Below are 115,343 nucleotides of genomic sequence, written 5' to 3'. Positions count from 1 at the left end.
CTTCCAGCACGACCCGCTGGCTGATACCTATGGCGCTGCCGGTTCGCTGGTGCTTATACTGGTGTGGGTATTTTATACGTCGGTCATCTTCCTGTTTGGGGCGGAGTTTACGCAGGTGTATTCCAAAGCGCATGATATGAAAATAGAGCCTGAGGATATAGCCGTGAAAGTTAAAAAAAAAGAAGTAGAATTTGATACCGATACCGGCAAAGTGGAAGTGAAGGAAAAAGAAAAAGGCGACTCGTTGTAAGTCGCCTTTCTTATCAGGGTTTAAAGCTGATTATGCTTTTTTGTACATTACTTGTTTTACGGCTTCAATTGTACGTGCTACGTTCGGCAAAGATGCCTCGATAAGCGTAGGAGCATACGGAAGCGGAACATCGCGGCAGGTAACGCGCTTAACAGGGGCATCCATGTAATCAAAGGCGTTGCTCTGGATATGGTAAGCCAGCTCCGAAGAGATAGAGGCCAGCGGCCAGGCTTCTTCCACTACCACCATGCGGTTCGTCTTTTTAACAGACTCGATCAGGGTTTTATAGTCGATAGGGCGAACTGTGCGCAGGTCAATTACCTCAGCGTTTACACCGTCCTTGGCCAGTTCTTCAGCAGCAGCAAGTGCCACTTTCATCATCTTACCAAAAGAAACTATAGTTACGTCAGTACCTTCACGCTTAATGTCAGCCACACCGATCGGGATCAGGTATTCTTTTTCAGGCACTTCGCCTTTGTCGCCATACATCTGTTCCGACTCCATAAAAATTACAGGGTCGTTATCGCGGATAGCAGACTTCATCAGGCCTTTTGCATCGTAAGGGTTAGATGGTACAACTACCTTTAAACCAGGCGTGTTGGCATACCAGTTCTCAAAATTCTGCGAGTGCTGCGACGACAACATACCAGCGCTACCAGTAGGTCCACGGAAAACCATCGGGCAGGAGTACTGGCCACCTGACATCGACATCATTTTAGCGGCAGAGTTGATTATCTGGTCAATAGCAACCAGAGAAAAGTTGAATGTCATGAACTCCACAATAGGACGTAAGCCGTTCATGGATGCACCCACACCGATACCGGCAAAACCAAGCTCAGCGATCGGGGTATCTATTACACGCTCCGGACCAAACTCGTCCAGCATGCCTTGGCTAACTTTGTAAGCACCGTTATATTCTGCAACTTCTTCACCCATCAGAAACACGCTCTCATCGCGGCGCATTTCCTCCGACATGGCTTCGCGCAGGGCTTCTCTAAACTGTATACTTCGCATATCAGATGTTATATTCTCGATTCAGTGGGTAAAATTAAGATAAGTCTTCCAATTTACAAGGCAAGCTCCGGCATTTATAGTTGCTTATGGCCTGAAAGCATCTTTATAGGCTTGCTCTGCACGGTAGGCATCAAATTCCATATCCTCAATCGCCTTCAAGGTATAGCTGTTATCCGTTCTGATGGCCTGTCGCAAGTGGCTGGTCAGCATTTGCTCGTTTTTGGTACGAGCCGCAATAATGGCTAAACTATAGTTGGCCAGGGCATCGTTTGGTTGCAGTTCCAGCGCTTTGTTATAAAATTCCTGGGCACCTTCGTAATTCTCTTTCAGCATGTAGCTTAAACCCAGGTTCATCTGTGTCTGGTAGCCATTACCGGAATATTTCAGGCTCTCAATGGCATCGTCAAACTGGCCTATCTCAATTTCCAAAGCAGCTTTGTCAGCAAAAATTCGTTTCAGCTCTTCGGGGTTGCCACCCAGTTTTATCGCATAATCATAGTATTGTAATGCCTCTAATTTATCGCCGCGCACATGGTAAGCGCTTGCAAGGCTATAGTATACCGGCGCCGTCGGGTTCCGGAAACCGGCATACGTCAGGTTATGGATAGCTTTTGCCAGTAAGGCCTGTTTGGCTTTGGTGCGGTACTCTTTGCGAGCCATCTCTACGTATACTTTGCCCAGGTTATGATAAGCAGGCCATTTGTTGGTGGTTTTTACAGCTGCTTCATAGATCTGCTTTTTCTCGGCCAGAAGTGGTGTAAGTGTAGCGGCGTGCTGTAGTTCCTGTTCGGTCAGGGCATCGGCAGGGGCTTTTTCTTCGGCTATCTTTTTGGCCAGCAGGTATAGCTCGTAATCCGTTTTTTTGTCGCGGCTATAGTCTATGGTTACTTCGGCAAAGCGCAGGGCAGGGTAAACGTATAGTTGCAGGTATTCGTTTGCACCGGTTTTCTGCAGGGCAGCGTCTTTTTCTTTATCTGATAAGTTGCTGGTAGCTATAGTTGTAACCTCCTGGATAACGGCCTTAGGCAGCGCAGATGCTTTTATTTTGGTTACCAGTTGCTCCCAGGTGCTTTTTAAAGGCAGTGTTTTTATAGTTACTTTCTTCTTGCTATAGTTTAGTGCTTCCAGTTTAGAGCGGTAATAGGTTTCCATAGCTGCCAGGCGTTTCTGAGCCATTTCCTTTGTCTCGTCCGGCGACTGCGATGCAGTTATAGTTACGGCCTGGGTAGCAACATTATCCATTATGTACTGGTCCAGCACAGCCAGGTTAGAACCCAGGTGGCTGCGCAGCTTAGCATTATCTTCTTCAAAATAAAAGGTCAGCAGCGCTGGTTTGTCGGCTTCGTTGGCGTAACTATCTGGTACAAACAGAATCTCGTTGTTGCGCACGATCAGCAGGGGAGTGGTGATCAGGCCGGTCGCGATCTGTTTTGGTTCGCTGTATTTTACGTCATCGGTTTCTTTCTCTATAGCCATGCCCTGCACAAACAGCTTGCCTTTGTTCTTTTTAGGTGCATAAGGGAAAGAGAATTGTTTGGTAATAGTTGGCCAGCCGTTCTCGTACAAAAACTCGCCAAACTCGAAGTTTATCGCCCCGATCTGCTCGCGTTGCTGTTCGCCGTATTCGTAGTAAATATCCATTTTATAGCGGAAGCCGTCTTTTATAATGTTTGGTGGCATGGCAACTTTCAGCTCAAATTCTACCTGTTGGCCATTGGCAACAAGCGGTGTTGGCTGCACAATTATCTCCTGTTTTTTTGCCAGGCGTACCATTTTCTGCAGGGTGCAGCTGCTGGTAACAAGAGCTACCAGGGCGATGTAAAAGAACAGGGTTACAGACTTTTTTTTGTAACAGGGCATAGCTGGTTATTAAATTTGCTCGTAGAAGTACATCAGAACCTGTTTTTACCGTTTAGCAATAACAAATTGCGACGGCTGATTTTGATGAAAAAAGTTAATACCTTATTTTTATAGATTAATTGGAAATGCTAATGAAACGAATCCAGTACTTTATCGAATCTCAGGCCTTTGGCGTGTGCACGATGCTGGGCGAAAAACTCGGCATAGCCAGTAGTAGCATTCGCCTGTCATTTATTTATTTGTCGTTCCTTACCATGGGCTCGCCGGTACTTATTTACCTGATGCTAGCCTTCTGGATGAACGTGCAAAAAAGCCTGCGTCGTGAGCGAAGCACCGTTTGGGATCTATAGTTATAGTTCCGACACAGTTCGCTTCTGCCTGACAAAATACTCCCACACAATGCTGCCTTTGTAAACGCCTGCCATACGGGCAAAATTGCCCTTTGGTTGCTGCGTTCTTCTGCGTTTACGCCAGTAGCTGCTGTTGCGTAAAACATCGGCATGGGCATCCAGCACGGCGCGTGCATCGGCTGTTTGGCCGGCCATTACCATCCTGAAGGCAGCCAGCCAGTCTAGTATAATGCGCAACACTATAGTTGGTATCAGCTCCGATCCCGGCAGGTTTTTATAAAGCAATGCCAGCCCATTTCTGAAGTTCAGGTACGTTTTGCGTGGGTTTGATTTATGCAGCGTGCCACCACCCACATGATATACCTGGCTATGGCCATTGTACATGATTTTGTATCCTGCATTTTTAGCGCGCCAGCAAAGGTCTATCTCCTCCATGTGCGCAAAAAAAGCAGGTTCCAGTCCGCCAAGCTCGTGGTATAGATTAGAGCGTACAAACATACAGGCTCCGGTTGCCCAGAAAATCTCCTGCACATCGTTGTATTGTCCCCGGTCTTCTTCCACGGTCTCAAACAAACGGCCACGGCAAAACGGGTAACCCAGGGTGTCTATCATTCCGCCGGCGGCTCCGGCATGTTCTAAAAAGTCCGGGTGCTGATGTGCATTTATCTTTGGCTGGCAGGCGGCTATAGTTTGGTCAGCATCCAGCATCGCAACTATAGGCTCTACCCATCCCGGCGTAACTTCCACATCCGAGTTAAGCAACACATAATATTCAGCCTCCACTTGTTGCAGCGCGAGGTTATAGCCTTCACAAAAACCGTGGTTCTGGGTAAGCCTGATTATTCTAACCTCCGGAAAGCTCTGCTCTAGGTAAACTATAGAATCGTCAGAAGAAGCATTATCAGCAACTATAACTTCGCAGCCCGGGCTGTTTGCCAACACCGATGGTAAAAACTGCTGCAGGTAGTGCTGGCCGTTCCAGTTGAGGATAACGATAGCCGTGCGGCTGGTACTATAAACCAAAACTGCCTAGATCTAAGCCTAGTATGTTAGGTAAAAGTCCGGAAGTATGCTTTTTCATTTCTTCCTGGGCACGCTCGGTAGCTGTCAGCATGGCGTTGTTCACGGCGGCTACTACCAGGTCGTTCACCATTTCACGGTCGTTAACATTCAGCAGCGATTCGTCTATCTCGATCTTTAAAAGCTTACGCTGGCCATTTACCGTTGCTTTTACTAATCCAGCACCGGCTTCGGCAGATACAGTTATATGTTGTAAGTTTTCCTGTGCTTCTTTCAGTTTGGCCTGGACTTCTTTCATTTTGCCCATCATGCCCATCATATCAAACATAGTCGTGTCGTTTTAAGGTAAAAATTCGGAGCCGCTCTGTACAACAATTCCGATTCCCAAATATACAAGCATATTCTCAGAAAGCAGAAAGAGTAGCAGGATTACTTGGCTAACTATAAAATTAGCCGGAAACTATAGTTAGCGTAAACTATATCTCCGCTCGCACTTATTTTAAGTAACTCTACCAGATTAAATATTCTGTCTGCCTATTATTAAAGATATTATTAGATTAAACATATTTATTATAGTATAAATATGTGAGTCGCTGCATGCATACCAGGCAAGGCTTCCGCTATGCACGGATACCTTGTTCACTCCTTTTCTTCACCCTCTACGCATCTAAGTTTTATTCTGAGACCTAATTACTTACCTATGAAAACTATTTTACTTAGTCTGAAAAGCAGTTTATGGCTGCGCTACACTGTCTTTGTTCTCATATTAATATCTATCATTTATCCAACTCAGGTGTCTGCCCAGGATATAAAAGAAGAGTGGATGCAAAGGTACGGTGGGGACGTGCCAAGCCAGGAAAGTACGGTAAAGCTGGTTAATGATAGTGAAGGCAACACATATGTAGCAGGCAATGCATTCAGTACCAGTTTAGGGCATCATATCGTAACTGTTAAATATTCCAGCTCAGGAGAAGAGCTATGGACCCGCCATTATAGTACATTAGAGACCCATCATGTTAGTGATATAACTGTGGACAGTACGGGGGATGTGTATTTAGTTGGTTCTATGTTCTCTCCAAGTGCTCTTCGAAGTATTCTATTAGTTATTAAATACAGTTCATTGGACGGAGAATTATTATGGACTATTCGTAGGTCTGAAGGTCGTCATACAATAGGTCGCCAGATCGAGTTGGATGATAAAGGTGATGGGTACGTTACTTCATACTCACAAAGTTTTGTACCTCCACGCCAGGTGACAATTTTAACCAAGTTTGATGCTGCAACTGGCGAAACTATATGGAGTGAAGGTTCATATGATCGGGATATTCCTGAAGATGAATACGATTTCAGATCTTTTGTACTTGATAGCTTAGGTGATGTTTACATAACAGGTACTAAGAGTAGTGCAGAACTCATCACGCATAAAATAAGTGGTTCTGATGGTGAAATACTCTGGACCCAAAGTAATATTGGTGGGCATCTTGATGCAGCTATAGCTCTAGATAATCATGGGGGAGTTTATGTTAATGGGTATACCAGAACTTCTTCTGATGGCATATCACAGGAGTTTCTGGTCAAATACCAGGCTTATAGTGGTGCACAACTATGGTATCAGAATCTAACAGTTGATGGTGAAGCTATATCGGGTATTAAGAACCTGCAAGCAGATGCATTTGGTGGAGTATACCTATCGGGAACTATAGATGGGAAAGCTCATATAGTACGTATAAATGCAGCAGATGGTACTACAGACTGGTCCACCCCTTTTAATCGTGAATTGGCTGCATTGGCTTTAGACGGTAAAGGTAACCTGTTTGCATCCGGATCGGGTACTGACACTGGTTACATCATCAGGAAATATTTGGTATCAAGTGGTCAGCAAGTGTGGACAGTACCTGATAATGATTCGGTAAAAGATTCTGTAACTGCATTCATTGTAAGTACAACCGGTACAGTACAGGTGGCAGGTATCAGTACATTGCCAGATAATACTACACATATATTCGTTGCAAGTCACAATGCTGCTAATAGAGAATTGATTTGGAAAACTGTATATTTAGGAATAACTCCAGCTTCAGATATAGCTCATGGTGTTGTAACAGACAAGGATGGGAATGTATACGTAACAGGAGTGGGAGGACCACCATCCCCTTATACTCAAGATGCTAAGACGGAAATTATTACCATAAAATATTCCCCAGCAGGCGAAGAACTATGGACCAGGTGCTATACTCTTGGAAACAGGTGGGGTGAATTATCAGAGAGTAAAATAGTATTGGATAATGCTAATGGCGTGTATGTCAACTTTGGCAATACTTTTTTGACTATCAAGTATGACGCACTTACCGGTGAACAGCTATGGGTTGATGGCTATTTTGAAGATGGTGCCAGTTTAGGAAGTAAAGACATCACAGTTGATGATGCCGGAGGGGTATACGTTACCGGATGGCGACGTAACGGTATTCACGAAGCAGTAACATTAAAATACGATGCAAATACGGGCAAAAGGATATGGAAAGCAAGCTATAGTTTAAGTGAAGAGTTTAATCAAGGAACTGCAATAGCTGTGCGTAACGGGCAGGTATTTGTAGCAGGATTTAGTTATGTGTTAGGGCCAGGAAGAGAAAGTAATAATGATATTTTCCTGTTAAAGTATAATACAGCAGACGGCAGCCAAATCTGGGATACTACTTATGATAGCGGATTTAACGATGTTCCTACAGATATGTTACTGGATTCAGGAAACGGACTCTTCATTGTTGGATACAGTCCAGGTGCTTCTTTATTGAAGTTTAATGCTGATTCAGGAAAAAGAATATGGACAATCAAGAACGAAGATCAGTCGACGATTGCAGCTATCGACAATGCTGGTGGCATATACACTGCGGGAAGAAACGGAGGGGAAGTATTAGTAAGGAAATATAATACCTTAACGGCAGAACCCCTATGGACCCAGAATTATGCTACGACATCAAGTGCCATTGCACATTCTATTGCGACTGACAGTGTAGGTGGAGTTTATGTAGCAGGATTAACAGACGGAAGTTTAACGACTGTAAAATATAGAGCATCTGATGGAGACAAGGTCTGGGAAGTAAAGAAAGAAAGACTTGTTGACATAAATAGCTTGTCAATACCTGTAGACCTAACATTGGATAACAATCTCAATGTGCTTGTTATTGGCTCCACCTTTAATCCTTTTTTGAGTACAGTTGACTTCTCCGGTTACGACATCCTGACAATCAAATACAGCCAACAGGGAGGAAATCTGTCATGCTTTGACCCATTACAAGTGCAGCTAAGTATGCCACCACAGGCAGTGCGGGTAGGCGAGCAGGTACTTACCACCGCCGACTTTAGAGACTACGTACCAGGAGAAGCGCATAACATCCGCTGGGCGTGGGGCGATCAGAGTCAGCCAACGATAGCTTACTTCTCGGCAGGAGATTCGCACATTACCGGCGAGCATACTTATACCCAGGCCGGCATTTACCGCGCAGGGCTGGACTTTAGCCAAAGCTGCCTGGTGCCAGAGAGCTACGACTTTGAAGAATGGCTGGTCATCTACGACCCTGCAGCAGGCTCAGTGACGGGGGGCGGGCAGCTGCTTTCTCTGCAAACCCAGCTACCGTGGATGAGCCAGCAACTTAACGCCCAGTTCAGTTTTAATGTGCGGTATAACCAAAACAAAGACACCGCTTCACAAGGCCAGACACAGCTTAATCTTCGGGAGCAGGGCGTATTCAGAAGCAACGCGATAGAATGGCTGGTGGTGCGCGGAGACCAGGCGCTGTGGCAAGGCACCGGCACCCTGAACGGTGAAGGTAACTATGGCTTTACCGCTTCTGTGTGGGATGGCCGCGGAACCGGAGATGATGATGCAGGAGATGAAATACGCATCCGCATCTGGGATAAGAATGCCGGCAATGCCATTGTGTATGATAACTTCGAGACAGCCGGCGATATCTATGATATGACCAATCCAACTTCGCGCATTGTCCGTGGCCAGATCATCATTCACCCATTTGCGACAGCCAGCAAAATAGTCAGCCAGCAGGCAACGTTTTACAATTACCCGAACACCTTCAAAGACAAGACCACCATAACCTTTACAGCAAAAAAAGCTGGAAACTATACTTTGGAAGTGTATGACATGCGCGGCAAACTGGTGAAGCAGTTCTGGAAAGGACAGGCTGAAGAAGGGCAGAACTATAGTGTGGAACTGGATGGGACCTCACTGCCAAAAGGAATTTATGTAGCCCGGCTGGTGAGCAGCACCGGTTCGCAAAGCATTAAAATGCTGCTGGAAAGGTAAATTTTACTGGTATGAAAAGTAACTACTGATCTGGAATCAATAACCCGCTCAGTAGTTACGCTACCAGCTTACATTATACCCGATATTGCTTTGAACTTACCCTCCACCGTATTGCTCTGGCCCTGGAGCATATCTGATCAGACTTGAACATACAGTCTAAGCACACTTATCTACCAGAATATTATGAAAACTATTTTACTTATTCGGAAGCGGAGCTCACAACTGCGCCACATTTTATTAAGTCTTTTACTACTAACTTTTATTTATCCCGCCAGTGTTTTTGCCCAGGATGTAAAGGAAGAGTGGGCGAGGCGGTATAAGGGTGAAGTTCTGGACGCTAATACTACTGTACACTTAGCGGTAGACAAAGATGGCAATAGCTATGTCACAGGTAATAGCAGTACTAGCGGAGGCAGATATACCCATATAGTTACTGCTAAATACTCTCCGGAAGGTGAAGAACTTTGGGCAGTACGATACTTCAGTGGTTTTACAGCAGAAGTAAATGACATTGCTGTGGATGCTAATGGAGACGTGTATATTGTTGGCTCAGATGATCATTATCTTCTTTCAAGAGGAGATGATATGGTTATAAAATACGATGGTAAAAACGGTGCTCAACTTTGGCGTACTTTAAATCTAATAAGAGGGAATAGCCGCGGTAGCAAAATATTGGTAGATAATATGGGAGGTGTATTTGTTGTCGGACATACTTCCATTTCTATTATTCGTTATTCCTTAATTAAATTAAATACTTCTGATGGCAGTGTGGTCTGGTCTAATTATTTAACAAGAACAGGCAGTGCCGAAAACCCTTCAAATAACTTGTTGAAATTTTTCGATTTTGAGCTGGATGAAGCGGGGGATGTATACGTGACCGGTATGTTCAGGGAATCAGCACTGGCAACTATACAGGAAATTGTAACGCTCAAGTACCATGGGGGAAATGGTGAAACTATCTGGGTTCAAAATTATGATGGAACTAAATTCCGTGACGTTACTGGGTTAGCTGTTGATGATTCTGGAGGGGTCTTCATCTCCGGATCAACTATGGGGTCAGCAGAAGGCTTTTTAATAAAATATCAGGCTTCTGATGGAGAACAACTCTGGAATAGACCTATTCCTAAAAATGATTTTCTTATACTAGCCAATAATAATATAGCAATAGATAACGAGGGAGGAGTGTACAGTGGAGGTGCAATTGATGGCGTTAATTATGTTATCAGATATAGTGCTGAGACTGGGGCTACAGAATGGCAAACAGCTTTTGAAGGAACCATAAGAAAGCTGGTTACAGCTAAGGCAGGTGTAGTTTATGCTGCAGGTAGTAGTTCAAGTGCTGAATACCTTATAAGTAAATATGAGGCCGTAACAGGGAAACTATTATGGCAGCATTTGAGTGAAAACGACAGTAACTACTATACGGATGAAATAACAGATATTAGGATCAGTAGCTCAGGAATACATATAGTTGGACTAGGTGCAACAGCTGATGACAGATTAAAGATGTTTGTGGCGAAACATCAGCCTTCTAATGGAGCACAACTATGGAAAAACAGGATACAGGGTTTACAAACGAGGGATGAACCTACAGGTTTTAAAACAGATCAGGAGGGAAACATTTATGTAGCAGGCAGAAGCGTAACACCAGAAGTAAAGGGTGTCACTTCAAACACTTTTGTATCTATTATAAAATACTCTTCCACAGGAGAAGAATTGTGGTCATTAAACAGCAATACAATAATTTCAAGTTCACCCACAGAAGATAACAACTTTGTTGTAGATAATGCCGGTGGAGTTTTTTTAGTTGGAACCACATTCGATAGCAGTACAGGTAGGATTGCTTTTTTGATCGAAAAATATAGTGCTGCTGATGGAAGCAAACTCTGGGAAAATACTTACAGTGAAGAGGGATACTCAGCAATGGATGCAGCTATAGCAGCAGATAATGCAGGTGGAGTTTATATAACTGGAACAAAAGGCTTAAATGGGTCCCAATTTATAACAACTATAAAATATAATGCAGCTACAGGTGCTCAGGAGTGGATTGCTGAAAATGAAAAAGGGATTGCTGCTGATATAGTTGAAACTAATGCCATAGTTTATGTTGCTGGCACCACCTTTAAGATGCCTTCTGGTCCAGGTCAGCCTGATCAGGACTTTCTGATACTAAAATATAACGCATCGGATGGATCTTTGGATTGGAAAAGCTCCTATAATAGTGGAAACATTGATATTAGCCGAAAGATAGCGGTTGATGAAGAAAATGATGTTTATGTGTTAGGACCAAGTGGAGGGTCTTATGGTACTGTAAAATTTGATGCTCAAACCGGTAAGCAGATTTGGGTTGCTCAGGATGTAGAACCTATAGACGAAGTCGCTATAGCTACAGATGATAATGGTGGTATTTATCTAACAGGTAGTAGTGGAGGTAACTTTGTTACTGCCAAATATAGTGCATCAGATGGTAAGCAATTATGGCAAAGCGAGTATGATGTTGAGTATCGTTCTATTGGTAGAGATATTACGGTTGATAATTTAGGAGGGGTTTATGCAGTAGGAGCTGTCGTACAGACTGGCGCAGGAGCAGAAAGTTTTGTAACAAGAAAGTATGATGCTACTGACGGAAATGCTGTCTGGACTATAGTTAAGCCAGTTGGACCAAATGACCTGGCAAATGTAATAACACTTGACAAGGACCGGAATGTGATTATTTCAGGCTCTGTCCGCAATCAGAATCCAGCAGATTCCGATTTTCTTACCATCAAATACAACCAGAAGAGCGAACTACCATGTTTCGATCCGTTACAAGTACAGCTGAGCCTGCCGCCACATGCCGTGCGCGTAGGAGAGCAGGTACGCACCACTGCCGACTTTGGCGACTATGTGCCGGGAGAAGCGCATAACATCCGCTGGGAGTGGGGCGATCAGGGTGTGCCAACTATAGCTTATTTCTCAGCAGGGGATTCCCACATTACTGGCGAGCATACTTACATCCAGGCGGGCATTTACCGGGTAGGGCTGGACTTCAGCGAAAGCTGCCTGTTGGCTGAAAACGATGACTACAAAGAATGGCTGGTGATCTACGACCCAAATGCCAGTTCCGTGACCGGTGGCGGGCAGCTTCTTTCCCTGCAAACAGCTTTCCCATGGATGAATCAGCAACTTAATGCCCAGTTCAGTTTTAATGTAAAGTATAACCAAAACCGGAATACTACTCCGCAAGGCCAGACACAACTTAACTTACGCGATCAGGGCGTATTCAGAAGCAATACTATAGACTGGCTGGTAGTGAGAGGTAACCAGGCGCTGTGGCAGGGCACCGGCACCTTGAACGGACAGGGCAACTATGGCTTTGTAGCTTCGGTATGGGATGGCCGCGGAACCGGCGCAGACGATGCCGCCGATGAACTGCGCATCCGCATCTGGGATAAGAATGCCGGCAATGCCATCGTGTATGACAACTTCGAAACGGCCGGCGATATCTATGACATGACCAACCCGACCTCACGCATTGTCCGTGGTCAGATCATTATTCACCCTCTTGCTACAGCCAGCAAAATTGCCAGTAAACAAGAAACGCTTTACAACTACCCAAACACGTTCAGAGACAAGACCACCGTTACCTTTACAGCAGACAAATCAGATACGTACAGGCTGGAAGTATATGACATGCGCGGCAAACTGGTGAAACAACTATGGCAAGGAGAAACTGAAGAAGGCCAAAGCTATAGTGTGGAACTAGATGGAACAGCATGGCCGAAAGGCATTTACGTAGCCCGGCTGGTGAGCAGCACCGGCTCGCAAACCATTAAAATGCTGCTGGAAAAGTAGAAATGTAACGATAACTGATGAACTACAGAAAAGAAAAGGGAGCCGTTTAAGCTCCCTTTTTTATTGTTACCTGATAAGCGTTACAGTTCCGGTTCGCCGTTTGGTAGTGCCATCCTGCAGTTTCAGAATTACTTCATAAGCATAAACTCCGGTCGGTTGTGGTTTGCCATTGTAAGTGCCATCCCAGCCTGTAGTACGGTCTTCGGAACTATAAACTACCTGCCCCGAACCACTGATCACGCGAATAGAGAACCCATCAAATCGTTTGCCTTTTACCTCAAACAGGTCATTTAGTCCATCGCCATTGGGGGTGAAACCACTGGGTACATAAAGAGCATATTCCAGTTTTATAGTTTCGTTGTTGGAGTAGGTAATGGCATTGCTGTTTGAAGTCGCTTTTATGCGATACCGGAAAACCTGCTCCTGTTCGTCGGCAAGTTGCACGGTGTGGGTGTTGCCTCTTACAGTTACAGTTCTCAGCACATTGCCACTTTCATCCAGGGTTTCCAAACTATAGCCGGCAGCACCATCCGGGAAACTGGTATAGTTTGTCCAGGTAAGATTGGCAGTTTCATCGGGGTTTTGCTTTACCGTAAAAATAATAGGGCAACTCGGGCTGCTCACGGGCGCGGTAATATTGCAGGGGTTGGTGAAGCTGGCGCGGTAACAAACGGCGGTGGCCGTTCCGGGTTTGTCGCTGAGCATTTGTTGCGGTGAAGTGGTAAGGTCAGTAAAATCCCCACCGTTTACACTTCGCTGGTACTTAGCCGATTTTATAGTTTCGCCTTCGGGCAACTGAAACGTTAATTCAACTTCATTTTGCAGGTTAAAAGTCGAGAACAGGTTTCCGGCTGGCGGTACTATAGTTGATGTTACGGAAAGGCAACTCTGTGCCGAAGCAGAAGTTGTTTTACCGTCTGTGGAGATCGCTTTCACCTCGTAGCAAACCTGTTGTCCGCAGCGCACATCTGTATCCGTGTATGTTACTATAGTTCCGGGCAAAGTTTGCAATAGTGTGCCGTTACGGTATAGTTCGTATTGCTTGTTCTGGCCTGTTTTACTCTCCCAGCTTATAGTTACCTGCTCGTTACCGCCAGAGGTAGTAAGCGGTATATTATAAACTTTGGAAGAGGCTGGTAAAACAGAACCACAGGCATCTGTAGCTTCCAGAATATACTCGGTAGGAGCAGCTGTATTTGTGTTGTTTAAGGTGAAATTAGTTTGAGTAAGGGCGATAGCAGCTACAGTTTTATAGTTGGTTTCCTGTTCGGTTTTACTTTTAAGCGTGTAGTTATAGCCTTGTAACAGGTTGCTGAACGTAAAGTCTATTCTACCGGCAGTCGCATTCTGGGTCTGTACTTTCAGTAGCGTTATGACTAGCGAACTATAGGCCGGAAGATCGTTGATCGTTTGCCTGGCAACCGGCGAGGTGCAGGTGCCTCCGGCGTAACCTCCTGTAACAGATATCTCATGCGGGCCATTTTTAGTGTATGTATGAACGATAGGTGGGATGCCTGTTGCAGTATTATACACCACTTTACTCTGATTATCGCCGAACCTGACGATATAAAAGTCGTAGCTGCTGTCGGTTATCTGGATGGTAAAAGTGCGGTTGGCGCAGGCTGTGGTTGTGAACGAGGGCAGCGGGGTGTCCACTACCTCAAAAGTACGCTCAAAAGATTCGCTTACACCTTCTAAATTACCAAACTGGGTAACAGTAACCGGGCCTGGAAACGTAAATTTGTAAGACTTCTGCTTGGCTTCCTCAGTACTGAAATCGAGCCCGTTTCGGCTATCGTAATCGTAATATTCCTTATCGGCATCTACACCACCGCAATCTTTAAAATACACCGTCTGGCCAACACAAAAACTGGTGATCTCGATGATATAGTTCGGATCGGCATACGCCTTAAAGCACCTTTGCTGGGCATTGGCAACAAAGCCAATGAGCAGTAAAACCAGAAACAGGAACAGACGCTTTTTCAAGACACGTATAGTTTTAACAGTTGGTGTACGAATTTACCTAAAATGATCTAACTATAAAGTATAAAACTAAAACGGCTACACTTTTTGCAAAGTATAGCCGCTCTATGAAGTATAAATTATGGTTACTATGATCTATAGTTGCGTAGGAAATCAATGCCCTTCATGATGTCGTCGTGCAGCACGCGGTCAGTAGATACAAATGGCACAGCTTCACGGAACGAACTATAGAGTTGCTCTAAAACAGGAGATGTCTTCAGCGGTCTTCGGAAATCGATGGCCTGTGCGGCATGCATCAGTTCTATAGCTAACACGCGCTCCACGTTCTGCACAACCTGGTATAGCTTGGTAGCGGCATTGGCACCCATACTTACATGGTCTTCCTGGCCGTTCGACGATGGAATGGTATCGATAGAAGCTGGTGTACAAAATTGCTTGTTCTGGCTAACGATAGAAGCGGCTGTGTACTGCGTGATCATAAAACCTGAGTTCAGACCAGGCTCGGCCACTAAAAAGTCAGGTAAGCCACGCGTTCCTGAGATCAGCAGGTAACTGCGGCGCTCCGAAATGCTACCCAGTTCTGCCATGGCAATCGCCATAAAATCTAAGGCCAGCGCCAGTGGCTGACCATGGAAGTTACCGCCTGAAATGATCTCGTCTTCGTCAGGGAAGATGTTCGGGTTATCGGTTACGGAATTTATCTCGGTCAGGAAAACTTCTTCGGCGTAGCGCAGCGCGTCTTTGCTGGCACCATGTACCTGTGGTATGCAGCGGAACGAGTACGGATCCTGCACATGTACTTTGTCCTGAACTATAAGCTCGCTTCCATCCAGTAAATTTCTGAAAGTTTCAGCAGTCTGCAGCTGCCCTTTGTGCGGACGAACCTTGTGTATCAGTTCATTAAAAGGCTCGATTCTACCATCAAATCCATCTAAAGACAAAGCTCCAATTAAGTCAGCTTGTGCAGAAAGTCGGCGGGCCTGCAGCAGGTTGTAAACACCGTAAGCGCTCATAAACTGCGTGCCGTTCAGCAGGGCAAGTCCTTCTTTGGCTTTCAGGGCAATCGGTTCCCAGCTAAACATTTCCAGTACGTGGCGGCTTTCGAGCTTGTAACCCTGGTAATGTACTTCGCCTAAGCCAATTAGCGGCAGACAAAGGTGCGCCAACGGAGCAAGGTCGCCGCTGGCACCAAGTGAGCCTTGCTGGTAAACTATAGGATAAATGTCGCGGTTATAAAAATCAATAAGTCTTTTTACCGTCTGCACTTGCACACCACTATGCCCGTACGCCAGCGACTGTACTTTTAACAGCAACATCAGCTTCACCACTTCCTGCGGAACTTCCTGGCCGGTGCCGCACGCATGCGACATCATCAGGTTACGCTGCAGCTGCTCCAGGTCACTGTTCGAGATCTTGTTCTTGTAAAGCGAGCCAAAGCCGGTATTGATACCGTAAATGCTGCGCTCGTTCTGCTTCATCTTATCCTGCAGGTAGTCGTAGCACTTTTGGATGCGCTGCTCGGCATCTGCAGATAAAGCCAGGCTATAGTTACCGGAAATGATCTCCTGTATGCGCTCCAGGCTCAGGTGCTCGCCGGAGATGTGGTGTACGTCGCTCATGTTATGCTATTTCTTTCAGCTGGGCAATGATGTCGTCGATGTATAGTTCGTCCTGTTCGCCGGTCTGCATGTCGCGGAGTTTTAGCTTGCCGCTTGCCATTTCTTCGGAGCCAACCAGCAGCACGAACGGTATATTTTTCTGATCGGCATAGCCCATCTGTTTTTTCAGTTTGGCCGTTTCCGGGTATAGCTCCGACGAGATGCCGGCATCGCGTAGTTTCTGCAGCAACGGTAATGCGTATAGTTCGGATTCCTTATCAAACTGAACTATAAGCACCTTGGTACTTAGCTGTGCGCTTACCGGGAACAGGTCCAATTCTTCCAGCACATCGTAAATGCGGTCTACGCCAAACGAGAAGCCCACACCCGATACGCCAGGCAATCCGAACATGCCTGTCAGGTTATCGTAACGGCCGCCGCCACTGATGCTGCCCATGCTCACGTTGTTCACTTTCACTTCAAAAATGCAACCGGTGTAGTAGGAGAGGCCACGGGCCAAGGTTACATCCAGTTGCAGGCGCGGATTACCGGATGGATTTGTAGAAGATAAAGCGTTGCTGCCCAGGTTATCGAGGTACGTCCAAACGTCGTTCAGATCTTTCAGGCCGCGCTGGCCTTCTTCGGTTTCGCCCAGTATAGTTTGCAGTTGCTGCAGCAGTTCCTGGTTATTGCCTTCCAACGTATAAAGTGGCTCCAGTTTGCCAACCGCATCTTCCGAAATGCCACGCTCCAGCAGCTCTTTGCGCACGCCTTCCTTGCCGATTTTATCCAGCTTATCTATAGCCACGCAAATATCGCCTTCACGGCCTTTCTCGCCAATGGCTTCGGCAATGCCAGCCAGCACGCCACGGTGGTTTATCTTTATCGTGAAATCCGTCAGGCCCAACGTTGTGAGCACTTCGTCGATCATCTGCACAATCTCAGCTTCGCAAAGCAGGGAGTTGGTGCCTACTACGTCGGCATCGCATTGGTAAAACTCACGGTAGCGGCCTTTCTGCGGACGGTCGGCACGCCACACCGGCTGTATCTGGTAACGCTTGAAGGGGAAGGTGATCTCGTTGCGATTCATCACTACGAATCGGGCAAAAGGCACGGTCAGGTCGTATCGCAGAGCTTTTTCGGAAATCTTACGGATAAGGTGTTTAGAGCCCTGCTCGATATCGGCGGGAGTGGTTTTGCCAAGATAATCGCCGGAGTTCAGGATCTTGAAGATCAGCTGGTCGCCTTCGTCGCCGTACTTGCCGGTAAGCACCGACAGCTGTTCCATGGCCGGAGTTTCGAGGGGCAGGTAGCCGAACTTCTGGAAGGTGCTACGGATAATGCTGAAAATATAGTTACGCTTTACGACCACAGCCGGGCCAAAATCGCGGGTTCCTTTGGGTATACTTGGTTTCTCTTTGCTCATGCTAAAAACTTTGCCGGCGAAGTTACTAAGTTATGCCCATAAAAGACACGGGATATTATAGAAATGCGGTATATAGTTTGTCAGAAATAGCAAGGAGTTTATAAAATTCAGTTACGCTAATTATTAATATCAAAGAGCACAACAGGAACAACAGGCAAAGTATATCGGTATTTGCTTCTGATAATTTCGATAAAATATAGTTTGATGCCATTTAAGGATAGTGAAATAATAAAGCTTTGTTTATCTTGTCGTAGCATATGATAAGGCTATCCATTACTTCTGAAATTACTAACATCACGCAATAAGCCTTATTATCAGCATTGATAATATGAATTCAAACACCATTGACAGTCTGAGAGAGGCTTTAAAGCATTCTCCTGACAACGTACCCTTGCGACTACTCCTGGCTGAAAACTTGCTGGCTCTGAACGAACTACAGGAAGCAGAAGATGAATTTACAACCCTTTTAAGGTACACCAACGAACTAAAAGCCAGGATAGGCCTGGCCAAGGTATTTTTCCGAAAAGGTAATTTTTCGGCTTGTAATGTTATTTTAGAAGAAATAGTAGAGCAGGGAACACAGGATGTAGAGATATTAACACTGCACGCTAAAGCCCTGTTAAACGAAAATGCCGTGAGCCGGGCTGTTGAGGTTTACCAAATGGCATTAGAAATAAACCCGGGTTTGAGCGATGAAGAGCTGGATAGCCAGTTAAGAATCACGAGCATCTACGAAGAAGAGAAAAGCAGCGAGGCGTTGGATGGTCGTTTCCTGCAGAAGCCTGATGTTACTTTTGCTGATGTAGGCGGAATGGAAGCAGTAAAGAAAGAGATTGAGCTAAAAATCATTAAACCACTACTGCACGCCGACCTGTACAAAGCCTATGGTAAAAAAGTTGGGGGAGGCATTTTGCTGTATGGCCCACCCGGGTGCGGTAAGACATTTATTGCCAAAGCTACTGCCGGCGAGGTAAATGCAAAGTTCATCAATGTAAGCCTGAACGACATTTTAGATATGTGGATCGGTGGCAGCGAACGGAACCTCCACGAGATTTTTGAACTGGCCAGACACAATACTCCTTGTGTGCTCTTTATAGATGAAATAGATGCCCTGGGTGCCAGCCGAAGTGATATGAAGCAATCCAGTGGACGCCACCTGATCAACCAGTTTTTACAGGAACTGGACGGCATTGATAATAATAATGATGGGGTGTTGATTTTAGGAGCCACTAATACGCCCTGGAATCTGGATCCGGCTTTCCGGAGGCCAGGCAGGTTCGATAGAATAGTTTTTGTGCACCCGCCTGATGATGCCAGCCGTGAAGCTATACTTCGGCTTAAGCTAAGCAACAAACCCATAGGTAATATTGATTACGCTCAAGTAGCTAAGAGAATTGAAAACTTCTCCGGAGCAGATATTGATGCTATTATAGATATCGCTATTGAGCTGAAACTGGAATCGTCTTTTGCTGATGGCATTCCTAAGCCAATAGAGACAAAAGACCTACTGGAAGCGGTGAAAAGGCATAAGCCCAGCACACAGGAATGGTTTACTACAGCTAAAAACTACGCCATGTTTGCCAACGCATCCGGGCTGTACGACGATATTTTGACTTATCTGAAAATTAAAAAATAATATGGTAGAGGATTACAGGCTATCTAAGGTTGACATTCTGTTCGAACAGAAGAAGTATGCAGAAGCCGAGCGTTTATTAAGAGATCTGTTAGCCGAAGATGTAAACAACATACATTACCTGTCGTTACTCGCTGAGGCGAATTTGCAGCAGGATAAAGTGGCTATTGCAGAAGAAATTATAGACAATGCCATTGGGCTTTCGCCTGGTACACCGCATCTATACTATATAAAATCCAGAATTTCCGGCTTTGAAGAAAAGTACGACGAAGCTGAAGACAGTATTGAGCAGGCAATCACATTAGACCCTTATGACGCAGATTATTTTGCCTGGCTGGCAAAAGTAAAGCTCGTCAGAAAAGAATATGTAGCTGCACTGGAGTATGCTGACAAAGCGCTTGAGATAGATGCCGAGAATTTACTTGGTTTGAATACCCGCAGCACTGCGTTGCTCAAACTAAACAAAAAAGAGGAGTCTTTTGCCACCATTGAGGGAGCTTTAAGAGAAGACCCGAACAACTCCTATACACACGCAAACTATGGCTGGGGACTATTGGAAAAAAGTGATCATAAAAAAGCGTTAGTGCATTTTAAAGAATCGCTACAGCATAACCCTAACTATGAATATGCCCAGGCTGGATTGCTGGAAGCGTTAAAAGCCGGCAACCCAGTGTACCGTTGGTTTTTGAAGTACTCTTTTTTCATGAGCAACCTTACTTCAAAATATCAGTGGGGAGTGATCATTGGTTTTTATGTAGGCCAGCGCATTTTACGGTCAGTTGCTAACAACAATGAAACCTTACAACCTTACCTGACGCCTTTGGTTGTACTGCTCGCTCTCATAGCCTTCTCGACCTGGGTGATGACACCAATAAGTAACTTGTTTCTGCGCTTTAATAAATACGGGCAGCTGCTTTTAGATAAAACTGAAAAGAAGAGCTCTAATTTTGTTGCTATTAGTTTTGTACTGTTCCTGGTAGGAGTTATTTCATACTTTGCTACTACCGACGACAGATTTCTGGCAGTTGCTGCTTTCGGGTTTGCTATGATGGTGCCTTTCAGCATAATGTTTACACCTACAAAGTATAAATATTCTTTGCTAACCTATTCAGGTGTATTAGCTATAGTTGGTTTGGGGGCTATAGTCTTTACTTTTTCGACAGGCATCCTTTTCAATCTGTTATCGGTCATCTTTATTTTCGGATTTATTTCCTTCCAGTGGGTAGGTAATTATTTAACTATTAAATAATGCGACTGTAGAAACAGGATATATCCTTTGAATATCATCCCATGCAACCAAGATTAATTTCCATTGAAGAAAATAGCAATATTTAACATATTGTAACACTAAACGCTACTTTCTACCTTGCCGTAGCTTATATGACCCTATTAGGGATACAAACTGGAATACAACCATGGAAAAAAATAAGATCACTGTACAATCAACTATAAACGCTGATATCCAGAAAGTCTGGACCTACTGGACTTCACCTGAACATATAGTAAACTGGAATTTTGCATCCGATGACTGGCACTGCCCATTTGCTAAAAACGATGTTAGGACCGGTGGTAAGTTTAGCTCAACTATGGCTTCGAAGGATGGGAAAATGAGCTTCGATTTCGGTGGTGAATATGATGAAGTTGTAGACCAGAAGAAACTGGCTTTTACTATGGCAGACGGCAGGCAGGTTATAGTATCGTTTGAAGACATGGGTAACAACACAACAAAAGTGACTGAAGCTTTTGATGCAGAAAACACGCACTCAGATGAAATGCAACGTGCTGGCTGGCAAGCTATAGTTAATAATTTTAAAAAGTACGTGGAGGCTGCCTAGAGCAATCAGGTTATATCTCGGCGGCAAACAGAACTATAAAAGTATAAATAAGCGAAAGCGCTTCTCTAACGAAGAGGAGCGCTTTTGTTATGAATTATAAATTGTAATTGTAAGCTTTTACGTTAAATAACTATACCTGAACTCGGAGGCCCACTCCTTATTAACCAGTACCGATGATAATGCCTAAAAACATACTTGCTTTTATAGTTGCGATACTTCTGACATCTACCTGTTTTGCACAGTTACCAAAAGTAGCTGGCGGCACCATTAAGCGCTATGAGCAATTCCCTTCTAAGCACATAAAACCCAGGACAGTAGATGTATGGCTGCCTGAGAACTACGATTCAACCCAACGGTATGCGGTACTATATATGCACGACGGACAAATGCTTTTCGACAGCACCAAAACCTGGAATGGACTGGAATGGAAAGTAGACGAAACGCTTTCGGCATTACAGGCTAAAGGACAGATCAGAAAAACGATTGTAGTAGCCACCTGGAACATACCAAAGTATAGGTTTGCTGAATACTTCCCTGAAAAAGCGCTGAATAACTTACCTGAAAAACTGCGCGAAGATCTGGTGAATAACGAACTGATGGATAAACCACAGGCCGACAATTACCTGCTCTTCCTGACCCAAGAACTGAAGCCCTTTATTGACAGCACTTTTGCGACCTACACCGACAGGGAAAATACGTTTATAGCTGGCTCCAGCATGGGCGGACTGATCTCTTTATATGCAATCTGCGAATACCCTGAAGTTTTTGGCGGTGCTGCCTGCCTATCCACGCACTGGCCGGGCAGCCTGCGCATACAAAATGCTACCATACCCAAAGCTATTGTAACTTACCTGGAGCAGAAACTGCCATCCCCTGAAACCCACAAAATATACTTTGATTACGGAACCGCCACCCTGGATGCTTTTTATAAACCGTACCAAACTATGGTAAATAAACTAATGAAGGACAAAGGCTACACAAGGAAAAACTGGGTAACCAAAGAGTTTACAGGAGAAGGGCACTCAGAAGCGGCTTGGGCACGTCGCTTACACCAGCCATTACAGTTTTTGTTAAGTACGAAGGAACCAGTAAACCACATCGGAAAGTAAAACAAAAGGAGCTTTAAAGTATAAACTCTTTGCTGGCGCGGGTTTGCATCCCGTGCCTTACTATGCTATCTTATTTGTATTCATACTGGTCAGCATTTCCAGGTGAGACCCATGTTTACCCATTTGCTGTGTGTTTTCACTAGTAAACATTATAGTCAGCTATTTGGATTGTTTGTGAAAACACCAACAATGGCTCAGCAACACCTTAACTTTAACTTCGCCATAGTTTGGGCTAATCCACTGTAACCAAATTCATAATCGAATTCTAACGCAGGCTATTTTATAATACAGATAACTATAAAACCTCAACTATAACAACATTTATAATTATGTAACGCTATAATAACAGCCCATCTTTTAATGATTTATTATTTAAACTAAGGTTATAGTTATTATGGAACACAGATCTGCCGCTGATATGGTGAGTGAAGCCAAACAGCAAATCGAAAACCTGACGCCTGAGCAGGTAAAAGAAGAATTAGACAAAGGCAACGCTACCCTGATCGATATTCGGGAGAGCGAAGAGCTGAGCCAGAATGGTAAAATTGAAGATGCTGTGCATGCACCACGGGGCATGATAGAATTTTATGCAGATCCGTCTCTTCCGTACCACAAACCCGAGTTTGATAAAAATAAAAGATTGATTCTGCATTGTGCGGGTGGTGGTCGTTCTGCGCTGGCTACAACTACCTTAAAAAAGATGGGCTACAATAACGTAGCGCACATGGATGGTGGATTTAAGGCATGGAACGAAGCGGGCTATCCGGTTACAAAATAGAACTATAGCATTAAATAAAAAAGCGCTCCGGATTAACTTCGGAGCGCTTTTGGTTTTAACTATAAACTATAGTTTAGTCCTCCTTGCGGGTAACCCAACTCAGGTTATAGAGGTCTTTTCTGCGGTCTTTAAGGTTACGTACGCTACCTGCCGTATTCAGATCTTTTAGTAGGTTAAGGTCCAGGTCAGCTATCAGCGTCATCTCGGTATTTGGCGTGGCTTCGGCAATTACGGCATCATGCGGAAAAGCGAAGTCGGAAGGAGAGAAGACCGCCGATTGCGAGTACTGGATATCCATGTTCTCGACTTTCGGTAAGTTACCTACACTGCCGGTTATAGCCACGTAGCATTCGTTCTCGATAGCACGAGCCTGGGAGCAAAGTCGAACGCGCAGGTAGGCGTTTTTGGTATCTGTCCAGAATGGCACGAAAAGTATTTTCATGTCCATATCCGAGAGCATACGGGCTAGTTCCGGGAACTCTACATCGTAGCAGATCAGGATACCAATTTTGCCGATGTCCGTGTCAAAGATCTTTAGTTTGTGGCCACCGCGCATACCCCAATAGTGCGACTCATCAGGGGTTACGTGCAGTTTATATTGCTTGTCATAGGTACCATCGCGGCGGCACAGGTAGCTTACGTTATATAGTTTGTTGTCGTAATATTCAGGCATGCTGCCGGCAATAATATTGATGTTGTACGACAACGCCAGGTGTATCATGCGCTCGCGAATCTCATCGGTATATTCGGCCATACTTCTGATCGCTTCTGATGGAGAATCTTCTTTGGTCAGGGCCATCAATGGCGCATTAAAGAACTCCGGAAATACCACAATATCAGACTTGTACGAGCTCACCGTATCCACAAAGAACTCGATCTGCTGCATCATGTCGTCCAGCGATTTTACAGAGCGCATCTGCCACTGCACAATGCCTATCCGGACTACCGATTTGGTACCACCAATCAGCTTTTCCTTCTCCTCAAAGTATACGTTTACCCACTCCAGCAAGGTAGCGTAGGCGCGCGAGTCAGTATCATCGGGCAGGTAGTTCTTCATGATCTTACGCACATGGAACTCGTTGCTCAGCTGGAACGAAAGTACCGGATCCGAAAGCTCCTTGTTACGCACCATCTCGATGTACTTGGCAGGCGTAAGTTTGTTGGCGTAATCTTTATAACCTGGTATGCGACCACCGGCAATAATACCACGCAGGTTCAGGTTTTCACACATCTCCTTGCGGGCATCGTAAAGGCGACGGCCCAGGCGCAGGTTACGGTACTCGGGGTCTACAAATACGTCAATGCCATAGAGTGTATCACCTTCCGGGTCGTGCGACTTAAAGGTGCCACGGTCCACGATCTGTTCGTAAGTATGTTTGTCGCCATACTGGGCATAATCCACTATAAGACTCAGGGCGCCAGCTACTACTCTTCCCTTATCTTCAATGCAGATCTGGCCTTCCGGAAATTTCTTCAGCAGGTTCGAAAATTCCTTTCTGCTCCAGGCACCGTCAATGTTACGGTAAACCGTATCCATTATCTCTTTAACCTCTTTATAGTCTTTGAGCTCGAGCTGGCGCAGTAATAATTTGTGTTCTGTGTGTTCTGTACTTTCTTCGTTCTTATCACTCATAGTTTGATATTGTCTCTTTTATGCTACAGGTATACGTGCAGTAAGTATAGTTTCGATACAATTATACTTCAGGTACGCTGTACACCTGGTATCAAAGTTAAAAATAAAAGCGCAGCTGTTTAGCTACGCTTTATAGTTTGTGTGGTGATTGTCATCCCCCTACCCCCTTCAAAGGGGGACTTTATCAGATAACGTAAACAAAATTTAAATCTCACGCATTGTTGAGTGTCCCCCTTTGAAGGGGGTAGGGGGATGATTAAACGTATGCTAACTATAACTGCACTTCAGGTATATCGCCTTCTACTATAAGAGTTCCTTCGGTTGCTTTTCGGATATCTTCTACTGTTACACCAGGTGCACGCTCTAAAAGTTTAAAACCTTTATCGGTTACTTCCAGCACGGCCAGGTCGGTTACAATTTTCTTCACGCACTTCAGGCCAGTTATCGGCAGGGTGCATTCTTTCAGGAGTTTTGAAGAACCGTCTCGGGCGGTGTGCTGCATGGCAACTATAATGTTTTTGGCGGATGCCACCAGGTCCATGGCGCCACCCATGCCTTTCACCATTTTGCCCGGAATTTTCCAGTTGGCAATGTCGCCTTCTTCAGAAACTTCCATGGCGCCTAGTATAGTTAAGTCAACGTGTTCGCCGCGTATCATACCAAAGCTATCCGCAGAACTGAAAATAGACGAGCCCGGCAATGTAGTTATAGTTTGTTTACCCGCATTTATCAGGTCAGCATCTACTTTATCGTCGGTAGGGAAGGGGCCCATGCCCAGCAAACCATTCTCTGACTGCAATACCACTTCTATACCATCCGGAATATAGTTGGCCACCAATGTCGGGATACCGATACCCAGGTTCACATACATCCCGTTCTTAACTTCCTGTGCGATTCTTTTCGCTATCTGATTTTTATCAAGTGCCATTTTGTTCTGATTTAAGCCTGTCTAACCGTTCTCTGTTCGATGCGTTTTTCGTACTTCTCACCCTGGAAAATGCGCTGCACAAAAATGCCCGGCGTGTGGATCATGTTCGGATCGAGCTCGCCGGCTGGTACCAGTTCTTCCACTTCAGCAACCGTTATTTTTCCGGCAGTGGCCATCATCGGGTTAAAGTTCCGGGCAGTGCCTTTGTAGATCAGGTTGCCGGCCGTGTCGCCTTTCCAGGCTTTTACGAACGCAAAGTCAGCTTTCAGCCAGGTCTCCATCAAATACATCTTGCCGTTGAACTCGCGACTTTCTTTGCCTTCGCCTACTTCGGTACCATAACCGGCCGGGGTAAAGAAAGCAGGAATACCAGCGCCTCCGGCACGGATGCGTTCTGCCAACGTTCCTTGCGGGTTCAGTTCCACTTCCAGTTCTCCGCTAAGTAGTTGGCGCTCAAACTCGGCATTTTCGCCTACATAGCTGGAGATCATCTTTTTCACCTGGCGCTTCTGCAGCAGCAGGCCAATCCCGAAATCGTCTACACCGGCATTATTTGAGATACATGTAAGGTCTTTCACATCCAGGCGCAATAGCTCCTGTATGCAGTTCTCCGGTATTCCGCACAAACCGAAGCCACCCAGCATGAGTGTCATGCCATCCTGAACACCCTGCAATGCCTCCTGAACGTTTTTAACAGTTTTATTGATCATAGTTATTTAAAGTGCTGAGGTTCCGGTTTAATCTATAATTATCCGAAACGCAGTTTTCGAAATTGATTCTATACGTAGGTAAGTTATATATAATAAAAGCCATACAAAAATATGGCTTTAGTTTTTTGAGGAGTAGTTTGTTTGAATCAGGATTTTAAAAGTCCAAGCAGCGTGCGTAGCTCCTGCTAGTGTCTGATTTATAGTTAACTTTTCTCACTGCAGGAACCAAGCAATGCATTCATAGCTACCTGTTATCCTGGGAGCTCTAATTGACTATCTTTTTATAGTTGGCTTTGGTGCCCTCATGGCCGGGAGGCCTCGTCTTCGGGCATCGCGCGGTGTACATTTCCTTTGCTCCTGCGTCGCAATGCCTACGGCACCGGAAATCTACAAGGCGCTCAACCCAAAGACTGTGATCTTTCTCATAGCTTCCTTTTGTCTATACTTTGAAACGACAAGCTTCGAGATTGATCATGACTGTATTTTCGTAGGGACAGGTCGCGACCTGTCCGCTCATGGACTGTAACTATAAAACTAAAATGTAATTACGGCAATAGCAGAACTGTCCCCTTGAGGACAAGTGAGAACGGGAGTTCGAAACTTGCGAGCATAGCTCAATAGGGGTGTTAAAACCCCAACTATGAAACTATAAATCAACCTATAGCAGTAGCAAAAACTCCCCCCTTAAACAAGTCTTGGACCCTAGACTTGTTCTAAGGGAGGGGCTGGGGGTGGTTGTTCTACCTAAACTATAGAACTATAAACCCAACTTTAGTATTAGCGGAAATTCCCCTCTTGGGAGGGGCAGGTAAAACAGCAACTTTAAAACTAGACTTTCAACTATAGCAAAGCCTAATCCTGAAAATCCTTTTGAATCCAAAAATCCTGATTCTGACAAACTATAGTCCCAGCACCTTCTCTGTCGCTTCCTTATCCTTCGCTAACTGCGCTTTCAAAGCATCAAGTCCGTTAAACTTCTGCTCATCGCGGAGGTAAGCTACAAAAGCTACGGTTATAGTCTGTCCGTAAATGTCCTGGTTAAAGTTAAGCAGGTGTACTTCCAGGGTAAGGTGGGTGCCGTCTACAGTGGGGCGCATGCCAATGTTCATCATACCGGGATGGCGCTCGCCATTTATAGTAGCCCACACCGCGTATACACCGTTCGCTGGTATCAGTTTGTGTTTGTACGGAATGGCCAGGTTGGCGGTAGGGTAACCTATCGTGCGGCCAAGCTTCTGGCCTTCTTCTACTATAGATGTTAAGGTATAGTAACGGCCGAGGTAGCTGGTAGCAGTTTCCAGGTCGCCGCTTTCAAGGGCTTTCCTTATTTTGGTTGAGCTAACTCCCACATCGTCCACATCTTCGCGCGGAATCTCTTCTACTTCAAAACCATACTTGCTGCTGTGGGCCATCAGGTGCTCGAAACTGCCTTCGCGGTTCTTACCAAAACGGTGGTCGTAGCCTATAACAAGTACTTTGGTTCGGAGTGCTTTTACCAGTATGTCAGTAATAAAGCTGCGGGAACTGGTGCGGGAGAATTCTTTTGTAAACGGAAGGATGAGTAGATAATCGATGCCGAAGCTGCGGAGCTGCTCAATGCGCTCTTCTATAGTAGAAAGTAATTTCAGGTCGTTGTCTTCGGGAAAAAGCACTAGTCGCGGGTGTGGCCAGTAGGTGATGACCACACTCTGCCCATTGCGCTCGCGGGCACGCTCTATCACACGCTGCAAAATTTTCCGGTGGCCCACATGCACACCATCGAAGGTGCCGCTGGTAACCACGGGGTAACTTAGTTGCGGAAAATCAGCTATGTTACGAATTACTTCCATCCGCTTCCAGCTGTGCTTTTTTTATGGCCTGAATATCTTCTATAGTTAAGGCATCTTCCAGTTTATACTCACCAATGCGGGTACGAACCAAAGATCCCAAATGTCCGCCTACACCCAGTTTCACACCTAAGTCATGGGCCAGGCTACGGATGTAAGTGCCTTTAGTACAAACTACTTTAAAGCTTACTACTTCGCCTTCAATGGCAGTAATATCGAAAGCCTTTATAGTTATAGTCCGGGGCTTAAGTTCAGCAGCTTTGCCGCGGCGGGCCAGATCATAGGCGCGTTTGCCATCTACCATCACCGCCGAGTAAATAGGAGGGACCTGTTCTATAGTTCCAACAAAGGTGTCGGCAGCGGCTTTTATAGTTTCAGGGGTGAGGTGGCTGATGTCTTTGGTTTCGGTTACCTCGGTTTCCTTGTCGTAAGAAGGCGTGTATTGCCCCAGTATGATCGTGCCGGTATATTCTTTTTCCTGAGCCTGGATCTGATCGATGCTTTTGGTGAATTTGCCAGTGCAAAGGATCAACAAGCCAGAAGCTAAGGGATCTAAGGTGCCGGCATGGCCGATCTTTTTAATACGCAGGGTATTGCGCACCTTTTTCACAACGTCAAACGAGGTCCAGGTAAGCGGTTTATCTATAAGCAGTACTTCGCCTGCCTCAAAGTTATAGGCCATTTTATACTTTTAAATCAATGCCCATTGCCATTAATGCCAGCAACAGCACCCCTAACGCTATTCGGTAATAGCCAAACATTTTAAAGCCATACTTTGTCAGGAAGCTGATGAAGAACCGGATAGCCAGCATGGCAACTATAAAGGCTACAAAATTACCAATCAGCAGTAGCTGTAGGTCATCAGGAGTTATTACTTCAAAACTGTTCTGTATCTTAACCCAGTCGAATGTAAGAAGGTCAGATATCTCTAACTGTAGCAGGTCTGTCAGGAGTTTGTACGAAGCAGCGGCCAGCATAGTAGGCACTGCCAGGAAGAAAGAGAACTCAGCAGCTGTTTTGCGATCGATGCCCTGCGCCATACCACCAACTATAGAAGCAGCAGAACGAGACACGCCCGGTATCATGGCCACGCACTGCGCCAGGCCGATGATAAAAGCATTCTTATAGTTTACCGTCGTTTTGTCGGCATGTGCAAACCATTTGTCTACAAAAAGCAGGATAACACCACCAATAACCAGCGAAATAGCCGTAATAACCACACTTTCAAGCATGGCATCTACCACATCATTCAGTGCAAAGCCAATAACAGCTGCCGGAATAAAGGCTATAAGCAGCTTCTTATAAAAATCAAAACTCTGCAAAAAACGCCTCCAGTACAGCACCACCACCGAAAGGATAGCCCCGAACTGAATGTTTACAGTAAAGATCTTGGTGATCGGTAATTCGTTTATTCCCATCAGGGCTGATGCGATGATCATGTGTCCTGTAGAGGAAATAGGTAAAAACTCGGTAAGCCCTTCAATAATGGCTAAAATAATAGCCTGCCAAACGCTCATTTACTCGTGGTTTTTGTCTTTGATAAGGATGGCGAAAAATTCGATGATAAAGCCGGCCATCACAACTATAGGACCTAAGGTAATACCCATAAAGCCAAGGCCATATTGCTCGGTATCCAGCGTCATGATGATGAAACCAATAGCCAGTACCACAATGCCAACCAGCATCAGGATGTAATTTTTTCTGCCAAAGGCAAGTCTGTCTTTATTTTCCATTGTTAGTATAGTTCGTCAAGTGAAAGGCGCAGGTATTTACGCACCGCGCGGAATGAACTCAGGAACCCGATAATGCAACCGATTACGAGCAGCGCCCCCATCAGGATGTAGGTTTGTTCGTCGTTGCGGAGCTCTTTCAGTTCTTCTATCTCAGTATAAGCGTATTGCATTAGCGCAAATAATAGGATAGAAGCAATAACACCGCTCATAACGCCCTGCCACGCAGCACGGTTCAGGAACGGACGCTGTATAAAGAAACCGGTTGCACCTACCAGCTGCATACTTCTTATCAGGAAGCGCTGAGAGTACAAAGCCAGTTTTATAGTGTTATTGATAAGTATGGTTACCACCACCAGCAATATGGCCGCAAAGCCAAGCAGGATGATGCTGATCTTCTGAATGTTGGTGTTGATGGATTCTATGAAACTGGATTCTACATACTGTACTTCGAAAACGCCTTCAACACCTTCCAGGTCATTTTTTATGCCTTTCATCAGTACAGGAGTGGTGTTTTCGGCTTTGATGTTCAGCACATAGGCATCGCGGAGCGGGTTCTCACCTAAAAAGGACATGAAGTCTTCGCCGGTCGTTTCCAGGAACTGCTTGGCGCCTTCCTCTTTCGACACAAAGCGTACCTGTGCCGTGTCGCCTTTAATGGCTACATATTCTTTGGCTGCCAATTGCTTTTGCATATTGGCCAGTTGCACGCCTGTCAGGTTCTTGTCCAGGTATAGTTGCATCTCTATGCTTTCCTTTACCTTATCAGACAACTTACCGGCATGGATGAGCAGCAACCCAAACAACCCGATTACAAAAAGGGCGAGTGAGATACTGAATACCACCATGGTATGTGGGTAATTTCCGAGCTTCTTCTTTTTAACTGATCTGTGTTGCTTTGCCATAGGTACTCCTTCCATACAAAATTAGGAATATATTTTAAAAATCAGGAAAGGAGTTGGCGCTAAAACAAAAAGCCCTGCACAAGTAACTGGCAGGGCTTTAATTTATTTTTCTAAGTTCAGTCTTGGGTCGGAGTCGAGGATGATCTGTTGACGTTCCTCTTCTTCCAGTCTTCGCTGACGGCGGTTACTCATAAACAGCTCTTTCAGGTTATCGAAGCGCTTGGTGTGCAGCAAACTGAAACTTTGCCTGTTAGTTCTCCTGTCAAGCAGGCCGCGGGGTATCGTGCTGTATTCTATACGTCCACGCAACTCACCACTCTTTGTTATATAGTACTCCAGCGACCAGTCGCCCTGGTACCCGTTGTCTTTTGTAGTTCCGGCCAGGTTGCTGTTTCCTAAACCGGCCTCACTGGTTACACGCAGCCTTCCCTGAAAGAACGAATAGCTCAAGCGCACCTGCAGCGACGAAAGGGCATCCTGGTTAATGTTTCCTAAGCCGATATCAATTTCCAAGTTACTGTCTATGCTGTTCAGGAAGGTACTCAGCTGGCCTGATAACAAACTGCCCAAACTACCACCAACGGCTGTGCTCCCAGCATCTACAGTACTAAACGTGCCTTGTGGAGATAGCCTGCCCAATACCATTAAACTGAAAACCTGTCGGTTCAGCTCGGCTTCATCTGTTTTAATAGCGTTGGTAAGGGCTTCTGTTTCAGCTGTCTGTGGCACCTGGTCAAAGTTCATCCCCAGCGTGATCTGTGGCGTCAGCAACGGACCATCCAGATCAATAATAGCGGTAATAGGATAGCGACCTTGTAACGTACTTGTCTCGGTAACCGGCAACGACGCCATCTGTGTATAGTTACCAGTAATGTTCATGATGCCGCCCAATGGGTCCCCGTTCCATGTTATAGTGCTGCCGGGCTGAATATTAAATTCGCGGGTTACCAGTCCTTCCAGCAAGTTCAAGTTATAAGCACCTCTCGTTATCTCGAACACGCCAAACATGTTAAAGTCGCCTCGTGTGTCAATCGTCATTCTAATGTCGCCGCTACCTGATCCACGAATTACGTCACCGGTTGTTCTGTCAATGATGATCTCGAAATACGCATCGTCGGTCACGTCCAGGTTAAAATTCATGTTGATGCCGGAGAGGTCTACTTTCTGTTCATCTATAGCTACTGCCAGACTATCCGGGGTGCGGGTCACAAATTTTATGAAATCCTTGCGGGCTATGTTTTCCTGGTTATCGAGTGGTATTACAAGTCGGGTGTTCTCTTCGCTGCGGGCATCTACGTTTATGCGCAGGTTATCTACCGGACCTAGTACACTGGCCGTTCCTGTACCAAAAGCTGTTCCGTAGTATAGCTCATTCTGCTCAGCAGTGGTGTTCAGGATCATGAAATTGCGGTAGCGGGCACTCAGGTCAATCACCATATTAGAGAAACCATCGTGCGCGATGCCGCCTGTAACGGTGGCTGTGTTACCAAACAGGTCTCTTAGCTGTGCATTTCTAAAACTGATGCTATTCGGGCCAAGGTAAACACGATCGTTAAAGCGGTAGGTGGTATTCAGGTAATCGAATTTAAATTGCCCGTTCGTGACCATCACAGAACCTTTCAGGATAGGAGCTTTAAGCTGACCAAGTATTCTAACACGTCCTTCCAGGTCGCCTTGCAAATCCGTAAGGATCGGTTTGAGAAGTGGTTCAACCATTTTAAGCTGTGCCTCGTCCATTACGGCCAGCAGGTCCAGTTGGTCATCTACCGCATTCGGGTTATAGTTACCGGTTACGGTTAGCACCTTTTTGTTATTTCTGTTAATGCCAACATCCACTACCATTTGCTTGATAGCGTTGTTCCAGTCAGCCTGGCCCGAAATATCCCCGATCAGGAAATCATCCAGTAAAAAGGAATCGACACGGGCATTGATGTTCAGCAGGGCGCGGTTGTAAATGTCCTGGGCTACTACCTCACCGTTCAGCGTACCGGCAATTTTCTCCGTCATCAGGGTGTTCAGGTTGCGGAGGTCAAACTGCTCTACATTTAAAACAAGCTTACTGTCCGGGTCTTCAGAAATAGAGCCAAGCGCCCGGATTACCTGTTCCTGGTTTGTAATGGCAAAGTTCTCAAAAATAAAGCTTTTGCCGGCATCCCCGATAACAACGGTGTTGCCCGGCGTAAAGGCCCACGGCATGTCGCGCAGAATAATGTTCGATTTATCAAATACGAGCTGTATCTGGTTTTCTAAAAAGTTGAGGTCGCCGGTAATGGTAGCGCGGTTGTTATATTCGGGCTGACGCAAACTGGTCGCGAAGTCGATCTTCCGTTCGCTCCAGATGCCTTCCAGGTAAAAGTCCTGGGTCCGGCCTGCAGTTGGCAGCAGTTGCTCCTCTGAAGTGTAAATAATACTTGCCAGTACATCGGGGCTGTGCTGTAGTTTGGATGAGGTGATATCAAAAGTGTTGCGGTACAGGTTATATTCGTCGTAAGACAGGGTATCTATAGTTCCGAACATAGTTACTATAATCGTGTTGCCATGCCTGAACGAGCCTTCAATGTTCGTGTTTTGCGAAATGCTTAGTTTGGGCACCAGCAGTTCCAGCAACGGACTGGCATCTTTCAGAAACAGTTTATAGTTCAGATTATAATCGTTAGCCGGCTCCCCGGATTTGTTTCTGTAGTAAGCCTGCGTTACCGGGTCATTACTTTCAAAGTTCAGTTTATACTCGTGGGCCAGCTGGTCGAGGTCTTTAATCAGGGTGCTATAGTTAAAGTTACCATCTACCTGCAGGGTCAGCATGTCCGAAACAAGGTTAAGCGCCCGCTGGCCTTCCACGATCTCCGAATTGATGTAAAGCGAATCCAGTGCCAGCTCCTGTCCTTTATAGTTTATAGTTGCGCTGTCGAAACTGGCGATCCCCACAAAGTCGTCAAGGCGCAGACCCTTAAAGTTTAGGTTGGCATTGGCACTTATAGTTAAAGGCTCTTTCGAGAACCGAAGTGCCTGCAGGTCTACTTTCTGTAAATTAGCTACCATGTTAAAGGCCTGGTTGCCGCCATCCAGGAACACTTCACCATCGGCATTGAACACCAGGTTAGGATCGTTTATAGAAACCTGCCCCACAAACTTCTGGCGGCTCAGGTTGCCGTTGGCTACTATGTTGCGGTAGTTATAGTTCTTAAAGTTGAGCTGGTTTATAGTTGCATCCATATCCACGTTGGCATCTTCCAGGGTAAAACCGGAGCCTGCCACCTGTCCGTTCATAGATATAGTAGTGAGTAAATCGGTATGGTTGATGAGTTTGCCGAGGTTAAAGCCATTGGTGCTTACAAAACCTTTGTAAGAAGAGGTGCGTTTGTCGTCGCTTATTTTAAGGTTAATATCTGAGCGTACATTGCCCAGCGCCGTGGCAAAACTACCGTTGGCTACAAAGTCGTTATAAAAACCCAGGAAACGGCCATCCAGCTTTACTGTTCCCAGTCTGTCTACTACTTCAAAAGCATCGCGCGGCAAAAACTGCTTAATGTCGTCGGCATCTATAGTTGATGGCTGAAGTTTAAGATTCGCAAAGGTCTCTTTAAAGTTTGGCAAGCCATCGGCATTAATACTTCCAACTATATGGGTGTTCTGTCCATACTCCAGGTCTACGCTGTCGGCACTAAAATTAGAGACCTTGCCCTTATAGTTGATCGAATTGACCTGTATCTCTTCGTTATTATAATCCTTAAGCAGCGTGGTGAATCTCGAAATGTCTTTGGCGTATATATAAGAGTCGCGCAGGTTTGCGGTCATGGTTACGCTGTCGTTAAAACTTGTGAAGTTCTTGAACCGGTTAAAGTCGAAGCGAAGATAATCCCGGATGTTACTGTCCTGCACTCTAAGATCCAGGTCTGCCCATTCCCAGAATGTAGCGGCATAGGTCATCTTAGTGTCCAGCTTCCGGAGGTGCGTGTCTGAGCGTTTCTCGATGGCGCTGAAGTTGGTGATGTTGGCTTTCAGGGTATCTGCCAGCACAAGGCCATCAAAATTTCCATAGATGCTGTCCACGGTCATGTGGGCGTAATCCATGCCTTGCTGTTGGGCAAGGGGCTTGTTAAAATCGTCGTAGGTAAATCGGCCGTTCTTGATGATCAGCTCTGCTAGGTCGAACTTGAATGGTTTGGAAACTTTGGTAGTGTCTTTAACGAACAGTTCGCCTAAGGCTTCAAAAAATTCCCCTGCATTAAGCGAATCCGATCCTTCGTAATACACTAGGTTGGCGCGCGGCTCCTGCAACTCCAGGGTGGCTATGCTTAGTTCATTCGGGTTTAGGATAGAGAAAGCGGAAATATCTGCCTCGATGCGGCCAATGTAAAAAAGCTCGTTCTGTTTATAGTCGCGCACCTGCACCTGCTCCAGTATCACATTACTAAAGAATTCGATATCGACCCGGCCTACACTAACATCGTGGTTGGTAGCTTCGGAAAGCCAGGTAGCGGCGCGCTGGGCTATGTGCGTTTGAACAGCCGGAATGCGAATAGCAAAGAAAACAGCTATAAAAAGCAGCAAAAGCAACATGAAAAGCTCTAAAACTGTGTGAAGTAGTGCTTTTCCTATAACTTTGAAGTAATTTATGGACTGTTCTTTTTTCAAGAGATGACCGAACCTACTATTTTAGCTATTGAATCTTCCTGCGACGAGACCTCGGCAGCCGTTATACGCGGTGGCAAAGTTTTGTCGAATATAATTGCTACTCAGGCCGTTCACGAAAAGTATGGCGGCGTGGTACCAGAACTTGCTTCCAGGGCACACCAGCAAAATATTATTCCTGTTGTAACCGAAGCTCTGAACACAGCAAATGTAACTAAAAATGAGTTAAGTGCAGTAGCTTTTACGCGCGGCCCCGGCCTTTTAGGAGCATTATTGGTTGGCTGCACTTTTGCCAAGTCGTTTGCGCTGGGGTTAAACATCCCGCTGATAGATGTAAACCACATGCAGGCGCACATCCTGGCTCATTTTATAGATGACCCGAAACCGAATTTTCCGTTCCTGTGCCTGACCGTTAGCGGCGGCCATACCCAGATAGTTTTAGTAAAAGACCACCTGGATATGGAGATCATCGGGCAAACGACCGACGATGCTGTAGGAGAGGCCTTTGATAAAACTGCCAAAATGCTCGGTCTGCCTTACCCGGGCGGACCAATGCTCGACAAAGCTGCCGCACAAGGTAACCCTAATGCATTCGAGTTCCCGGTTGGCAACATGCCAGGCTATGACTACTCCTTCAGTGGTATCAAAACCTCGGTGCTGTACTTCCTTAGAGATAGAACGAAGGAGAACCCGAACTTTGTACAGGAAAACATCAATGATATTTGTGCCAGCGTGCAGTACACCCTCATCAAAACACTGCTGAAGAAAGTGGTGCAGGCAACAAAAGATTTAGGCATAAAAGAGGTTGCTATAGCCGGCGGTGTGTCTGCCAATTCAGGCCTTCGGGCTACGCTGCAGGACTATGCAAAGCGCTATAACTGGAATGTGTATATTCCGGCTTTCCAGTATTGTACCGATAATGCAGCTATGATAGCCATTACTGCTCATTATCAGTATCTTAAAGGCGACTTCGCAACTCAATACGCCAGCCCGGATCCGAGGATGAAACTATAGTGAGTTAGAAAGTTAAAAAGTTTTTAAGTTAGAAATTGTGAGTTTTTTGTAGAGACAGGTCGCGAGTCAATGCCTTAATTTAAGCCGAATTTGTCATCTCGACGTTAGGAGATCTATTTTGAATACTCTCTGAATATATCTTGAATAGATTTCTCACTGTGTTCGAAATGACAGCGGAGATAATTAGAACCAATATTTGATGGCATTAGGGCAAGACCTGTATATACAAAATGAAAAACACAATCTGCAATCAGTTATGACTAACCCTTTCCAGCCCGGCGATATTAAAGTTTACAAGAAGCTTGTAACTGCTGCTGATTTTGCGCGTTTTGAGGATGGCCTGGTACATGCGGTTTGTTCTACGTTTTCGCTGGCGCAGGCTGCGGAATGGGCAGGCAGGTTGTTTGTATTGGATATGAAAGAGAAAGATGAAGAGGGAGTAGGTACCTTTCTGACTATCAATCATAAATCGCCGGCCTTTGAGGGTGAAAATGTGACTATAGTTGCCACCCTGAAAGCTGTAAATGACCACGAAGTGATCTGCAGTTACAAAGCCCGTGTAGGTGACAGGTTGATAGCCGACGGAGAAACAGGCCAGAAAATTTTGAAAAAAGAAAAATTAGCCAAAGTTTTGGCACCTAAGACAGCATAATGGCTAAAGACAAGGATAGAATAAAGAAACACGTAAACATCGTTAATCGCAGGGCTTCCTTCGAGTACCAGTTCCTGGACAAATATACTGCCGGCGTTATGCTGATGGGTACCGAGATCAAATCGATACGCGAAGGCAAAGTGAACATGCAGGATGGTTATTGTATTTTCCAGAACGGGGAACTGTGGCTGCACAACACGCACATCTCTACCTACACCGAAGGTACGCACTATAACCATGAACCCATGCGTCCGCGCAAGCTGCTTCTGAACAAAAAAGAACTGAAAAAGCTTGAAAAAGGGGCAGAAGAGCAGGGGGTAACTATAATCCCGATCCGTGTTTTCGTAAATGACAGAGGCTTTGCCAAGGTAGAAGTTGCCTTGGCCCGTGGTAAGAAACTATACGACAAGCGACAGGACATTAAAGAAAAAGACGTGAAGCGCGAAATGGACCGAAGCGGATATTGATAATTTTGAATTTTGAATGAGTGAATTATACATTTTCATACACCTTCAAAATTCGATTCATAAAATTCAGTTATTCAAAATTCACTCATTCAAAATTAAAGAAATTGGACTACGGAATAAGTATGCTGAGCCTGGTGCCAATGCGCGCCGAACCATCTAACAGAGCTGAACTGGTAACACAGGTGCTTTTTGGGGAGTGCTATGAGATCATCAGCCGCCAGGAAAAGTGGGTGCGCATACAGCTTGCCACCGATGGCTACCAGGGCTGGATCGACCTGAATCAGCATACACCAATATCTAAAGAATACTATCAGGAATGGAAGCAGGCGCAACATCCGCGGTCTATGGATCTGGTGCAGATTATCAGTAATGCAGATGAGCGTATTCCGGTAGGTATTGGCTGTTATTTGCCTTTTTTCGATGGCATGAACGTGCGGATAGGCGAGAAGACCTATCTGTACAATGGTCGTGCATCCAACCCGGAATCCGGAGCAACTATAGCCCAGCTGGTAAAAGTAGCCTATAACTTTATGAAAGCCCCATACCTATGGGGTGGTAAATCAGTATTCGGGATAGACTGTTCGGGGTTTGCGCAGCAGGTGTATGGTATTTGCGGCATGCAGCTGCCGCGCGATGCGTATCAGCAGGTAACTAGCGGCGAAGAAGTGCATTTCGTAAACCAGACCCAACCCGGCGATCTGGCCTTTTTTGATAACGAGGAAGGCAGAATTATCCACGTCGGTATCCTTTTAGAAGATCAGAAGATCATACATGCCAGCAGCGAAGTGCGCATCGATACCCTGGACCATAATGGCATTTACAACGCCGACCGCAAGCGTTACTCTCACAAACTCCGCATTATCAAGCGCATTTTTCAGGCATAGGCTGCTTTTTCCGCTGAACTTTACCGTAAGCTTCCGGTTTTTTCCGTAGAAGCTTATTATTCAGTACAGTGTGCACCCTATGAAAGATAAAGTTCTCATCCTGAACCAGGACTTCAGCGCCATTGCTGTGTGCTCGGTGCATAAGGCCTTCCTGCTCGTTTACCTCGATAAAGCCGAAATGGTAACTAAGCCTGAAGAACAATTACGTACCATTACCAAAGTATATCCTGTTCCTTCAGTTATCCGGTTGCAGCGATATGTGCATGTGCCGTACTATGGCATTGCCCTGAGCCGCCATAACATCATGCGCCGCGACAACTATACCTGCCAGTACTGCGGCACCGTTAAAAATTTAACGCTGGATCACCTGCTTCCAAGGTCTAGGGGAGGAGGGAGTAACTGGCTGAATCTGGTCACGGCCTGTTCGCGCTGCAACACCCGCAAAGGCGACCGCACCCCCGAAGAAGCGGGCCTGAAACTACTCCGAAAACCGGTCAAGCCATCGCTCCAGTTTTTCCTTAAAATGCACCTCAACACAAGTAACCAGGACTGGGGAGTATACCTAGGAATGGAGAAATAGTAGCATTATAGCTGTGCTAAAATATTTAGTTTGAACTATATAAAATGCATGTAATCAAACTATAAAGTTGTTTTAGTTGATTTTATAGTATAAGTAAAAAGTATAAGCGAGAGATTTTACTATCGGCACTCAGTTTTACCTTCTGGTCAGGCAAAACTTATTGCTTGTAGGAACAAGTCGCGACCTGTACGTGGATGGACTGTAACTATAGAACTATAGTTTAAAAATTGGTAAGGACAGAAAGCTTCCCGTCTTGGATAAGGAGGGTTGGATAACGCCAACTATAAAACTATAGTCACCGCCGTTGCCATGCCTGTCCCTGCCGGGCCAGTTAAGTCAGGAGACTCAACACCATAATAAGTCACAAGTCTGGAGACTCGCGCCAGCAGTAAAACTATAACCCAACTCTGGCAGAAAAATCCCCTCTTGGGAGGGGCAGGGGTGGGTTAAACTTTCACTGTTTTAGGCGATGATCAGTACGGGGTTAACTACTCTTTCGCTTAGCCTTTTAGCTCCTTTGCAGGGCGCTTTTATACTTTCCCTGATTAGCGTTGGTTTTTAATCTGAAAAAGCGTTACTTTTGCGGCTCATTCAGGTGAATGGTCCTGTAAATCAGCAGGAAATGTAAAACTAAACCAAACCAGCCCATTGCTCTAGGCTGGTGGCTATTCCAGAGCAGCAAAACAATATGAGTAATTCTCCAGAAAATTTCGATTGGGACAAGTTTGAGTCTCAAGGTTTCGGCGGCGGCTACAGCAAAGAAGAAAAAGCCGAAATGGAAAAAATGTATGACGACACCCTGACTACTGTACAGGAGCAGGAGGTTGTTAAAGGAACTGTTGTTGGTATCACTGATCGTGACGTGATCCTGAACATCGGTTTCAAATCAGACGGCTTGGTTGCTACTTCAGAATTCAGAGATCTACCTGACCTGAAGATCGGTGACGAAGTTGAAGTATTTATTGAAGACCAGGAAGACCCGAACGGTCAGCTTATCTTATCCCGTAAGAAAGCGAAAATCGTTTCTGCCTGGGCTAAAATATACGATGCACTTGAGAATGATAACATTCTGGAAGGTATCGTTAAGAGAAGAACCAAAGGTGGTCTTATCATGGACCTTTACGGTGTTGAAGCGTTCTTACCAGGTTCTCAGATCGATGTTAAGCCAATCCGCGACTTCGATGTGTTCGTAGGTAAGAAAATGGAAGTGAAAGTTGTGAAAATCAACGCCGCTTTCGACAACGTGGTTGTATCTCACAAAGTACTTATCGAGAAAGACCTGGAGCAGCAGCGTGCAGCCATCCTGAACAACCTGGAAAAAGGTCAGGTTCTGGAAGGTGTTATCAAGAACATGACAAACTTCGGTGTGTTCATCGACCTTGGTGGCGTAGACGGTCTGCTTCACATTACAGATATTTCATGGGGACGTATCAACCACCCAGAGGAAGTATTGCAGCTTGACCAGAAAGTACAGATCGTAGTTCTTGACTTTGATGAAGACAAGAAGCGTATCTCTCTTGGTATGAAGCAGCTTACTCCACATCCGTGGGATGCTCTTCCAGCTGAGATCGAAGTTGGTTCACGTGTTAAAGGTAAGATCGTAAACGTAGCTGATTACGGCGCGTTCCTTGAGCTTATGCCAGGTGTAGAAGGTCTTATCCACGTTTCTGAAATGTCATGGTCTCAGCACCTGCGTAACCCACAAGACTTCATTAAGCAAGGCGACGAGGTTGAAGCAGTTGTATTGACTTTAGACAGAGAAGAGCGCAAAATGTCTCTGGGCATTAAGCAACTTACTGAAGATCCATGGACAAAAGAAGATGTATTAACGAAATATGCAGTTGGCACCAAGCACACTGGCGTAGTTCGTAACCTTACAAACTTCGGTCTGTTCTTAGAGCTTGAAGAAGGTGTTGACGGTCTTGTACACGTTTCTGACCTTTCCTGGACTAAGAAGATCAAGCATCCATCTGAGTTCGTTAAAGTTGGTGAAAACCTTGATGTAGTTGTTCTGGAGCTTGATGTTCCGAACAGAAGACTTGCATTAGGCCACAAGCAGCTTGAAGAGAACCCTTGGGATACTTTTGAGTCTGTATTCAACATTGGTTCAGTTCACAAAGCTTCTGTATTAGAGAAGTCTGAGCGTGGTGCAGTACTTGAGTTACCTTACGGTATCGAAGGTTTTGCTTTCCCTAAAGGCTTAACTAAGGAAGACGGTTCTCAGGTTGAAGCAGGTGAAAACCTTGATTTCAGAGTAACTGAATTCTCTAAAGAAGATCGTAAAATCATCCTTTCTCACACATCTACGCACACTGAGAGCGCTGATGCAGCCCGTGTAGCTAAGGCTACTAAGAAAACTGCTCCTGCTGCTTCTGGCGAGAAGAAAGAGAAAGCTCCTAAAGTTCAGAAAGAAGCTGACAAGTCTACCTTAGGTGACCTGGATGCCCTGTCTGCTCTGAAAGAGAAGATGATGGACAACGAAAAAGAAGCTGGCGTTAAGAAACTGGAGGCTGCTGCAAAGAAGTCTAAAGGTTCTGACGAAGAAGCATCTGAAGAAGAGAACAACGCTTAATTTTAAGCTTGTCCTATAATGAAAGGCCCCGGAGCAATCCGGGGCCTTTTTTGTTTGCAGCTATATGCCTGCTTCTCAAAACAACTGACTAGTATTTGGGCTGCTTCTGTTGTGTAAAAACGGCTCTCTGCTTCAGGTGTATAATCCAGTGCTGAACATAAATGATGTATCTGAGTTTAATAAATGCATGATACCTAAACCAACGCTACTCTATGAAAGCAGTCATACTCCTGGGAACACTCAAAAAAGAAGGCCTATCCAATACAGAAGTGCTGTCAGAGTTTCTTTGCTCTGTTTTAGAGGAGCACGACATCGACTGTAGCATTATCAAGCTTGTAGATCATACCATACTCCCGGGAACCTATAGCGATATGGGTGAAGGAGATGAATGGCCGGGGATACTCAAGAAAATAATAGAATCTGATATTATCATCTTTGCCACACCAATCTGGTGGAATAACCAATCGTCTGAGATACAAAGAGTGATTGAGCGACTGGATGAGCTGCACGATGAGATACTGGAAGGTAAAGAGTCGAAACTGAGCGGGAAAGTGGGCGGTGTTGTTATTACCGGTGATTCTGATGGAGCGCAGCACATCATTGCCAACATCAGTAACTTTTACAATGCAATAGGTGTATTATTGCCACCTTTTGCGACACTCTCCGTGTTATGGGAGAAGCAGGAGAAAGGTGCTGAAACCACACGAGCAGAATTGTTAGCAAAATATAAAGCTGACTATAGTTCAAGGGCAAAGAAGATGGTGCAGCAAATGAAGAATATGGGATGAACAAAGAACAGAAGCCCTGATAATGTAACTATAGAAAACTAAGTCCCTGATAGGACCGGACTTAGGACTATTCTGCAAAAATTCTTACAGCGATAGTTTGACAAGCATACTTCTATGTGTATATTTGCACACCCAATAACAGGGTAACGTGGCCGAGTGGCTAGGCTCAGCTCTGCAAAAGCTGCTACAGCGGTTCGAATCCGCTCGTTACCTCACAAAAAGTGCCCCGATTGCTTATCTAGCGGTCGGGGCATTTTGTTTTCTTAGATTTCTGTACCGGTCTAATCTTCTATAGTATCTTTTTCTGTATCTGGTAGTTAATGCCAAGCCTTTGATAATAGTGCTGTTATTCTTTCAATGTTTAATCTTTTGTGCCATTTCTGCGTAATCAGGTTATCGTTTACTAACGTATTTATCTTATAACACCACCAAACTTGTAGATAGAAATGGCGTGCATAGCCTATTCTTAGCTTATTAAAATGAGCAGGTAGAATTTTGACACCGTGTCAAACCGGACCTGAGAAATGCTTTCTGCTTAACGCTAATTGTAATCGCTTACGAATACCTGATACATGAAAATCGTTGATTTACGCGTGATGCGCGGGCCTAATTACTGGTCTGTTAAGCATCCGAAGATTATAGTTCTGAAACTGGACCTGGAAGAGCAGAGCAATGTTTTAACGAACCAACTACCTAATTTTTATCACCGCCTACGCAAAATGTTCCCCGGCATGCTGTCACATCGCTCCTCTGAGGGCGTTGAAGGCGGTTTTTTTAAGACTGTTGAAGAAGGTACTACCTTTGGACATGTATTGCAGCATGTAGCCCTGGAACTGCAGACACTGGCAGGTATGGATAGTGGTTTTGGTCGTTGCTACCCAACCCGCAATGATAATGAGGTATATGTTATCTTCTCTTACCAGGAAGAAAGAGCAGGAGAGTACGCAGCCTACGCTGCCCTGCGCATAACGGAATCCCTCATAAAAGGTGAAAAATACAAACTATGGGACGACCTGGAACGGCTTCACGAGATCAGGGAAGACGAATATTTCGGGCCTAGCACTTATGCAATCGTTACAGAAGCTGTAAGCCGAGGAATTCCCTATATACGCCTCGACAGGTATTCGCTGATACAACTTGGCTACGGTAAATACCAGAAGCGCATACAGGCTACTTTAACCTGCCGTACGGCCTGCTTTGCGGTAGAAATAGCCGGCGACAAGAATGCTACCAAAGAAATGCTGAGCGATGCAGGTATTCCTGTTCCGAAAGGCACCACGGTTTACACGCAGGAGGAACTAAGGCGTGCTATTACCTGGCTGGGTTTCCCGGTTGTTACAAAGCCGCTGGATGGTCATCATGGTAAAGGAGCAACTATAAACATCATGAACCTGAACGATGCTAAAAAAGGGTTTTTAGAAGCTCGGAAGTATTCGCAGGCAGTAATGGTGGAGCAGTACATCACCGGGTTCGACTTCAGGTTACTGGTCATTAATGGCAAGTTTGTAGCGGCAGCCAAGCGCACGCCGGCCATGGTTATAGGAGACGGGGTCTCAACCATAAAACAGCTCATCGACAAAGAGAACAATGATCCACGTCGCGGTATAGGCCATGAAAAAGTACTTACCAGGATTAAGATCGACAAGCATACTCAGGCCCTGCTGAAAAGTAATGAGCTCACCACACAATCAGTTATACCGGAGGGCCAGGAGGTTTATTTAAAAAGTACTGCCAATATAAGCACCGGTGGTACCGCTACCGATGTAACTGACCTGGTAGACCCTTACAATATACTGATGGCCGAAAGAATAGCGGGTATTGTTGGCCTTGATATTTGCGGGATAGATGTGATGACATCTGATATTGCTATACCGCTGAACGAGACCCGTGGCGCTGTGTTGGAGGTTAACGCGGCTCCTGGTTTCAGGATGCATATTTCGCCTACATTTGGCTTACCTCGCAACGTAGCCGAGCCTGTTATAGATATGTTGTTCCCAAGAGGGCAGCCGGCACGTATTCCGATTATTGCTGTAACGGGCACTAACGGTAAAACAACAACGACGCGCCTGATTGCCCACATGGTTAAACATAAAGGTTACCAGGTAGGATATACCACCACAGACGGCATTTATATACAGGATAAGTTACTCGAGAAAGGCGATACGACAGGCTCCTATAGTGCAGAATTCGTGCTGAAAGACCCTACTGTAAACTTTGCTGTGCTGGAATGCGCACGCGGTGGATTGTTACGCTCTGGCCTTGGTTTCCAGCAATGCGACATCGGAATAGTTACCAATGTAAGCTCCGACCACCTGGGGCTACGGGATATTCATACCCTTGAAGAACTGGCACAGGTAAAGGCTGTGATTCCAAAAAGTGTTAGCCCTGACGGTTATGCCGTGTTGAATGCAGATGATGACCTGGTGTATGCCATGGCTGAAGGACTGAACTGTAAGGTAGCTTTCTTTAGCATGGACGAAAACAACCCGCGCATCCTGAAGCATATTGCAAAAGGCGGTCTGGCAGCAGTGTTCGAGAACGGGTATATCTCTATTTTTAAGAATAGCTATAAACTGCGTGTAGATCGGGTGGGAGATGTGCCACTTACTTTTGGTGGCCGTGCTAGATTTAATATTGAGAACATACTGGCTGCAACACTGGCTGGCTATATCTCGCACTTTGATATTGAGGATATTAAAACGTCGCTCAGAACATTCATTCCGTCACCAGCCAAAACGCCTGGTCGTATGAACCTGTTCAAGTTCCCGAATTTTGAAGTGCTGGTTGACTATGCCCATAATGTTGGAGGACTGAAAGCGATAGGTCAGTTTATTGATAGCCTGGAAGTTAACCACAAAGTAGGTATTATTGCCGGCGTTGGCGACCGTCGCACCGAGGACTTTTATGAGCTTGGCCAAGCCGCGGCGCATATTTTTGATGAAGTGATTATCCGGCTTGACAGTGACCTGCGGGGCAAAACGGCAGAAGAGATTACGCAGCCACTGATTAAAGGTATTGAAGATACGAATAAAGAGGTGAAGATCGAACTTATACCGGAAGAAATGCGTGCCATTGCCTATGCTTTAGAGCGTGCCGAGCCGGGTTCCTTCATCGCTATCTTCACAGAAGATGTTTCTGACTCGGTGAAGATGGTGGAACACTTTAAAGTTATCCAGGACCGAAAAATTTTAGTTGATTAGGTTTTACTTACGTATAGCTAAAACATTTATTTGTGAACGATGGACTAAGGCCCCCTTTAAAAGAAGGGGCTTTTTTTATGGCTATAGTTTTTGAGGGTTTATAGTTTGATCTATAGTTGATTTTTAGGCTGGCGCGAGTCTCAAGACTCGTGACTTATGATAGTGTTGAGTCTCCTGACTCAACTGGCCCGATAGGGACAAGGCTAGTAGTAGCTTTTGCTATAGTTCTATTGTTGGCGTTTTACCTCACCACAACCCTCTCCTAAAAACAGGAAAGGGAGTTTTTTGCCATTGCCTTTTATGTTGTCATCTCGAACAGCGTGAGAGATCTGGTACAGTTTAACATCCCCCTTCGCCCCCTTCAAAGGGGGACTTTCTGCTATAGTTATAGTTGGCTTTACAGTTCTATTGCTGCAGTCCATCCACGGACAGGCCGCGACCTGTCCCTACAGAACTATAACCACGATAAATCTCGAAGCTTACCAGTTCTAACTATAGTTTAGCTTTTACTATCGAATTGATCTCAGTCTTTGGGTTGAGCGCCTTGTGAATATCTGGTGCCGCAGGCATTGCGACGAAGGAGCAAAAGAGATTCGCACAGCGCGATGCCCGAAGACGGGGCCTCCCGGCCGTGAGGGCACCAAAGCTGGATTGAAACTATAGGTTAATAAAGCTCCCAGTATAGGATGTGGTTTGAAAGGATAGCTTGGTTCGAATTGCAAACAAAGTAAACTAGAGGACATCAGACACTAGCAGGAGCTACGCACCCTGCTAGGTCTTGAAACTATACGACTCAGATATCTCACGTTGCTCTCAATGACAATCTAAGACTAAAACAAAAAGCCCCTGCAAGGGCAGGGGCTTTGCTTAATTATAGTTCGTTATCTGTTATTTCAGCACAAACGAAGTTCTTCCGATAATAAAACCGTCAGCGTATAGTTCGATAGTATGCTGGCCTTTCTTGTACGCGGCATTCTTGGCGTATACAAAACTTACCTGCTGTTGTGTGTTATCAAATACGATATCGCGCTTGGCCGTATAGTACATGTCTTCCCCGTCGATCTGGAAAGTGCCTGAACCCGTTGAAAGATTATACAAAGCAGCACCATCAGGCTCAATTAAACGCATGTAGATTGTTTTAGGCTCTTTTGGCGCTACATCGTTCTGTGCAATTTTAAAAGCCACTTTGATCTTATCTACCGTCTTGGCTCTGTATTCGCTATCATCATCATCCTTTTCTTTGCCGCGCTGGTTAATGATGTTCACCGTTACATTCTGAGCTTCCAGACGGGATGCCAGTTTGACTTTTTCTGTCAGGTCCTGGTTTGTAGACTTCATGGTGGTCAGGCTGTCGGAAAGTTTGTTCTGTGTTGTTTTCAGAGTAGTATTTTCTGTGAATAACACTTCATTGTCCTCTTTCAGCTTCGCAATTTCTTTATCCTTTTCGATAAGCTGTTTCTCAAAAGCCTGGGCTCTGTCGCGGAATTTACGCTGGTCGGCTAGCGTATAACTGCTCTTACGGAAACCACGTAACTGGTCCAGATCAGCCGAAATAGCGGCGATTTTCGACTCAAGCGAATCGTTTTCGAGACCCATGGCCTGTAATTCCTGGCTCTGACGCTCAAAATCAGCTTTCAGGGCTTCGTAAACTTTTATCTGGTTCTCCAGTTCGGTGTTCTTCACCCGGATAACTTCTTCCTGCTCCTCGGCTTTCTCCTTCTTCTGATAGTTCATGTAAAGCAGAATTCCGTTGATACTGGTCAGGATCACGATGAAACCTACAATCAGGAGTTTTCTGTTACCTCTGTTCTCAGGTGTGTTCGTCGACATATCTATAGTTTATATTTTTGATTTAAGTCCGGTGTGTATATTCGGCTTATGTTAGGTATCAAATATAATACTTTTGCAGTATATATCTCAACCTCATGAAACAAGAATTTAATGCTGCTTACTGGCAACAACGTTACCAAAACAACCAGACCGGGTGGGACACACAAGGTATAACGACCCCTCTGCGGACTTATTTTGACCAGCTGACATACAAAACGTTGCGCATTTTAATACCCGGCTGTGGCAATGCCTATGAGGCCGAATATTTATTTACCAGTGGTTTTACAAATGTATTTGTAGCCGATGTGGCACCAGCTCCGCTCGAAAACTTTGCAAACAGAGTTCAGAACTTCCCTAAAGAGCAGCTGTTGTTACAGAATTTCTTTGACCTGCAGGGGCAGTATGACCTTATAGTGGAGCAAACGTTTTTCTGTGCTATTTCTCCAGACCTTAGGGCTGCCTATGCACGCAAATGTGCCGAGCTGTTGGTGCCGGGCGGTAAATTAGTTGGCTTATTATTCGATACCGGTTTTACGCACGAAGGACCGCCTTTTGGTGGTTCAGCTGAAGAGTACAGGCAGTATTTTGAGCCATACTTCCATTTCAGGCATTTCGGGAAGGCATATAATTCTATTCCACCAAGGCAGGGCCGGGAGCTTTTCATCAATCTGCAGAAGAAATAAGTGCTAATTGCGTACTTTTGTAGGATAGTTATCAAAATTTAAGATGATGTTCGAAATTCCGAAACTACACCATACCCAAAGTGGCAATTTCTTTTTAATGGCCGGCCCATGCGCCATTGAAGGTGAAGAAATGGCCATGCAGATTGCAGAACGGCTGAAAACTATAACTGACAAGCTTCAGATCCCGCTGATCTTTAAAGGTTCTTACCGCAAAGCAAACCGTTCCCGACTCGATTCCTTTACAGGCATCGGCGACGAAAAAGCACTGCGCATTTTGCAGAAAGTAAGCCAGGCCTTTGATGTACCAACCGTAACGGATATACACGAATCTCAGGAAGCGGCGATGGCTGCGGAATATGTAGATGTGCTGCAGATACCCGCTTTCCTGTGCCGCCAAACCGACCTTTTAGTAGCAGCCGCCAACACAGGCAAGGTAGTTAACATCAAAAAAGGACAGTTCTTATCTGGCGAGGCTATGCGTTTTGCCGTTGACAAGGTGCGTGAATCAGGTAACGAAAAAGTAATTTTGACTGACCGTGGCAACAGCTTTGGCTATTCCGATATGGTTGTAGACTTCCGGAATCTACCAGAAATGCAGTCGACGGGTGCACCGGTGGTGATGGATGTAACGCATTCGTTGCAGCAGCCAAACCAGAGCTCGGGTGTTACCGGCGGCAAGCCAGCTCTTATCGAAACTATAGCAAAAGCTGCCATCGCGGTAGGAGCCGACGGCCTGTTCATTGAAACCCATCCGCAGCCAAGCATAGCCAAGTCTGATGGGGCAAACATGCTACCGCTAGACCAACTGGAAGGCTTAATGCAGAAACTAATCCGAATCCGCCAGGCGATAAGCTAAGGAATTGATATAAGACTTATTGAAAAAGGACAAAGGACTTCGGTTTTTTGTCCTTTTTGTTTTACCTCCCATTGACCCTTTCTAAAAACAGGAGGGGGAACTACTACTTTAGAGAAATTCCCATCTTGAGAGTAGGGGCTTTTCATTCTGAAGACTTAAGCCGCTATGGCGCGAGCGTCCTCGCTCGTGTCGAACTATAGTTGGGCCTCCGGCCCAGTGGATCATAGATCCACCCTTATAGTAAGTCACGGATCACAGATCCGCGCCAGCAAAATGAGAGTGTAAATTACCCTTTTGAGAGGGGTAGGAGTATGTTAATTATAGTAGGTGAAAACATTCGGACTCTATAGAAAGCAATCTCTGGCTTATAGTTGGTACAAACGATGACAGGTAATAAAAACGCTGTGACGTCAAACTATAGTTACAACCCCATCTTCCTAAAAAGCCAGCGTAAAATGCTCCTTTGGTTGCGTTGTCCGGAAGAAGACCAATCCTACAAAATACAGATCTATGGTTTGGCCCACCTGCGGGTGTTTTTTAATTTCCTGCCAGGCACGTTTCATTTCTGAAGACCAATAGATATCATCCATCACAAATATGCTGTTCTCGTGTGCTTTTGAAAGACACTGTTTAAAATACCGCATTGTAGGCTCATAACGGTGGTTGCCGTCAAAGAAAGCGAAATCCAGTTGGGGTATTTGTTCTAACTGGGGTTGAAGGGTCTGGTCGAGGTTACCGGTTATTTGGGTAATATTACGAAGATGCAGGTAATCGAAATTTTCTTTTGCGACGCAGGCTATAGTTGGGCAGCCTTCAAACGTGTACACCTGCGCTTTTCGGGCTGCCTCGGCCAAGTAAGCTGAAGTTATACCCAATGATGTACCCAATTCAAATACATGCCTGGGCTGAAAATGATTGACCAACCTGAAAAGCAACTGGCCATATTTAGCTGGTTTAGCTGAAGTACGGGCGATATCGGCAACTTTCCTGGTTTTATAGTTTATCGTTTTAGAGCCAGCCCCAAAGTCAGTAACTTCTATAGTTCGGTTATCAGTCAGCAGCTTTTCACGTATCGCCTCAACCCTCGGGTAAGCGTAAAAAGCCCCATCATGCAGTATTACCTGGTTATAAAGATTAAATACAAAAGGGGAGTGCACGCCATGCAGCTTAAAAGACCGTGCCCTGTAAAGCAGATAATCTATAGTTTGGCTAAGGTATGACACTGGCTAAAAGTTGAAGGCTTACTTGTTTAATAGTTAAAGGTTTGATTGTTGGAGGTTAATCTTAGGGGATAACCATTTAACAATTTAACCTCCAGCCATTAATTTAACTTATAAGGTACAATCAGGGTAAACTCTGGGATAGTGGCATGGAACTGCTTGCCATCTACCAGGCGCTCCATTAAATAGGTGCCCAGCATCTTACCAACCCCTGTTTTCAGGTTGCATCCCGATACATATTCATGCGATTCGCCAGGCTCAAGGGTAGGCTGCTGACCTACAACGCCTTCGCCTTCCACTTCGCGCACAGTGCCCGTAGCATCGTGTATGTACCAATGGCGACGCAGTAATTTAACCGTAAACTCGCTTTTATTTTCTATCGTTATCTTGTAGGCAAATACATAGTGCTGCTGTACCGGACTGGAATAATCTGGAAGGTAGTTGGTGGTGACCGTTACTTTCACTCCTTCTGTGGTTTTTGTATCCATGTTACAGAGATTGTTGTATATTAGAAACTGCTGAAGCGTAAAAGAGTTACTGCTATTAGCTAAGTTTCAGGTATTATTCACACCCTTCATCCATCATTTATGAATGTAAAGATAGAAGAAAGCTGGCAAAATGTGCTGCAAGATGAATTTGAAAAGCCATATTTCAAAAATCTTGTTGCTTTTGTTAAAGACGAATACAATTCCCAAAAAGTTTATCCGCCGGGTAGCCAGATCTTTAATGCCTTTAAAATGTGCCCCTTCAATGAAGTAAAAGTAGTGATACTCGGTCAGGACCCATACCACGGACCAAACCAGGCGAACGGACTGGCCTTTTCTGTTAGCGACGAAGTGCGTACGCCACCTTCGCTTATTAATATTTTTAAAGAGATCAAAACCGACCTCGGCAAAGACCTGCCACCAACTGGAAACCTGGAGCGTTGGGCAAAACAAGGCGTTTTATTGCTGAATGCCACACTAACTGTTCGTGCTGGTAATGCCGGATCTCACCAGAAAAAGGGCTGGGAAGAGTTTACCGATGCTGTTGTACAGAAAGTAAACGATGAGAAAGAGCATGTAGTATTTATGCTATGGGGCGCTTATGCCCAAAAGAAAGGCGCATTCATCGATACCAAAAAACATCTTGTGTTACAATCAGCGCATCCATCACCGTTTGCCGCCGACCGTGGCTTTTTCGGTAACCGCCATTTCAGCAAGGCCAACGCTTATTTGCAGGAGCATGGCAAAGAGCCCATAGAATGGTAACTATAGTTTTGGCAACGGCTGCTCTATAAAGTTGATATAGCGTTGCTGCTGCATCTTAAATTCCCATTTCGGGTTCTGGTATAGTTGCGGAACTATAGTTGGCAATAGCTCCGGTAACCTGTTAAGTGTTTCACCCAAGTGCTCCAGGTCATAAAACAAGGCATTTTCCTGCAGGTCGGGCACATGCTGAAACTGATCTTTGCAAAGCAGTGGCTTCCTGTAGCTAAAAGCAAGGTTAAGGGCTCCTGTTATCTTGTACTTTTTGTACTGTTCAAATTTAGGTAAAGCAGGGTGCAGCAATGGCAATATTATATCAGATTGCAGCAGGTAACTATGGAACAGTTCGTTAGGGATAAATTTATCGAACAGCACAAAATGATCCTGCAGCCCGGCAGCTGTTACCATATCCGAAAATTTTCTGTCAGGGTCGTTTTCCCGGCCTAATACAATATACTTTATGCCCGGTTTAGGAGGGTGCTGTATTAGTGCATTCAAAAATCCTTCGTAGTCGCGGCGCTTAAATGCTATTTGCCCAGGTATGCAAACCCATAGTTCACCGTCAGCTTTAGGTATGTCTATAGTTTTGAAATGCGGAAAAAAGATAGGATAGAAGGCTTCTACAGCTATTTTACTGTTGCTATGTACATGTTTCAGGATGTAATCATTCAGTACAAAGTACTTCTTTATTTTACGGCTGATGATGCGCTGGCTGCTGCTCTTAAGTAATTTATAGCTGTTATGGATGATCCCTGAAAACTGAACGCGCTTCGGGAAAGGCAGAAGTGTAAGATTACGGACCAGGTTTCCTTCTGCCGTATTAAAGATAACCTGGGCAATATTATTTTTAAGGATATGCTTCCGGATCTGGAGCAGGTAAGCCATGCTTTTCAGCTTGCTAACCCCTTTAAAATCAAAGAAAAGGAATTCATCTACTCCATCGAAACCGGAAACCTGTTGCTTTAAATTAGCTGTACAGATCATGTGCACACGATAGCCTTTCTCTCTCAGAAAACGGACCTGGGAGTAAAGACACTCGTCGTGTGAGCCTCCAAGTTCTATAAGTGCAGCGATCATATAAGTAACAGTTTCAAGAGTGTTTACTATAGTTTAAAAGTTGAATTTAAACATTTTCGGCAGTTAAACGGCCTGTTATTTATGGTTGCAGGCATAAAAAAAGCCGGATGTACTATCCGGCTTCTGTTTTATAGTTGGGAGGCAACCTAGTCAATTATGTCGAAAATACGGCTCCAGCGTATTTTATCCAGGAAACCGCCATATGGGTCAGTCGACATCCAGATCATCACAGCTTTACCTACAATATGGTCGGCAGGCACAAAACCCCAGTATCGCGAGTCCATAGAGTTGTGGCGGTTATCACCCATCATAAAGTAATAATCCTGCTTAAAGGTATATTGAGTAACTTCTTTGCCATTCATGTATAGTTTGCCTTCGCGTACTTCAGCATTCTCGTTGTGCTCATATTCCAATATCACGCGTTCGTATAACGGCAGCGTTTCCGGCGTTATAGCAACTGTAGCACCTTCTTTTGGCACATATACAGGTCCGAAGAAATCCTGGTTCCACTTATATTTACTAGGCACATGCGGGTAAATATCAGATTTCTGAACGCCTGGTCTTTCCTTTAAAAGTGTAATCCCATCAACAAAATCTAACTTAGCGAGCTCTGCTGCCTTTTCCGGGGTGGCATTAAACCGGAAGCCGCCTTCCCAGGCATAAACACTGGTCAGGTCCATATCATGAGACAGGAAAAAATCTTCATTCAGGATTTGGGAGGTAGCCATGTGGTAGCTATACTGCAGCTTTTCAGGATTATCGGCTGGTTTGCCGTTAATATACACCTGCATGTCGCGCACGGCAATAGAGTCTCCGGCAATTGCAACGCATCGCTTTATATAGTTGGTGCGCAGGTCGGCAGGGTGCTGGTCTTCGGGTGGGTAATTAAAAACCACAACATCACCGCGCTGCACTTCTGAAAAGCCTGGCAGCCTGTAAGATGGCAACTGAATAGCGTCAGAATATGAAGGGATATTAGTTCCCCAGATAGTCTGGTGGGTAAGTGGTACCTGCAATGGAGTAATAGGTGTGCGCGGACCATAATGCAACTTGCTCACAAACAGGAAATCGCCTACCAACAGCGACTTTTCCATGGATGGAGTAGGGATGGTGTACGCCTCAAATGTAGCCCAGCGAATTAAACTGGCTGCCACAACAGCAAACAGAATGGCATCGCCCCACTCGCGGGCAAAGCTCTTTTTCTTTTTAGGGGCCTTGGTAACTGGTTTTTTCTCCCAGAACTTAACTTTCATGCAGGGTTCGCTATGATTTTTTATAGGTTCAGCATGTCTTTCATGCCGTAAACGCCTTTTTTGTCTTTCAGCCATTCGGCTGCCATCAGGGCGCCTTCGGCAAAACCGGTGCGGCTATGTGCCACATGCGACAGCTCAATTTTATCAACGTCGGAACTATAGGTAACAATGTGTGTGCCAACAACATCCGGCTCACGTTCTGAAATTATGTTCAGTTTACCTTCCATTTCCTGGTCGGCAACCCAGCCACTTAGCGCCGGAAAATGCGGCAATATGCCTTCGGCAGTTGTTATTCCTGTACCACTTGGCTTGTCTACTTTTTGCAGGTGGTGTATCTCGCGTATACCTACGCTGTATTCCTTGTATGCCTGCATTTTAGCTGCAATATACTCGTTAAAGTGGAAAAACAAATTAACGCCCACGCTAAAGTTAGATGCATAAAAGAAGGCGCCATTGGTGTCAGCACATAGTTGTTTTGCATTTTCCAACTTATCTAACCAGCCTGTAGAGCCCACCACAACCGGGATGTTATGTTGCAGGCAGTAGGTAATGTTGCCAAAAGCAGCTTCCGGGTGTGTAAATTCAATAGCTACGTCTACATTTTCGGCTGTATAGTTGCTGAGTGTTTCGGAGTTGGTGTGGTCTATAGTTCCGGCAATCTGGTGTCCTTTTGCCAGGGCCATCTGCTCAATGGTCTTACCCATTTTGCCGTAGCCTATCAATAGTATTCTCATTTCGATCTAGTGTATAGCGTTAAGCTTAAGCCCGGAGTATAGGCCTGTTGCGTAGGTATGCGCATTATATTGGGTTGCACTTTCAGAGCCAGCTCATCGCTTATGTCAAATTCTTTCATGTGGGCATGCACGTAAGCTTCTGCTATCTGCAAACCATAGGCTCCTATAGATAATAGTATGGTCAGGTCGCGGTTACGACGGTAGTAGTCGCGGGCATATTTTAAATACGGAATTCCATTATCTGGCCTGTTTGTGCCATACTTGTTACTATTAGCATATTTATCTACTCCACCATCTCGCCTGATGAGTAGAGCTTCTTCAAAATCCTTATACTTCGTATGATTATCTATCCAGAAGTAGGCTAATACACCGCCTGTTGCATAAACGATAGGCATTTTCCAGTAAGCTTTGTTGTAAGCCTGGCCGAAGCCCGGAACTATAACCGAGAACAAAGCAGCTTTTGCCGGTCTGTCCCATTTGCTCAGGAAAAATCTGTTATCTTCAGCTGTGGCTGTATCAGGCGTAGTGGAAACTATAACTGAATCGGGTCCAGCCGTTATAACCTGCGCGCGTGCAGGAGCAGCAATAGCAACTATACTTAAAAAGAATAAAGCAATGCCAACGGTTAGCCTCATTATAAGTTATTAGTAGTTAAGTAATTCTAAGATACGGTTCAGCTCATCTACAGATACAAACGGGATCTTGATCTCGCCTTTACCATCGTTGTTTGCCTTCACCTGTATTTTAGTACCGAACTGCGAAGAAAGACGTGTTTCTACAGACCTGATCTCCTCTTCGTACTTGTTAAACTGTAGTTTCTGCTGCGGATCTGGTTTTTTATTAGCGTTCTGCAGGTTACGCACCAATTCTTCTACCTTACGCACTGATAATTCCTCAGCTACAACTTTCTTGAAAACCTCTAACTGGTTCTCAATGGTGTCGATATTGATAAGAGCACGTGCATGCCCCATCGATATCACGTTGTCGCGCAGGGCAATCTGGATATCTGGTGGCAATTTAAGTAGGCGCAGGTAATTGGTAACGGTCGTACGCTTTTTACCTACGCGGTCGCCTAACTCTTCCTGCTTCAGGCTGCACTCTGATAAAAGTCGCTGGTAGGAGAGGGCAATTTCAATCGCGTTCAGGTTTTCACGCTGAATGTTCTCTATCAGGGCCATTTCCAGCATCTGCTGGTCGTCGGCCTTGCGGATGTACGCCGGTATAGTTGTAAGGCCGGCCATTTTAGCCGCCTGGTAACGGCGCTCACCCGAAATAAGCTGGTAGCTTTTCTGGTCTAGCTGGCGAACAGTAATAGGCTGAATGATGCCCTGTATTCTGATAGACTCCGCCAATTCTTCCAGTGCGCCCTGATCAAAGTGGGTACGCGGCTGGTATGGGTTCGTCTGGATCTGGTCTATGGCTATATCTGCGATAGTATTGACTTCATTAATGGTGTTCGAATCAATTTTACCTGTGTACTTGTTACCCTCCAGAAGAGAGCCAAGGCCTCTGCCGAGACCGCCTGTGCGTTTAGGTGTTTTATTGTTGTTATCAGACATGTAAGGGTAGGGTTATTTCTCCAGTGCCACGCTGTTTTTCTCGGCAATCTCACGGGCCAGGTTCAGGTAGCTTAGCGCTCCTTTACTTTCAGCATCATGAAGTATAGCCGGTAAACCAAAGCTTGGCGACTCACTCAACTTCACATTTCTTGGAATGATGGTATCAAAAACCATTTGCTGGAAGTGTGTTTTTACTTCTTCCACCACCTGGTTGCTCAGGCGCAGGCGCACATCATACATGGTTAGAAGTATACCTTCTATGGCCAGTTCTACGTTCAAACGCGACTGTATTATCTTGATCGTGTTCAGCAACTTGCCCAGGCCTTCCAATGCAAAATACTCGCACTGTACCGGTATAACCACAGAATCAGCAGCAGTAAGCGAGTTTACCGTGATCAGACCCAGGGAAGGAGAACAGTCAATGATAATGAAATCATACTTCTGGCGCAGTGGCTTTAGCGCCTCACGCATTTTCTCTTCACGGTTATCCAGGTTTATCATCTCCACCTCAGCACCAACTAAGTCGATGTGCGACGGGATCAGGTCCAGGAATTCGATGTTAGGAGACTGCAGAATGATATCTTCCGGGTTCACGTCTTCTACCATGCACTCGTAAATGCTGGAAGTGATGCTGGCCGGGTCGAAACCAAGACCGGATGTGGCATTGGCCTGCGGGTCAGCGTCAACCAACAGTGTTTTATACTCCAAGGCTGCCAGGCTTGCCGCCAGGTTTATGGCTGTAGTGGTTTTGCCCACACCGCCTTTTTGATTGGCAACCGCTATTATTTTTCCCATTCTATACTTATAGGTTTATAGTTTGACCTATCTCCATCAAAATTAACTCTTTACCAGCCATCTGCGCTACTTCCTTCACCTCTTCGTGGTCTATGGCAATGTATGGAAACGTGTCGTAATGCATTCCGATGAACTTATCAACCTGCACAAAATCGGCAGCTATGAGGGCATCGTGTATATCCATTGTAAAATTATCACCGATCGGTAACAGTGCAAAATCAAGGTCGAACTGCTCCGGGATCAGTTTCATGTCGTAAGTCAACGCAGTATCGCCGGCAAAATAGAAGGCTTTACTTTCTGTTTCAACCACAAAACCCGACGCAACACCCGCATAAGTGCCATCCGGCAGTGAGCTGGAGTGCACAGCTGTAACCATCTTAACCGTTCCGAAAGGCAAGGTAACTTTACCACCAACATTCATGGGGTGGGTTTTCTCAATTCCTTTTTCGCCATACCAGGTAGCAATCTCGAACGTTGAAACTATAGTTGAACCATTGTTCCTGGCAATTCGCTCTGCATCGTGCACGTGGTCCTGGTGGCCATGCGACAACAGAATGTAATCTGCCTTGATGCTGTCTACATCAATATCCTTTGCTAGTTCGTTAGGCGAAATGAACGGATCGAACAAAACGCTGTGTCCGCCGATCTTAATTAAAAAGCAAGACTGTCCGTAGTATGTTATTTCCATGATTTACTCTTTAGTACTTACTTAACTACGCAAGATATATTTATCTTGCATGAACATTCCACAAAGATACATTTTTTTGACCACTTTACCGGATGCAAATCAGAACTCAACGCCTTTTTTTATCCACCGTTTTTGCCCTGTTATCCACCGTTTTGCTCCTGTGCCAGTCTTGCACTGAAGCCGGAAAAAATGGAACGAACAAAACCGTTTTCAGGTATAATCAGCCCGAAGCCTTATCGTCGCTGGACCCCGCTTTTGCCCGTAACCAGGCCAATATCTGGGCCACCACGCAATTATATAACGGGCTGGTAGAACTGGACCAGGAGCTGAAAATAGGCCCTGGCATAGCTAAAAGCTGGGAAGTGTCGGAAGATGGCAGAACCTATACGTTTATACTTCGCGATGATGTCTACTTTCACGACCACGAGGTTTTTAAAGGTGGCAAAGGCCGCAAAGTAACCGCCCAGGATGTTGCCTATAGTTTCAAACGCATTATAGACCCTGCCACAGCCAGTACCGGCGCCTGGATCTTCAACGACAAGGTGCTTTCTGATAAAAACGGTGCCATTTCTGACACGGCTTTCCTGGCGGTAAACGACTCAACTTTCAAGATCTACCTGAACGAACCTTTCATCGCTTTCCTGGAAATTCTGACGATGCCTTATGCGTTTATAGTTCCGCAGGAGGCTGTAGCAAAGTATGGTAAAGACTTCAGGGCGAACCCGGTAGGAACTGGCCCTTTCGTGTTTAAGCAGTGGGACGAAGGCAACGCCATCATCATGCACAAGAACCCGAACTACTGGAAGAAAGATGAAAATGGAGTGCAGTTGCCATATTTAGATGCCGTGCAGATCTCTTTCATCACCGACCGGAAATCGGAGTTCCTGACCTTTATGCAGGGCAAGCTTGATTTCCTTTCCGGTGTTAGGGAAGGTTCACGCGACCTGATATTAAACAACGACGGAACGGTGCAGGATGATTTTAAAGGCAAGTTTACGGTTCGAAAAGAGCCTTATTTGAATACAGAATACATCGGCTTCCAGCTGGACCCTACCAACCTGAAAGACCCCAACCCGGCTGTGCAGGACAAGCGGGTGAGACAGGCGCTGAACTATGCGATCAACAAAAAGGAGATGGTAGCCTACTTTAGAAACAACATTGGTATACCGGGCCACTCGGGAATGGTGCCGCCCTCGTTGCCATCGTTTAGTGAAGAGAAAGTGCCGGGCTATAGTTACAATCCTAAAAAAGCAAAAGAACTGCTAACTGCCGCCGGCTATACTTTGCAAAAGCCCTTGAAAATGCGCTTGAGCACGGTAGCAGAGCACAAAGAACTGGCAGAGTACATGCAGAAAAAGTGGGCAGAGATAGGCGTGCAGGTAGAGATTGATATTAACCAGGGCCCGGCACACCAGGAAACCGTAGACAATGGCCGTGCACCATTCTTCATGAAGTCGTGGCTGGGTGATTACCCGGATGCAGAGAATTACCTGGCTTTATTCTATAGTAAGAATTTCTCACCAGCAGGGCCAAACAAAACCCACTTTGTAAATGCAGAATTCGACAAACTATACGAACAGGCCAAACTGGAACGTGATGTTAAAAAGAGATGGGAACTATACCAGGCCATGGACAGGATAGTAGTGGAAGAAGTGCCCGTTATCGTTTTATATTATGATGAAGTGCTTCGCCTCACCCAGAACAATATCGAAGGCCTGGAGCCAAACCCGATGAACATGCTGAAGTTGGAGCGGGTGCGTAAGACGGACTAAGACTGTTAAGATCTGATGGGTTTTCGGATTCTGATTGCGTTCTTGGTTATCTGCCATGTTGGTCCATTGTTGGTATTTTACCGAAACCGTTAGATTAAGCATTGTTTTTAAAAGCTTAATGCCGGGGATTTTCTAATCCCCGGATTGCGAATAACGCATACTAGGAAGTCCGCAGCAGATTAAGTTCCGTATAATGATGTCCGAAACAGCAAGTAACAGTAATTTAGTCTCTTAAAACTTGCAGGTGAAACATGCAGTAAAGGCGTATACACTGGAGCCAGACAATACACTAACAGCTTAAATAAAAAATCCCCGACTGAAACATCAGCCGGGGATTTTTTTATTGGACTATAGTTGCTTACAAACCTCTTTTAGACGGATCGTTGCCAAGGTCTTTTCTGTTTGGGTCGTTGCGTCTCAGTTCATCATCTGACCGGAGGTTTGTATTCTTAGGATTCATTTTATCGACATCCACCTCTGTTTTGCGAACAGAACCACGTACGGTTTCTTCGCGCTGGGTCTGGTCTTTACTCAAGCGTACTTCTTCTACCACGCGGGCTTCTTTATTTACCATAGGTATTTCAGCACGTTCGGTCATTTCTATACTGCCCTCTTTAAAGTTATCCATATCACGCTTTGAGGCAGGGCGGTTAACGGGGTTACGCTCTACATTAACATGTTCTTCGCGTAATCGCATATGTTCCTCTACAGGGCGTTCCACAATGCGGCTTTTTAATCTCATTCCGCCTGTTTCTACTTCGCGTTTCCCCACATTCATTTTTTCCTCTATTATCGGAATAGACTGGTCGGAGTTACGGTTACCTGGTTGATTGATGTTTCCAGTTCTGCCTGTAGCGGTGCCAGTTGTATTTCCCTGGAACTGTCTTGCGCGTTCATCTACGTCAACAGCACCACACTGGTCGAGTGTTTTAGCTGCATTTTCAGCTTCCTGTCGCGAGTCGGCGTGTACGGTAACTACCCAGCCTTTACGGGCAACATCAGAATACTTTCTGGTTTCATCGTTGTCGCTGCCGAATAAGGAGCCAAAAAAGCTGCTTACTTTATCTGATCCACGGTCTGTGGTACCTGTCACTTTATCGCTGGTGCTCTGGTTCGAAATATCTATATGATCTGATGGTATTCTATTACTTTCTAATTTTTGCACAGCAGTTTGCGCATCTATACCTTTCTCGAAAATTCCTATTACTGTTTGTGCCATAGTTTTATAATTGTGTGTGTTAAAAATTGATTAAAATGTTGTGTAGCTGTTTTTCATGCGGCTATAGTTATCTTGTGTTAGGGTCATTGTTTTGTACACGCTCTATGTTTATTTCTTCTGTGCGCAGGCTTATAGGTTGCGTGTTATGCTCTTCTGTTTTGCGGTTTATGATGTGCAGTTCTTCTACCACCTTTATGCGCTTTACAAGTACAAGCTCTTCGCGCAAAACGGTAATGATCATCTTGTCGCCTTCATAGCGTACGGCCGGCGGAGCCTGGTCTACATACTGGTTAACCGGAACGCGTTGTACATCTACTTCTTCATGTACTATAGGCACATCCACCAGCACCTCGTCTTCGCGCACATTTTTAGATATCCGTACTTTACCTGATTCTACTACTTTCCTGGTTACATGTGCCTGCTCTTCAATTACAGGTATTACTTTTTCTTCGTGGTCAGTATGAAGTCTTTCATTTTCAGGGGGCGATGATAAGTTGTTATGTGTTGGATTAGCTGTACTCTCCCTAAGTTTTTCTTTAAATTCAGATATTTGATTTTTTTTATTCAATGTACTCATATTTAAATAATATGATATAGTTAAATGGTATTTTAAAAAGGTGTGTTGTTTGATGTTCTATATATATGTTTACGGGAGCAGGGGAGTGGGGTTATTTGATTCAACTATGCAGAGGGTATAAGCTAAAGTAAAAAAGTATGAAATTTTTAGTGAAAAGGGGGAACCGGCAGTGTAAGCCAAACTATAGCCTGGCTGAAAAGAAAATCAAAAAAATAAGCATTTCGCCCTTAAAGCTTACCTAAGCTAATGCAAAAACAGGGATGATAAAGGTCTTGACCGAGAGGATTTTAAATCTATTAGCGGAGGTAAACCGAAGAAAGCAGCAAATTAAACTATGAATGGGGTTGCTTAGGTCACGTTTTGGGTGCGTAGCTACCCCACGATCCAGCGCTCCAGTATGTCGCCTACGGCATAGGAAACGCCCGCAGCCAAAGCGCCAAGTACAAGGGTTTCGAAAACGCCACGCCAGCGGTTAACGCCGGTCACGTAGCTTTTAAGGAATCCGATTATAGAGAAACCTGTAAATGTAAGGAGGCATGCCCACAGAAAAACATTGCCTGGAAAACCAACAAAATAATCCCAGAGGTAAACGGAGAGGGGAATGAGGCCGATCATCAGGAAAGAAGTGTAAGTAACTATACCAATAGCCAACGGAGATTTTGAATCCTGTATAAGTTGCAGTTCGTTCGCCATCATGTCGTCGGCCCAGCGGTCTTTGTCACTTGTGATCACGGTAACTACCTGTTCCAGCAATTCGCCTTCAAATCCTTTGGCACGGTAAGCAACGCGAACTTCCTCCTTTTCTACTTCGGGGTAATGCTCTATTTCGTAGTACTCGGTGCGTTTGTGTTTGTCATAGTTGTCGCGCTCCGATTTAGCTGACAGGTAAGCGCCCACCGACATCGAAAAACCATCGGCCAGCAGGTTGGCAAAACCAAGAATAATGATAATGGAGCTATCGAGGTTGGCGCCTACTGCCCCCGACACAACGGCAAAAGTAGTAACACAGCCATCTATACCGCCATACACAAACTGCCCCAGGTAGTCCTGGAACTTCGAAAACAACTGATGGGCTGTATCTTCGTTGTGCGCCATATCGCCAATATACATAAAAGCACTATAGTTTGTTTACAAAACGCAAGCACTCTTACCTAAAATAAAAACAGCGCCATACGTTTAGGGTATGGCGCTGTTTTGTTAGATTTTAATAAGTGCTTATTTCAGCACGGCCGTCCAGGGTCTGTTATCATTTGGACCAAAGGTATACGTGCCGCTCATTGTGTTATTCTCTAAGGTGCCGGTGTGTACGTAGCTCGTTGGGTTTGGCTGAGATGCATCCAGAGTGTAAGTCAGTTCATTTCCGGTCATAGACCAGGTACCCTCTGTGTAGTAAACGCCAGGCTCAGCCGGCTCATCATATACAGTTGTTCCATCGGCATTAAAAGTTACATCTCCGTTCCAGGAGATAGTAGCAGTATGTGCAAAATGGAAATCCCAGGTGGTGCCTGCCAGACTACGGGTTTTCAACTCCACTGCATCACTGTAAAAAGTACCTTCAGCTGTTGTGGCGTAAATCTTAAAGAAGTAAGTGGTATTAGGGATAAGATCATTAACAGTAGCTGTAAAAGTGCTGTTAGCTTCTGTAGTTTTACTATCGGCTATAGTTGGGTTCCCGGTTGTATTCCAAACCAGCCCTCTTGCATCTACATCATTTCCCATGCCATCAACGTTTCCGCTAACTTCTAAGGTATTAAAAGTTGCATTGGCGTTAGCCTGGGTGGTAGCGCTCGTAACAGCCGGGTCGGGGTTCGCTTCTTCTTTGGTCTCTAAACAACTCACAAAGGCAAACATCATTACCATAAACCAGGCTAATCTTGCGCTCTTTCTAATATTCATACTTTTATAGTTTAAATGAAAGCCGAAGGTATGAATAATAAACCGATAATATATTTAAATCGTAATATATTATGTAGAAAAAATACTTTATGATATGCTCGTGGTTAAAAATGCACAGGTGCATGTTACCAATAAAACTAAAGCGCTGAACATTATAGTTTGTTCAGCGCTTCAGCTATAGTTTGTATAGTTTACGAACGTGTTAGGCCTTGCGTACAAATTCAGACTTAAGGCCCATCGAGCCAAAGCCGTCTATTTTACAATCGATGTTATGATCACCGTCTGTCAGGCGAATGTTCTTTACTTTTGTGCCAGCCTTTACAGGTTTCGGAGCACCTTTAACGGGTAAGTCTTTAATCACTACCACCGTGTCGCCGTCCTGCAATACATTTCCGTTCGAATCAACTACTTTTAATTCTGTGTCTTCTGCTACTTCATTTGGGTTCCACTCATTTCCGCACTCCGGGCAGGTATAGGTGTCGTCGCCTGAGGCGTAACCATAAGGCGAGCTACAGTTCGGGCATTGTTTCATTTCTTCAGGCATCGTATTTTTTAGTTTAAGTATTCTTGATTTTTGGGTGGTTCTATAGTTAGAGTCGCTTTTTAATGCGCTAAAGTTAAAGTTTGTAGTTTTCTTTTCTCTCTTACAGAAAATATAATTCCTGCGATCATGCCCACCAGACCACCTAAATAGCTGAAATTATGCATAGAACCTACAGCAATAAAGCTTTCTTTATCTATCAGATTTTCTGGAAACAACCAGTCAACGCCAGTACCTGACAAGTAAAACATGCCATAAGTGAGCCCAATCAGGCCAGTAAAAAAAGCTACAAGCATAGTTACTAAAAAAGCTTGCAATGTTACTTTAAACATCGATTTTCCGCTTCTGTGGATTAATCCGGTTAAGCCTAATATTAATCCGATTGGAACTCCCATCCACCAGATTGCCATAAAGCCGATGATGGAAACCTGTAGTCTTGGGTTTGGGAATACTGTTTCATATCCACTTTCTATAAGTCCGAATTGGTAGAACTTAAACTTGGTATAATATTCAGGTGAGATGGTGTATGTCAGCTGATCGTGAATGATTCCGTATAGTCCTCCTATCAAAGGAGCTATTATAAGAATCAATAAGAGTACAAGAAATTTCTTCATCTTGTTATTTTAATTACCCTCATGGTTAAGCTAAATGCTATAGCTGCCTCAGGAGGGCAGACCAATGCGATTTTTGTTACTCACTTGAGAATCTATTGACTTGCTACTAAAGCATACCATTCGTAAAAAGTAAAAATGCCTCCTTTTCTCCAAAAGCTCAGCAATTCTTTGGAGTTAAGTGTGAGGTTGCCAGGCAATGAACCATTTTCATCAACTACTAAGCCTTTTGATGCTTCCGGACACCAACTATCATAAATATAATATTCCTGCTTTTCTTTATTAAACCCAAATAAGGTCACATAATGTTGGTAAGAGTTTTTCTCACCTAGAATGATAATAGGTTTGCCTTGAGAAAGTCTTTCTTGTAAAAAGAGTAATCTTTCATTGTCTGAAAGTTTGTTTAGTTTAGCTATTTCTACATTCACGCCCTGCTCTTCCAACTGCCGGCTTAAACCAATCGGATGTGTTCCTTTTTCGAATATTCTCCAACCGATATTTTCAGAGTATTCGAATGAATCTACTTGTTTCCCTGTTAAGGCCCGGACAACTGCTGCTGTACTGAATGGACCGCAATAAGTCGAAATTTGTTTGTAGTTGTATTCAGAAGGGTAGTCGATATAGTGAAAGTCGGAAATATTTTGTGTCTTGTAGCCAGATACAGAAGTTCTATTCCAAATGAAGTAGCAGAGGCCAGCAATCAAGCAAGCTAATAGTAGCTTTTTCAGAAACCTCAGCGAATCTGGAAATTTCAATCTCATCTGTCTAAATATGAGTTGTTGTTATGATTACCTGCCAACGTACTGGGCTTACCGAAGGCGGGGTTTTCGGAGCACCATCCTGTTAAGCTACCACAAATGTTTATTCAGAGCTGAAAAGTTTCTGCCACCACGTCCGCCCCGCTTTTGGCAATGTGCTGTTCTTGACTGGCTTTCTTTCCGGATACTTATCTAATTCGTTTTTTAAGTCAGCAGAAATTCTTCTTAACTCTATATTGTCAGCGACAATGTCAACAAAATACTCTTTGTCGTCCGTTGCTGATTGCGGTCGGGATTCTAAGTCAAACTTTATTCTAATTTTTTTCTTTGGACTATCGAAAGAATTTAGCAGTTCAAAGGATAAGTTTGGTTCAGTAAATTCTTGATTAATATAGTCTGGCTTTATATTCCGTGATAAATCTTCGAACCAATTTATTAAAGTTCGAACTTCCCAAGTTGTCAAAGATGGGTCTACAGTCTGCCAGTGTCCGACTTTACTCTTTACGTTCAGATAAATATTTAACCAATTTCCGTCCCAGTCACCGTCACTAATGTCGGGATATTGGTAGTTGGTTATTTCCAACTCAACTGTCTGATTGTCTATTCCCGTAAAAGTCATTTCTGTTTTTCTTTAAGCTTGCCCATAACGTACTTGGCTAAAAAGTGCTTTAGTGCTTTTTAGGTGTGGTTATGTAAAGTTATCTTCTAATTCTATGTTCACTTCAAGTTTGGGCCAATGATTATGGCAAGAAGGACTAAAATTAAAAACGGAGTTGCTAAAACCACCCCAAGTTTATCCATGACCGTTTTTGTAGGTACTATTCCTTTGTGACAAGAATAAATAAGAACTATAGTTGAAATAACCCAAAAGATTATAATGAAGTATCCGTATCCCAATGAGGAACTAGGGTCTTGCTTCCCTAAATAATAGAGAAACAAAGTTATGGAGTAGAATACTATATTAAATCCTATAATTCTCAAGTTGTTTCTTAGCTAAAATTATACATAACTACCAGCTAAACCAAAACATACGCTTATCAGCACTATAGCTATAGTTAGTTTCTAGTCTGGCTACCTATTTCGGACAAGATAAATAAAATACAGGAAAGAAAAAGTCTATAGTTACCTGGCGGGCGTGGCTACATATTTCCAGATGAGTTGATGCATCTTCTCATTAAACTGAATGAGTTTTTCAGGTCCTCCTTCTTCGTGTTTTATGTGCTTTACTTCCTTGCCTGCCTCATAAAAGTAAAGATGCGTAGCCGGCATATCAGACCAGTCGGTTTTGTAGTAGTTCTGCAGGGTCTTATAGTTCAGTTCAGCCAGGTCGGTTTGCAATGCCTTCAGCTCATTTTCTGTAAGTTGAAAGGTAAGCGTATCCGTAACCGGAACATATTGGTGCCCGACAAAACGTACGGTACCATCTGTGTGCAGAAGCGCTTCGTAGGAGGGGCAGGTGCCAAAACAGGGCGTTTTCTGGAACATAAACCATGGCTCTGCAGCCTGGGCTGTAGTAGTAGCATGTTGGGCGCTACTCCTGCAACTTACTACACACAGCAAACCCGCAACTATAGTTAAGGTGATGAGTTGTTTTGTTATGTTAAATTGAAAGCTAATCATGTCTTATAGTTCACCTATAGTCTAATGTCATTTGATCTCGCGCAGTTTACCATCTACTAATTCATACGCCTGCGGAGCGCAATCCTTACAGTTATTGTAGTTTATAGTGGAGTCGGGTGGGTTAAGTATAAAAATGCGGCTGTTCGGGCTATACTTTGCGCCGGTGCTGCCCTCTATCTTTTCCACTATCTTTCCACTCTCGCGGTCAACTATGAAGTGCTGCTGGCAAGCTGTTCCGCACCCAACTGTAACCACCGTATATTTACCGGCAAAATTTACGCCCTTCGCCATTCCTTCACGCAAAGCGTTTTTAAATGCGTGGGCATCTGTGTGGCTGGCTTCATCGGCAGGGGCAAGTTTGCCGCGGTACATGTTGGCTACGTTATAGTTGCCGCTATTCTCGTACTCTTCGGTGGTTATGCGGTAACGCTGGTACAGGTCGGCATGCTCTTCCGAGCGCATCGAGATATTGGCAGAGTCGCGGTTTAGTTGCTTTTCGAGTTTAGGGTGGGTGCTGGCAATGCTTTTATCTTCGTCGGAGCCGGAGTTGCAGGCGCAAATTATAGTTACTGTCAGCAGCAGGAGCGGGTATTTAAGGTTCTTATACATGATCTTTTTCGTTACAGTCCTACATACGGCGCAGGCGCAACTATAGCCAAACAAAAAGCCTGTCTGCAATAGCAAACAGGCCTTTAATGTATAGTTTAGAATAACGCTGACTTATTTCTTAGCGCCTTTGTTCTTCTTTTGCTGCTCTTTTTCTGCGGCTGCACGCATGGCTTCCTGCATACGTTCTGTAAACGACGGGCCTTTTGTGCTCTTCTTGTCTTTACGTTTCTCTTTGTTGTCTTCCAGTTTAGAGCGCACTTTGCCTTCATCCACAAACTTACGGATAATGGCTTGCTGCCCGAACGTTACCATGTTAGAAACAAAGTAGTAGAACGAAAGACCTGCCGGGAACGAGTTCAGTACGAACATAAAGATAACCGGCATCAGGTAACTATAGAACTTCATGGCACCCTGCATCTGGGCGTTCATCTGGTTGTTTGACCAGGTATAAAGTATCGTAGAAGCCGTCATCAGCAAGGTAAACATACTCACGTGGTCGCCATAGAACGGAATCGTGAATGGCAGTCTTGCAAATACATCGTACGTCGAAAGGTCGGCAGCCCATAGGAACGGCTCCTGGCGCAGCTCTATCGAGTTCGGGAAGAAGTTGAACATCGCAAACAGGATAGGCAACTGCAACAGCATCGGAATACAGCCGCTCAGTGGGTTCACGCCCATCTCGTTGTAGAGCTTCATGGTCTCCATCTGCGTCTTCTGCATATCGCCGTCGTTACACTCTTTAATGGCATCGATCTCCGGTTTTAACACCTTCATTTTCGCCATAGAATAGAACGACTTATATGTAAGCGGGAAAAGCAGCGTTTTGATGTATAGTACCAGCAGGATGATGATGATACCATAGTTGCCGATATAGTTTTCCAGGAAATCGAATGCCGGGATGATCAGCCACTTGTTTACCCATGAAAAAATTCCCCAACCCAGGTCAAGGTTCTTCTCAAAATCGTCGCCTATGTTCTTCAGTATCTTGTAGTCGTTCGGGCCGAAGTAGTAAGTAAACGACGCTTTATCGTTCAGTACATCCTGTACCGGAATAAGCGCCTGCGACGCCATTGTTTTAACTATAACAGAGTCGGCAGGGTTGGTCTGTGTTTCTAGTTTGGCGCCAGCAAAGTTGTTATCGGCAATAATACCGGCCGTAAAGAAATTCTGCTTGTTGGATATCCATTTTACTGGCTCCTCCACCGTCATTTCTTCTTTGTCTTCTGAGATTGACAGGTAATCATGCCCATCCTCAACAGTCGCGAAGTTTATTGTTGTTTTGGCACGATTCTGCTTAATGTCGCGCTCCAGCTGTTTCACCTGGTCTGTCCAGGTATAGGTTAGGTTCTCGCCGCTCAGTTGGCCCTGTAAGCCTTCAAAATCAAGCTTATACCCTAACTGGAACGTCTCATCATACAGCGTATAGATCTGGTCGATGAACTGGCCGTTGCCCACATTGGCGCGGAAGGTAATAACCTGCGTGCTTACATCTTTAGCAGTTCCTTTTCTGATCTCAGAAGGAGTGAAGTACAGGTCCGACAGCTTTATCGTTTTACCATCCTTTGTAGTAAAAGCTATATCTGTTTTGCTGCTTTCCTTATCTACAAGTATAAGCGGCTCGCCTTGGTAAGTTTTATAGTTCTTCAGTAAAACTTCTTCTACCTGGCCACCTTTGGAGTTAAAAGTAATGCGGATGTTGCTGTTCTCGAGGGTGCTGGTGCTGGCTGAGCCGGTTGCTGCCGTTGCAAACGAACCCATTGTAGCAGCTTTTTGAGCCTGCGCCACCGAGTCGTCGGCAACTGCAGGGGTATCTTGCAATTGCTCTACTTTGGCTACCTGTTCTGTTGCCTGCTGTGTTGCTGCTTTTTCATCCGGTCCGGCAAAAAAGAACGAATATGCCAGTAGCAGGAGGGCAATCAGTCCGAAGCCAATAGCTTGATTTCTATCCATTTAATAAAGTGTGTAAAGTGTTATAGGTTACTTGGTTTGTGTATAGTTCATGGCCGCTTTCACAAATTTAGTGAATAACGGGTGCGGGTTAAGCACAGTGCTTTTCAGTTCCGGGTGGTATTGGGCTGCTACAAACCACGGATGGTTCTGTAACTCAATTATTTCCACAAGTCCTGTTTCCGGGTTTGTGCCTGTGGCCATCATGCCGGCTTCTTCAAAGGCCTGAAGATACTGATTATTAAATTCGTAACGGTGACGATGGCGCTCAGAGATCTTGGCTTTCCCGTAAATAGAATACGCTTTTGAGCCTTTCTTAAGTTCACAGGCATAAGCACCAAGGCGCATGGTACCGCCTTTCTGGGTAATTTCTTTCTGCCCTTCCATCAGGTCGATGATCGGGTATGGCGTTTCAGCGTCCATTTCGGTTGAATTGGCACCTTCCATACCTAGCACGTTACGGGCAAACTCTACGGCAGCACATTGCATGCCCAGGCAAATTCCGAAGAATGGTATTTTAGTTTCGCGCGCAAAACGGATGGCTTCCATTTTACCTTTAAAACCGCGCTCACCAAAACCTGGTGCTACCAATATACCATCCAGTCCCTGTAGTGCAGTAGCAACGTTATCAGGTGTAATGTTCTCAGACTGGAACCACTTCAGGTTTACTTTACACTCGTTGGCAGCGCCAGCGTGTATAAAGGCCTCCACTATAGATTTATAAGCATCCGGCAGCTCCACATATTTACCAACCAGGCCGATCTTTACTTCAGCAGTCGGGTTCTTAAGTCTTCCCAGGAATTCTTTCCAGCCTTCCAGTTCCGGTTCGCCTTTCTGTGCAAGTTTCAGTTTGCTTATTACGCGCTCGTCCAGCTTTTCCTTACGCATCAGCAACGGTACATCGTAAATGGTTTCCGCATCCAGCGACTCGATCACTGAATTCTGCTTTACGTTACAGAACAGCGCTATTTTCTTGCGCAGATCCATCGGGATCGGGTATTCGGAGCGGCAAACCAGTATATCCGGTTGCACACCTGCCTCAGACAGATCGCGAACAGAATGTTGTGTAGGTTTGGTTTTAAGTTCTCCGGCAGCTTTCAGGTATGGTACCAATGTCAGGTGAATCACGCATGTCTCGTTCACGCCAAGTTCCCAGCGCAACTGGCGAACAGCTTCTACAAACGGCAACGATTCAATATCCCCCACACAACCACCGATCTCAGTAATAACGATATCGTATTCACCGGTTTCACCAAGCAGCAACATACGACGCTTTATCTCGTCGGTAATATGCGGAATAACCTGTACCGTTTTGCCCAGGTAAGCGCCTTCACGCTCCTGCATGATCACATTATAATAAATGCGGCCGGTTGTTACGTTGTTTGCCTGGGAGGTAGGCACATTCAGGAAGCGTTCGTAATGGCCAAGGTCCAGGTCGGTCTCAGCGCCATCTTCGGTTACATAACATTCGCCGTGTTCGTAAGGGTTCAGGGTACCCGGATCTATGTTAATGTAGGGGTCGAATTTCTGAATAGTTACAGAGAATCCTCTTGCCTGCAGCAACTTAGCGAGAGAAGCGGAAATGATGCCTTTACCGAGCGAGGATGTTACACCACCGGTAACGAAGATATATTTAGTAGCCATAAGTTAGGTTAAACTTTATGGGCTACAAAGGTACACGTTTTATTTGATTATCCGGTAACGTGGAAGTATTGTTATAAATTTTGATTGTGACTGAGTAAGTTTTTAATGCGATATCTTAAGACCTGGCAGGGTGTTCAGCTCCTGCTAGCATATGGGTTTATATTTATAGTTTCTTTTGTCATTTCGAGCATAGCGAGAAATCTATCTTAGTTTATAGTTGGTTATAGTTGAGGTCTATGCTTGCTTTAACCAAGCTTTACTTCCATAGTTGCTTCTAATCCTGGGAGCTTTACTTGCCTATCGTTTCAACTCAGCTTTGGTGCCCTCGTGGCCGGGAGGCCCCGTCTTCGGGCATCGCGCTGCTGATTTGAAACTACCCTCGTGCCTCGGGTTGCCTGCGGCACCGCAACAAATCAAAGGCGCTCAACCCGAAGACTGTGATCAGTTCGATAGGTGATTTATAGTTAAGGGAAAAGCTATCGTTACATCGCATTATCGTGGTTATAGTTCCGTAGGGACAGGTCGCGACCTGTCCACTCGACAGGCTGTAACTATGAATCGATAACCTCAACTATAGCAAAGACAGAAAGTCCCCCTTTGAAGGGGGCGAAGGGGGATGTTAAACCGTACCAGATCGCTCACGCTGTTCGAGTGACAACATAAAAAGCAATATCAGAAAAACTCCCTTTCCTGTTTTGGGGGTAGGGGCCCTCTTCAAAAGGAGAGGGCTGGGGTGAGGTAAAACCTTAAAACAGCCCCAGTTGCTTGCCTTTGCTGGTACAGAAATGACTATAGTTGTAAGGTTTTATACTTCTGCCGGCCATGTACTTTTGTTTGCTCATTTTAAAGAGTTTAGCAATCGTTTCCGCAAATTTTCCTTCACCGCTCATGCGTGTTCCGAACCGGCTATCGTTTAACTGGCCACCATGGCAATCCGCGATCTGGTTCAGTACTTTCGGAGCCCGATCCGGGAAGGCCTGCGTTATCCAGTCTTCGAAAATTGGCCCTACTTCGCCGTTTAACCGAACTATAGTATAAGCCGCATTTTTAGCGCCGGCTTCAGCGGCCTGCTTTATGATCTGCGGAATCTCAGAGTCGTTAAGACCGGGTATAATAGGAGCGACCATCACATTCACAGGCAATCCGGCCGCGCTCAACTGCCGCACCACATCCAGACGTTTAGCACCGGTAGCAGTGCGTGGTTCCAGTTTCTGGCGTAGTTTTTCATCAAGAGATGTTATACTAATGTTCACGTGCACCAGGTCCAGTTTGTTCAGTTCTGTGAGCAGGTCAAGGTCCCGGAGTATAAGCGCGTTTTTAGTGATAATACTCACTGGGTGTTTATACTTCAGCAGCACTTCCAGAATACGTCGGGTCAGTTTCTTTTTGGCTTCGATGGGTTGGTAGCAATCGGTGTTGCCGGACAGCATAATGGGCATGGGTTGCCAGTTTTTGCTTTCGAGTTGCTTTACCAGTAGCTCCGGCGCATTCTCTTTAACTATAATCTTGCGTTCAAAGTCCAGGCCGGCGCCGTAGCCCCAGTACTGATGTGAGTTACGGGCATAACAATACACACAGCCATGTTCGCAACCCTGGTAAGGGTTCAGCGAATAGCCCATTCCCAGGTCTGGACTATCTATTTTGTTAACTATAGTTTTAGGATGTGTTAGCAGAAATTCGGTTTTGGAATCTGAAAACATCGGCTCGTCCAACCCTTCAATGTGTTCGGTTACATATTCCTGTTTCAGGTATTTATTGGCAGGATTGTACTGTGCTCCACGTCCTTTCAAAAAATCTTCCGGTTTCATGGTGCTAATATAGTTAGAAAAACTAAATTATTTAGCATGTTTAGTTTGTCGTTTTAAGATTTAGTAACAGCTAATACGACTGTGATCCCTCTTTTTTCAGGCTAAGAAATACCAAACACTAATGATCTTAAAAATCAGAAACAGGTAATAAAAAAGCACCGGCTCAGAAGAACCGGTGCTTTATAACCAAAACTATAGTTTAAACTTAGCTTTTCGGGTTCAGGATATTTTCAATGCGTACCAAGGCATCCTGTAGGTGATATTTCGTCATGGTATCGCTGGTTTTAGCAAGCGATGATCTGATCTGGCTACGTAGTGCTGTAAGTTCACCGCGTACCATCGGTCGAATATCGGACTGTGCTACGTTTACCGGAGTGCCACCTCTGCCAAATCGTGCAGCTGCAGTTTGTTCCTGGTCTTTCATCAAAAACTCCATGCGCTCTAAATAGCCACGCTGCAGGTTGCGGCGGTAGATATCAATAGACTTACCAGTCGAAACTTCAGACCACAAACCCTTACGCAGGTCAGCCATCATTTCAGGTAAAGTATACGCTTTCGCACCTAATGTAGCTTGTGCTTCCAACAGACGTGCCATACGGCCCGGCTCCAGCAGGTTGTTTACAATGCTTACCTGTGCGGTACGTATGCGGTCTACGGTACCAGCCGATTCAAACTTGCGGATTATAGTTTCGTCCAGCATCCAGGTTGGTGTTGAAAGACCCTGCTCTGTCAGGAACTTCATAGCGCGCTTCTGCTTTTCTTTAGCAACCGGCTCATACACGTTTCCTTTCTGACCATAGGTTTTGTAGTTCTCATACACACCACCTACGTTAGCCGTTACGTGGCCCATGTAGCGGTTCCACTGGCCCAAAACCTGGCCGTACATTTCCTGCAGGTCAGCATAGTCCTTGTTCTCTTGTGCCGTCCAGGTTATCAGGTTTGGCATAATGCGCTTCAGGTTGGCAATACCATACGTGCTGGCAAGCATGGCATCATCGCCTAAATCTTCTGTCTGCGAAGATGGGTCGATCGGGTTACCCTGCTGGCGACCGAAACGGTACATCGGGTCGTTCTCATGCTGTCTGATCCAGGCATTCAGTTTTTCAGTGTTATCGTGGCCGTTTGTCTCCGGGAAATAAGTATAACCCCACTTTACAGAATATTTGTCATAGATACCGATGCCTGGCATCAGGGCAACGCCGTTATCTTCGGGCTGCGCGATATAGTTGAATCGGGCATAGTCCATGATAGAAGGAGCAGTACCGTTCTTCTTGGTGAACTCAGCATCACGTAGTTTCTCAACCGGGTAAGCAGCGCTTGAGCCCATGTTGTGTGGCAAACCAAGTGTGTGACCAACTTCATGCGATGATACGAAACGGATCAGTTCACCCATCACTTCGTCGCTGAACTGTACTTTACGTGCATCCGGGTTAATGGCAGCAGTCTGTATAAAATACCAGTTACGAAGCAGGTTCATTACGTTGTGGTACCAGCCGATGTGGCTTTCCAGGATCTCGCCAGAGCGTGGGTCGTGTACGTTCGGACCGTATGCATTCTGAACATCCGAAGAGAAATAACGGATAACAGAGTAACGCGCATCTTCGGTGCTGAACTCCGGATCTTCCTCAAAAGAAGGAGGATCTTTGGCAATGATCGCATTTTTAAAACCGGCAGCTTCAAATGCTTTCTGCCAGTCTTCCACACCTAGTTTCAGGTATTTTCTCCATTTTACCGGGGTGGCAGGGTCAATGTAATAAACGATCGGCTTTACAGGCTCAACCAGTTCGCCACGGGCATAGGCTTCTTTGTCTTTCGGCTCCAGTCTCCAGCGCACAATGTAACGGCGGGCTGCTGCACGCTGCTCATCAGTACCATAGTCTGTCTGCGAAATAGTGAAGAAACCAACACGCTGATCGAACTTACGGGAAGCCATCGGCTTTTCAGGCAGCAATATCATCGAGTGGTTCAACTCTAACGATATTGTACCGGTACTTGAGTTAGATGGAGCATTGGTAGCTTCATAGGTCATCAAAGAACGGGCTTCGATGTTGGTCGGGAAGCTTTTAACACTCTCGATAAAAGAGCGCTTATCGTCAAGACGCTTTACTTTATACGTGTCGCGGTTACGCTGGTCCAGGCCCAGGGCAGGCACATCTTTCGAGAAAAAATCTGTTACCTCTACTACAGAAGCAGCGCCATTAAATGCCTTGATATCGAAAGCCTGAATAACAGGAGCCAGGTTAGAATTTTGTACCGAGTGGTAGATCTCCAGGGTATCTGCTGCTACGTTCTCGTAAGAAATAACGCGCAGCAAAATGCGGTTGCCTTTCTTTTCCCAGCGCAACATCTGCTTGTTCAATTCTTCGCCGCCATAGCCAATATTGGTAGCCGTTTTCGCAATGCGGCTTACCATCAGCATATCGCGGCCTAAAAGCGTATCCGGAATCTCGTAGTAATACTTGTCATCCTGGCGATGCACTTTAAAAAGACCTTCGTCGGTTACAGCTTTTTCAGTAATTACCTGGCTGTAAGGCTTTGGCAGACCATCATCTTTTTTAGGAGCCTGGGCAGGGGGAACAGCTGCAACTTCCTGCTTTTCTTTTTTCTTTTTCTTGCTCTTCTGGGCAAAAGCCGGTGGTGCTATAGTTGCACCAGCTAGCAGTAATGCCACTAAAGGAGCAAAGTGTAATTTTTTACTCATGGGTTAATACAAAAGGTTAGTTAGATTGGTTTATGCAATAAAGGTTTGTGTTATTCTTAGAATGATTGATGCCAGAACGCAAATTGCCCTACATCTTTTGTTAAGACTCCAAGATAATGGTTTGGTTTAATCAGTTACTAAGATTTTTAAGATTAGAGGATAAACAGGGTTTTTAATTCTGCTAAATGGATTAATGAAATGTGTTAAATATTTTTCCTTTTGGTCTGCCAGTTTTTTTACTGCCAGATTTGCTTTTTTAACTATCTGGTTTTGATCACAGGCTGGGTGAATTTATTATAGTTGCTTAAAGATGTTAACTATAAAAGATGTTTCGTATTTTATCTAGCTATAGTTTATGCCCTTGCTGCGTGTTTTCACCAGCAAGTGTAAAGCGCCAGGCAATTGGATTGTTGGTGAAAACACCAACAACGGCTCGTTTTCTCCTTTATAAACTATAAACCTTAAACAAGGTCATAGTTCAGTTATTTCCTGTCCATCCCTTAATCTTAAAAATCTTAGTCTAAAACTCCAGCGTGAACTGGTAACCTTCCTGCAGGCGGTCGTGCTGGTAAAGGAGGGAGCTAACGGAAATGCCCAGCAAACGAATCGGGAACTGTGGTAACTGTGGCGAGCGCAGCAGGTCGCGGGCAACAGTAAAAATAGCATCTTCGGCACTAAACTCGCTCAGAAAAGTCTTGCTACGGGTATTTAAGGTAAAGTCGAAATATTTGATCTTGAGGGTAATGGTTCGGGCAGTGGCTTTCAGGCGTTCCATATCCTGGGCTACTTCTTTGGCCAGGTATTGCAACTGCTCCAGCATGGCCTCTTCTTCGGCAATGTCAGTTTCGAAAGTGCGTTCAGAGCCAATGGATTTACGGATGCGGTGCGGCTGTACGTCGCGTTCGTCCTGGGCGCGGGCAATGCGATAGTAGTAGCTGCCTACTTTACCAAAGTTGCGGATCAGTTCTGCTTCGGAGCGCTCGCGCAGATCGGCACCTGTTACAATGCCCATGCTTTGCATTTTAGCTGCCGTAACTTTGCCAATCCCATGAAATTTGCCGATATCAAGGCTTGCAACAAGGTCCTCAGCTTTGTCGGGAGTGATGAGCGTAAACCCGTTGGGCTTGTTCATGTCCGAAGCGATCTTGGCCAGGAATTTATTATAAGATACCCCTGCTGATGCCGTAAGCCCGGTTTCTTCAAAAATGCGCTGCCTGATCTGGTTAGCAATTATAGTGGCAGAGGGCATCCCGATCTTGTTTTCAGTCACATCCAGATACGCTTCATCCAGCGAGAGTGGCTCCACCAGATCGGTATAAGCAAAGAAGATTTCCCTGATCTGACGTGAAACAGCACTGTACACATCAAACCGGGCTTTCACAAAAATAAGGTGTGGGCACCGCTGGGCTGCAATTTTAGAGGCTAAAGCAGAATGCACACCATATTTCCGGGCTTCGTAACTAGCGGCTGCTACCACGCCTCTTGCCCGCGAACCACCAACAGCCACCGGTTTGCCGCGCAGCTCCGGGTTATCGCGCTGCTCCACCGACGCAAAAAAAGCGTCCATGTCAATGTGAATGATCTTACGGATGGGCTGGCTCAACGGGTAAACTATAGCTGAAGTGTTCCAACAAATTTAACGATAAACCCGCAAGTTATAAACTATAGTTAACTGTTTGCTCAACTATAAATCATCATTTCAAACCTAATAAAGTAATCATCAAAACTAGGTAAAATTAAACTATTCTATTATAAGATTTAACTTATAGGTTAAATTTAAGTATACCAATATCTTGAGTGTACAGTTTTTGTCCGCAATATTTTGATTTGAGTATAAGGTCTGTAACATTCATTGATTTAATTACTTGCGCTGTTTAGTTCTCACTTTTTGATCCGCCTCTATGAAACAAAATTTACTCCTATTCCATCTTATTTACAGAGCACTCCCACAAAAAAGCAGAATCCGGATCGGCAATTTGCCGGGTTATATTTTGCTGGCTCTTTTTCTTGTAGGGTTTTCAAATCCTGCATCAGCACAACTTACTGAAATCTGGCGAACACCAGCTTTGACCGGTTCCGGACAGGAGAGTATGAACATTGTTTCTCAGGCAGTAGATCATGAGCAGAACCTTGTAGTGCTGGGCTATACCGGGGCAAACTCGCCGGAAAGAAAAGTAGTGCTGCACAAGATAAACCAGGAAGGAACTATAGTCTGGGCCAGAACTTATACCGGCGAGCCGGGGAGCATATCAAACAGTCCTTCTGCTTTAAATATAGATAGTAAAGGCAATATTTATGTGTCGGGTACCAGCGATATGGTGGGTACCTATAAACGGTTTTTGATAAGATATTCTAGTGACGGAGCATTTGCCTGGAGCAAACTTTATAGTTACGATTCAGGGATAAATAGCCTGCAAAGCTTTAAGGTAGGTGCCGATGATGCCATTTATCTGACAGGAACTATAACTACAGACCAGAAAAGGAATATCAGAACCCAGAAGTTAGATGCAACAGGTGCTGTTGTGTGGGAGAAGCTATATGAGCCGGAAATATTTGAAACGGGTTATGAAACTACTTTAGAGGTAGATAATAAAGGCAGCGTTTATGTAGCAACCAATGCCAGAGGTTATTATTCAAGCTACAACTTTACGCTGATCAAGTATAGTGCAGCGTTAGGGGAACAAATGTTTACACAGCAGTACGGAAGCGGCACCTTACGGGAGGAGTTGAACAAAATTAGTGTTTCGCCAACGGGTAATATATACGTTTTTACAAGTGCTAAAAGTCCAAGTAGCGGGAATTACAATGATCTGTACATGTATGTTTTGTCAGGCACAGGTACCTTATTAAATAAGGTAAGAGTAGGTGATGGAATTCAGATTAGCCAGGGTATTCCTATTTTTAATGTTAATGATGTCGAGTTTAATGCAGATAATGAGCTGATCCTTCTGGGTACTAATGCCAGGTACAGGTCTCATTATGATTACTTTATGTCAAAATACAGTGCTGATGGCACAAGGGTGTGGTTGAAAACTTTAAATGTTTACGAAGGAAGCAATATAAAACAGTTTGTATCCAGAGAATTAGCTATTCTGGATAATCAGGAGATAGCAGTGATTGGTGATTATTCGGTTTTTATAGAAATAAATGGTTTCCCGCCTGTCAGAAATGTAATCGAAAAGTCGAAGCTTATACTGGCACTCTTCGACCAAAGCGGGAATGAAACCTGGCGCTATTTAAATCAAAAGAATAACGATGTCGAAAACTATGGCACCGGAATAAGTAAAATTGGAGGAAGAAGTGTTTACGCAACAGGTGGCATAGCTGGTACACAGCCAAGTACATTTGCCATGAAGTTTGCTGACTGTTCTGGTTTAACCGCTAATGCCGGCACTGATAAGGAAATTTGTACAGGTAGCAGCGTACAACTCCAGGCTGCAGGTGGAACTACCTATAGTTGGGCTCCCGCAACAGGTTTATCAGCTACAAATATTGCCAACCCGGTTGCCACACCTGCTGTAACTACTACCTACACAGTAACGGTTACCAATGCCGAAGGCTGCACGGCTACCGATGAAGTAGTTGTTAAAGTGAATGAAAAACCAACTGCAACTATAATTGCCGGCGGCGAAACTACCTTCTGCCAGGGCGGGTCTGTAGTTCTTACAGCTAATTCAGGCACAGATTACAGTTACCAATGGCTTAAGAACGGCACACCTGTAAACCAGGCAATAACTAAAACATTTACTGCCACTACTGCCGGTGACTATGCCGTTATAGTTAAAAATGCGGAGGGCTGTTCAGCTACATCAGCTATTGTTAAAGTTAGCGTAACAGCAGCGGTAACAGCATCAGCTGGGGCAGATGAAGAAATTTGCGCAGGAGCTAATGTGCAGTTACAGGCAACAGGCGGCACTACGTATTCATGGTCGCCGGCTACTGGCTTATCAGCTACCAATGTGGCAAACCCTGTGGCTTCACCAACCACTACAACTATTTATACAGTTACTGTAAGCAACGCCAATGGCTGCTCTGCCACCGACCAGGTTATTGTAAAAGTAACTGCTAACCCTACGGCAACTATAACTGCAAATGGCGCCACTACTTTTTGCGAAGGCGGCTCTTTGGTTTTAAATGCGAACCAGGGCACAGGCTATAGTTACCAGTGGTACAAAGATGGCAACCCGATAAATCAGGCAACAGGCAGTAGTTTTACCACTTCTGCAGCCGGAGATTTTACAGTTAAGGTTACGATGAGTAGTGGTTGTTCAGCAACGTCATCACCGTTAAAAGTTACGGTTAACAAACCAGCTACCGTAGTGGCAGGAACAGCCCAAAGTGTTTGTGCCAATGCCGCAGCCTTTACACTGTCAGGGTTCAGCCCGGCAGGTGGTACTTGGTCAGGGACAGGGGTGAGTGCAGCAGGTTTATTTAACCCGGCAACGGCAGGAGTGGGAACCCATACCTTAACCTACACTGTAAACCAGAACAACTGCAGCGCTACCGCGACCAAAACGATAACGGTTACACCGACAGTAAACACACCGGGTGCTATAAACGGTACAACAACTGTATGTTCGGGTGCAACAAACCTGGCTTATACTATAAATGCAGTTGCCGGCGCAGAAAGTTACACCTGGACCGTTCCAGGCGGCTTTACCATCACATCAGGGCAGGGAACAACTTCTATCAAAGTAACGGCAGGTGGCAGCAACAGTGGCAACATAACGGTTACGGCAAGCAACGGCTGCGGCACATCTGCGCCGGCAACTATAGCTGTAAACCTGAGCACGCTGGCCGCGGCAACTATAACCCCGGAAGGTACTACCACTTTTTGCGAAGGCGGCTCGGTAACCTTAAAGGCAACAGCAGGGGCCAACTATAGTTACCAGTGGATGCGCAACGGCACGGCTGTTTCAGGAGCTGCTTCAGCTAACTACACCGCCACTACATCCGGCAACTATACCGTCAGAATATCCAACGGGAACTGTTCTGAAACTTCCTCTCCGGTAGCAGTAAACGTAACAGCTTCTATCAGTAATAATGCTATCTCATCTGGTAACCAGAATGTGTGTGTCGGAGCAGCTGTGGCAAACCTGCAGGGGAGTGTACCAACTGGCGGATCAGGAAACTATAGTTACCAATGGCAGCAAAGCAGCGAAGGGACTACTTTCAGCGCTATCAGTGGAGCCACATCCCAAAACTATAGCCCTGGCAATTTGAGTAACACTACCTGGTTTAGAAGAGTGGTGACGGCAGGCGGTTGCAGCAGCACCAGCGATGCTGTTAAAGTAACTATAAATGCTGCACCAACTGTTACGCTGGCCGCATTGAATAAAGTTTGCACTGATGATGAAGCCCTGACTTTAGCAGGCGGGCAACCGGCAGGCGGAACCTACAGTGGCACCGGGGTAAATAATGGCGTTTTCAGTCCGGCAACGGCAGGGGCAGGCGAACATATTATAAGCTACACCTTTACCGATGCCAGCGGTTGCTCGGCTACGGCTACGCAAACTATAGTTGTGGAAGAAGCATGTAACGTAACCGGCGTAGAAGACGATGAGCCTCCACATAAATTTGCCTACTTCCCGAATCCGGCCAAAGACAAACTGACCCTGGAAGTACAACTTCCGGACAGAACCGATGTAACGATACAGTTAATTGATGCACGCGGCAGTGTTGTTCATCACCAGGACTATACCGGGCAGATCGGTGGTTTTAAAACTATCCTCCAACTCCAGAACAAAGCCCGGGGCATGTACTTCCTGCGCTTCACAACCAAAGACGGCAGCTACAACCGAAAAGTGCTGCTGTGGTAAAAAGTAGGTTTATGTTGCTGCAAACTATAGTTTACATAACCGTATAGCTATAGTTTGCAGCAGTACATATTGGTTAATTATGAGCGGAAAAGTCTGGTTTATAACAGGAGTATCAAGTGGATTTGGTCGGACGCTGGCCGAAGAAGTAGCCCGAAACGGCGATAAAGTAATTGGTACAGTTCGCCAACTGAGTCAACTGGCAGAATTTAACAACATCTCTCCCGGCAACACCTTTGCTTACCTGATGGATGTGACCAACCCCGATGGCGTAAAGGCAACTATAGAAGCTGCTTTCAACCATTTCGGTCGCCTGGATGTGCTGGTAAACAACGCCGGTTACGGTTTTCTGGGAGCCGTGGAAGAAGCAACTATAAAAGACTTCAAAGAAGTAATGGAAACCAACTTTTTCGGGGCGCTGCAGGTAACGCAGGCTGTTTTGCCTTACATGCGGAAGCAGGGTAGTGGCCGCATCCTGCAAATGTCGTCGGTAGCTGGTTTCAGGGCTACAGCCGGGTTTGGTGTGTACAATGCGAGTAAGTTTGCTTTGGAAGGCATGAGTGAAGCGCTGGCGCTGGAAGTTGCTCCGCTGGGTATAAAGGTAACTATAGTAGAGCCCGGGCCTTTCCGGACTAACTTTGCCGGATCGAGTATAAAAACTGCCAGACAGGAAATGCCGGAATATGAAGGTACAGCCCGCGTTTTCAAGAACAATATTTTAGGCTATGCCGGTCAGCAGGAAGGCGACCCGCAGAAAGCAACGCAAGTGCTGATGCAGCTAGTGCAGTCTGACGCTCCGCCGCTGCGTTTGCCGCTTGGGCCAACCGCCATCACAGCCGTGAGAAATAAAATACAGCAGGTTTCCCAGGATCTGGATACCTGGGAAACTATAGCTGCAAAGACCTCCTTCGACGAGTAAAGCAACTATAATCCATCAGTGATTTTCTTAAATCAGCCTGTCGTTTTTTTTAAATGATAAGTAGAGGGGCAATTCAGTCGAAAAGATCAGATTCAGCTATAGAAAACATATTTCCATCCACGGGGTTAAATAAGATACAGTCACTAAACCAATTATTAACCAAACTATAAGCTATGAAAGTATTATTCGTCCTGACATCACATGACAAACTTGGCGATACCGGCAAGAAAACAGGTTTCTGGGTAGAAGAATTTGCGGCTCCCTACTATACTCTTGCAGATGAAGGCGTAAAGATTGACCTGGCATCGCCAAAAGGAGGTCAGCCGCCCATCGACCCGAAAAGCACAGAGCCAGATGCGCAGACACCAGCTACCAAACGTTTTTACGAAGACGAGGACCTGCAACACAAATTATCACGCACCAAAAAACTGACCGAAGTAAATGCTGAAGATTACGATGCAGTTTTCTACCCGGGCGGCCACGGGCCACTTTGGGACTTAGCCACAGACAAAGACTCGATTAAACTGATAGAAGACTTTATGCGCCAGGAAAAACCGGTTGCGGCAGTATGCCATGCGCCTGCTGTATTAACAGGTGTAAAAACAGCTACTGGCGAACCGCTTGTAAAAGGCAAAAAAGTAGCCGGCTTTACCAACTCCGAAGAAGAAGCGGTGCAGCTTACTGATATTGTTCCGTTTTTATTGGAAGATAGGTTGAAAGAACTGGGTGGCAATTATAGCAAAGGCGACGACTGGCAGCCACACGTTGTTACCGATGGCTTGCTGATAACAGGGCAAAACCCGGCATCGTCGGAGCCGGCGGCAGAGAAATTGCTTAAAATGCTGCAGGAGCGGCAGGTCAGCGCTAAATAAACGATAACCGTATACTATAGCATCAGTGTAGCGAAAGATCCCACCAGGCGAACTATAGTTTGGTGGGATTTTTATGTTCAGTAGGTTTAATGTTTTTTAATAAATCTATAGTTGTGAAGTAGCAAGTTTAAACAATATGTTTAGTTTTATGTAGCTACATTGATTGGATAAAGAATCAACAGACATGAGAAAGATCAAAAAAATATATAAAGCGGTTTCGGCCCCGATGGGTGACCTGGTAACTTACCGGGCGCTGCCAACCAGAGAAGTAGAGTACATCGATCCGTTCCTGTTCCTGAACCACCACGGCCCACAGGTGTATAAGCCCGGTAATAATGGACTGCCTTTTGGTCCGCACCCGCACCGCGGTTTTGAGACGCTTACATTTATACTGGATGGCGACATTATGCACCAGGACACCGGCGGCGGGCAGGATGTAATAGAAGCCGGCGGTGTGCAATGGATGACAGCAGGCTCCGGTTTGATTCATGCCGAAATATCTTCTGAAAAGTTTAAAAAGGAGGGAGGTCCGCTCGAGATTCTGCAACTATGGTTTAACCTGCCAGCCAAACACAAAATGGCCAAACCAAACTATATCGGCTTGCAGAAATCTGAAATTCCGGTTGTAAAAGAAGATAATGGCAAGGTAAATGTAAATGTGATCTCGGGAAGTTGGGACGACACAAAAGGTCCGATACCGTCGTTGAGCGATATATACATGGCAAGTATAGAACTACAGGCCGGCGGCAGCTTTAGCACAACTATAGCCTCGGACAGGAATATCTTTTTTTACGTGGTGCGCGGCGCTGTGAACGTAAATGGTGAAAAAGCAGCAAAGCTACAACTTGTAGAGTTCATCAACGATGGCGAAGAGCTAAAAGTAGAAGCGCTGGAAGACAGCTATATCCTGCTTGGCCATGCCAAACCATTCAACGAGCCGGTGGTATCGCATGGGCCATTTGTAATGAACACCGAAGAAGAAATTCACGAAGCATTCCGCGATTACCAGGCAGGCAAAATGGGGGTCTGGAAATAAGCGAAGTGTTTTGGTAAACTATAGTTTTACTGACCTGTCATTCCGAATGAAGTGAGAAATCTGGATAGAACTATAGCTGTAAAACAAAAAGGGTGTGGCTTAAGCCACACCCTTTTTGTTTATAATTTATGCATCAACTATAATGCTCTATTGGGATAAAAAAACACCTGCAATTGTATAATATGAAAGCCTTCGGAAGTCACTAACTCCTAAACTCTCTAACTCCCAAACTATAAAGCTATCTGCCGCGTTTCGGGCCGCCGGTTCCTTTGCGGTTAGCACCAGGGGCTGAACTGTTTCTGCCAGGTCCGCCCGGTCTCGACGAAGTTGGTCGGCTGGCACCACGGGCGCCTTTTGTACTGGCTGCGCCACCTTTAGATGCTTTTGTTTCCTTAGGTTTACTTTTACCAATTCGTGGTGTGGTGCCTACCTTGCTTATTTTATTAGCAGCTGCTGTTTGCGGTGCTCCATCTCTTCTGGCTGGTCTGTCAGAGCCGTATTTCGATTCGCGGCTTTTGCCAAACTCTTCTTTTGGCGCCTTACCGGTAGCGATACTTCTCAGCAGATCAACTTCTGTTTTAGTAAGCGTTCGCCAATGGCCGCTAACCAGCTTTGTTAAGGTAATCGTCTCTATGCGGATGCGCTGCAGGTGAACCACGTTGTAGCCCAGGTCTTCGCAAAGCATTTTAATGTTATGGTTGGTACCTGGCGTAAGCACAATTCTGAAACGGGTAGAGCCTTCTTTTGAGATGAAGGTTTTCTGCAGCTTTTCACCTTTGTCGTTCTCGCCTCCGCCTATCAGCTTGGCAATAAACTCAGGCGTGATCATCTTATCAACGGTGACAATGTACTCTTTCTCGAAACGGTTATCGAAGCGGGTGATCTTGCGTACCAGTTCGGTGTCGTTGCTAAGGATAACCAGACCTTCGTGGCCGCGCTCCATGTAACCTGCAGGCTCCAGCGAAGCCGGGTAATTTATCGCCTTCACCACATTGTCGCGTATCTCAGGATCTGATTTGGCAGACATGCCCGCAGGCTTATTAACTACCAGGAAAGCAGGTAATTCTTCGCGCACCCGCACGATCTGGTCGTCAATCCTCACTTTATCTTTAGGAGTAACCAATACGCCCGGAGCCGGTAATTTGCCGTTCACGGTTACACGTTCTTCCTCAATCAGTCTGTCTGCTTCACGTCTGGAGCAAAAACCGCTGTCACTTATAAATTTATTTAATCTCTTAGGTTCCATGGTACAGTATGGCGTGTTGGTCTGTTGGGTTTACGCCATTTTAAAACAAGCGGTAAAATTACAGGAAAAGGATGGGTTTACCTATTGGCTTGGGAAATGAGGCTGGCAAAATTACTCTCCACATTTTCGTCAGCGTGTATGATAGTAAGTGGATCAGAAAATGTAACCTATCATTCAAATCTTTAAAGCTGTACGTGAGCTTCTGTCCTGAAATGCAGACTTACCAGTAACTATCTGTCCTAATAGGGAAAAAACGAATAAGAAATAAGCTATAGGCTTGCTTAAAACCTCAAAGTCTACACCCGCTTTCATAATATTCATATTCACCCTTCAAAGTGAGCCGTTCACCAAATTAAATCTCTTCTATATATAAAATACCTATCAATAAGACTCCCTTCAAAGTATAAGTTTCTAATCCTAAACGAATAAGGATTAATTATATATCTATCTCTTTAAATACACCAAACTTAATTTTATGAAACAGTTTTACTTCATCTTCATTTCCGGCACAAAGTTATTTCTAAATAAAAAGTGCCTTCCGTTTATGATCTTATTCATGTTTGCCACTGGCTTCTATAGTAAAGCCCAGCAAATAGAATGGGATAAAACTTATGGCAGTAGCGGGCTTGATAACTTTCAATCGATTGCCCAAACTTCTGATGGTGGATATATTTTAGGCGGTACTTCCGGTACCAGTGTTGGCGGTGATAAAAGTGCTACGCCGGTTGGAGGCTCTGACTACTGGATAGTAAAGATCAATGCTGCTGGTGAAAAGAAGTGGGATAAAGTATTTGGAGGCTTGTTTGCAGATAATCTTGCCATAGTGCTGCAAACAGAAGACGGAGGATATATACTTGGAGGAGAATCGGCAAGTGATATCAGCGGAGATAAGAGTGAAGCATCAAAAGGATATTTTGATTTCTGGATCATAAGATTGGACGCCGCCGGTAACAAACTATGGGATAAGACAATAGGAGGTGATCAGGGAGAATCGCTGACTACGCTTATACAAACTAAGGATGGAGGGTATTTGCTGGGAGGAACGTCTCCTTCGGGCATAAGTGGCGACAAAAGCGAGGCAAGCAGAGGAGGACTTGACTACTGGATAGTAAAGTTGAATACAGCAGGAGAAAAGCAGTGGGATCACACTTTTGGAGGTGATGATCAGGAACATCTGCGTGATATTATTCAAACAAATGACGGTGGGTTTATGCTAGCCGGCGACTCCCGCTCCGGAATTAGTGGTAACAAAACCAATGCATTAAAAGGAGAGACTGACTACTGGATAGTTAAATTGAGTGAGAGTGGCAACATAGAATGGGATAAGGCATATGGTGGAAATGATACTGATTTTTTGTATTCGGTTGTTGAAGTGGAAGGTGGTAACTATATTTTAGGAGGGTTTTCCTGGTCAGGAATAAGTGGAGACAAAAGTGTAGCATCAAAAGGCGCAGATGATTACTGGGTTATAAAAATAAACTCTACCGGAGAAAAACTCTGGGATAAGGTATATGGCGGAGATAATTCTGACAGACTTACGGAAACAATCAAAACCCGGGACGGAGGCTTTCTGCTCGGTGGCATTTCCGCATCAGGAGTGAGTGGAGATAAAACCGGGAACTCCAGAGGCTCATTTGACTACTGGGTTGTAAAAATAAGTGCTGAAGGAAGAGTGCTTTGGGATAAAACTATTGGCGGAGATAGTTGGGATCAATTTGAAAATATGATCCAAACGGCAGATGGAGGATATATGGTTGGCGGTAATTCTCCCTCAAGTATCAGCGGAGAAAAATCAGAAGCATCGCGTGGAGCTAACGACTATTGGATTGTTAAGCTTGCACCTGAAAATATGCCACCCCCATCCGTATGTAATACAATAGACTTCGAAAGTAGCAGTACCGGATTCGTTACATCTGTAAATACTGGTGCCGGTGTCGTGTACATCACTAATAAAATGCGCCAGTTAGATGGTACTTATGCCCCACAAAATCATGCAGCCATCTTCAACACGGCATCACCAACCGGAGATGACCTCGACCTATGGACTGCGGACTGGGGCCATGTCCTCATCATCAACAAGGACCTTAACCCGGAGCCAGACGACAACGCTTGGGGAGGCGAAATGACACTAGATTTTTCTGAGATTGGTCCGGTAACTATGACATCCCTGAAAGCACTGGACTTTGATGTATACGAAGGAAACTCGTGGGTTTACCTGTATGATGGCGCCGGCAAAGAAGTACACAAAGTCAGGATAGAGAACCTAGGTAACATGAGCCAGCAAGTCGTGAATCTAGGCAATACCAAAGGGGTGATGAAAATGAAAGTGGTGCTGGATGGTCTTAATTCTGCGGGTATGCTGGCAGGCTCAGGAGCTATAGATGATATTAAGTTTTGTGTAGAAGAAAGTGTAAATCCGCAGCCTGATGAAAAGTCAAGTGCCATTAGCCAGGCAACGGTATTCCCGAACCCAATTGAAAGCAAAGGTGCAGTAGCGTTTAAACTTAACACAACAGGAAACTATGTTGTCGAACTATACGACCTGAAAGGGAATCTTATCAGGGAACTGAAAACAGGTTATGCAAATGCCGGGGAAAATATAAGCGTAGAGTTGGATGGCAATGGCCTTAAAGCAGGACTTTATATTGCACGAATTATAAGCGCTAATGACTCCAGAACTATAAAAGTAATACTGAAGAAGTAAATCTATACAAATCTATCTGAATTTTACTGCTATTATGATCAAAAACAAAGGACCCGCATCGTTTGAAGCGGGTCCTTTGTTTATATAGTTTCAGATAGTCTACTTACCTTCTTTTGCCACCACTTTTCGGGGCGCTGCTTCTGCCACCGGACCTGCCGCCTGTATTGCTTTTTGATGCCCCCCGTGAACCCCGGTTACTTGACGATGCTTTTGGTTTGTCGCGTTTGCCAGCAGGAGCAGGTTTGCCACCACTTTTTGTTGTGCTGCCCGGGCGAGCTGATTTACCGCTAAAACTTGCGCCGCCGCGCGGTTTTGGCTTGCTGCTTTTAGGTGCAGCACTACCTTCCCGGGAACTGTTACTTTTTTTGGTTGCTGAGCCTTCTTCTGTCTTAGTGGAACTGGCCACCAGGCGCATCATCTCAGCAGTTTCGGTTTCTGTCATCTCGCGCCACTGGCCCAACGGAATTTTGTTAAGCGACAGGTGCATGATGCGCGTGCGCTGCAGGGTTTGTACTTCGTAGCCCAAAGTTTCGGTCATGCGGCGTATCTGGCGGTTCATACCCTGTGTCAGTATTATCCGGAACTTGTTAGCACCCAACTGTTCTACAAAGCACTTTTTTGTGTTCACGCCCAGTATCGATACCCCATTGCTCATCTTGTCTACAAAGGCCTGGTTTATAGGTTTGTCGACGGTTACAATGTATTCCTTTTCGTGCTTGTTGCCGGCCCGCAGTATCTTGTTAACTATATCGCCGTCGTTGGTCAGTATAATCAGTCCTTCAGAGTCTTTATCCAATCGGCCAACCGGGAAAATACGTTCCGGGTAGTTTACAAAGCTGATGATGTTATCGCGTTGCGAACGGTCGGTAGTGGTTTCGATGCCGGCAGGTTTGTTCAGTAACAGGTAAACCGGTTCTATGGCATCAACCTGCAGCAGGTTACCGTCTACGCGCACTTTATCGCGGGCTGTAACTTTAGCGCCCACGTCGGGTTGCTTTCCATTTACGGTTACGCGGCCCTGCTCTATTAACTTGTCAGCTTCACGTCGCGAGCAAACCCCGGAGTCACTTATAAATTTATTTAATCTGATGGGTTCCATAGGTTAGGCTTTTAGTACTGGCACACCGCTTTATAGTATCCTGAATATAGGGTCAAAGTTACAGAAAACAGTTGGTTTACCTGCTTCCGATGAAAGCCGATACTGTAAAAATAAACAAGGCAATACACCAGCCCTTAAACTGATTTACTGCCTTGCCTGTAGCATAGGAAGTTATGCCTTTATTCACTGGTCAGTATTATTTCGCGGTTTCGCAGCGAAAAAAGATACCCGATAAAGCCGCCAACTATAGCCGGAACCAGCCAGCCCATCCCTAAACTAAACAGCGGAAGATACTCGGCAAATAGTTTGCTGATCTCCAGTTCTATACCTGCTGCATTAATACCATCTACCAAACTAACTATACCTGCAAAAAGTACCGACCAGGTATATATGCTGTTGCGCTTACCAACTATAGGTGCCAGCAACGAGAGCACAATCAGCACAATAACCATAGGGTAAATGGCAACCAGCACAGGCACCGAGAAAGAGATGATCTGGGTGAGGCCCACATTGGAGATAAGGGCGCTAACTATAGTTAAGACCAAAACATATGTTTTATAAGATACACCGGGGCGTAATTTGTTGAAATAAGACGAACACGCAACTATAAGTCCTACACTGGTGGTAAGGCAGGCAAAAATAATGGCAATGCCCAGTATAAGGCTGCCAAATATGCCGAACTGCAACTGCGACACCTTACTAATGATGATGCCGCCATTCTCGACGTGGCCCAGGGCAGTTACGCTGGTAGCACCCGTATAGGCCAGCCCTACATAAACCAGTGCCAGGCCAGTGGCCGCAATCAGGCCGGCAGAGATACAAACTTTGGCAATGCTTTTAGGTTCATCCACACCCTTTGCCCGGATGGCGTTGATAACGATAAGACCGAAAATAAACGAACCGATCGTATCCATAGTGAGGTAGCCTTCCTGGAAGCCCTTAAAGAAAGGCGCATACTCATAGGCGGTAAGTGGCGCCTGTATGCTACCCAGCGGATTGGCGATACTGGCAACCAGCAACGCGAACAGGATCAGTAGCAACACAGGTGTCAATATTTTGCCGATGCGGTCTACTACCTTGCCCGGGTTAAGGGAGAGCAGGTATGTTACGGCAAAGTAAATAACAGAGTAAAGCAGTGCACCCCACATCGAGCTGCGCAGGCCATCTGGCAGGAGCGGAGCAACCCCGATCTCATACGACACAGTACCCGTGCGCGGAACAGCAAACAGGGGGCCTATAGTTAAGTAAATGATAACCGGGAACAGCATACCGAAAACCGGGTGTACCCTGGCCGATATCGTTTGTACATCCTCGTTCTTAGCCATACCAATGGCAATAACACCAAGCAGCGGCAGGCCTACGCCGGTCAGTAAAAAGCCCAGAATGGCAGGAACGACCTGATCGCCGGCAGCCTGGCCTAACGATAAAGGAAATATAAGATTGCCAGCGCCGAAGAAAACAGCAAATAGCATTAAACCTATAAAAAAGGTTTCTTTTGGAGATATGTTAGTACTTTTCAAAACGGTAGGGTTGGGTAATAATATCAGTATTCATTTTTGCAATTAAACACAGCATTAGTCAATATGCTACAAAAAACAGAAGGTTTTGCGACACAATTTTCATATAGCCAGTGAGTAATTAATCACTTTCACTAAGCTGATGCTACCAGTTTCAGAAATAGGAATGAAGAAAGAACAGGTGCCTGTGTCAGCTCATCTGAACTATAGCGGCGCGTGGGTTACCAAAGGTTCTTGTGCATTGCCCTGGTTAAGCAGTATGTCAGCCGGAAGCGCCAGCAGGGGCACTAACGGACGTGCCGTGATCTTTCCGGTTATGCTTTTGTCCAGCAACCTGTCCAGGATAGTGTGTTTTTGAGGGATAAGCACCAACAGATCGGCTTTTTTTGCCCGGATAAACTGCTGAATGGCTGCTGCCACGTTTTCCTGCACGTCAAAGTTTACAGTGTAAGGGATATGCTCAAACTGATCCACCAGGTGTTGCAGCGGTGGGGTTGTATCGAAGGTATTCTGCTGCGTTTCATTCCTGTATACATGTAATACCTGCAGGTTTGCTTTAAAGATCTGTACAACGTCGCTCAGAAACCGGAGGTTGGTCGTAGCGTTTAGTTTACGCAGGTCGATAGCAAAAACTATAGTTGCAAACTGGTTAAAGTCAACTCCCTTCGGAACTGCCAGTACCGGCACTCTGCTTTTCTGGATTACAGAAATAGTAGTACTGCCAAGCAGCGCCTGGCTTACTGCTTCTCCGCCCTGCATACCCATCACGACCAGGTCTGTATCGTAGCGCTCAATCGTTTCTAGTATCTTTTCGTAAGCCCCACCCAATTTAGCAACCACTTTTACAGGTACAGCATCAAATCTTCCTGGGGCTTCACTTTCTATAGTCAGAATTTTGCGGACCTGGTCTGCAAATTCAAGTAGTTCCCTGCTTTTGCCTTCTTCCATGTCTTCCATTACATCGGTAATATTATGGGCAGCCGATGGAGAGATAGAAGGGAAGAAGACATGTAACAGCATGAGTTCGGCACCTGCTAAACGGGCTATTTCAAAAGCATAGGCGAGGGCGTTCTGAGCGTTCTCAGAATAATCGACCGGTACTAATATTCTTTTCATGCTGTTGCGCTTATTGTAAGGGGCAGGTTGTATGGGCTATGCAACCATGAAACAAAAATACAACTAACTGCAGCTCAAAATGATGTTTTCGGTCATGTTGAAGTATGAGATAAATCAGCTTTTTAACAGAACAGGCTACCTTTTCGGGTAGCCTGTTCTGTTAGGTTTTAGTGGAGGTTCTTAATCCAGGCCGCCTTTACGGGTAGGCTCACGCAGGGCAGGCCATGTGGTTTGCTCACCGGTACGCGGGTTAAGAGGTAACTTAATGCGCTCGCGGTCAAACAACTCAGGTTCTTCGCTCGCTTTGTAGGCCAGTATAGCTACCAGAATGGCATTGCTGCGCACATCATCAAACACGATTTTGTCGTAAGTGTCGCGGTTGGTATGCCAGGTATACATACCATACGACCAGTTAAGAGAGCTTAGCATAAAGGCTGGCGCACCGGCTGCTACAAACGAGGCATGGTCAGAGCCACCACCGCCCGGAAAGCCCGGAAACTGTGTTTCTATAGAGCTTGTAATCTCACGTGGCGCGGCGCTTAGCCAACGGCCCAGGTAATCGTATGCATGCAAAAAGCCCTGGCCAGAGATGTTGGCTACACGGCCGGTACCGTTATCCTGGTTAAAAACAGCCTGCACATTTTTCACGATCTCCGGGTGGTCTGCAACAAATGCGCGCGACCCGTTAAGGCCTTGTTCTTCGCTGCCCCAGTGGCCGACTAGTATGGTGCGTTTCGGGTTAGGGTACATCTTTTTCAGGATGCGCATAGCCTCCATCATAACTATAGTTCCTGTTCCGTTGTCGGTTGCGCCGGTTCCTCCGTTCCACGAATCGAAGTGGGCAGACAGGATCACGTATTCATTTGGTTTTTCAGTGCCTTTTATTTCAGCAATAGTGTTAAAAGTAGGGGCGTTTTTCAGGTTTTTAGCTTCTGCCTGAATGCGTATCTGCGGCTTTTTGCCAGACTCTGCCAAACGGTACAGCATGCCATAATCTTCCAGCTCAATATCAACAGTAGGTATCTTTTTAGTGTAAGCAGCAAATATCTTGTTCACACCAAAACCGCCAGACCAGTTAGAGGTAACCACACCAGCAGCACCAGCTTTCTCTAAAGCAACAGGCAACGTACGGGTTGTTTTTCCTGTTTTCTGGATGCGCTCGTTCCAGGCCTCTGTCTGGGTTTTGCGGGCTTCCTGCATTTTTTTGAACGACTCTTCAGTAGCAAACTCTTTCCAGTTATACTCCGGGCGGCCGGTTGGCTGGTTCATCGATATCATTACCAGCTTGCCTTTAACTGCCGGCAACCACTTCTGGAAAGCTAGAGAATCGGAGAACTCAGGTAAGATGATGAGTTCAGCGGTTACGCCTTTGCCTTTTGTTCCCGGGTTCCAGGCTAGTTGCACGCCATCCAGGGTTTGCAGGCGCGGGTGTACCATATCTATGTGGGTAATGCCACGTTGCCAGCCGCGCCACTCGCCCCATTTTTCGTTTCGGGCATCAATACCCCAACTTTTGTATTTATCAACTGCCCAGTTGTGGGCCTGCTGCATTTCGGGGGTACCTACCAAACGAGGGCCAATGCCGTCCAGCAGTTCGTGCGCCAGTGTCTCCAGCTGCGAGTTTTCGGTGGCTTCTTTCACAATGTTTTCTACTACCGGGTCTTTAGGGGCCTGTGCTTGGGCAAGGCCGCCGGACAGGAGAAGCAGAACCAGGAAAGCTTGTAATTTCTTCTTCATACAGGTTAAATAAAGGTTTAGTTAGTGAGCTTATGTATGGGCTTGGAGTGAAGATAGTGCACAAGGTTTAATTCCAAATCCTTAATATTTAAATTTTATGTTTCCTATTGCATGAGATCAGGGCAAACTATAGTGTATTGGTAAACAAGCCAGCGCATGGGTAATAGGTTTTTGTGAAACTAATTTAGCGATCTTATTCTTATCTTTAAGATACTATCTTAAAACTGCAGGATGCTTGAATACTCCATGTTTGAAAGGCTTCCGTTCAGGAAGCAGGCAGAAATTATAGCTAAAAACGGCACACTTGTAGCACAGCGTAACTATAAGCAGTGGATGGTGACGCTCTATAAAGTGAACAATTCGTTTGTAGAACTCTGGTCAGGAGATAACATGCAGGTTTATAGTACTTTTAAACAGTCGGCAAACACTGTCGCTATTTTTGATCCGTATCTGGACGAAGTTGATTTTACAGATCTTAGTGTTTCCTGAGTAATTAAAACCCTGCTTAAAGATCCCCTGCCATAGTTAGATGTAGCAGGGGAATTTTGTTTATAAGGCTGCATGATCACGTACATTAAAGTAAGTTTACCTACTATAGATATGCATCATGAGCGACACCATACCACTGTGGCTGCCGGTAAGCTATAGTTTGTTTTTGCTGGTACTGGTGCCGGTTTACTGGAAGAACTATGGGCCGGCTAACTTCCTGTGGTTTTCGGATATCGCGCTATTCGCTGTTTGTTTTGTGCTCTGTACGGAGAGCCGCCTGCTGCTCAGTATGATGGCGGTAGGCACGCTGGGTTTGGAACTGGTCTGGAACATTGATTATTTCGGGAGACTGCTGACCGGTAAAAAACTGTTGGGGCTGAGCGAGTATATGTTCCGGCATGAGCTAAGCATTTTTCTGCGCGGGCTTTCGCTTTTTCATGTGGTGTTGCCGGTTATAGTTATCTGGTTATTGGCAGAGTGGGGCTACGATGCTCGAGCTATTTACTACCAGACAGCGCTGGCGTGGGCTGTACTTATTTTTACTTACTTCTTTACAGACCCCAAGGAGAACATTAACTGGGTTTTTGGTCTTGGAGAAAAGCCACAGCATAAAATAGCTCCCGGCTTATACTTTGTATTGGTCATGCTTTTCTTCCCGGTCTTTGTATTTCTCCCTTCTCATTTCCTTTTGATACTGCTATTCAATTAATATACACTTTGTATGATATATCCTTATATTAGCTGAAGAACAACCATTTTAGAACACACACTAATTAGAGACGTAAAGTGGTAAACAATAAAAAGAAAAGAACAACTATGAAGAAGCTGATTCTCTCCCTAACCTGCGCTTCGCTTTTAGTAGCCTGCGAAAGCAAAAAAACTGAATACGATAGCTATTACACGCAGGAATATAAAGACTCTGTAGCTACTGCCGCCAAAAACAGCCCGGTTACAACACAAACTAAAATTGGATCTGATGCTGCCGTAAATGATATGACAGATTCTGGAGCTGTGGCCGTTGCCGAGCCTAAAAATGAGTATGAATTGGGTATGACCCTAATCACAAAATCAGATTGTATGGCCTGCCATAAAAACGAGCAGAAAGTGGTTGGCCCGGCTTATGTTGATGTTGCCAATAAATATGAGTTTAACGACAAGAACGTAGATTACCTGGCACAAAAGATAATTAAAGGTGGAGCAGGTGTATGGGGCGAAATTCCAATGCCTCCGCATGCCGACCTAAGCCAGGGCGATGCTAAAGAAATGGCGCGTTACGTACTGTCGCTTAGAAAATAAGCCAGGTTTATCCGAAAAACTATAGCCGCAATGTGTGCCGTTTATGGTATACATTGCGGCCTGTTTTATAGTAAATGCCAACAAAACAGGAAAGCTCCTGTTACACTTCCAATCATTAATCTAAACCAAGAATAAACTATGAGTCAAGCTAAAGCATACGCTGCCTTCGATCCGACCAGCCCGCTGGGCCCCTGGGATTTTGAACGCCGCGAAGTAGGTGAGCACGATGTGCAGATAGAAATAAAATACTGTGGTGTGTGCCATTCAGACCTGCACCAGGTGCGCAACGAGTGGGGCGGTGCCATGTATCCGCTGGTGCCTGGTCACGAAATTGTAGGTGTTGTAACTAAAGTAGGCAGTAAAGTAAAGAAATTTAAAGAAGGCGACCTGGCTGGTGTAGGTTGTTTTGTAGACTCGTGCCGCGAGTGCCATAGTTGCAAAGAAGGCCTGGAGCAATACTGCGAAGTACAGAACGTAGGCACCTACAGCAGCTTCGAACGCGACGGCAAAACCATAACCTATGGTGGCTACTCCTCACATATTGTGGTGGATGAGAACTATACCCTGAAAGTGCCCAAGAACCTGGACCTGGCCCGTACAGCGCCGTTGCTTTGCGCCGGTATTACGACCTATTCGCCTATCATGCAATGGAAGATCGGCAAGGGACACCGCGTTGGTATAGTAGGCTTGGGCGGATTGGGCCACATGGCTGTTAAAATTGCCGCTGCCAAAGGTGCTGATGTAACTGTGTTGAGCACATCGCCAAACAAAGAGCAGGATGCCAAAGATCTGGGAGCACATAACTTTGCCGTTACCAAAAATCCTGAAACCCTGAAAGAACTCCGCAATTCCTTCGACTTTATCATCGACACTGTTTCAGCTCCGCACGACTATAACTTATACCTGTCGATGCTGAAGCGTGATGGAACGATGATCCTGCTGGGTGCGCCTCCGGAGCCGTCTCCTGTTGCCGGTTTCAGTTTGATAGCACGACGTAAACGTTTGGTAGGTTCTATGATCGGTGGTATCCCGGAAACGCAGGAAATGCTGGATTTTTGTGCCGAACACAACATCATGTCTGATATTGAACTGATCCCGATCTCGGAAATAAACGATGCCTACGAACGAATGCTGCGCAGCGATGTGAAGTACAGGTTCGTAATTGACATGGCAAGCTTATAAAAACTATAACCTATATTGAGAGCGGCTTCTGCTACAACAGCGGAAGCCGTTTTATTTGATCTTTTCCCAACCATACATTTTACGATGAATCATACCTACACTGGCAAAGTAATGTGGTCGCACCTGGATGCCAACATGCACATGCGCCACTCTGCCTACGCCGATTTTGCAGCACAAGCCCGTATCGAAATATTAGATGAAATGGGACTGAACATGAAAGTTTTCCAGAAACTGCACATCGGCCCCATCCTGTTCAGAGAAGAAACTACTTACCTGCGCGAAGTAGGCGTGAACGAAACTATAACCATAACCACAGAACTGGCGAAAGCCAGAAAAGACGGCTCCCGCTGGACGATAAGGCATGAGATGTTTAAAGAAGATGGCGTAAAAGCAGCAGTTATAGTTGTAGAAGGCGCCTGGATAGATGTACTGAAACGTAAACTGGCTACCTTACCGGAAGAGTTAGCAAATCACTTTATGCACATCACCCACAGCGCGGATTTTGTGGAGATGGCGTAAATAGGAATGTGTCCAATGCGAGCACAAGGACTCTCGAGCCATATAAATCACAAATGCCGCAAGTTTGCAACTTGTGGCTTCACTTGGGGGCAGTTTGTAACTGGCGTTTATGCTGCAATCAATAGTCTCGCCAGTTACAAACTGGCTGCCAAACCCAACCACAAGTTGCAAACTTGAGGTATAAAAATTCGCATTAACTAAACCGGGCGGGATGCCCAACGATAGTTAGTAACGAGCGAGGACGCTCGCGCCATGGTTTGAATTGCTATACTTTCCGCAACACCCAGGTCGTCATACTTCTGTCCTGTTCAACTATAGTTGTCTTAAGCGGGTCAAGGCGTTCTGCTCCCAGATGTCTCTCAATTTCAACCAGCATCTCTTCATCTGCTAAAAACCAGACAGGCCCGTGCGCCATCTGGTAAAATCTGCCATCTACTTTCTGCAGTTTGCCTTCCAAACCTATCGTTGTGCTGAACCTGCAAAAAAGCATTCCGCCTGGTTTCAATACCCGCCATAGTTCTGAAACCATAGTTTTGAAATGCTCTTCGCTGCGGGCAAAATGAAGTACGGCACTGCAGATCACTACATCAAACGCAGCATCAGCAAAAGGCAACTCATTTAAATCAGCAACTATAAAATTACGCGCAGGCAGGGCAGGAGCCAGCTCTTTAGCCAATTGCTTTATTCTTTCGATAGCTGCTGCTGAGGTATCAACGCCATGCACTTTCACGCCAGCCTGCATCAGGTAAGTCACATTCCGGCCATTGCCGCAACCGGCATCCAGCAGTTTCATGCCTTTCTGAATATGGCCTTTCAGCAACTGGTCAAACAGGTAAATGTCTATGTCGCCGAACTGAGCTTTTAAAGATGTGATCGGGATATGGAACATGGCGTTTACATGTAAAAGTGAAATAGTACGAAACGGTTACACCCTAAATTAAGCATGATTTTTCTATCCTTTTTGCTCTTTTTTTAAGAATATTGAACAGTATTTACGAACTGACAAACTATGAATAGCACCACTGCACCAGAAACTATAAAACGCTCCGGCCTTTCGGTACAGGAGTTTATCCAGAAATACGCCAACCACCCGACCTATATTCCGCCAACCGGGCCGGAACTGAATGCTAAAAACTGGCAATCGGAGGCGGCGCTGCGCATGTTCCTGAACAACCTGACCGATGAAGTAGCCGAAGACCCTTCACGTCTTGTGGTTTACGGTGGCATTGGGCAGGCAGCACGTACTGTAGCTGATGCGCAGAAAATCATAGAAGTGCTGCTGAATCTGGAATTAGACGAAAGTTTGCTGGTACAGTCGGGTAAGCCTGTGGGCAAGGTAAGAACACATGCCGAAGCGCCGCGCGTGCTGATCGCTAACTCAAACCTGGTGCCGCATTGGGCAACCTGGGAGCACTTTAACGAGCTGCGCGAGCGTGGCCTGATGATGTACGGGCAGATGACGGCAGGTAGCTGGATTTACATCGGGACGCAGGGCATTTTGCAGGGCACGTACGAAACCTTTGCAGCCTGCGGAAGAATCCATTTTAACGATGACCTGCGTCATAAGCTGCTTGTAACAGGCGGACTTGGCGGCATGGGTGGCGCGCAGCCATTAGCCGCAACTATAGCTGGCGCTACTTTTTTAGGTGTTGATGTGGACCCGGACCGCATCAAGAAGCGCCTGAAAGACCGCTATGTTGATAAAATGACCTACGACTACGAAGAAGCGAAACGCTGGGCACTGGATGCCAAAGAAAAAGGCAAAGCGATCTCGATAGGTTTGGTTGGTGATATTGGTGATGTGCTGGAAAGATTGATACAGGACAACATTACACCGGAAATTTTAACAGACCAGACCTCTGCACACGATCCGATAAATGGGTATGTGCCGAATGGTTTAACGCTGGAAGAAGCTAAAGCCCTGCGCGAAAGTGATCCGCAGGAATATAAAGCACGCTCTTTAAAAAGTATGGCCCGCCACGTTGGGTTTATGCTGGAGTTACAACGTCGTGGCAGTCGTACGTTTGACTATGGTAACAACCTGCGCGAGTTTGCTATGCAGGGAGGCGAGCCAAATGCCTTTAATATACCGGGCTTTGTTCCGGAATACATGCGCCCATTGTTCTGCGAAGGCAAAGGCCCGTTCCGTTGGGCTGCCCTTTCAGGCGACCCGGAAGATATTAAAGTAACTGATGCTGCCCTGAAAGAACTGTTCCCGGAGAATACACACATGATCAACTGGCTGGAGCAGGCCGAAGAGAAAGTAGCGTTCCAGGGGCTGCCTTGCCGTATTTGCTGGCTGGGCATGGGCGAGCGCGAAAAAGCCGGCCTGATGTTTAACCAACTGGTGCGTGATGGCAAAGTAAAAGCGCCTATCGTTATCGGTCGCGACCACCTGGATTGCGGTTCAGTTGCCTCGCCTTACCGCGAAACCGAAGGCATGCTCGATGGTTCTGATGCGGTATCGGATTGGCCGTTGCTGAACCTGATGTCGAACACGGCTGGCGGAGCTACCTGGGTTTCGTTTCACCACGGTGGTGGGGTTGGTATCGGTTATTCGCAGCATGCGGGTATGGTTATATTGGCCGATGGTACCGAGCGTGCCGACCGTTGCCTGAGCCGCGTACTGCACAACGACCCGGCCATGGGCATTTTCCGCCACGCCGACGCAGGCTACGAAACTGCCCAGGAGAATGCAGAGAAATTCGGGCTGAACCTGTAACTAAGATTTCTAAGATTTAATGGATGGAAAGATTAGGCTGGTGTGGGGAGAATTATTAACCAAACACCAGCTTTTTCTTTTGAGGGTTTGATGGCAAGGGGTTGATGTAATATAAGTTATAGTTTTATTGGTGGTGTTTGTCATCCCCCTGCCCCCTTCAAAGGGGGACTTTCTGCTGTTGTGATAGTTAGCTTTATAGTTTTATAGTTACAGCCTATCCCAAGGACAGGTCGCGACCTGTCCCTACGGAACTATAACCACGATAAAATTCGAAGCTTAACAGTTTAAACTATAGGAAAGCAGTTGCTATGAGAATGATCTCAGTCTTTGGGTTGAGCGCCTTGTGAATATCTGGTGCCGTTAGGCATTGCGAGGCACGAGCAAAAGAGATTCGCACAGCGCGATGCCCGAAGACGGGGCCTCCCGGCCGTGAGGGCACCAAAGCCTGATTGAAACTATAGGTAAGTAAAGCTCCCAGGATTGGAGGTGATTTGAACCGATGGCTTGGTTTAGGAAAGCATTAATATCAACTATAGGACTTAGATTTCTCACAGCTACGCTGGCTCTCTTCGACTCACGTCTAAAGAATGTTCGGAATGACAAAGAAGGAACTATAGGACATATAAGATCCCTCAGCTTTGCCCGGGATGACAACACACTAACTCTAGCATAACTATAAAACTACAAACCCGACATCACAAGTATAAACTACAAACACCAACTATAAACTATGAACCTCCACGAAAACTATACTCTTATCGGTCCTTTTACCCAGATACTGACCATGGCAAACCTGCCGGAAGCCGGGCCAATTGTAGATGAGGAAATGGAAGTGCTGGAAGATGGTGGTCTAGTGGTGGCCGACGGGAAAATAAAGGTAATAGGCAAGTATAGTATCCTTCTGAAAGTGGCGCAGGAAGAACGCTATAAAATTGAAAAGATAACGGAGCCGATGGTCCTGATGCCGGGCTTAATAGACGCGCACACCCACATCTGTTTTGCCGGTTCGCGGGCCAACGACTATGCTATGCGCGTGGCCGGTAAATCGTACCTGGAGATTGCCCGGAGCGGCGGCGGCATACTGGACAGCGTGCGCAAGACCCGGGAAGCTACAGTGGTAGAACTGGTTGACAACCTTAAGAAACGCTGCGACCGCCACTTGTGCGAAGGCATTACGACCTGCGAAGTGAAAAGTGGCTACGGGCTCACCACCGATGAAGAACTGAAGATGCTGGAAGCCATTAAACTGGTGAACAAGCACCACGCGCTAGAACTGATTCCGACCTGCCTGGCAGCTCACATGCGCCCACCTGAGTTTTCAGATTCTAAACTATACCTGCAGGAAGTTTTAACCGAATTATTACCGCAGGTAATAGAACTGGGGCTTGCCAAACGGGTGGATATTTTTATTGAGGATACTGCCTTTACCGAAGCTGAGTCGCTGGAATATTTGCTGGCTGCCAAAGAGATGGGATTTGATATTACCGTACACGCCGACCAGTTCAGTACCGATGGCAGCAAAGTAGCAGCTGAAGTAGGCGCCATAAGTGCCGACCATTTAGAAGCAAGCGGTGAAGAAGAAATCTCTTTATTGAAAGAAGCTGGTGTGGTAGCTACGGTGTTGCCTGGCGCATCGCTGGGCTTAGGCATGCATTATGCCCCTGCCCGCAACATGCTGGATGGCGGCCTTTGTGTAGCCATCGCCACCGACTGGAACCCAGGCTCCGCACCGATGGGAGACTTGCTGCTGCAGGCCGCTTTAATTGGTGCATCCGAGAAGCTAACTATAGCTGAAACAATGGCAGCCATCACCACCCGCGCCGCTAAGGCTCTGAATTTAAGAGACAGAGGTTGCCTCGCCAAAGGACAGTTAGCTGATATGATCGCTTTCCCGACTTCAAACTATAAAGAGATCCTGTACTTTCAGGGAAAACTTAAGCCAACTATAGTCTGGAAGCAGGGTAAAGAAGTATAATTATAGTTTACATGGAGATGAAAGTAAGGTGTAATGTTGTGGCGTGTAACTTACCCACCCCTAACCCCTCCGAAGAGGGGAATTATACTCTAAATGTTTCAGCCTTCAGCCATTTAACAATCAACAATTAACAATCAGCGACCAACATGTATAAACCAACTGCACCCGGAACCTGGAAAGGAAGAGTAGACGCCAACGATGGTGACGAAGGAAAGCGCTGGCACCAGGGTATAAAACTGCTGAACCTGACTGAAGAAGCAGAACCTGCTGATGCCACACAAGCAATAGCGATGCTGGGTTTTTGCTGCGACGAAGGCGTTCGGCGCAACCAGGGTAGGGAAGGAGCAGTGGATGGTCCGGTTGCATTAAGGCAGGCTATGGCTTCGTTTGCGTGGCACCTGGATGAAGATGTAATGTTGTTTGATGCCGGCGACGTTTTCTGCACGAACCAGAACCTGGAAGAAGCGCAAAAGCAACTTGGTAAAAAAGTAAATGCACTCTTAGCAAACACCTATAAAACGATCGTGCTGGGCGGCGGGCACGAAACAGCTTACGGGCACTTTTTAGGTATAAAACAGGCTTTGCCGGAAGGCCAGCAACTAGGCATTATCAATTTTGATGCACATTTCGACTTGCGCAATTATGAAAAGCAGGCCAGTTCTGGTACCCCATTTCTGCAGATAGCTGATGATCTGGCGGCTGAAAGCTTTGATTTTAATTATCTGTGCCTGGGCATACAACAGTCGGGCAACACACAGAAGCTGTTTAATACGGCAGAAAGTTATGGTGCAGATTATGTTTTTGCACCGGCCATGCAGGTCTATAACTTCCAGAACCTTCAGGAGAAACTGCAGCAGTTTATGGCTTTGGTAGATGTGCTGTATGTAAGTATTGATATGGACGTGTTTGCGGCGGCATATGCTCCTGGAGTAAGTGCCCCGGCCGCGCTTGGCGTTGATCCTGAAATCGTGCTGCTGCTGTTACAGGAGATCATCAACAGTGGCAAACTACTGACCCTGGATATAGTAGAGCTTAACCCGAAACTGGACATTGATAACCGCACGGCTAAGCTGGGCGCCTCGCTGCTTTACCATGTGGTGCAGCAATGGAGCCAGGTATAAACTAAAAAAGAGCCTTGCAACATTAATGCAAGGCTCTTTTTTTATGGTAACTATAGTTCTGTTTAATTCCCGATCTTGAATTTGGTCCAGTACGTGGTGTCAGATGTTTTTACTTCTACCAGGTACGTGTCAGGCCTTAACTTGCCTACGTTGTAACTCCAGGTTTTCTGTTGTTTGGCTGTGCTCACTGGTTTCTCGAATACTTTCTGGCCTTTTGTGTTGGTAATAGCAAGGACGGCATCTTCTTTCAGTTGCTGCTCAAAATCAAGTTTAAAAGTACCTTTCGGGGCAGGGGTCAGGAACAGGCCGGATAAGGTTTCGGAATCGTTGGTGCAGGCTGTATGTGGTTCGTGCTCTTTTTCGGTAACTGTAGGGGCTTTCTCAGGCGCCTGTGCATTTGCAGGCAACACCTGCATCATAAACGGAACTGCTGCAACTATAGCCCATACATACGTTTGTTTCATCTTCATAAATAGCTCACAGTTTAAAGTACATGTTTAGCAACTGCTACTGCATTTTTAGGGCCAGTTTTATAGTTTGGGGTAATTATTTTTCTGCCGATGCCCGCACCAAATTATAACCAGCTTAAAAAAGAAGGGCAACCAGCACTTAAGCCGGTTGCCCCTCATCATGAAAATAGACTCTCTAATAAGTAACGGAATAAGCTACTACTCTATTGTCCCGGAAGGTGGGAACATATAATAATTGTGTCTCTTTGGAGTAAGTTATGTCGGCGGCGTTTATGTTTTTAGCCTTGGTATCCAGTACTTTCCACTTTTTGCCTTCCATGTTCACATACCAGACCTCGCCATCCCAGCTCGAAACAAAGTAGCCGTCTGTGCCGGCTTTGGTTACGCCATCCGCATTTTTTATCTTATCCGTAAGGTCTTCAAATTCTTTTGATTCGGAATCTAAATAACGCACTTTACCGCTGCTCATAAAGGCTACTACCAACCGGTTACCATCCAAGTACAAGCCATTCGGGTTTTCGCGTTTGGTGTTATCCAGCCACTCAGTAATTCGGCCATTGCGCATCTGGTAGATAGATTTTTCGGCCATATCCGAAATGTACACGTTGCCTTCGTCATCCACCGTAACATCGTTAAGCGCTTCTGAATTATCTGCCTTATAGCGGCCCAAAATGGCTCCTGTCTGCGCAGCTATAGTGACCACCTCATCCACATCCGAGACATAGAGCACGTTGTTGTGCAGCGCCATGCCTTTGGGGTTATTGAGGCCCGTTACCCAGTATAGTTCCTCTATTTCGCCCTGCGGGTTAAGTTTCGAGATAAAGCCATCGCCGTCTTTACGGTCTTTGCTCTGGTTTATGTTAGATACATATAGTACCTGGCGTTCCGGGTCGTATAGTACAGATTCGGGGGTGCGCAGCGTGTTATCTGATGCCCAGACCTGCTTTAACTCAACAGGGCCTTTTGAGGTGAGCAGGGAGCTGCAACTTTGCAGGGCAGCAACTATAAATAGCACGAAAGTATAGCGAAGTAAAAGCCGCATGATTTTATTTATTGGTGTACCCGCTATTACGCTTACTTACACCAACTGTTTAAAAAGTGTGTTACAGTACCTCTAACCCCAGTTTGCGGAGGGTGCGTTGCTTTGATACTTTGCCGGTGGCTGTTTCGGTAAAAGCCGGGCAGTAGTAATACTTTTTGGGCCGCTCAAACTTACGCAGCAAGGTTTTAAGCTGGGCTTTCAGCTCTTTTTCCTGTTCGTCAGTAAATGGCTCTGTTTCCATTACCAGTATCACATGTTCGCCAAGCAGTTCGTCGGGCTGCGAGGTTACAAAAAAACGGGGCATCGGGTCTATGTCGGCTAAGGCTTCGGCAACAGCAACTTCCACTATTTCGCTCTGTACTTTTACACCGCCTGAGTTTATGGTATTGTCAACACGTCCGATCCAGCGGAAACGGGTAGGCGTTAACAGTTCTACAAGGTCGTTGGTAACTATAAGTTCGTTGTTGGTCACGTCACCATTTATAGTTAAGCAACCGCGGTTATCCAGGCCAAGTGCTATGTTATCCAGTGCATCGTAATAATCTGCAGCATCAGGTCCGTTTAGCAGGCGTAGGGCTACATGCGAGGCTGTCTCCGTCATGCCATAGGTGTGGTAAACCGGTACAGATAATTGCTGCAACTGGCGCTGCAGGGTAAAGTTTACGGGTGCGCCACCAAGCAGTATACCTTTCATGTGGTTGAGCATCGGAATTTTTTCGGGCGTATCCTGTACTATTTTTTGCAGTTGCATTGGTACAAAAGAGGCGAAATCGAACAGCGTACCTTCTGCAACAAGCTTCAGCGGATTACTGATCGGCTCAACGATGATCATCTGTAATTCTGCCAGGAAACCCCGAGCCAGCATCATCATACCGGCTATGTACTCTGTGTTCAGGCAAACCAGCGTGGTATCGCCGGGCTGCAGGTTCAGTAGTTTTATAGTTTTGCGGGCACTCGACTCGAGTTGCTTACGTGTAAGATTTATAGTTTTGGGCGTGCCTGTTGAGCCAGAGGTCTGTATCGGGAACTCCTGCACACCATTCAGCCAGTTTCGGCAGAATTCCAGGGTTTTAGCTTCGTAGCCGTTCAGTTCAATGCTGTTCCGGAACGAGTAGTCCTCAATTTCGTCGTAATAGAATTTTTTGCCGTTCAGCAGCAGGTATTTTTCAGCCATCTCTTTCATTTTTTGCAGGCATTAGCACACACACAAATGTACCATACGCATCTTTACAAAAATGAGAAAAAGAGATTTAATTGTTAGGTGGCTAAATTGTTTTACGGTTGAATTGCTTTGGCCATCCAAACTTTCTAACTCACTAACTTTTTAACTTAGTACAGCCAGTCGTTTTGAGGTTTACGAATAATATGATCTACAGAGAAACGGCCCGAACCGAAGATCAGGAAACCGATAAGTAACAGTAGGACAATTATAGAAGACCATAGTTCGGTGTTCTCAGAATAAAAACCGTGCTCCGGATTTATAAAGAAAACAGCTCCTAACAGTATCGGTATCTGGAACAGGATTGCCACTCTTGTAATAAGCCCTATTGCGATAAGGAAACCACCAACCAGGTGCGCGAAGGCCACGTAATGAGCCAGGCCAATTGAAACCCAAGGGAACTGACTTTTCTGCATAATACTGAAAAGGGCGTCTGTGTCCTGCACAAACATAAAGCCTTTAATCATCAGAAATATTCCGAGTCCGATCCTTAAAAAGTCGAGCCAGATAGGATGATGGGTATCTGCCCATCGCTCCACGCGGTGCATGTCGTGTGTTAAGTTCATGGCTAAAAAAATTAGATTAAATAATTTGGTTATCAATTATTTAAACGAATTATACCAGATTTCGGACAGGTTTGGGTCAGGTTATAGTTGTAGTTACATACTTATCATTTCTAGCGTAAGCCAAGAGATCTTATGTGTCCTATAGTTTACATTTATAGCAACCCGCAAAACGACGTAATGGTATTACGTAGGGACAGGTCGCGACCTGTCCGCTCAAAGGCGGTAACTATAGAACTATAATCTCAACTATAACAACGGAAGAAAGTCCCCCTTTGAAGGGGGCGAAGGGGGATGTTAAACAGTACCAGATCGCTCACGCTTTTCGAGATGACAAAATGAAGAGGCAAGACATAAAAACTCCCCGCCTTAAACTACCAGGAAGAGAGTTCGAAGGTAGCGAGCGTAGCTCTAAGGGTTGGGGGTGGTTGGATAACCCAAACTATAGAACTGTAGCCACAGCTACTACTAAACCTGTCCCTATCGGGCCCGTTGAGTCGGGAGACCCAATATTCACAGTAAGTAACGAGTCTGGAGACTCGCGCCAGCGTAAGACCCAGCCTTATGAACTATAAAGCAAACTAAAACTACCGTTTAACCTGTACTGTTTCAGCTGCCAGTTCGTCGTCGGTAAGGTATATGCGTAGGTTCTGGAAGAACCGTAATGTTATCTGGAAAAGCGGACTCTGGATGAACGTGTACAGGAAGGTAATTACACCAACCGGGCCTCCTAACAAAAAGCCGATCACCAGCACGATACATTCCACCAATATCCTGGCCTGGCTCACGGAGAGGCGAGTACGCTCTGACAACGAGAGCATAAATCCATCTCTAGGTCCGGCGCCCACGCCACCAGCTACATATAAGCCACCTGCAATACTACTGATAAGAATTGCCGTGAACAGTAAAGCGTAGTCCTGGAAGCCGTGGGTAGCTTCCGGCAGAAAATCGAGCCACAGGAAAAAGTCCATGAATGGACCGATGAGCAGCGTGTTGAGGAACGTGCCGATGTTGATGTATTTACGGTTTACAAACCAGGCCACGGCAATTACAGCCAGGCCAACCAACACACTCCAGGTACCAATGCTAAAGCCAAACTTCTGGAAAAGCGACACATTGAGCACTTCCCAGGGGTGCAGGCCCAGGTACTTTACTTTTACAGCCATCGCGTTAGCAAACCCAAACAGCAACAAACCAGCAAAAAAGAAACTATAACGGATGATCCAGTTTTTCATGGGTGCAAAGATAAAAAGAAAGCGCCCGTGGTTGCAGGCGCTTTCATAACTAAATGTTTGGAGTATTGGTTTAAACTTTAACCGGGATGCGCTCCAGCGTTTCAAGTAAAAAGCCCCAGTATTTCTGTACCGAACTGATCTGCACTTTTTCGTCAGGAGAGTGGGCCCCGCGAATGTTAGGACCGAATGAGATCATTTCCATGCCCGGGTAATTACCACCAACTATACCGCACTCCAGGCCGGCATGGCAGGCGTTTACATGGGGTTCACCTTCAAATAGCTCGCGGTACAGGTCACTCATAACTTTAACTATAGCTGCACCCGGAAGAGGCGTCCAGCCTGGGTAGCTACCTTTAAATGTAACTGAAGCACCTGCCAGCTCAAAAGTAGATTTAATAGCATTAGCCAGATCCATTTTCTCAGAATCTACGGAGCTGCGCGTCAAGCACTGAATGCTATATTCGCCATTTTTAACCAGCACACGCGCTACGTTGTTGGATGTTTGTACCAGGTTTTCGATGTCCGGGCTAAGGCGGTAGATGCCGTTCGGGCAGGCGTAAATGCTGCGTAGTAATTTATACTGGAAATCCTGGGCCAGCACCTGCGTAGGAGCAGCTATAGTTTCAATTGCAACTTCCAGGTTCGCATCGGTAGTGTTGTATTCCTTTTTCAGGATGTCTTTTTGCGCAGCTACAAAATCTTCGAAAGCCTTTGCCTTGTACTGCGAAACAGCAACTATAGCAAACGACTCTCTCGGGATAGCATTACGTAAGCTACCGCCGTCAATCTCAGCTACCTGTACGCCAAACTGCTCAGCAGCCAGGTATAAAATGCGGTTCATCAGCTTGTTCGCATTGCCACGGCCCAAATGTATATCCATACCTGAATGACCGCCTGTCAAGCCTTTTATAGTTAGCTTATAACCTGTTGCGTTGGCAGAAGCGTTCTCAGAACTATAGTTTCCTGTGGCAGTTACATCTACGCCGCCGGCGCAACCTATGGTTAGTTCTGTATCGTCTTCCGTATCAAGGTTCAGCATGATCTTAGCATCCAGCATGCCGCCTTTCAATCCCAGTGCGCCCGTCATGCCGGTCTCCTCGTCGATAGTAAACAAAGCTTCCAGTGGCGGGTGCGGGATGTCGTTTGAGGCCAGCAGCGCCATGATAGTAGCCACGCCAATACCGTTGTCAGCGCCAAGTGTGGTGCCTTTGGCTTTTACCCAGTCGCCATCCACAAACATTTCAATGCCCTGTTTGTCGAAATCGAAGGTAGTGTCGGCGTTTTTCTGGTGTACCATGTCCAGGTGACTTTGCAGCATCACGGTCTCGCGGTTTTCCATGCCAGCTGTGGCTGGCTTTTTAATGATCACGTTGCCAACTTCGTCCTCAATCGTTTCCAGGCCAAGGCTGTTGCCAAAGTCTTTCATAAACTGTATAACACGCTCTTCTTTTTTTGACGGACGTGGCACAGCATTCAGGTCGGTGAAGTAGTTCCAGAGCGCTTTTGGCTCGAGTTCTCTTATTTCTTCGTTCATAGTATAGTTTTAGCGGCTTACACCAGTTACAGTGCAGCGCGTGTTTACAATAGTTACAGGCAAATATCCGAAATTTTGAATACAGAAACTGCTTTTATTACCTCTACTTTGGTGGGTGCGATTAAGGCCACAGCATGATGTCGTTGTACTCCGGGTTACGCTTTACAAAGGCTTCTACGACAGGGCAGGAGGCAATGGCTTTGCAGTTATTCTCACGGGCAAAATCAAGGCCGTGACGTGCTAAGTTATGCGCTACCCCTTGTCCGCGAGCGCTCTCCGGAACAAACGTATGGTCAAAATCCATAGTGTCTTCTTCCGTGTAACTATAGGTTAGCTCGGCTTCTTCTTCGTCAATCACTATATAAAAACGCAGGTCGTCCTGGTCGTGCTTTACTTCGTGTTCCATAGGTTATTTTGTTTATGTCTGTAACTATACGGCAAGGGTGTGTTTGTTGATTGATGTTTTGTAAACATACCGCCAGTTTGAGCGCAGCAGTAACTGGTGGTTAGGTATGGCAGCCAGTTTGTAACTGGCGAGAGTATGGTTTTAGAATATACGCCAGTTACAAACTGGCCTCATGTGCTGCCACAAGTTGCAAACTTGCGGTATGTGTTAATTTATATATGGCGCGAGCGTCTTCGCTCGTGACGAACTATAGTTGGGCCTCTGCCCAAGCGAGTCTGGAGACTCTTTTACACCCCACGTCACGAGTCAGGAGACTCGCGCCAGAAAATGGTTTGGAATCAGAATTAGTAGTTGTATTACTTTTATTTCAGAATTCTATCTATTGATGCGCGATCAACTTTCAAAGCCAAAAGAATCATCTCAGCAAGCTCCTTATCCTTTTTCTTTGCCATATCAAAAGTTGCCATTAAACCAGACTCAGATATTCTTTCATTCACTGTCATCCCTTCAAGGTCAACTACTTGTCTCGCCTTTTGAAATATTTCTTCTATCGTAATTACTATTACTTAACCACTATCTAAACCTAACCACAATCTTCACCTGCTGCTCCACAGGATTCCCATTCTGCATAGCAGGCTCCCAAGCCGGGCCTTGTTGGATTAACCGCACCGCTTCGGCATCTGCTTCATTACTCAGACTGCGCAGCACACGTACATTCTCTAACTGTCCATTATCAGAAACTGAAAAGCCAACTATAACTCTGCCTTTTATATCTGTTTGCAGCAGTCGCTGCTCATTTTTTAAATAGAGTTTGTAAGCTCGTCGGCCTATTGTTGGTTCGGGCTTTTCGATAACTGACACCTCGACACTTTTCAAGTCGGCACTTTTACTGTAACCTGTAACCACCACTTCCGATAAAGCTTGATTATCAGGTTGCAGGTTTACGGCTAATAAATTGGTTGCACTGTCAAGCTGCTGCTCTTTAGTTTGGAAGCCGATGTAGCGGAAGGTTAGTGTGTTCTTGCCTTCGGGCATCTGCAGCGAAAAATTGCCATTTACATCAGTAGAAACGCCTTGCATAGTCCCTTTAACCTGGACTGTTACGCCTGGCAACGGATTGCCAATTTCATCAGTAACTTTACCCTGCACTACATCGAAATCGCCTACCTTATTTCGCTGAAGTGCCACACCTGCCACCTGGCCTTGCAATGCTCTCTCAAAACTCATTTGTGGCGCTGCTGTAGTCGCTTTAGCTTTAGGTTTGGCTATAGCTATAGTTGCCACACTGTCCTGTTTCAGATCAAATGTAACCTCTTCTAAAGCCAATGCCTCAGCTTTTTCGGCGACTTCCATTTCGTCCATAACTGCAGTTATGTCATAAGGGAAGAAGTCGTCCTCATCCGTATCAGCATAGGTTTGAGGAGCAACTATAGTTTGAGCAGGAGCTAACCGTGGTTTAACTATCGCCTGCGCTGGCTGTGCTTCTTCAGCTACTTCTTCATCCAGATTAGCAATGGGTGGGGCGTAGTTTATAGTTGGTTCTATAGTTTCAGATTGCTCTACAGCTATAGTTTCCGATGTAGTTTGTAGGGTAGTATACTGGTAATAAAACACCATTACAGCCGAACAGATCAATACGAAAACAGCTGCCACAGCATGCCAGTCTGCATACCAGGCAGCAGCACGGCGTTTTTCTTTCGCTATAGTTAAGCGTTGATTTATGTCAGCAACGGCGGCTTTGGTTTGGGTAGCATCTGATAAGGCCATTCCTTCGGCTATGTCCGCGCATAGTTCACAGTCCAGCAGGTGGCGTTCCAGCTGGTGACTCAGGGCAGGAGACAGCAAGCCTTCCTGGTACTGCCGTAGCAATTCCAGAGTCGGGTGCCCGTCTGCACCAAAGTGTATGTTGTGGCTATCGTGGTTCATGGTGTTTCTCCATGTATAATTTCAGGTTCCGTTTCCCGTTTTGGATGTAACTTTTTACTTTATTCAGCTCGCAGCCTGTTTGTTCGGCAATCTCTTTATAACTCTTTTGCTGCAGGTAAAACAGCTCTACGCAGGTTCGTTGCTCTGGCGGTAAAGTTTCCAGCCCTTGAGCCAGCAGCTTTTCGTCTTCTTCTTTCTGCTCGGCATCACTAAGATGAAAAAGATCGGTGTTTTCCATAAATGGCGGCGAAGCATCTTCTAAGCTTACCTGTTCTTTTCCTTTTTTAGACCGCAGCTGCATCAGGCAATGGTTTTTGGTTGTTACGTGCAGCCAGCTTTTAAAATTAGCGATGTCGTGTTTCAACAGCAAGTCGGTCAGGCTCTCGAAAACCTGCATGGTGGCGTCTTTGCTTTCTTCTTCGTCGCGGAGGTACTTCAGGCAAACCAGGTACACCATTTCGGTATGTCGTTCAAAAAGCTCGCCAAGGCAGTCCATATCGCCAGTAGCCCGGTACTGTTGCACCAGCTGCAGGTCGTCGGGTGGGTCGGCCTTTTTGAAAAATTTGAGAAACATGCTATAGTTGAAATGCTACTTTAAAGAAACACAAAAACGATCAATTAAAAATTTTTAATATTTATTTATGGAATCGAGTGGAGTGCTGCATCATGAAAGAAACCAAACACGAAAAGCCATGAAAAAGCACATCTACTTACTCGTATTCAGCATCCTGCTGACCGCCTGCACCACTTTAGCGCAGACCAGAACTATAACCGGTAAAGTAACCGACGCCGGGACAGCCCACGGTTTACCTGGCGTAACTATAACTATAAAAGGAACGAACAAAGGCACCGCTACTGATGCCGCCGGTAACTATAAATTGCTGGTTTCTAACACTGACAAAACTCTTACATTCCGCTACATCGGGTACAAGAGTAAGGATATAACTATAAGTAAAGATTCGGTAATAAACGTTGCGCTGGAAGTTGACAATGCACAGCTAACGGAGGTGGTTGTAACTGGCTATGGAAAAAATAGAAGGTCAGCTAATATAAAAATCAGAGGGGTTGCTACGATGGCAGACCAGGAATCCTTCAGCTACGCGCCACCTGTTTTTAACACCGAAGAATATCAGAATATACAGGAAAGCATTTTCCTGGAAGCCAAAAAGAACCCGCTTTCAACCTTCTCTATTGATGTAGACAATGCATCATACAGCAATGTGCGCCGCTTTATAAACGATGGCCAGTTGCCGCCAGCCGATGCCGTGCGCATCGAAGAGATGATTAATTACTTTGATTATGATTATCCGCAACCAACCAGCGAACACCCTTTTTCGGTAACCACAGAGCTGGCCGCCTGCCCCTGGAACAAAGAGAACCTGCTTCTGCACATTGGGCTGCAGGGCAAAGAGATACCTACCGATAACCTGCCGGCTTCTAACATAGTTTTCCTGATCGATGTGTCGGGTTCGATGATGATGGATGATAAGTTGCCGCTAGTAAAATCCGGATTTAAGATGCTGGTAGATCAATTACGACCTCAGGACAAAGTTGCTATAGTGGTGTATGCCGGAGCAGCCGGATTGGTGTTGCCATCAACAAACAAGAAAGCTGAAATGCTGGCAGCTATTGAAGCCCTGGAAGCAGGCGGAAGTACAGCCGGAGCAGAAGGTATAAATTTAGCTTATAAGGAAGCAGAAAAGCACTTCATTAAAGGCGGAAACAACAGGGTTATACTTGCCACAGACGGTGATTTTAACGTGGGCGTTTCAAGTTCAGGAGAACTGGAAAGATTGATCGAGAAGAAGCGTGAGACTGGCGTATTCCTGACAGTGCTAGGCTTCGGAACCGGCAACCTGAAGGATTCGCGAATGGAGCAACTGGCCAATAAAGGCAACGGCAACTATGCGTACATCGACAATATCCTGGAAGCTAAAAAAGTATTCGTGAATGAGTTTGGCGGCACGCTGTTTACCATCGCTAAAGACGTGAAATTACAACTGGAGTTTAACCCGGCGCATGTAAAAGCTTACCGCCTGATCGGCTACGAAAACCGCGCCCTGCAGAACGAAGACTTTAACAATGATAAAAAAGATGCCGGCGACATGGGCAGCGGCCACAGCGTAACGGCACTTTACGAAATAGTGCCTGCCAATTCAAAAAACAGCAAAACCGAACTGCAGAAAGTAGACGACCTGAAATACCAGGAAACGAAACTGAACAACAAAGCCGTCGCTACCAACGAGCTACTAACTCTGAAACTACGCTACAAAGAACCAGCCGGCGACCAGAGCAAACTGCTGCAAACTATAGTTACCACCCAAACTATAGCTCCCGAAAAACTATCCGACAACTATAAATTCTCGGCAGCCGTGGCGGCTTATGGAATGCTATTAAGAGATTCTAAATTTAAAGGATCAGCCAACTATAGCCAGGTGCTGGAACTGGCCCAACAAGCCCGTGGCAAAGACGAAGACGGCAACCGTGGGGAATTTGTGAAACTGGTAAAAGCTGTACAACTGATGGACGCACGGGCCAGCAAAAAGTAAACTAAAACGTTAAACCTATACCTGACTTAAAACTGTGCGTAGTTAGCTAAGTGTTAACTTTGGCAAAATGAGGTCGGGTATAGGTTTTTTCTGTAAAATAGTGGCTGTAAGTCTGCTGTCGGTAGTGTTTGCTGGCTGTAAACCTGATGAACCCGAGGTAAAAAGAAAAGCAGTCTCAAAACTTTCTGAAGACAGCCGTTACCGTTTAGCGTTGGTTTCAGAAGCCCGCGACGAACTGGATGACTGGTTTGAATTCTATGGTTTGGAGGAAGATGCGGATACGCTTTTCAGGCTACGCGAGATCTGGGATACAGACGAGTTAGCTTTTCCTGCTTCGGCCAACTGGCAGCAACTATACAAAGAGCATGATGAGCTCTTTTTAAAATCTCCGGATGAAACCAAAGTACTGGACATCTACACCTATAACCACGAATTTACAAAGAAGAGCAGGCGAAGAGTGACCGTAAAAACTATAAACAGGGACAGCGAAGTAGCTACCATTAACCCGGAAACAGGTGAGAAGGTACGGCTGATGTATTGTGCCGATGCCTGCCAGTTTGAGATGGCCTGGTGGCGAAATAACGATGAAATTATAGTTGTCGGGCTGATACAGGAAACAGGAAAATCAGAGTTTTACCCGGCTTTATGGCATATTAACACTTACACCAACCATATCCGGCAGTATACATCTCTAAAACCTGCCAAACCAGCCAAAAAGGGCTATTACTTACAGGATGAAGTGTTTTATGAACTATAGATCAACAAAAAAGAGACGCCTAAAGGCGTCTCTTTTTCTTTACTAAATGGCTATGGTTATAGCACATGCAGTTTCTTTACAACCAGGCCGCGTTCGGTTTTTATGTGCAGAATATAAATGCCTGATTTTGGTGATGAGAGTTTTATATCCAGTTTGTCAGGTCTTGGGCTGGCTACTTTCTCTGAATAAACTAACTGACCTAAAACAGAGAAAAGCTGCACCTGTTGTACCTCAAAATCAGCATGCATAAACCGGATGGTAAAGTTTCCGTTAGTCGGGTTTGGATATACTTCAATGGCCTGTTCCGGGCTCAGTTCTTCTATCCTGAAATCATCAACAGTTACCGCATAGCCACCAATACCAGCTACCTTAATTTTACCAGTACTTGCTCCTCGCGGTACGCGAACTTTAAGCAGGGTAGGCGTTGCCTCCAGCACTATAGCTTTCTGGCCGTTAAAGGAGATTGTATCCTGTTCGCCGAGGGTAAGGAAGTTGATGCCGGTTAGCGTAACATCAGTCCCCACCGTGCCAATAGCAGGGATAAAGGTCAGTACTTCAGGTGCCGGGATAAATGTAAAGTGAACAGGACTTTCTGCTAAACCGCCAGGCGTTTCTATGGTTACCGGACCATTCTCAGCGCCTTTTGGTACCTGAACCATTAACAGCGAGGGGGTTGCTTGCAACACCTGTGCCTTCACCTTGCCAAACATCACCTGGTTTCGCTCGACGGCAGGAGCGAAGTTAATACCCGTAATTTCTATCGTTGCACCAGCTTTCTCGATGTTCTTGCTTAGGGTTTCTATTACAGGCTGGTGCCACACTACAAAGGCATTTATAGTTTGAGCTTCACCTCCTTTACTGATGGCTTCAAAAGTTGCTGTAGTTGCGCCTTCCGGTACTTTTATAACTACACTGTTACCTTCTCTGCTGATGATCTCACAAGTCTGATCACCCAGTTTTATCGTTTGAAGCCATTCTTCAGTTAAGTGTTTGCCTTGCAGGGTAACGGTAGTTCCAACAACACCTTCCATCGGTGAGAAACTGCTAACTACAGGTGGTTGGTACACTTCAAAACCATCGGTACTTTGCGTAACACCATCGTTAG

95 protein-coding genes and 1 tRNA gene (2 of these 96 only partly in view) are annotated in these 115,343 nt (G+C 45.6%); 38 read left to right on the top strand and 58 right to left on the bottom strand.

Going from position 1 to position 115,343, the window contains the following annotated elements:
* Nucleotides 1-250: the final stretch of a YihY/virulence factor BrkB family protein gene (locus ABS362_RS04960; RefSeq protein ID WP_350411218.1), read on the top strand. Its footprint begins 707 nt before the window's first position; 250 of the gene's 957 nt are visible here — the last part of the coding sequence; its start codon lies off the left edge, out of view; it ends in the stop codon at nucleotides 248-250.
* A gap of 30 nt (nucleotides 251-280) precedes the next feature.
* Here the strand turns inward: ABS362_RS04960 and ABS362_RS04955 are convergent, their stop codons facing one another.
* Both ABS362_RS04955 and ABS362_RS04950 read right to left on the bottom strand, forming a co-directional pair.
* Nucleotides 281-1,264, bottom strand: a complete 984-nt coding sequence (locus ABS362_RS04955; RefSeq protein ID WP_350411217.1) for a pyruvate dehydrogenase complex E1 component subunit beta — start codon at nucleotides 1,262-1,264, stop codon at nucleotides 281-283.
* An 84-nt stretch (nucleotides 1,265-1,348) separates the two neighbouring features.
* Nucleotides 1,349-3,124 (bottom strand): tetratricopeptide repeat protein, encoded by a 1,776-nt coding sequence (locus ABS362_RS04950; RefSeq protein ID WP_350411215.1) that lies wholly within the window; start codon nucleotides 3,122-3,124, stop codon nucleotides 1,349-1,351.
* A 131-nt stretch (nucleotides 3,125-3,255) separates the two neighbouring features.
* Here ABS362_RS04950 and ABS362_RS04945 point away from each other — a divergent pair, with 131 nt between their 5' ends.
* Nucleotides 3,256-3,474: a PspC domain-containing protein gene (locus ABS362_RS04945; protein ID WP_350411214.1), complete on the top strand. Its 219-nt coding sequence runs from the start codon at nucleotides 3,256-3,258 to the stop codon at nucleotides 3,472-3,474.
* Here the strand turns inward: ABS362_RS04945 and ABS362_RS04940 are convergent, their stop codons facing one another.
* Together ABS362_RS04940 and ABS362_RS04935 are read right to left on the bottom strand one after the other, a co-directional pair.
* The gene (locus ABS362_RS04940; protein WP_350411213.1) at nucleotides 3,475-4,497 is read right to left on the bottom strand and encodes a glycosyltransferase family 2 protein; all 1,023 of its coding nucleotides are present in this window, start codon (nucleotides 4,495-4,497) and stop codon (nucleotides 3,475-3,477) included.
* The gene (locus ABS362_RS04935; protein WP_350411212.1) at nucleotides 4,487-4,822 is read right to left on the bottom strand and encodes a YbaB/EbfC family nucleoid-associated protein; all 336 of its coding nucleotides are present in this window, start codon (nucleotides 4,820-4,822) and stop codon (nucleotides 4,487-4,489) included. The genes ABS362_RS04940 and ABS362_RS04935 overlap by 11 nt, the downstream gene beginning before the upstream one ends.
* Before the next feature lie 372 nt (nucleotides 4,823-5,194).
* Here ABS362_RS04935 and ABS362_RS04930 point away from each other — a divergent pair, with 372 nt between their 5' ends.
* Together ABS362_RS04930 and ABS362_RS04925 are read left to right on the top strand one after the other, a co-directional pair.
* Nucleotides 5,195-8,809: an SBBP repeat-containing protein gene (locus tag ABS362_RS04930; protein ID WP_350411211.1), complete on the top strand. Its 3,615-nt coding sequence runs from the start codon at nucleotides 5,195-5,197 to the stop codon at nucleotides 8,807-8,809.
* A 183-nt stretch (nucleotides 8,810-8,992) separates the two neighbouring features.
* Complete coding sequence (locus ABS362_RS04925) at nucleotides 8,993-12,643, top strand: outer membrane protein assembly factor BamB family protein (protein ID WP_350411210.1); 3,651 nt, start codon at nucleotides 8,993-8,995, stop codon at nucleotides 12,641-12,643.
* Between the two features lie 66 nt (nucleotides 12,644-12,709).
* On the opposite strand, the gene ABS362_RS04920 is transcribed toward ABS362_RS04925, so the two are convergent.
* From ABS362_RS04920 to hisS, 3 genes are all read right to left on the bottom strand, one after another.
* The gene (locus ABS362_RS04920; RefSeq protein ID WP_350411209.1) at nucleotides 12,710-14,629 is read right to left on the bottom strand and encodes a T9SS type B sorting domain-containing protein; all 1,920 of its coding nucleotides are present in this window, start codon (nucleotides 14,627-14,629) and stop codon (nucleotides 12,710-12,712) included.
* Nucleotides 14,630-14,754: 125 nt separating this feature from the next.
* Nucleotides 14,755-16,245 carry a histidine ammonia-lyase gene (gene hutH, locus ABS362_RS04915; RefSeq protein ID WP_350411208.1) on the bottom strand — a complete coding sequence of 497 codons (1,491 nt, stop codon included), beginning with the start codon at nucleotides 16,243-16,245 and terminating at the stop codon, nucleotides 14,755-14,757.
* A 1-nt stretch (nucleotide 16,246) separates the two neighbouring features.
* Entirely contained in the window at nucleotides 16,247-17,650 is a 1,404-nt protein-coding gene (gene hisS, locus ABS362_RS04910; RefSeq protein ID WP_350411207.1) for a histidine--tRNA ligase, read from the bottom strand.
* A 328-nt stretch (nucleotides 17,651-17,978) separates the two neighbouring features.
* Between hisS and ABS362_RS04905 the strand changes: the two genes are divergently transcribed.
* The 5 genes from ABS362_RS04905 (at nucleotide 17,979) to ABS362_RS04885 (ending at nucleotide 23,005) form a co-directional block, all read left to right on the top strand.
* Nucleotides 17,979-19,286: an AAA family ATPase gene (locus ABS362_RS04905; RefSeq protein ID WP_350411206.1), complete on the top strand. Its 1,308-nt coding sequence runs from the start codon at nucleotides 17,979-17,981 to the stop codon at nucleotides 19,284-19,286.
* Nucleotide 19,287: 1 nt separating this feature from the next.
* A complete protein-coding gene (locus ABS362_RS04900; RefSeq protein ID WP_350411205.1) occupies nucleotides 19,288-20,532 on the top strand; it encodes a tetratricopeptide repeat protein in 1,245 nt (414 codons plus the stop codon).
* A 166-nt stretch (nucleotides 20,533-20,698) separates the two neighbouring features.
* The gene (locus ABS362_RS04895) at nucleotides 20,699-21,118 is read left to right on the top strand and encodes an SRPBCC family protein (RefSeq protein WP_350411204.1); all 420 of its coding nucleotides are present in this window, start codon (nucleotides 20,699-20,701) and stop codon (nucleotides 21,116-21,118) included.
* A 179-nt stretch (nucleotides 21,119-21,297) separates the two neighbouring features.
* A complete protein-coding gene (locus ABS362_RS04890; protein ID WP_350411202.1) occupies nucleotides 21,298-22,227 on the top strand; it encodes an alpha/beta hydrolase in 930 nt (309 codons plus the stop codon).
* 394 nt (nucleotides 22,228-22,621) lie between these two features.
* Nucleotides 22,622-23,005 carry a rhodanese-like domain-containing protein gene (locus tag ABS362_RS04885; RefSeq protein WP_350411201.1) on the top strand — a complete coding sequence of 128 codons (384 nt, stop codon included), beginning with the start codon at nucleotides 22,622-22,624 and terminating at the stop codon, nucleotides 23,003-23,005.
* Nucleotides 23,006-23,078: 73 nt separating this feature from the next.
* On the opposite strand, the gene ABS362_RS04880 is transcribed toward ABS362_RS04885, so the two are convergent.
* The 9 genes from ABS362_RS04880 to ABS362_RS04840 form a co-directional block, all read right to left on the bottom strand.
* Complete coding sequence (locus ABS362_RS04880) at nucleotides 23,079-24,638, bottom strand: carbon-nitrogen hydrolase family protein (protein ID WP_350411200.1); 1,560 nt, start codon at nucleotides 24,636-24,638, stop codon at nucleotides 23,079-23,081.
* 271 nt (nucleotides 24,639-24,909) lie between these two features.
* Nucleotides 24,910-25,566: a CoA transferase subunit B gene (locus ABS362_RS04875; RefSeq protein WP_350411199.1), complete on the bottom strand. Its 657-nt coding sequence runs from the start codon at nucleotides 25,564-25,566 to the stop codon at nucleotides 24,910-24,912.
* 11 nt (nucleotides 25,567-25,577) lie between these two features.
* Nucleotides 25,578-26,276 carry a CoA transferase subunit A gene (locus ABS362_RS04870; RefSeq protein ID WP_350411198.1) on the bottom strand — a complete coding sequence of 233 codons (699 nt, stop codon included), beginning with the start codon at nucleotides 26,274-26,276 and terminating at the stop codon, nucleotides 25,578-25,580.
* An 899-nt stretch (nucleotides 26,277-27,175) separates the two neighbouring features.
* Nucleotides 27,176-28,105 (bottom strand): bifunctional riboflavin kinase/FAD synthetase, encoded by a 930-nt coding sequence (locus ABS362_RS04865; RefSeq protein WP_350411197.1) that lies wholly within the window; start codon nucleotides 28,103-28,105, stop codon nucleotides 27,176-27,178.
* Nucleotides 28,089-28,784 carry a tRNA pseudouridine(55) synthase TruB gene (truB, locus tag ABS362_RS04860; protein ID WP_350411196.1) on the bottom strand — a complete coding sequence of 232 codons (696 nt, stop codon included), beginning with the start codon at nucleotides 28,782-28,784 and terminating at the stop codon, nucleotides 28,089-28,091. Before truB ends, ABS362_RS04865 begins: the two co-directional genes overlap by 17 nt.
* A gap of 1 nt (nucleotide 28,785) precedes the next feature.
* Nucleotides 28,786-29,619: an undecaprenyl-diphosphate phosphatase gene (locus tag ABS362_RS04855; RefSeq protein ID WP_350411195.1), complete on the bottom strand. Its 834-nt coding sequence runs from the start codon at nucleotides 29,617-29,619 to the stop codon at nucleotides 28,786-28,788.
* A complete protein-coding gene (locus ABS362_RS04850) occupies nucleotides 29,620-29,835 on the bottom strand; it encodes a DUF3098 domain-containing protein (protein ID WP_162426898.1) in 216 nt (71 codons plus the stop codon).
* Between the two features lie 2 nt (nucleotides 29,836-29,837).
* The gene (locus tag ABS362_RS04845) at nucleotides 29,838-30,737 is read right to left on the bottom strand and encodes a cell division protein FtsX (RefSeq protein WP_350411194.1); all 900 of its coding nucleotides are present in this window, start codon (nucleotides 30,735-30,737) and stop codon (nucleotides 29,838-29,840) included.
* Nucleotides 30,738-30,839: 102 nt separating this feature from the next.
* A complete protein-coding gene (locus tag ABS362_RS04840) occupies nucleotides 30,840-35,297 on the bottom strand; it encodes a translocation/assembly module TamB domain-containing protein (protein ID WP_350411193.1) in 4,458 nt (1,485 codons plus the stop codon).
* Between the two features lie 78 nt (nucleotides 35,298-35,375).
* On the opposite strand from ABS362_RS04840, the gene tsaD reads away from it, so the two are divergent.
* The 9 genes from tsaD to cphA all read left to right on the top strand — a co-directional run bounded on the left by tsaD (nucleotide 35,376) and on the right by cphA (nucleotide 45,526).
* Nucleotides 35,376-36,383 carry a tRNA (adenosine(37)-N6)-threonylcarbamoyltransferase complex transferase subunit TsaD gene (tsaD, locus tag ABS362_RS04835; RefSeq protein WP_350411192.1) on the top strand — a complete coding sequence of 336 codons (1,008 nt, stop codon included), beginning with the start codon at nucleotides 35,376-35,378 and terminating at the stop codon, nucleotides 36,381-36,383.
* A 256-nt stretch (nucleotides 36,384-36,639) separates the two neighbouring features.
* Complete coding sequence (locus ABS362_RS04830) at nucleotides 36,640-37,035, top strand: thioesterase family protein (protein ID WP_350411191.1); 396 nt, start codon at nucleotides 36,640-36,642, stop codon at nucleotides 37,033-37,035.
* Nucleotides 37,035-37,502, top strand: coding sequence for an SsrA-binding protein SmpB (gene smpB / locus ABS362_RS04825; RefSeq protein ID WP_350411190.1), 468 nt, complete (start codon nucleotides 37,035-37,037; stop codon nucleotides 37,500-37,502). Before ABS362_RS04830 ends, smpB begins: the two co-directional genes overlap by 1 nt.
* Nucleotides 37,503-37,606: 104 nt before the next feature.
* A complete protein-coding gene (locus tag ABS362_RS04820; RefSeq protein WP_350411189.1) occupies nucleotides 37,607-38,386 on the top strand; it encodes a C40 family peptidase in 780 nt (259 codons plus the stop codon).
* Nucleotides 38,387-38,465: 79 nt separating this feature from the next.
* Nucleotides 38,466-38,966, top strand: a complete 501-nt coding sequence (locus tag ABS362_RS04815) for an HNH endonuclease (protein WP_350411188.1) — start codon at nucleotides 38,466-38,468, stop codon at nucleotides 38,964-38,966.
* Nucleotides 38,967-39,654: 688 nt separating this feature from the next.
* Nucleotides 39,655-41,538, top strand: coding sequence for a 30S ribosomal protein S1 (gene rpsA / locus ABS362_RS04810; protein ID WP_350411187.1), 1,884 nt, complete (start codon nucleotides 39,655-39,657; stop codon nucleotides 41,536-41,538).
* A gap of 212 nt (nucleotides 41,539-41,750) precedes the next feature.
* Entirely contained in the window at nucleotides 41,751-42,326 is a 576-nt protein-coding gene (locus ABS362_RS04805; RefSeq protein WP_350411186.1) for a flavodoxin family protein, read from the top strand.
* A gap of 142 nt (nucleotides 42,327-42,468) precedes the next feature.
* Nucleotides 42,469-42,539 (top strand) — tRNA-Cys (locus ABS362_RS04800).
* A gap of 359 nt (nucleotides 42,540-42,898) precedes the next feature.
* Nucleotides 42,899-45,526: a cyanophycin synthetase gene (gene cphA / locus ABS362_RS04795; protein ID WP_350411185.1), complete on the top strand. Its 2,628-nt coding sequence runs from the start codon at nucleotides 42,899-42,901 to the stop codon at nucleotides 45,524-45,526.
* A gap of 888 nt (nucleotides 45,527-46,414) precedes the next feature.
* Here the strand turns inward: cphA and ABS362_RS04790 are convergent.
* Entirely contained in the window at nucleotides 46,415-47,356 is a 942-nt protein-coding gene (locus ABS362_RS04790) for a DUF8428 domain-containing protein (protein WP_350411184.1), read from the bottom strand.
* 95 nt (nucleotides 47,357-47,451) lie between these two features.
* On the opposite strand from ABS362_RS04790, the gene ABS362_RS04785 reads away from it, so the two are divergent.
* Nucleotides 47,452-48,039 carry a methyltransferase gene (locus ABS362_RS04785; protein ID WP_350411183.1) on the top strand — a complete coding sequence of 196 codons (588 nt, stop codon included), beginning with the start codon at nucleotides 47,452-47,454 and terminating at the stop codon, nucleotides 48,037-48,039.
* A gap of 46 nt (nucleotides 48,040-48,085) precedes the next feature.
* Nucleotides 48,086-48,895, top strand: coding sequence for a 3-deoxy-8-phosphooctulonate synthase (gene kdsA / locus ABS362_RS04780; RefSeq protein WP_350411225.1), 810 nt, complete (start codon nucleotides 48,086-48,088; stop codon nucleotides 48,893-48,895).
* Between the two features lie 437 nt (nucleotides 48,896-49,332).
* Here the strand turns inward: kdsA and ABS362_RS04775 are convergent, their stop codons facing one another.
* Both ABS362_RS04775 and apaG read right to left on the bottom strand, forming a co-directional pair.
* Nucleotides 49,333-50,118, bottom strand: coding sequence for an O-methyltransferase (locus ABS362_RS04775; RefSeq protein WP_350411182.1), 786 nt, complete (start codon nucleotides 50,116-50,118; stop codon nucleotides 49,333-49,335).
* Between the two features lie 98 nt (nucleotides 50,119-50,216).
* A complete protein-coding gene (gene apaG / locus ABS362_RS04770) occupies nucleotides 50,217-50,603 on the bottom strand; it encodes a Co2+/Mg2+ efflux protein ApaG (protein WP_350411181.1) in 387 nt (128 codons plus the stop codon).
* A gap of 99 nt (nucleotides 50,604-50,702) precedes the next feature.
* Between apaG and ung the strand changes: the two genes are divergently transcribed.
* Nucleotides 50,703-51,365, top strand: coding sequence for a uracil-DNA glycosylase (ung, locus tag ABS362_RS04765; RefSeq protein WP_350411180.1), 663 nt, complete (start codon nucleotides 50,703-50,705; stop codon nucleotides 51,363-51,365).
* Here the strand turns inward: ung and ABS362_RS04760 are convergent, their stop codons facing one another.
* The 7 genes from ABS362_RS04760 to ABS362_RS04730 all read right to left on the bottom strand — a co-directional run bounded on the left by ABS362_RS04760 (nucleotide 51,366) and on the right by ABS362_RS04730 (nucleotide 57,468).
* Nucleotides 51,366-52,439 (bottom strand): glycosyltransferase family protein, encoded by a 1,074-nt coding sequence (locus ABS362_RS04760; RefSeq protein WP_350411179.1) that lies wholly within the window; start codon nucleotides 52,437-52,439, stop codon nucleotides 51,366-51,368. It lies immediately after the preceding gene.
* 146 nt (nucleotides 52,440-52,585) lie between these two features.
* Nucleotides 52,586-53,692: a signal peptidase I gene (lepB, locus tag ABS362_RS04755; protein WP_350411178.1), complete on the bottom strand. Its 1,107-nt coding sequence runs from the start codon at nucleotides 53,690-53,692 to the stop codon at nucleotides 52,586-52,588.
* A gap of 20 nt (nucleotides 53,693-53,712) precedes the next feature.
* Nucleotides 53,713-54,426 carry a 4-hydroxy-tetrahydrodipicolinate reductase gene (gene dapB, locus ABS362_RS04750; protein WP_350411177.1) on the bottom strand — a complete coding sequence of 238 codons (714 nt, stop codon included), beginning with the start codon at nucleotides 54,424-54,426 and terminating at the stop codon, nucleotides 53,713-53,715.
* Nucleotides 54,423-55,061 (bottom strand): DUF5683 domain-containing protein, encoded by a 639-nt coding sequence (locus ABS362_RS04745; protein WP_350411176.1) that lies wholly within the window; start codon nucleotides 55,059-55,061, stop codon nucleotides 54,423-54,425. The genes dapB and ABS362_RS04745 overlap by 4 nt, the downstream gene beginning before the upstream one ends.
* Nucleotides 55,062-55,070: 9 nt before the next feature.
* Complete coding sequence (locus ABS362_RS04740) at nucleotides 55,071-55,985, bottom strand: ParB/RepB/Spo0J family partition protein (RefSeq protein WP_350411175.1); 915 nt, start codon at nucleotides 55,983-55,985, stop codon at nucleotides 55,071-55,073.
* Nucleotides 55,986-55,997: 12 nt separating this feature from the next.
* Entirely contained in the window at nucleotides 55,998-56,780 is a 783-nt protein-coding gene (locus ABS362_RS04735; RefSeq protein ID WP_350411174.1) for a ParA family protein, read from the bottom strand.
* A gap of 7 nt (nucleotides 56,781-56,787) precedes the next feature.
* Nucleotides 56,788-57,468, bottom strand: a complete 681-nt coding sequence (locus tag ABS362_RS04730) for a metal-dependent hydrolase (protein WP_350411173.1) — start codon at nucleotides 57,466-57,468, stop codon at nucleotides 56,788-56,790.
* Between the two features lie 92 nt (nucleotides 57,469-57,560).
* Between ABS362_RS04730 and ABS362_RS04725 the strand changes: the two genes are divergently transcribed.
* Nucleotides 57,561-59,240, top strand: coding sequence for an ABC transporter substrate-binding protein (locus tag ABS362_RS04725; RefSeq protein ID WP_350411172.1), 1,680 nt, complete (start codon nucleotides 57,561-57,563; stop codon nucleotides 59,238-59,240).
* Between the two features lie 358 nt (nucleotides 59,241-59,598).
* On the opposite strand, the gene ABS362_RS04720 is transcribed toward ABS362_RS04725, so the two are convergent.
* The 15 genes from ABS362_RS04720 to dinB form a co-directional block, all read right to left on the bottom strand.
* Nucleotides 59,599-60,459 carry a DUF2382 domain-containing protein gene (locus tag ABS362_RS04720; protein ID WP_350411171.1) on the bottom strand — a complete coding sequence of 287 codons (861 nt, stop codon included), beginning with the start codon at nucleotides 60,457-60,459 and terminating at the stop codon, nucleotides 59,599-59,601.
* A 67-nt stretch (nucleotides 60,460-60,526) separates the two neighbouring features.
* Nucleotides 60,527-61,036 (bottom strand): YsnF/AvaK domain-containing protein, encoded by a 510-nt coding sequence (locus ABS362_RS04715; RefSeq protein WP_350411170.1) that lies wholly within the window; start codon nucleotides 61,034-61,036, stop codon nucleotides 60,527-60,529.
* A 372-nt stretch (nucleotides 61,037-61,408) separates the two neighbouring features.
* Nucleotides 61,409-62,146 carry a VIT1/CCC1 transporter family protein gene (locus ABS362_RS04710; protein ID WP_350411169.1) on the bottom strand — a complete coding sequence of 246 codons (738 nt, stop codon included), beginning with the start codon at nucleotides 62,144-62,146 and terminating at the stop codon, nucleotides 61,409-61,411.
* Between the two features lie 105 nt (nucleotides 62,147-62,251).
* Nucleotides 62,252-62,932, bottom strand: coding sequence for a hypothetical protein (locus tag ABS362_RS04705; protein WP_350411168.1), 681 nt, complete (start codon nucleotides 62,930-62,932; stop codon nucleotides 62,252-62,254).
* Nucleotides 62,933-63,134: 202 nt separating this feature from the next.
* Nucleotides 63,135-63,476, bottom strand: coding sequence for a zinc ribbon domain-containing protein YjdM (locus tag ABS362_RS04700; protein WP_350411167.1), 342 nt, complete (start codon nucleotides 63,474-63,476; stop codon nucleotides 63,135-63,137).
* Nucleotides 63,477-63,535: 59 nt separating this feature from the next.
* A complete protein-coding gene (locus tag ABS362_RS04695) occupies nucleotides 63,536-64,087 on the bottom strand; it encodes a hypothetical protein (protein ID WP_350411166.1) in 552 nt (183 codons plus the stop codon).
* Nucleotides 64,088-64,179: 92 nt separating this feature from the next.
* Entirely contained in the window at nucleotides 64,180-64,845 is a 666-nt protein-coding gene (locus ABS362_RS04690; RefSeq protein ID WP_350411165.1) for a C39 family peptidase, read from the bottom strand.
* A 100-nt stretch (nucleotides 64,846-64,945) separates the two neighbouring features.
* Entirely contained in the window at nucleotides 64,946-65,461 is a 516-nt protein-coding gene (locus tag ABS362_RS04685; RefSeq protein ID WP_350411164.1) for a WapI family immunity protein, read from the bottom strand.
* Nucleotides 65,462-65,964: 503 nt separating this feature from the next.
* The gene (locus tag ABS362_RS04680) at nucleotides 65,965-66,462 is read right to left on the bottom strand and encodes a DUF6438 domain-containing protein (RefSeq protein WP_350411163.1); all 498 of its coding nucleotides are present in this window, start codon (nucleotides 66,460-66,462) and stop codon (nucleotides 65,965-65,967) included.
* A gap of 27 nt (nucleotides 66,463-66,489) precedes the next feature.
* A complete protein-coding gene (locus ABS362_RS04675; RefSeq protein WP_350411162.1) occupies nucleotides 66,490-67,071 on the bottom strand; it encodes a hypothetical protein in 582 nt (193 codons plus the stop codon).
* A gap of 111 nt (nucleotides 67,072-67,182) precedes the next feature.
* Nucleotides 67,183-69,021: a membrane protein insertase YidC gene (gene yidC / locus ABS362_RS04670; protein ID WP_350411161.1), complete on the bottom strand. Its 1,839-nt coding sequence runs from the start codon at nucleotides 69,019-69,021 to the stop codon at nucleotides 67,183-67,185.
* A gap of 27 nt (nucleotides 69,022-69,048) precedes the next feature.
* Nucleotides 69,049-70,662, bottom strand: a complete 1,614-nt coding sequence (gene pyrG / locus ABS362_RS04665) for a CTP synthase (RefSeq protein ID WP_350411160.1) — start codon at nucleotides 70,660-70,662, stop codon at nucleotides 69,049-69,051.
* A gap of 746 nt (nucleotides 70,663-71,408) precedes the next feature.
* On the bottom strand, nucleotides 71,409-72,470 hold the full coding sequence (locus tag ABS362_RS04660) for a PA0069 family radical SAM protein (RefSeq protein WP_350411159.1): 1,062 nt from the start codon (nucleotides 72,468-72,470) through the stop codon (nucleotides 71,409-71,411).
* Nucleotides 72,471-72,675: 205 nt separating this feature from the next.
* Nucleotides 72,676-75,171: a zinc-dependent metalloprotease gene (locus tag ABS362_RS04655; protein WP_350411157.1), complete on the bottom strand. Its 2,496-nt coding sequence runs from the start codon at nucleotides 75,169-75,171 to the stop codon at nucleotides 72,676-72,678.
* Nucleotides 75,172-75,691: 520 nt separating this feature from the next.
* Nucleotides 75,692-76,774: a DNA polymerase IV gene (dinB, locus tag ABS362_RS04650; protein WP_350411156.1), complete on the bottom strand. Its 1,083-nt coding sequence runs from the start codon at nucleotides 76,772-76,774 to the stop codon at nucleotides 75,692-75,694.
* Nucleotides 76,775-77,261: 487 nt separating this feature from the next.
* Here dinB and ABS362_RS04645 point away from each other — a divergent pair, with 487 nt between their 5' ends.
* From ABS362_RS04645 to ABS362_RS04630, 4 genes are all read left to right on the top strand, one after another.
* Nucleotides 77,262-80,990: an Ig-like domain-containing protein gene (locus tag ABS362_RS04645; protein ID WP_350411155.1), complete on the top strand. Its 3,729-nt coding sequence runs from the start codon at nucleotides 77,262-77,264 to the stop codon at nucleotides 80,988-80,990.
* A 79-nt stretch (nucleotides 80,991-81,069) separates the two neighbouring features.
* Nucleotides 81,070-81,906: an oxidoreductase gene (locus ABS362_RS04640; protein WP_350411154.1), complete on the top strand. Its 837-nt coding sequence runs from the start codon at nucleotides 81,070-81,072 to the stop codon at nucleotides 81,904-81,906.
* A 173-nt stretch (nucleotides 81,907-82,079) separates the two neighbouring features.
* Nucleotides 82,080-82,778, top strand: coding sequence for a type 1 glutamine amidotransferase domain-containing protein (locus ABS362_RS04635; RefSeq protein WP_350411153.1), 699 nt, complete (start codon nucleotides 82,080-82,082; stop codon nucleotides 82,776-82,778).
* A 184-nt stretch (nucleotides 82,779-82,962) separates the two neighbouring features.
* Nucleotides 82,963-83,814, top strand: coding sequence for a pirin family protein (locus ABS362_RS04630; protein ID WP_350411152.1), 852 nt, complete (start codon nucleotides 82,963-82,965; stop codon nucleotides 83,812-83,814).
* Between the two features lie 238 nt (nucleotides 83,815-84,052).
* Here the strand turns inward: ABS362_RS04630 and ABS362_RS04625 are convergent, their stop codons facing one another.
* Nucleotides 84,053-85,060 (bottom strand): pseudouridine synthase, encoded by a 1,008-nt coding sequence (locus tag ABS362_RS04625; RefSeq protein ID WP_350411151.1) that lies wholly within the window; start codon nucleotides 85,058-85,060, stop codon nucleotides 84,053-84,055.
* A 544-nt stretch (nucleotides 85,061-85,604) separates the two neighbouring features.
* On the opposite strand from ABS362_RS04625, the gene ABS362_RS04620 reads away from it, so the two are divergent.
* Entirely contained in the window at nucleotides 85,605-87,764 is a 2,160-nt protein-coding gene (locus ABS362_RS04620; RefSeq protein ID WP_350411150.1) for a T9SS type A sorting domain-containing protein, read from the top strand.
* Nucleotides 87,765-87,867: 103 nt separating this feature from the next.
* On the opposite strand, the gene rluF is transcribed toward ABS362_RS04620, so the two are convergent.
* The 4 genes from rluF to ABS362_RS04600 all read right to left on the bottom strand — a co-directional run bounded on the left by rluF (nucleotide 87,868) and on the right by ABS362_RS04600 (nucleotide 93,233).
* Nucleotides 87,868-88,863: a 23S rRNA pseudouridine(2604) synthase RluF gene (rluF, locus tag ABS362_RS04615; RefSeq protein ID WP_350411149.1), complete on the bottom strand. Its 996-nt coding sequence runs from the start codon at nucleotides 88,861-88,863 to the stop codon at nucleotides 87,868-87,870.
* 179 nt (nucleotides 88,864-89,042) lie between these two features.
* The gene (gene brnQ / locus ABS362_RS04610; protein ID WP_350411148.1) at nucleotides 89,043-90,383 is read right to left on the bottom strand and encodes a branched-chain amino acid transport system II carrier protein; all 1,341 of its coding nucleotides are present in this window, start codon (nucleotides 90,381-90,383) and stop codon (nucleotides 89,043-89,045) included.
* Between the two features lie 201 nt (nucleotides 90,384-90,584).
* Nucleotides 90,585-91,496, bottom strand: a complete 912-nt coding sequence (locus ABS362_RS04605) for a universal stress protein (protein WP_350411147.1) — start codon at nucleotides 91,494-91,496, stop codon at nucleotides 90,585-90,587.
* A gap of 180 nt (nucleotides 91,497-91,676) precedes the next feature.
* Nucleotides 91,677-93,233 carry a M20/M25/M40 family metallo-hydrolase gene (locus ABS362_RS04600; protein ID WP_350411146.1) on the bottom strand — a complete coding sequence of 519 codons (1,557 nt, stop codon included), beginning with the start codon at nucleotides 93,231-93,233 and terminating at the stop codon, nucleotides 91,677-91,679.
* Between the two features lie 231 nt (nucleotides 93,234-93,464).
* On the opposite strand from ABS362_RS04600, the gene ABS362_RS04595 reads away from it, so the two are divergent.
* The 5 genes from ABS362_RS04595 to ABS362_RS04575 all read left to right on the top strand — a co-directional run bounded on the left by ABS362_RS04595 (nucleotide 93,465) and on the right by ABS362_RS04575 (nucleotide 96,719).
* The gene (locus ABS362_RS04595) at nucleotides 93,465-93,722 is read left to right on the top strand and encodes a hypothetical protein (protein ID WP_350411145.1); all 258 of its coding nucleotides are present in this window, start codon (nucleotides 93,465-93,467) and stop codon (nucleotides 93,720-93,722) included.
* Between the two features lie 118 nt (nucleotides 93,723-93,840).
* Nucleotides 93,841-94,431, top strand: a complete 591-nt coding sequence (locus tag ABS362_RS04590; RefSeq protein WP_350411144.1) for a membrane-associated protein — start codon at nucleotides 93,841-93,843, stop codon at nucleotides 94,429-94,431.
* A 107-nt stretch (nucleotides 94,432-94,538) separates the two neighbouring features.
* Nucleotides 94,539-95,018, top strand: a complete 480-nt coding sequence (locus ABS362_RS04585) for a c-type cytochrome (RefSeq protein WP_350411143.1) — start codon at nucleotides 94,539-94,541, stop codon at nucleotides 95,016-95,018.
* 138 nt (nucleotides 95,019-95,156) lie between these two features.
* Nucleotides 95,157-96,200, top strand: coding sequence for an NAD(P)-dependent alcohol dehydrogenase (locus tag ABS362_RS04580; RefSeq protein ID WP_350411142.1), 1,044 nt, complete (start codon nucleotides 95,157-95,159; stop codon nucleotides 96,198-96,200).
* Between the two features lie 84 nt (nucleotides 96,201-96,284).
* Nucleotides 96,285-96,719, top strand: coding sequence for an acyl-CoA thioesterase (locus ABS362_RS04575; protein ID WP_350411141.1), 435 nt, complete (start codon nucleotides 96,285-96,287; stop codon nucleotides 96,717-96,719).
* Between the two features lie 265 nt (nucleotides 96,720-96,984).
* Here the strand turns inward: ABS362_RS04575 and ABS362_RS04570 are convergent, their stop codons facing one another.
* Nucleotides 96,985-97,608: a class I SAM-dependent methyltransferase gene (locus ABS362_RS04570; protein ID WP_350411140.1), complete on the bottom strand. Its 624-nt coding sequence runs from the start codon at nucleotides 97,606-97,608 to the stop codon at nucleotides 96,985-96,987.
* A 120-nt stretch (nucleotides 97,609-97,728) separates the two neighbouring features.
* On the opposite strand from ABS362_RS04570, the gene hutU reads away from it, so the two are divergent.
* The 3 genes from hutU to hutG all read left to right on the top strand — a co-directional run bounded on the left by hutU (nucleotide 97,729) and on the right by hutG (nucleotide 102,537).
* Nucleotides 97,729-99,441, top strand: coding sequence for a urocanate hydratase (gene hutU / locus ABS362_RS04565; RefSeq protein ID WP_350411139.1), 1,713 nt, complete (start codon nucleotides 97,729-97,731; stop codon nucleotides 99,439-99,441).
* 730 nt (nucleotides 99,442-100,171) lie between these two features.
* A complete protein-coding gene (gene hutI / locus ABS362_RS04560; RefSeq protein WP_350411138.1) occupies nucleotides 100,172-101,416 on the top strand; it encodes an imidazolonepropionase in 1,245 nt (414 codons plus the stop codon).
* Nucleotides 101,417-101,562: 146 nt separating this feature from the next.
* Complete coding sequence (gene hutG / locus ABS362_RS04555; RefSeq protein ID WP_350411137.1) at nucleotides 101,563-102,537, top strand: formimidoylglutamase; 975 nt, start codon at nucleotides 101,563-101,565, stop codon at nucleotides 102,535-102,537.
* A 62-nt stretch (nucleotides 102,538-102,599) separates the two neighbouring features.
* Here hutG and ABS362_RS04550 read toward each other — a convergent pair whose 3' ends face one another.
* The 4 genes from ABS362_RS04550 to ABS362_RS04535 form a co-directional block, all read right to left on the bottom strand.
* A complete protein-coding gene (locus tag ABS362_RS04550) occupies nucleotides 102,600-103,007 on the bottom strand; it encodes a T9SS type A sorting domain-containing protein (protein WP_350411136.1) in 408 nt (135 codons plus the stop codon).
* Nucleotides 103,008-103,182: 175 nt separating this feature from the next.
* Nucleotides 103,183-104,049, bottom strand: coding sequence for an SMP-30/gluconolactonase/LRE family protein (locus ABS362_RS04545; RefSeq protein ID WP_350411135.1), 867 nt, complete (start codon nucleotides 104,047-104,049; stop codon nucleotides 103,183-103,185).
* A gap of 61 nt (nucleotides 104,050-104,110) precedes the next feature.
* On the bottom strand, nucleotides 104,111-105,232 hold the full coding sequence (locus tag ABS362_RS04540; RefSeq protein WP_350411134.1) for an AMP-binding protein: 1,122 nt from the start codon (nucleotides 105,230-105,232) through the stop codon (nucleotides 104,111-104,113).
* Nucleotides 105,233-105,378: 146 nt separating this feature from the next.
* Nucleotides 105,379-105,834 carry a DoxX family protein gene (locus tag ABS362_RS04535; RefSeq protein WP_350411133.1) on the bottom strand — a complete coding sequence of 152 codons (456 nt, stop codon included), beginning with the start codon at nucleotides 105,832-105,834 and terminating at the stop codon, nucleotides 105,379-105,381.
* Between the two features lie 335 nt (nucleotides 105,835-106,169).
* Between ABS362_RS04535 and ABS362_RS04530 the strand changes: the two genes are divergently transcribed.
* Nucleotides 106,170-106,406, top strand: a complete 237-nt coding sequence (locus ABS362_RS04530; RefSeq protein ID WP_350411132.1) for a hypothetical protein — start codon at nucleotides 106,170-106,172, stop codon at nucleotides 106,404-106,406.
* Between the two features lie 12 nt (nucleotides 106,407-106,418).
* On the opposite strand, the gene ABS362_RS04525 is transcribed toward ABS362_RS04530, so the two are convergent.
* The 6 genes from ABS362_RS04525 to ABS362_RS04500 form a co-directional block, all read right to left on the bottom strand.
* Nucleotides 106,419-107,066: a YczE/YyaS/YitT family protein gene (locus ABS362_RS04525; protein WP_350411131.1), complete on the bottom strand. Its 648-nt coding sequence runs from the start codon at nucleotides 107,064-107,066 to the stop codon at nucleotides 106,419-106,421.
* A 70-nt stretch (nucleotides 107,067-107,136) separates the two neighbouring features.
* Nucleotides 107,137-108,600 (bottom strand): aminoacyl-histidine dipeptidase, encoded by a 1,464-nt coding sequence (locus tag ABS362_RS04520; RefSeq protein ID WP_350411129.1) that lies wholly within the window; start codon nucleotides 108,598-108,600, stop codon nucleotides 107,137-107,139.
* 121 nt (nucleotides 108,601-108,721) lie between these two features.
* Nucleotides 108,722-109,006 (bottom strand): GNAT family N-acetyltransferase, encoded by a 285-nt coding sequence (locus ABS362_RS04515; protein ID WP_350411128.1) that lies wholly within the window; start codon nucleotides 109,004-109,006, stop codon nucleotides 108,722-108,724.
* 362 nt (nucleotides 109,007-109,368) lie between these two features.
* On the bottom strand, nucleotides 109,369-109,509 hold the full coding sequence (locus ABS362_RS04510; protein WP_350411127.1) for a hypothetical protein: 141 nt from the start codon (nucleotides 109,507-109,509) through the stop codon (nucleotides 109,369-109,371).
* A 70-nt stretch (nucleotides 109,510-109,579) separates the two neighbouring features.
* On the bottom strand, nucleotides 109,580-110,932 hold the full coding sequence (locus ABS362_RS04505) for a TonB family protein (protein WP_350411126.1): 1,353 nt from the start codon (nucleotides 110,930-110,932) through the stop codon (nucleotides 109,580-109,582).
* The gene (locus tag ABS362_RS04500) at nucleotides 110,919-111,506 is read right to left on the bottom strand and encodes an RNA polymerase sigma factor (protein WP_350411125.1); all 588 of its coding nucleotides are present in this window, start codon (nucleotides 111,504-111,506) and stop codon (nucleotides 110,919-110,921) included. The genes ABS362_RS04505 and ABS362_RS04500 overlap by 14 nt, the downstream gene beginning before the upstream one ends.
* A gap of 118 nt (nucleotides 111,507-111,624) precedes the next feature.
* Between ABS362_RS04500 and ABS362_RS04495 the strand changes: the two genes are divergently transcribed.
* Together ABS362_RS04495 and ABS362_RS04490 are read left to right on the top strand one after the other, a co-directional pair.
* Nucleotides 111,625-113,481 carry a vWA domain-containing protein gene (locus tag ABS362_RS04495; protein ID WP_350411123.1) on the top strand — a complete coding sequence of 619 codons (1,857 nt, stop codon included), beginning with the start codon at nucleotides 111,625-111,627 and terminating at the stop codon, nucleotides 113,479-113,481.
* A 100-nt stretch (nucleotides 113,482-113,581) separates the two neighbouring features.
* Entirely contained in the window at nucleotides 113,582-114,238 is a 657-nt protein-coding gene (locus tag ABS362_RS04490; RefSeq protein ID WP_350411122.1) for a hypothetical protein, read from the top strand.
* Nucleotides 114,239-114,294: 56 nt separating this feature from the next.
* Here ABS362_RS04490 and ABS362_RS04485 read toward each other — a convergent pair whose 3' ends face one another.
* Nucleotides 114,295-115,343, bottom strand: partial view of a DUF7619 domain-containing protein gene (locus ABS362_RS04485; RefSeq protein ID WP_350411224.1) — the 3' end only. It continues 1,627 nt past the right edge of the window; 1,049 of the gene's 2,676 nt are visible here — the last part of the coding sequence; its start codon lies beyond the right edge, outside the window; its stop codon occupies nucleotides 114,295-114,297.

Source organism: Pontibacter populi (genome assembly GCF_040278685.1).
In the GTDB taxonomy this organism is placed as follows: domain Bacteria; phylum Bacteroidota; class Bacteroidia; order Cytophagales; family Hymenobacteraceae; genus Pontibacter; species Pontibacter populi.
This window is presented reverse-complemented; position numbering and strand designations above follow the sequence as displayed.

Coding starts and splice junctions, on each gene's coding strand:
- ABS362_RS04955 (WP_350411217.1), bottom strand. CDS start 1,264: ATGCGAAGTATACAGTTTAGAGAAGCCCTGCGCGAAGCCATGTCGGAG.
- ABS362_RS04950 (WP_350411215.1), bottom strand. CDS start 3,124: ATGCCCTGTTACAAAAAAAAGTCTGTAACCCTGTTCTTTTACATCGCC.
- ABS362_RS04945 (WP_350411214.1), top strand. CDS start 3,256: ATGAAACGAATCCAGTACTTTATCGAATCTCAGGCCTTTGGCGTGTGC.
- ABS362_RS04935 (WP_350411212.1), bottom strand. CDS start 4,822: ATGTTTGATATGATGGGCATGATGGGCAAAATGAAAGAAGTCCAGGCC.
- ABS362_RS04930 (WP_350411211.1), top strand. CDS start 5,195: ATGAAAACTATTTTACTTAGTCTGAAAAGCAGTTTATGGCTGCGCTAC.
- ABS362_RS04925 (WP_350411210.1), top strand. CDS start 8,993: ATGAAAACTATTTTACTTATTCGGAAGCGGAGCTCACAACTGCGCCAC.
- hutH (WP_350411208.1), bottom strand. CDS start 16,245: ATGAGCGACGTACACCACATCTCCGGCGAGCACCTGAGCCTGGAGCGC.
- hisS (WP_350411207.1), bottom strand. CDS start 17,650: ATGAGCAAAGAGAAACCAAGTATACCCAAAGGAACCCGCGATTTTGGC.
- ABS362_RS04905 (WP_350411206.1), top strand. CDS start 17,979: ATGAATTCAAACACCATTGACAGTCTGAGAGAGGCTTTAAAGCATTCT.
- ABS362_RS04900 (WP_350411205.1), top strand. CDS start 19,288: ATGGTAGAGGATTACAGGCTATCTAAGGTTGACATTCTGTTCGAACAG.
- ABS362_RS04895 (WP_350411204.1), top strand. CDS start 20,699: ATGGAAAAAAATAAGATCACTGTACAATCAACTATAAACGCTGATATC.
- ABS362_RS04890 (WP_350411202.1), top strand. CDS start 21,298: ATGCCTAAAAACATACTTGCTTTTATAGTTGCGATACTTCTGACATCT.
- ABS362_RS04885 (WP_350411201.1), top strand. CDS start 22,622: ATGGAACACAGATCTGCCGCTGATATGGTGAGTGAAGCCAAACAGCAA.
- ABS362_RS04880 (WP_350411200.1), bottom strand. CDS start 24,638: ATGAGTGATAAGAACGAAGAAAGTACAGAACACACAGAACACAAATTA.
- ABS362_RS04875 (WP_350411199.1), bottom strand. CDS start 25,566: ATGGCACTTGATAAAAATCAGATAGCGAAAAGAATCGCACAGGAAGTT.
- ABS362_RS04870 (WP_350411198.1), bottom strand. CDS start 26,276: ATGATCAATAAAACTGTTAAAAACGTTCAGGAGGCATTGCAGGGTGTT.
- ABS362_RS04865 (WP_350411197.1), bottom strand. CDS start 28,105: ATGGAAGTAATTCGTAACATAGCTGATTTTCCGCAACTAAGTTACCCC.
- truB (WP_350411196.1), bottom strand. CDS start 28,784: ATGGCCTATAACTTTGAGGCAGGCGAAGTACTGCTTATAGATAAACCG.
- ABS362_RS04855 (WP_350411195.1), bottom strand. CDS start 29,619: ATGAGCGTTTGGCAGGCTATTATTTTAGCCATTATTGAAGGGCTTACC.
- ABS362_RS04850 (WP_162426898.1), bottom strand. CDS start 29,835: ATGGAAAATAAAGACAGACTTGCCTTTGGCAGAAAAAATTACATCCTG.
- ABS362_RS04845 (WP_350411194.1), bottom strand. CDS start 30,737: ATGGCAAAGCAACACAGATCAGTTAAAAAGAAGAAGCTCGGAAATTAC.
- ABS362_RS04840 (WP_350411193.1), bottom strand. CDS start 35,297: ATGTTGCTTTTGCTGCTTTTTATAGCTGTTTTCTTTGCTATTCGCATT.
- tsaD (WP_350411192.1), top strand. CDS start 35,376: ATGACCGAACCTACTATTTTAGCTATTGAATCTTCCTGCGACGAGACC.
- ABS362_RS04830 (WP_350411191.1), top strand. CDS start 36,640: ATGACTAACCCTTTCCAGCCCGGCGATATTAAAGTTTACAAGAAGCTT.
- smpB (WP_350411190.1), top strand. CDS start 37,035: ATGGCTAAAGACAAGGATAGAATAAAGAAACACGTAAACATCGTTAAT.
- ABS362_RS04815 (WP_350411188.1), top strand. CDS start 38,466: ATGAAAGATAAAGTTCTCATCCTGAACCAGGACTTCAGCGCCATTGCT.
- rpsA (WP_350411187.1), top strand. CDS start 39,655: ATGAGTAATTCTCCAGAAAATTTCGATTGGGACAAGTTTGAGTCTCAA.
- ABS362_RS04805 (WP_350411186.1), top strand. CDS start 41,751: ATGAAAGCAGTCATACTCCTGGGAACACTCAAAAAAGAAGGCCTATCC.
- cphA (WP_350411185.1), top strand. CDS start 42,899: ATGAAAATCGTTGATTTACGCGTGATGCGCGGGCCTAATTACTGGTCT.
- ABS362_RS04790 (WP_350411184.1), bottom strand. CDS start 47,356: ATGTCGACGAACACACCTGAGAACAGAGGTAACAGAAAACTCCTGATT.
- ABS362_RS04785 (WP_350411183.1), top strand. CDS start 47,452: ATGAAACAAGAATTTAATGCTGCTTACTGGCAACAACGTTACCAAAAC.
- kdsA (WP_350411225.1), top strand. CDS start 48,086: ATGTTCGAAATTCCGAAACTACACCATACCCAAAGTGGCAATTTCTTT.
- apaG (WP_350411181.1), bottom strand. CDS start 50,603: ATGGATACAAAAACCACAGAAGGAGTGAAAGTAACGGTCACCACCAAC.
- ung (WP_350411180.1), top strand. CDS start 50,703: ATGAATGTAAAGATAGAAGAAAGCTGGCAAAATGTGCTGCAAGATGAA.
- ABS362_RS04760 (WP_350411179.1), bottom strand. CDS start 52,439: ATGATCGCTGCACTTATAGAACTTGGAGGCTCACACGACGAGTGTCTT.
- lepB (WP_350411178.1), bottom strand. CDS start 53,692: ATGAAAGTTAAGTTCTGGGAGAAAAAACCAGTTACCAAGGCCCCTAAA.
- dapB (WP_350411177.1), bottom strand. CDS start 54,426: ATGAGAATACTATTGATAGGCTACGGCAAAATGGGTAAGACCATTGAG.
- ABS362_RS04745 (WP_350411176.1), bottom strand. CDS start 55,061: ATGAGGCTAACCGTTGGCATTGCTTTATTCTTTTTAAGTATAGTTGCT.
- ABS362_RS04740 (WP_350411175.1), bottom strand. CDS start 55,985: ATGTCTGATAACAACAATAAAACACCTAAACGCACAGGCGGTCTCGGC.
- ABS362_RS04735 (WP_350411174.1), bottom strand. CDS start 56,780: ATGGGAAAAATAATAGCGGTTGCCAATCAAAAAGGCGGTGTGGGCAAA.
- ABS362_RS04730 (WP_350411173.1), bottom strand. CDS start 57,468: ATGGAAATAACATACTACGGACAGTCTTGCTTTTTAATTAAGATCGGC.
- ABS362_RS04725 (WP_350411172.1), top strand. CDS start 57,561: ATGCAAATCAGAACTCAACGCCTTTTTTTATCCACCGTTTTTGCCCTG.
- ABS362_RS04720 (WP_350411171.1), bottom strand. CDS start 60,459: ATGGCACAAACAGTAATAGGAATTTTCGAGAAAGGTATAGATGCGCAA.
- ABS362_RS04715 (WP_350411170.1), bottom strand. CDS start 61,036: ATGAGTACATTGAATAAAAAAAATCAAATATCTGAATTTAAAGAAAAA.
- ABS362_RS04710 (WP_350411169.1), bottom strand. CDS start 62,146: ATGTATATTGGCGATATGGCGCACAACGAAGATACAGCCCATCAGTTG.
- ABS362_RS04705 (WP_350411168.1), bottom strand. CDS start 62,932: ATGAATATTAGAAAGAGCGCAAGATTAGCCTGGTTTATGGTAATGATG.
- ABS362_RS04700 (WP_350411167.1), bottom strand. CDS start 63,476: ATGCCTGAAGAAATGAAACAATGCCCGAACTGTAGCTCGCCTTATGGT.
- ABS362_RS04695 (WP_350411166.1), bottom strand. CDS start 64,087: ATGAAGAAATTTCTTGTACTCTTATTGATTCTTATAATAGCTCCTTTG.
- ABS362_RS04690 (WP_350411165.1), bottom strand. CDS start 64,845: ATGAGATTGAAATTTCCAGATTCGCTGAGGTTTCTGAAAAAGCTACTA.
- ABS362_RS04685 (WP_350411164.1), bottom strand. CDS start 65,461: ATGACTTTTACGGGAATAGACAATCAGACAGTTGAGTTGGAAATAACC.
- ABS362_RS04680 (WP_350411163.1), bottom strand. CDS start 66,462: ATGATTAGCTTTCAATTTAACATAACAAAACAACTCATCACCTTAACT.
- ABS362_RS04675 (WP_350411162.1), bottom strand. CDS start 67,071: ATGTATAAGAACCTTAAATACCCGCTCCTGCTGCTGACAGTAACTATA.
- yidC (WP_350411161.1), bottom strand. CDS start 69,021: ATGGATAGAAATCAAGCTATTGGCTTCGGACTGATTGCCCTCCTGCTA.
- pyrG (WP_350411160.1), bottom strand. CDS start 70,662: ATGGCTACTAAATATATCTTCGTTACCGGTGGTGTAACATCCTCGCTC.
- ABS362_RS04660 (WP_350411159.1), bottom strand. CDS start 72,470: ATGAAACCGGAAGATTTTTTGAAAGGACGTGGAGCACAGTACAATCCT.
- ABS362_RS04655 (WP_350411157.1), bottom strand. CDS start 75,171: ATGAGTAAAAAATTACACTTTGCTCCTTTAGTGGCATTACTGCTAGCT.
- ABS362_RS04645 (WP_350411155.1), top strand. CDS start 77,262: ATGAACATTGTTTCTCAGGCAGTAGATCATGAGCAGAACCTTGTAGTG.
- ABS362_RS04640 (WP_350411154.1), top strand. CDS start 81,070: ATGAGCGGAAAAGTCTGGTTTATAACAGGAGTATCAAGTGGATTTGGT.
- ABS362_RS04635 (WP_350411153.1), top strand. CDS start 82,080: ATGAAAGTATTATTCGTCCTGACATCACATGACAAACTTGGCGATACC.
- ABS362_RS04630 (WP_350411152.1), top strand. CDS start 82,963: ATGAGAAAGATCAAAAAAATATATAAAGCGGTTTCGGCCCCGATGGGT.
- ABS362_RS04625 (WP_350411151.1), bottom strand. CDS start 85,060: ATGGAACCTAAGAGATTAAATAAATTTATAAGTGACAGCGGTTTTTGC.
- ABS362_RS04620 (WP_350411150.1), top strand. CDS start 85,605: ATGATCTTATTCATGTTTGCCACTGGCTTCTATAGTAAAGCCCAGCAA.
- rluF (WP_350411149.1), bottom strand. CDS start 88,863: ATGGAACCCATCAGATTAAATAAATTTATAAGTGACTCCGGGGTTTGC.
- ABS362_RS04605 (WP_350411147.1), bottom strand. CDS start 91,496: ATGAAAAGAATATTAGTACCGGTCGATTATTCTGAGAACGCTCAGAAC.
- ABS362_RS04600 (WP_350411146.1), bottom strand. CDS start 93,233: ATGAAGAAGAAATTACAAGCTTTCCTGGTTCTGCTTCTCCTGTCCGGC.
- ABS362_RS04595 (WP_350411145.1), top strand. CDS start 93,465: ATGCTTGAATACTCCATGTTTGAAAGGCTTCCGTTCAGGAAGCAGGCA.
- ABS362_RS04590 (WP_350411144.1), top strand. CDS start 93,841: ATGAGCGACACCATACCACTGTGGCTGCCGGTAAGCTATAGTTTGTTT.
- ABS362_RS04585 (WP_350411143.1), top strand. CDS start 94,539: ATGAAGAAGCTGATTCTCTCCCTAACCTGCGCTTCGCTTTTAGTAGCC.
- ABS362_RS04580 (WP_350411142.1), top strand. CDS start 95,157: ATGAGTCAAGCTAAAGCATACGCTGCCTTCGATCCGACCAGCCCGCTG.
- ABS362_RS04575 (WP_350411141.1), top strand. CDS start 96,285: ATGAATCATACCTACACTGGCAAAGTAATGTGGTCGCACCTGGATGCC.
- ABS362_RS04570 (WP_350411140.1), bottom strand. CDS start 97,608: ATGTTCCATATCCCGATCACATCTTTAAAAGCTCAGTTCGGCGACATA.
- hutU (WP_350411139.1), top strand. CDS start 97,729: ATGAATAGCACCACTGCACCAGAAACTATAAAACGCTCCGGCCTTTCG.
- hutI (WP_350411138.1), top strand. CDS start 100,172: ATGAACCTCCACGAAAACTATACTCTTATCGGTCCTTTTACCCAGATA.
- hutG (WP_350411137.1), top strand. CDS start 101,563: ATGTATAAACCAACTGCACCCGGAACCTGGAAAGGAAGAGTAGACGCC.
- ABS362_RS04550 (WP_350411136.1), bottom strand. CDS start 103,007: ATGAAGATGAAACAAACGTATGTATGGGCTATAGTTGCAGCAGTTCCG.
- ABS362_RS04545 (WP_350411135.1), bottom strand. CDS start 104,049: ATGCGGCTTTTACTTCGCTATACTTTCGTGCTATTTATAGTTGCTGCC.
- ABS362_RS04540 (WP_350411134.1), bottom strand. CDS start 105,232: ATGAAAGAGATGGCTGAAAAATACCTGCTGCTGAACGGCAAAAAATTC.
- ABS362_RS04535 (WP_350411133.1), bottom strand. CDS start 105,834: ATGAACTTAACACACGACATGCACCGCGTGGAGCGATGGGCAGATACC.
- ABS362_RS04530 (WP_350411132.1), top strand. CDS start 106,170: ATGAAGAGGCAAGACATAAAAACTCCCCGCCTTAAACTACCAGGAAGA.
- ABS362_RS04525 (WP_350411131.1), bottom strand. CDS start 107,066: ATGAAAAACTGGATCATCCGTTATAGTTTCTTTTTTGCTGGTTTGTTG.
- ABS362_RS04520 (WP_350411129.1), bottom strand. CDS start 108,600: ATGAACGAAGAAATAAGAGAACTCGAGCCAAAAGCGCTCTGGAACTAC.
- ABS362_RS04515 (WP_350411128.1), bottom strand. CDS start 109,006: ATGGAACACGAAGTAAAGCACGACCAGGACGACCTGCGTTTTTATATA.
- ABS362_RS04510 (WP_350411127.1), bottom strand. CDS start 109,509: ATGACAGTGAATGAAAGAATATCTGAGTCTGGTTTAATGGCAACTTTT.
- ABS362_RS04505 (WP_350411126.1), bottom strand. CDS start 110,932: ATGAACCACGATAGCCACAACATACACTTTGGTGCAGACGGGCACCCG.
- ABS362_RS04500 (WP_350411125.1), bottom strand. CDS start 111,506: ATGTTTCTCAAATTTTTCAAAAAGGCCGACCCACCCGACGACCTGCAG.
- ABS362_RS04495 (WP_350411123.1), top strand. CDS start 111,625: ATGAAAAAGCACATCTACTTACTCGTATTCAGCATCCTGCTGACCGCC.